At 57.4% G+C, this 83,878-nt stretch carries 59 protein-coding genes and 15 pseudogenes; 50 read left to right on the top strand and 24 right to left on the bottom strand.

The genetic code is table 11. The annotated features are described in order from the left end of the window. Positions 1 to 485: 485 nt before the first annotated feature. Positions 486 to 1,690 (bottom strand): annotated as a pseudogene (locus EN949_RS01200) (IS110 family transposase). A gap of 209 nt (positions 1,691 to 1,899) precedes the next feature. Between EN949_RS01200 and EN949_RS36365 the strand changes: the two are divergent. Then, positions 1,900 to 2,139, top strand: coding sequence for an IS110 family transposase (locus EN949_RS36365; RefSeq protein ID WP_063169335.1), 240 nt, complete (start codon positions 1,900 to 1,902; stop codon positions 2,137 to 2,139). 48 nt (positions 2,140 to 2,187) lie between these two features. Here EN949_RS36365 and EN949_RS01190 read toward each other — a convergent pair. The 3 genes and pseudogenes from EN949_RS01190 to EN949_RS01180 all read right to left on the bottom strand — a co-directional run. Next, positions 2,188 to 2,468 (bottom strand): annotated as a pseudogene (locus EN949_RS01190) (integrase core domain-containing protein); the annotation flags it as partial. Positions 2,469 to 2,656: 188 nt separating this feature from the next. Continuing rightward, positions 2,657 to 3,664 carry an ATP-grasp domain-containing protein gene (locus EN949_RS01185; RefSeq protein ID WP_063169333.1) on the bottom strand — a complete coding sequence of 336 codons (1,008 nt, stop codon included), beginning with the start codon at positions 3,662 to 3,664 and terminating at the stop codon, positions 2,657 to 2,659. A 771-nt stretch (positions 3,665 to 4,435) separates the two neighbouring features. Continuing rightward, positions 4,436 to 4,765: an ATP-binding protein gene (locus EN949_RS01180; RefSeq protein ID WP_272482847.1), complete on the bottom strand. Its 330-nt coding sequence runs from the start codon at positions 4,763 to 4,765 to the stop codon at positions 4,436 to 4,438. 2 nt (positions 4,766 to 4,767) lie between these two features. Between EN949_RS01180 and EN949_RS37045 the strand changes: the two genes are divergently transcribed. Then, positions 4,768 to 5,073, top strand: a complete 306-nt coding sequence (locus tag EN949_RS37045; RefSeq protein WP_164548505.1) for a hypothetical protein — start codon at positions 4,768 to 4,770, stop codon at positions 5,071 to 5,073. Between the two features lie 808 nt (positions 5,074 to 5,881). Here EN949_RS37045 and EN949_RS01170 read toward each other — a convergent pair. From EN949_RS01170 to EN949_RS01160, 3 genes are all read right to left on the bottom strand, one after another. Next, the gene (locus EN949_RS01170; RefSeq protein ID WP_063169332.1) at positions 5,882 to 7,315 is read right to left on the bottom strand and encodes an amidase; all 1,434 of its coding nucleotides are present in this window, start codon (positions 7,313 to 7,315) and stop codon (positions 5,882 to 5,884) included. 79 nt (positions 7,316 to 7,394) lie between these two features. After that, positions 7,395 to 8,582 carry a M20 aminoacylase family protein gene (locus EN949_RS01165; RefSeq protein ID WP_063169331.1) on the bottom strand — a complete coding sequence of 396 codons (1,188 nt, stop codon included), beginning with the start codon at positions 8,580 to 8,582 and terminating at the stop codon, positions 7,395 to 7,397. 409 nt (positions 8,583 to 8,991) lie between these two features. After that, entirely contained in the window at positions 8,992 to 9,459 is a 468-nt protein-coding gene (locus EN949_RS01160) for an Lrp/AsnC family transcriptional regulator (protein ID WP_063169330.1), read from the bottom strand. A gap of 844 nt (positions 9,460 to 10,303) precedes the next feature. Here EN949_RS01160 and EN949_RS01155 point away from each other — a divergent pair. The 9 genes and pseudogenes from EN949_RS01155 (at position 10,304) to EN949_RS37030 (ending at position 20,595) form a co-directional block, all read left to right on the top strand. Continuing rightward, positions 10,304 to 11,482 (top strand): aminotransferase class V-fold PLP-dependent enzyme, encoded by a 1,179-nt coding sequence (locus tag EN949_RS01155; RefSeq protein WP_063169329.1) that lies wholly within the window; start codon positions 10,304 to 10,306, stop codon positions 11,480 to 11,482. Positions 11,483 to 11,518: 36 nt separating this feature from the next. Continuing rightward, complete coding sequence (locus tag EN949_RS01150) at positions 11,519 to 12,667, top strand: M20 family metallopeptidase (RefSeq protein WP_063169328.1); 1,149 nt, start codon at positions 11,519 to 11,521, stop codon at positions 12,665 to 12,667. Positions 12,668 to 13,068: 401 nt separating this feature from the next. Next, positions 13,069 to 14,247, top strand: coding sequence for a Xaa-Pro peptidase family protein (locus EN949_RS01145; protein WP_063169327.1), 1,179 nt, complete (start codon positions 13,069 to 13,071; stop codon positions 14,245 to 14,247). A 973-nt stretch (positions 14,248 to 15,220) separates the two neighbouring features. Continuing rightward, entirely contained in the window at positions 15,221 to 16,699 is a 1,479-nt protein-coding gene (locus EN949_RS01140; protein ID WP_063169326.1) for an NAD-dependent succinate-semialdehyde dehydrogenase, read from the top strand. A 13-nt stretch (positions 16,700 to 16,712) separates the two neighbouring features. Beyond that, the gene (locus EN949_RS01135) at positions 16,713 to 18,116 is read left to right on the top strand and encodes an aspartate aminotransferase family protein (protein WP_063169325.1); all 1,404 of its coding nucleotides are present in this window, start codon (positions 16,713 to 16,715) and stop codon (positions 18,114 to 18,116) included. Between the two features lie 145 nt (positions 18,117 to 18,261). Further along, complete coding sequence (locus EN949_RS01130; protein WP_224570030.1) at positions 18,262 to 19,155, top strand: polysaccharide deacetylase; 894 nt, start codon at positions 18,262 to 18,264, stop codon at positions 19,153 to 19,155. A 739-nt stretch (positions 19,156 to 19,894) separates the two neighbouring features. Next, the gene (locus EN949_RS37040; protein WP_063169323.1) at positions 19,895 to 20,092 is read left to right on the top strand and encodes an SDR family oxidoreductase; all 198 of its coding nucleotides are present in this window, start codon (positions 19,895 to 19,897) and stop codon (positions 20,090 to 20,092) included. A gap of 27 nt (positions 20,093 to 20,119) precedes the next feature. Then, a pseudogene (locus tag EN949_RS37035) lies at positions 20,120 to 20,401 on the top strand (SDR family NAD(P)-dependent oxidoreductase); the annotation flags it as partial. After that, the gene (locus EN949_RS37030) at positions 20,389 to 20,595 is read left to right on the top strand and encodes an SDR family oxidoreductase (protein ID WP_199489648.1); all 207 of its coding nucleotides are present in this window, start codon (positions 20,389 to 20,391) and stop codon (positions 20,593 to 20,595) included. The pseudogene EN949_RS37035 and the gene EN949_RS37030, both read left to right, overlap by 13 nt. 400 nt (positions 20,596 to 20,995) lie before the next feature. Here the strand turns inward: EN949_RS37030 and EN949_RS36350 are convergent. Next, a pseudogene (locus EN949_RS36350) lies at positions 20,996 to 21,162 on the bottom strand (IS21 family transposase); the annotation flags it as partial. A gap of 581 nt (positions 21,163 to 21,743) precedes the next feature. On the opposite strand from EN949_RS36350, the gene EN949_RS01110 reads away from it, so the two are divergent. Then, complete coding sequence (locus EN949_RS01110; protein WP_063169321.1) at positions 21,744 to 23,399, top strand: MFS transporter; 1,656 nt, start codon at positions 21,744 to 21,746, stop codon at positions 23,397 to 23,399. Positions 23,400 to 23,668: 269 nt separating this feature from the next. Beyond that, a pseudogene (locus EN949_RS01105) lies at positions 23,669 to 24,055 on the top strand (transposase); the annotation flags it as partial. A 505-nt stretch (positions 24,056 to 24,560) separates the two neighbouring features. On the opposite strand, the gene EN949_RS01100 reads toward EN949_RS01105, so the two are convergent. Together EN949_RS01100 and EN949_RS01095 are read right to left on the bottom strand one after the other, a co-directional pair. Next, positions 24,561 to 25,778, bottom strand: coding sequence for a serine hydrolase (locus EN949_RS01100; protein WP_063169320.1), 1,218 nt, complete (start codon positions 25,776 to 25,778; stop codon positions 24,561 to 24,563). A gap of 354 nt (positions 25,779 to 26,132) precedes the next feature. Further along, a pseudogene (locus tag EN949_RS01095) lies at positions 26,133 to 26,510 on the bottom strand (alanine dehydrogenase); the annotation flags it as partial. Between the two features lie 458 nt (positions 26,511 to 26,968). Between EN949_RS01095 and EN949_RS01090 the strand changes: the two are divergent. The 4 genes from EN949_RS01090 to EN949_RS01075 all read left to right on the top strand — a co-directional run bounded on the left by EN949_RS01090 (position 26,969) and on the right by EN949_RS01075 (position 32,376). Beyond that, on the top strand, positions 26,969 to 27,811 hold the full coding sequence (locus EN949_RS01090) for a transporter substrate-binding domain-containing protein (RefSeq protein ID WP_063169318.1): 843 nt from the start codon (positions 26,969 to 26,971) through the stop codon (positions 27,809 to 27,811). Between the two features lie 60 nt (positions 27,812 to 27,871). Further along, entirely contained in the window at positions 27,872 to 28,846 is a 975-nt protein-coding gene (locus tag EN949_RS01085; RefSeq protein WP_063170377.1) for an amino acid ABC transporter permease, read from the top strand. A gap of 94 nt (positions 28,847 to 28,940) precedes the next feature. Further along, a complete protein-coding gene (locus tag EN949_RS01080) occupies positions 28,941 to 29,684 on the top strand; it encodes an amino acid ABC transporter ATP-binding protein (RefSeq protein WP_135921822.1) in 744 nt (247 codons plus the stop codon). Positions 29,685 to 30,036: 352 nt separating this feature from the next. Then, positions 30,037 to 32,376 (top strand): penicillin acylase family protein, encoded by a 2,340-nt coding sequence (locus EN949_RS01075; protein ID WP_063170375.1) that lies wholly within the window; start codon positions 30,037 to 30,039, stop codon positions 32,374 to 32,376. 830 nt (positions 32,377 to 33,206) lie between these two features. Here the strand turns inward: EN949_RS01075 and EN949_RS01070 are convergent. Beyond that, a pseudogene (locus EN949_RS01070) lies at positions 33,207 to 34,663 on the bottom strand (MFS transporter). Positions 34,664 to 34,818: 155 nt separating this feature from the next. Beyond that, a complete protein-coding gene (locus EN949_RS35750; protein ID WP_164548527.1) occupies positions 34,819 to 34,974 on the bottom strand; it encodes a hypothetical protein in 156 nt (51 codons plus the stop codon). A 258-nt stretch (positions 34,975 to 35,232) separates the two neighbouring features. Here EN949_RS35750 and EN949_RS01060 point away from each other — a divergent pair, with 258 nt between their 5' ends. Then, the gene (locus EN949_RS01060) at positions 35,233 to 36,408 is read left to right on the top strand and encodes a Xaa-Pro peptidase family protein (protein ID WP_063169317.1); all 1,176 of its coding nucleotides are present in this window, start codon (positions 35,233 to 35,235) and stop codon (positions 36,406 to 36,408) included. Between the two features lie 2 nt (positions 36,409 to 36,410). Here EN949_RS01060 and EN949_RS01055 read toward each other — a convergent pair. Beyond that, positions 36,411 to 37,042: pseudogene (locus EN949_RS01055) on the bottom strand (IS5 family transposase). 85 nt (positions 37,043 to 37,127) lie between these two features. After that, positions 37,128 to 37,298, bottom strand: coding sequence for a hypothetical protein (locus EN949_RS35745; RefSeq protein ID WP_164548526.1), 171 nt, complete (start codon positions 37,296 to 37,298; stop codon positions 37,128 to 37,130). A gap of 443 nt (positions 37,299 to 37,741) precedes the next feature. Here EN949_RS35745 and EN949_RS01050 point away from each other — a divergent pair, with 443 nt between their 5' ends. From EN949_RS01050 to EN949_RS01005, 10 genes and pseudogenes are all read left to right on the top strand, one after another. Then, positions 37,742 to 38,905 carry a M20 aminoacylase family protein gene (locus EN949_RS01050; protein ID WP_063169316.1) on the top strand — a complete coding sequence of 388 codons (1,164 nt, stop codon included), beginning with the start codon at positions 37,742 to 37,744 and terminating at the stop codon, positions 38,903 to 38,905. 62 nt (positions 38,906 to 38,967) lie between these two features. Further along, positions 38,968 to 40,074 (top strand): ABC transporter substrate-binding protein, encoded by a 1,107-nt coding sequence (locus EN949_RS01045; RefSeq protein WP_063169315.1) that lies wholly within the window; start codon positions 38,968 to 38,970, stop codon positions 40,072 to 40,074. A gap of 190 nt (positions 40,075 to 40,264) precedes the next feature. After that, the gene (locus EN949_RS01040; protein WP_224570037.1) at positions 40,265 to 41,353 is read left to right on the top strand and encodes an ABC transporter ATP-binding protein; all 1,089 of its coding nucleotides are present in this window, start codon (positions 40,265 to 40,267) and stop codon (positions 41,351 to 41,353) included. A 20-nt stretch (positions 41,354 to 41,373) separates the two neighbouring features. After that, on the top strand, positions 41,374 to 43,152 hold the full coding sequence (locus EN949_RS01035; protein WP_063169314.1) for an ABC transporter permease subunit: 1,779 nt from the start codon (positions 41,374 to 41,376) through the stop codon (positions 43,150 to 43,152). 24 nt (positions 43,153 to 43,176) lie between these two features. Then, entirely contained in the window at positions 43,177 to 43,419 is a 243-nt protein-coding gene (locus tag EN949_RS01030) for a hypothetical protein (RefSeq protein WP_127273917.1), read from the top strand. Positions 43,420 to 43,738: 319 nt separating this feature from the next. Further along, positions 43,739 to 44,734 carry a succinylglutamate desuccinylase/aspartoacylase family protein gene (locus EN949_RS01025; RefSeq protein ID WP_063169313.1) on the top strand — a complete coding sequence of 332 codons (996 nt, stop codon included), beginning with the start codon at positions 43,739 to 43,741 and terminating at the stop codon, positions 44,732 to 44,734. A 453-nt stretch (positions 44,735 to 45,187) separates the two neighbouring features. Next, on the top strand, positions 45,188 to 46,441 hold the full coding sequence (locus EN949_RS01020) for a methylaspartate ammonia-lyase (protein WP_063170371.1): 1,254 nt from the start codon (positions 45,188 to 45,190) through the stop codon (positions 46,439 to 46,441). A gap of 11 nt (positions 46,442 to 46,452) precedes the next feature. Beyond that, on the top strand, positions 46,453 to 47,604 hold the full coding sequence (locus EN949_RS01015) for a CaiB/BaiF CoA-transferase family protein (protein ID WP_063169312.1): 1,152 nt from the start codon (positions 46,453 to 46,455) through the stop codon (positions 47,602 to 47,604). 133 nt (positions 47,605 to 47,737) lie between these two features. Next, a complete protein-coding gene (locus tag EN949_RS01010) occupies positions 47,738 to 48,640 on the top strand; it encodes a CoA ester lyase (RefSeq protein ID WP_210326668.1) in 903 nt (300 codons plus the stop codon). Between the two features lie 24 nt (positions 48,641 to 48,664). Continuing rightward, positions 48,665 to 48,789 (top strand): annotated as a pseudogene (locus tag EN949_RS01005) (integrase core domain-containing protein); the annotation flags it as partial. Positions 48,790 to 48,844: 55 nt separating this feature from the next. Here the strand turns inward: EN949_RS01005 and EN949_RS36345 are convergent. Further along, on the bottom strand, positions 48,845 to 49,219 hold the full coding sequence (locus EN949_RS36345; RefSeq protein WP_063169311.1) for a zinc ribbon domain-containing protein: 375 nt from the start codon (positions 49,217 to 49,219) through the stop codon (positions 48,845 to 48,847). 528 nt (positions 49,220 to 49,747) lie between these two features. Between EN949_RS36345 and EN949_RS36340 the strand changes: the two are divergent. Beyond that, positions 49,748 to 49,884, top strand: a pseudogene (locus EN949_RS36340) (IS3 family transposase); the annotation flags it as partial. Positions 49,885 to 49,932: 48 nt separating this feature from the next. Here the strand turns inward: EN949_RS36340 and EN949_RS00995 are convergent. Beyond that, positions 49,933 to 50,280, bottom strand: a complete 348-nt coding sequence (locus EN949_RS00995; RefSeq protein ID WP_063169310.1) for a transposase — start codon at positions 50,278 to 50,280, stop codon at positions 49,933 to 49,935. A gap of 1,485 nt (positions 50,281 to 51,765) precedes the next feature. Here EN949_RS00995 and EN949_RS00990 point away from each other — a divergent pair. The 10 genes and pseudogenes from EN949_RS00990 to EN949_RS00945 all read left to right on the top strand — a co-directional run bounded on the left by EN949_RS00990 (position 51,766) and on the right by EN949_RS00945 (position 64,318). Beyond that, complete coding sequence (locus EN949_RS00990; RefSeq protein ID WP_063169309.1) at positions 51,766 to 52,167, top strand: hypothetical protein; 402 nt, start codon at positions 51,766 to 51,768, stop codon at positions 52,165 to 52,167. Positions 52,168 to 52,334: 167 nt separating this feature from the next. Further along, a complete protein-coding gene (locus EN949_RS00985) occupies positions 52,335 to 53,261 on the top strand; it encodes a LysR family transcriptional regulator (RefSeq protein ID WP_063169308.1) in 927 nt (308 codons plus the stop codon). A 193-nt stretch (positions 53,262 to 53,454) separates the two neighbouring features. Next, positions 53,455 to 54,888, top strand: coding sequence for an NAD-dependent succinate-semialdehyde dehydrogenase (locus EN949_RS00980; RefSeq protein WP_063170369.1), 1,434 nt, complete (start codon positions 53,455 to 53,457; stop codon positions 54,886 to 54,888). A gap of 27 nt (positions 54,889 to 54,915) precedes the next feature. Further along, positions 54,916 to 56,439, top strand: a complete 1,524-nt coding sequence (locus EN949_RS00975; protein WP_063169307.1) for a fumarate hydratase — start codon at positions 54,916 to 54,918, stop codon at positions 56,437 to 56,439. Positions 56,440 to 56,932: 493 nt separating this feature from the next. Then, positions 56,933 to 57,430 (top strand): Lrp/AsnC family transcriptional regulator, encoded by a 498-nt coding sequence (locus EN949_RS00970; RefSeq protein WP_063169306.1) that lies wholly within the window; start codon positions 56,933 to 56,935, stop codon positions 57,428 to 57,430. 1,402 nt (positions 57,431 to 58,832) lie between these two features. Beyond that, entirely contained in the window at positions 58,833 to 59,693 is an 861-nt protein-coding gene (locus EN949_RS00960; RefSeq protein WP_063169305.1) for a DUF4231 domain-containing protein, read from the top strand. A gap of 9 nt (positions 59,694 to 59,702) precedes the next feature. After that, positions 59,703 to 60,209: a TIR domain-containing protein gene (locus EN949_RS00955; protein ID WP_063169304.1), complete on the top strand. Its 507-nt coding sequence runs from the start codon at positions 59,703 to 59,705 to the stop codon at positions 60,207 to 60,209. A 483-nt stretch (positions 60,210 to 60,692) separates the two neighbouring features. After that, positions 60,693 to 61,113, top strand: a pseudogene (locus EN949_RS36335) (transposase); the annotation flags it as partial. Positions 61,114 to 61,303: 190 nt separating this feature from the next. After that, positions 61,304 to 62,710, top strand: a complete 1,407-nt coding sequence (locus tag EN949_RS00950) for an aminotransferase (protein WP_063169303.1) — start codon at positions 61,304 to 61,306, stop codon at positions 62,708 to 62,710. An 870-nt stretch (positions 62,711 to 63,580) separates the two neighbouring features. Further along, positions 63,581 to 64,318 carry a LuxR family transcriptional regulator gene (locus EN949_RS00945; RefSeq protein WP_082826574.1) on the top strand — a complete coding sequence of 246 codons (738 nt, stop codon included), beginning with the start codon at positions 63,581 to 63,583 and terminating at the stop codon, positions 64,316 to 64,318. A 175-nt stretch (positions 64,319 to 64,493) separates the two neighbouring features. Here the strand turns inward: EN949_RS00945 and EN949_RS00940 are convergent, their stop codons facing one another. Both EN949_RS00940 and EN949_RS00935 read right to left on the bottom strand, forming a co-directional pair. Further along, entirely contained in the window at positions 64,494 to 65,450 is a 957-nt protein-coding gene (locus EN949_RS00940; protein WP_063169302.1) for an IS481 family transposase, read from the bottom strand. A 438-nt stretch (positions 65,451 to 65,888) separates the two neighbouring features. After that, complete coding sequence (locus EN949_RS00935; RefSeq protein WP_063169301.1) at positions 65,889 to 66,170, bottom strand: DUF2285 domain-containing protein; 282 nt, start codon at positions 66,168 to 66,170, stop codon at positions 65,889 to 65,891. 115 nt (positions 66,171 to 66,285) lie between these two features. Here EN949_RS00935 and EN949_RS00930 point away from each other — a divergent pair, with 115 nt between their 5' ends. Then, positions 66,286 to 66,519 (top strand): helix-turn-helix transcriptional regulator, encoded by a 234-nt coding sequence (locus EN949_RS00930; protein ID WP_082826573.1) that lies wholly within the window; start codon positions 66,286 to 66,288, stop codon positions 66,517 to 66,519. A 438-nt stretch (positions 66,520 to 66,957) separates the two neighbouring features. On the opposite strand, the gene EN949_RS00925 is transcribed toward EN949_RS00930, so the two are convergent. Beyond that, a complete protein-coding gene (locus tag EN949_RS00925; RefSeq protein WP_063169299.1) occupies positions 66,958 to 67,224 on the bottom strand; it encodes a DUF2285 domain-containing protein in 267 nt (88 codons plus the stop codon). A 109-nt stretch (positions 67,225 to 67,333) separates the two neighbouring features. Here EN949_RS00925 and EN949_RS00920 point away from each other — a divergent pair, with 109 nt between their 5' ends. The 8 genes and pseudogenes from EN949_RS00920 (at position 67,334) to EN949_RS00885 (ending at position 74,164) form a co-directional block, all read left to right on the top strand. Beyond that, positions 67,334 to 67,552: a helix-turn-helix transcriptional regulator gene (locus EN949_RS00920; protein WP_029354714.1), complete on the top strand. Its 219-nt coding sequence runs from the start codon at positions 67,334 to 67,336 to the stop codon at positions 67,550 to 67,552. A gap of 657 nt (positions 67,553 to 68,209) precedes the next feature. Further along, positions 68,210 to 69,154: a DMT family transporter gene (locus EN949_RS00915; RefSeq protein ID WP_082826572.1), complete on the top strand. Its 945-nt coding sequence runs from the start codon at positions 68,210 to 68,212 to the stop codon at positions 69,152 to 69,154. Then, the gene (locus EN949_RS00910) at positions 69,151 to 71,133 is read left to right on the top strand and encodes an argininosuccinate synthase-related protein (protein WP_063169298.1); all 1,983 of its coding nucleotides are present in this window, start codon (positions 69,151 to 69,153) and stop codon (positions 71,131 to 71,133) included. Before EN949_RS00915 ends, EN949_RS00910 begins: the two co-directional genes overlap by 4 nt. 221 nt (positions 71,134 to 71,354) lie before the next feature. Next, complete coding sequence (locus EN949_RS37025) at positions 71,355 to 71,582, top strand: aminotransferase class III-fold pyridoxal phosphate-dependent enzyme (RefSeq protein WP_263485461.1); 228 nt, start codon at positions 71,355 to 71,357, stop codon at positions 71,580 to 71,582. Beyond that, positions 71,543 to 71,791: an aminotransferase class III-fold pyridoxal phosphate-dependent enzyme gene (locus EN949_RS37020; RefSeq protein ID WP_063169297.1), complete on the top strand. Its 249-nt coding sequence runs from the start codon at positions 71,543 to 71,545 to the stop codon at positions 71,789 to 71,791. Before EN949_RS37025 ends, EN949_RS37020 begins: the two co-directional genes overlap by 40 nt. A 308-nt stretch (positions 71,792 to 72,099) precedes the next feature. After that, positions 72,100 to 72,334 (top strand): annotated as a pseudogene (locus tag EN949_RS00900) (aldehyde dehydrogenase family protein); the annotation flags it as partial. A 68-nt stretch (positions 72,335 to 72,402) separates the two neighbouring features. Next, a pseudogene (locus EN949_RS00895) lies at positions 72,403 to 73,058 on the top strand (IS630 family transposase); the annotation flags it as partial. Between the two features lie 905 nt (positions 73,059 to 73,963). Further along, entirely contained in the window at positions 73,964 to 74,164 is a 201-nt protein-coding gene (locus EN949_RS00885; protein WP_244514237.1) for a hypothetical protein, read from the top strand. 307 nt (positions 74,165 to 74,471) lie between these two features. Here the strand turns inward: EN949_RS00885 and EN949_RS00880 are convergent, their stop codons facing one another. Together EN949_RS00880 and EN949_RS00875 are read right to left on the bottom strand one after the other, a co-directional pair. Continuing rightward, entirely contained in the window at positions 74,472 to 75,170 is a 699-nt protein-coding gene (locus EN949_RS00880) for an OmpW family protein (RefSeq protein WP_063169295.1), read from the bottom strand. A 38-nt stretch (positions 75,171 to 75,208) separates the two neighbouring features. Next, positions 75,209 to 77,371, bottom strand: a complete 2,163-nt coding sequence (locus EN949_RS00875) for a prolyl oligopeptidase family serine peptidase (RefSeq protein ID WP_082826571.1) — start codon at positions 77,369 to 77,371, stop codon at positions 75,209 to 75,211. Between the two features lie 217 nt (positions 77,372 to 77,588). On the opposite strand from EN949_RS00875, the gene EN949_RS00870 reads away from it, so the two are divergent. Both EN949_RS00870 and EN949_RS00865 read left to right on the top strand, forming a co-directional pair. Continuing rightward, complete coding sequence (locus tag EN949_RS00870) at positions 77,589 to 77,849, top strand: hypothetical protein (protein ID WP_095769041.1); 261 nt, start codon at positions 77,589 to 77,591, stop codon at positions 77,847 to 77,849. A 93-nt stretch (positions 77,850 to 77,942) separates the two neighbouring features. Next, positions 77,943 to 78,143 (top strand): annotated as a pseudogene (locus EN949_RS00865) (SMC-Scp complex subunit ScpB); the annotation flags it as partial. Positions 78,144 to 78,304: 161 nt separating this feature from the next. On the opposite strand, the gene EN949_RS35740 reads toward EN949_RS00865, so the two are convergent. From EN949_RS35740 to EN949_RS00850, 3 genes and pseudogenes are all read right to left on the bottom strand, one after another. Next, the gene (locus EN949_RS35740; protein WP_063169293.1) at positions 78,305 to 78,541 is read right to left on the bottom strand and encodes a hypothetical protein; all 237 of its coding nucleotides are present in this window, start codon (positions 78,539 to 78,541) and stop codon (positions 78,305 to 78,307) included. Positions 78,542 to 78,657: 116 nt separating this feature from the next. Continuing rightward, positions 78,658 to 79,341, bottom strand: a pseudogene (locus EN949_RS36330) (integrase); the annotation flags it as partial. 243 nt (positions 79,342 to 79,584) lie between these two features. Beyond that, positions 79,585 to 83,118, bottom strand: a complete 3,534-nt coding sequence (locus tag EN949_RS00850) for an autotransporter domain-containing protein (RefSeq protein WP_082826570.1) — start codon at positions 83,116 to 83,118, stop codon at positions 79,585 to 79,587. Between the last annotated feature and the right edge of the window lie 760 nt (positions 83,119 to 83,878).

The raw sequence follows: 83,878 nt of genomic DNA, 5'->3' as shown, positions 1-83,878 counted from the left end.
CTCTCCGATGATCCGCGCCTTGTCACCCACCGACCAGTGACGCCGACCGCCGGCACCGTTGATCACCTCGAAACGCCGAAGCTGCCGCTCCGGGTCAAGCGTAAGGTCAAGTCCAGACACAAGCCGATCTCCGATCCCAATACAGGATCGGCAACCTCACAGATCGCGACCACTCCCGAAAGGTGGTCCGGAAACACCGCTCTGATGTCCGCTGTCAAGGTTTGGAACGCATGAGGTCGCCCGATCCGAGGAACGGCTGCTCATTCTGATGATCGCGCATGGGTGGGGAGGCGGAACTGAAGGACGTCGGTGATCAAGCTCTGATGCGCGGGTTGGCTACCGCATTCCCGATTGTGCGTCCGGGGCTGTTCCTATCTTACTGCGGGCGTCGGTCGATTTGCCGGCCACAAAGCGTCTGACGGGCATTCCCCTGCCGTGGTCCCGCCTCCGCCCATGCGCGATATGTGCGCCATCGCGGCGAGCGATCAGGTGACGCGCGCCTCCCTTGCGACTGCCCACATAAAGCCGACCAGTTCACGGGCGATCGCGGTGCAGACGACCGTTGTCCGTTTGCCCCGAGCGCTCAGCATGCGGTAGCGGGCTGTCAGGCGGGACTGCGCCTTCCAGGCGATCTCACGCACCTTCGGTGACGCCTGCTCCAACCGGTATAGCTTCGCCTTCCCGACCTTGGGCGGATGTCGATAGGTCCAGGCGCTCTCGACCAACATGTGGCGAACCCGACCGTTGCCTGCCTTTGTGATGCCGCCGCGCCGGACTGTCTCCCCGGTTGAGCGCTCGCCGGGGACCCGACCGAGATATCCCATGAGCTGGCGTGGGCTTTCGAACCGGCTGGCGTCGCCGACTTCGGTGACGAACGTCACGGCGACAATTAGGTCTACCCCACGCAATGTCTGAAGCGCCCACACGATCGGTGCCAGCGACCAGGCCGGGACGAACTCTTCGATCACACGCTCCAGCCGCTCGACCCGCTCTTTCGAGACGCGCACCGCCTCGACCATCTCCTGGAGTGCGATCTGATGCGCGGGATGATCGAACCTTGTTCCTGAAGCCAGCGTAGATAGCGCATCGTCCAGCTCTTCTTTCGCGGATAGCTACGGCCGTGCTTGAGCATGAATGCGCTCACCTGCTGGCGATGGACCCGCAGCGTCTCGACCGCGCCCGCCCGCGCGCGAACAAGATCCCGTATGGACTCGTGCCCTTCATCGGGAACCCACACCGCGGTCAGCTCGCCGGCGCGCAATAGTCGGGCAAGGGAAATGGCGTCTCGACGGTTCGTCTTCACCCGATCGCCGGGCTTCCTTGGTATCAATGATGGTGCAACCACGGTGCACTCGTGCCCGAGCGACCGGATCAGGCGATAAAGGCCGTACCCGGTCGGCCCAGCCTCATAGCAGAAATGCACGTAATCAAAGCGGCTGGCGATCCGGCCTATGACCCGCCGCATGCTGGTCGCCGACGCGTCGACCTCACCGAAGAACCGAACCTCTCCTTCCCGGCCTGCCTCCGCAATCGCAATAGCGTTCTTAAGCTTCGCAACATCGATTCCGACAAATGCTTCTCTATAATCCGCCACGGCTCGTCCTCCTGTGGTGAGGATCGGCTCGGCCCGTCCGAGCAACCCTCGGACGCGCAGTGTAGGGCGAGCCACCTCATCGGCAGAGGCGGACATACGGTCTTACTGTCAAGACGCTGACGACCCAGAATCGCCGGGCGCTGCTGACGGCCCTCAAGTCGCTTCAGGAAAAGGCCATCGCCATCGAGAACGACATCCGTGGCCTGTTTCGTAACTTCGGTCTCAAAGTTGGCATTGTCGACGGCCGGCAAATTCGCGGATCGCATCCGGGACCCTTCCGGTGACATTCCGGAACTCGAGACATCATGGAGACGTTGCTCACCGCCCGTCGGAAACTTTGCGAGCAGTTCACGGTGCTACACGAAAGACTGTTGTCGATCGTGAGGGGTGACACGGTTTGCAGGCGGTTGATGACCGTGCTGGGCGTCGGCCCTATCGTTGCACTGGGTTTCAACGCCACGGTCGATATTCCTGCCCCCTTCAGGAATTCGAAGGACGTGGGGCCGTATCTCGGTTTGACGCCGCGGTTACATCAATCAGGCTAGGATAATCGCGTCGGCAGGTCAGCCTAGGAAGCTTGAATGGGATTGACTTCAACACGCCGAATAGACAAGTCCAGGCATTTGGTGGAGCGGATTGAGAGTGAAGCGCTCGGGCTGGGAAGCCCATGCCTTGCAGATGAACTCGTAGGGTGAGACCTTTGAGGGCCTTCAGCCTGCGGCCGAAATTTGTAGGCCGCAACAAAGTCGGCAAGATGCCGACGCAGTTGGTCATGATCGTCGTAGTGGAAACGCTTGCCCGTCGCGTCCTTGATGGTGCGGTTCATTCGCTCGACCTAGCCGGTGGTCCAAGTATGCTTTGGCTTCGTGGTTCGAAGCACAGCGCGACGATGCGGCCCCCGAACGTGCTTGCGGGCTTCCTGGCGCCGCGACGAGCGCTTGCAGGCGCTGACGGTCGCTGGCCAAAACGGTGAAGGGGGATGCTATTGCGCATGCATCTAACTCGCACGCCAAACCGCAAAACGGAATCCCGAAATCGGACTCTTTTGATCCGATCAATCCACTATGAGACGCCGATTCCGAAATAGCGGGTGTGGGCGACATTGAGGATGCGATTGATCAAGCTTACGAAGCTGTGTCCGCCGGCCGTTGCAGCTGTGCCATAACTGGAGTGTATACCAAGGGCCGGCACCGAGTTCATCTCTAGGACAAACGGTTGGCCTGAGCGATCGATCCGGAAATCGACGCGGGCATAGTCCCGGCAGTGGCAGGCACGGAAGGTCGCAACCGAAATATCCCGTAACATCGTCTCAAGCCCGCTCTCGATTTTCGCCGGGCAAATCTTGGGCACCGCTGCGGCCGCCACGTACTTCGCATCCCAATTCATAACACGCGTTTCGCGGTCACCGAAGTCCTGCTCCACTAGAGGCAAAACTTCGGGCTCCCCGTTTCCGAGCAACGCAACGCAGATTTCCCGCCCCTCGATGTATTCCTCCACTAGCGCATCCTGAGCATGCTGCGTGACGATCACTTCGACGGCCTGCCGCAACTTAGAGTGTTCATGTATGATCTGCAATCCGAAGCTGCAGTCCTCCTCCCGCGGCTTCACTACCACTGGGAATCTCAGGTCGCCGGTGTTCTCGGTGCCGCGACGCATCACGCGAAAGTTCGGAGTCGGCACGCCCTGATCGCGGATGAGCATTTTGGTAATGACTTTGTCTCCCGTCAGCCCAATCCCGAAGGGGCTACATCCAGTGTATGGAACACCGGCCATCTCAAGCATGGCAGGAACATGAGTGTAACGCTTTTCGCCCTGAATTCCCTCCGCCAAGTTGAAGACCATTCCCGAGGGGCGACCTTGCGGATCAGGTGGCATGAACCGCTCGAGACTGGCGAGCAGTCCTTTATCGCCTTCACACACTACCGTCTCGTGGCCGCCCTCTTGAAGTGCCGCCACCACATCTTCCAACGTGCCGCTATGCGGCCAAGGCTGCGGCGGCTGCGGACAAGGCTGACCGAACCGGTTAATCACACCGTTGAAATCACTGTTCGTTACGATGGCTACTCGCATGAGCTATCTCCTTTGACGTTTGTCTGCTGTCACGAAACCAATGAAAACTGGATGGAGGCCAACCGCTATATCAACATTGACGACCTGCACGAGTACAAGAGGCTCGAAGCACCATGGCTGACCCTTTTCACAACCCCCTCCACAAACATAGGTCCACCACCCGGTTCCCTCTCCGGTTCCCGACCCTTTCCGCTGGCGGTGCTCTTTTTGCCCAAGTAGCTCGAAAGACGGCGAGTTGGGTTGCGGTACCATCAATAAAGCCTTATGCAGGGTTTATGCCAAAACAGATGATAACCGGCGGATGAGAGCGCTCCGACGCGAAATGATCGCTTCAAAAACCGTGCCAACCTCGCAAAATGCACGTCGGCCAGTGCTTTGAGTTTGATATCAAACTTACGGTCATATCAGGTACTAAACTGGCCCGCACAACCACTATGTCGCAGGCGCGACAAAATCCGACAGAGATCGTATCCCAGGGGACGAGCGGCGACCCATCCGCAGTCTTTTGACGCTCGCCGGTCCCTTACATCGAGCCCTGGCGTCCAGAATTGAAGTTGGGCGAAGGCGATCCGCATAATCGTATGCCCGGCCTGGCCGGCTTCAACGTGCGAGCGCTGCAGCAGTTTCAACAATGATGGCGAGTCGGCATAAATCTTCTTGAGAGGCTGGCGCTTAATCCCGGAACAAACGCGGCAATCAGCACTTCGCCTTGCTCATTTCGATGACGGCCATAGTGTTATTGCGCGCTTCAAAAGCTGGACAGCGATTCCGCTAATTCCCGGACAGCGTTTTCACAAAAGTCCGACAGTTCGTCGAGGTTGGTCCTCGGCAGCCTGGTTGCTGTAGGGCTGATTGATTTCGGTGTTCTCGGAGTCGGTCAAGAGGGCCGAGGCTTTTTTCTTCGGATGCTCTCGCCCTGAAGGGCGATGCGGTGTGCATTGTGCACGAGCGGTCGTGTATAGCGTCGGCGACCGTGCTGTCGTTAATAAGGTCGTGCCAGCTTGCCACGGGGACCTGGGCGGTGATCAGGGTGGATTTTCTCTGATAGCGCTCCTCGACGATTTTCGAAGAGGTGGAAGCGCTGCTGATCGGAGAGAGCATGGTTGCCGAAGTCGTCGTGGATGAGCCAAGTGGACACGGGTGAGCTTGTCGATGAGGCGGGGAAAGGAACCATCGATGCGTCGCTCTCGAACAGGATAACAGTGCGGCTTCGGAAAAGTCCGGACAGGCTTTCCGGTAATCTCAATGATGAGATCCGCGCCCGCCGTTCCAAAAAAAGGTTCGGCACGAAGCCCGCATTTTTTGCACTGGGCTTACGGCGTGCTGATCCACTGTTTCGTCATTACTATTCCCGAGCCTTGCAACCGAGCCGGAAGCGTCAGGCGAATGCAGGATTCCTGCGCTCGTAGAGCGTCCCAGCTTGGTCAGCACAACCTGACGATACGCGCCATCTTGGCGGCAAAGGCATTTGACGCAGCTGAATTGTCACGATCAGACGGCAGTTGGATCCTCATTGGATGGCCAGTGTTGCAAAAATCACAGGCTGGAGATCGGACTTGCGCCCTGGTGAATTTCCGCCACCGCATCGGGGTCGGTCTTCAACCCGGCAACTTCGACTTCCCAATTATAATAGAGACCGCGGCCGGGGCTTTGGCGGAGAGGGTCAGTCCTGGCGATGCCTCTCTCGAGCCGGCCTACATTGCAGCTGCCAGGCGGTTGGTTGAGCGCGGAGCCGTCGCGATAACCAGGGACTGCGGCTTCAGTATCTGGTGCCAGGCTGCACTGGCCACGTCTGTCAAACTTCCCGTGGCCATGTCGAGCCTGCTACTGGCGCCCACGCTCCTCCGGCAGCTTCCGGCCGGCGCAAAGCTCGCCGTCTGGCCGCAGACTCAAGACACTGCGGCGAAGAGCTGCTGGGCATGGATTCATCCGCAGGGGCAAGAGTAGCCATCGGCGGCATCGAAGGTAATACGCGGCCGGCTAGTGTTACCGAAATGGAGTCCCCGGGTTGCAGTCTGTGTCGCGACTTCGCGCCGCACATCCCAAGATTGACGCACTCCTATTTGAATGTACATTGTCCCCGATGGTGACGTCAGCAATCCGTCGTAGGACAGGACTGCCCATCTATGACGCCGCGCCCCTTTATCGAATGACATTCGCGTCCGTGGCTTGACCGCTTGGAGGCCGTCAGGTGCTTGAGCGCGGCAGTCTCAAGTTTTAAGGGGTGGCAGCGTGGAATCTGCTCCTCGCGAAAGAAGGAAGCCCCAGGCGACTTTCGATCGTATATGCCGCGGCTAGGACGGAGGTGTCGGAATAGCGCGCGCCGACCAGTTGTAGCCCGACGGGCAGCCCTTGATCATCCAGGCCCGATGGAATCGATGCTGCTGGTTGCTGGGTCAAGTTGAAAGGGTAGGTGAAGGGCGTCCAGTCCACCCACCCCTTGTAACTATCATCCGGCACATTTCGCCCGACGGGGAACGGCGCGATAGGCATCGTCGGTGTGACCAAGAGATCGTAATTTTCGTGGAACTTCGCCATCAGAGCGGAGAGCTCGAACCGCATCGCCTCAGCTTCCTGAAATTCGGTAAGGGTGATCTTCAGCCCGCGTTCGGCACCTTCCAGAAAGCCAGGATCTAGTAATTGTCTTTGCTGTTTGTTCATTCGTGACACAATACGGGCGGCGCCAGCGAACCAGAATGTAGAAAACACCTCCACCGGATCCGCAAATCCCGGATTGACTTCGGCCACCTCGGCCCCAAGAGCTCGAAGCTGGTCGATCGCATTATCGGTAACGTTTTGGATATCTCGCGCCACCTTGACATAGCCGAGGTTCCGACTGTAGCCGATCCGCAGGCCCCTGATGGTGGTCTTTGCTGGATCGGGGTCGAGACCTAGGTACGCCGGACCCGCATAGCCATCGCGAGCGTCCTTTCGTGCAATCACATTCATCATCAGGATCGCATCCGCAACGGTGCGGGTCACCGGCCCCAAATGAGACAGCGTTGTCATGGCGCTAGCTGGCCATTGCGGAACGATGCCGAAGGTTGGCTTGAAGCCGAAGGTCCCCGTGAAGCTCGCCGGTATCCGGATTGATCCCCCGCCGTCGCTACCCTGATGAAGAAAGCCAAGGTTGAGCGCAGCCGCAACTGCCGCCCCTCCCGACGACCCGCCTGGTGTCAGGTCAGGATTCCAGGGATTGCGGGTGATCCCGTAGACCGGGCTGTCTGTTACCCCTTTCCAGCCAAATTCTGGAGTGGTTGTCTTGCCCAGGATAACGCCACCGGTCTCACGGATACGGGCTGGAACAGGGGCGTCTTCAGTCCAGGGTCCCTCGGTGCTGCCGGACAATGAGCCACGTCTTGTCGGCCAGCCTCGTGTCAAGGTGAGGTCTTTGATGGTGGCCGGAATGCCATCTAGTACTCCGGCTGGTTCCCCCTTCATCCATCGACCCTCCGAGGCCCGGGCAGCAGACCTGGCCCCTTCGTGGTCGACGAGGCAAAATGCGTTCAGCGCCGGGTTGTTGGCGTCGATGCGGCTGAGACAGTCATCGACGACTTCAACAGGCGAGAGCTGCCGCCTTCGGTAGAGTTCCAGGCATTCGCACGCCGACAGACCCTCAAGAGATGTTGGCACGGATGAACGAGTTTTCATTTTACGAGGTCCGCTACATTCAAGCCTGGCATAAGACGGCAGTTATTCATTCGTTCTGCGGCCCTTGTCAGACCGATCATCAAGACGTCGGACGGGATCCCAACGTGTTCTCTACGAGCTTGATCCAGTACGATGTTCCATAAGGAATCGCCTCGTCGTTGAAATTGTAGGCAGGGTGATGCAGGCCGGCGCTGTCACCGTTCCCGCACCAGACGAAAGCACCCGGCCGCGCCTGCGCCAGGAAGGAGAAATCTTCCCCCCCCATTACCGGTGGCGTCTCGAGCACATTGTTTTCACCGGCCACGCCCTTGGCCGCGCTTCTCGCAAGGTCGGTCTGCTGGACCTCATTGAAGAGAATTGCGTCGAAGCTCTGAAATTTAATATCTATCTTCGCGCCGGTTATCTGGGCGATGCCGGCGACCACTTCGCCCACCCGCTCCTTCACGAACTTGCGCACCTCCGGCTTTAGCGTCCGCATGGTGCCCACCAACTCCGCTGTTTGCGGAACGACGGGGACTAGTCTCTGCCCGGACTGGAACTGGTGGAACGAAATTCCTGCCGAGTCGACAGGGTCAATGTTCTGAGCCAGGATATGCTGCAGGGCCGTCACAAGCTGAGCGCCGACCAGAATCGGATCGATGCATTCATGAGGCCTTCCAGGGTGCCCCCCTCGCCCTTCAATGCTAATTTCTATGCTATCAGTTGCCGCCATCACTGGACCTTGCCGGATTCCGAAGACACCTACCGGCAAGCCCGGACGATTGTGCATTCCGTAGATGTGCTCGATGCCGAACCGCTCCATCAAACCGTCATCTAGCATGGCAACGGCGCCGGTACCGATCTCCTCGGCAGGTTGGAAGATCATGACCGCCGTTCCAGCGAAATTCCGAGTATCGGCAAGATAGCGCGCGGCACCCAACAGCATCGCGGTGTGGCCGTCATGCCCACACGCATGCATCAAGCCCTTGTTCTTGGACGCATAGGGCAGATCGGTCGCTTCGTTGATCGGCAGCGCATCCATGTCAGCGCGCAATCCGATAACCTTTGGGTTACCGTCGCTCACGACGCCGTTGCCCTTGATGACGCCAACGACGCCGGTTTTGCCGATGCCGGTCGCGACGGCGTCGCAGCCGAATTCGCGCAGGCGCTCGGCGACAAATGCCGAAGTACGGGGGATGTCGAAGCCCAGTTCGGGATGTGCATGGATGTCCCGGCGCCAAGCCACTATCTCGGGGAGAAACTCTGCGACGCTATTGAGAATTGCCACGGGGACTTTCCTTTCTTGCCGGTTGCAGGCGAATTTCACGCTTTGTCCTTGCGAGAGCCGGGAGACCCGTTTCCGCGCTGCCGGGAGCACAGCATCCTCTGTGCGACGTAGGCACCCCAGCTATTCCGCCGACTGAAGCCGCTCCAATTAGCCGGGGACCGACAATCCTGAATTCCGCTCCGCCCAGAATGTAGCAAGTGCCAAAGAGCTTGGTTGCGCGAAGGGCGCCTTGGTCCCGCAGAATATCATCGTTTTTTGGTCATTGGCGCATAACACCTGCAGGCTGAGAGGAGGTGCCCTGGTATATATGCGGGACCATTCAAAATAGGACAGCCGACATTCAGAAGTGCGGGACAACTGCGACCCGCGGAAGGCGCGTGGTGGTTGCCTGGGCGGGCTCTTTTGAAGGCTACTCTTCAGCAATTGGCAGAGCAAACGACGCCTTGATCCGATCCATTACAACGATTGTCTTGAACCCCTTTACTTCAAGATGTTCGTAAAAAAAACGACGGGTAAACGCCTCGTACTCGGCCATGTCCTGAGCAGAGACCGTAATAATAAAATCCGCTTCACCCGTAACGTAGTAAGCGTTCATGATCTCAGGCGTCCGCCGAATTGCCTGCTTGAAACGATCGATGATATCGGCGCGATCGCGCTCGAGAGTGATGGATACCAGCAGGAGCAGGGGCCGACCGACGGCTTCCGGTGAAACTATGGCAACGTCCGCTTCGATGACGCCAGCGTCTCGAAGTCGCTTTAATCTCCGCTGACAAGCGGTAGCCGATAGTCCGGCAAGTTCGCCCAATTCCTCTGTCGTAAGGCGATTGTTGCGCTGCACGACGTTGAGAATCTTCCGGTCAATTCGATCCAGATCCATTCACAATCTCTGCTCATGATGATATCGGCCAATGCCAAGGCCGCCAGTCCGTACGTCCAAAATGTAGCAAGTGCCAAACGCCCTCTCGGCGCTAAAGTCGGTCCAAGTCGCAGAAAATCGGCGTTTCTTTCGCCATCTGCGCACAATACCGGCATAGTATAACTATCTGAGGGGTGCCGCTGAATCGATGGGCGTTGCTGGTGAGCAGTTGCGGGCCAGCGCAAGAACGGCAGATTCGATCGGGTGGGGGCGATCCCCGGTCGAAAAGATCCTACCGATCTCGTTGCTCAGGCGCAGAAAACATGAGTTGCAGCACGCTCGCATCAGTTCGAGGCAAGCGTGTTAGGGAGCGACATCACCAAGGGTGTCGGCGTTGCAGCATAAATCGGAGACCATGAGAGTCAGGCTATGAACCGGCCCCGGCTTTCGGATGCCTTACGGCCCTCGCGCGTCGGCCGCGAGTGAACTATGATCCGCATGGGTGTGGGGCTGGAGGAGAAGGTCGTCGGCTCAGTCAGGCTAACGTCGCTCCAAGCACTGGTAAGAAGCCCTATCCGCGGTCTGAGAATTACCCAAATTGATCTCTCGTGAGGCAGTTGTTGCAGCTGCATTCCGTCGAGACGCTTCAGTGATCCGCGAGAATGGCTCGCGATCTCTGCGTGAATCGCGGTTTGGCGCAGGAATGCGGCGTGGGAGACCGAATGTTAGACCAAAGTCGGCACGAGCACCGTGTAAAATGGGCAGGTCAGCGCAGACCAGTCTGGCGGCATTCTTACCCTTGCCGGAACGATCGCCTGAACAAGGTAGCTCAACCGCCGTCCGCACTCCCAGGAGAGAAAGCCATATGCTTCCCTTGGACATCCTCCGAAAGGAGTTTCCAGCCACAGCAAACGCCATCTACATGGATGTCGCGAACCAGGGCCTCATATCAAGCACAACATTGGCTTCAATCGAGCCTCATTTGAACAATCGGCTGCATGGCCTAAACGACGAAGAAAGAATGCTCGAACACGTCGAGCGTACTCGCGCTAGGTTCGCACAATTTATCAATTCAGATCACGATGAAATTGCAATTACCAAGAATGCATCGGAAGGCATCAACATCATCGCTAATGCGATCGATTGGAGAGATGGAGACAACGTCGTTCTATGCCCAAAATTGGAACACGCAAATAATATCTTGCCATGGATTCAGATCAGAGACCGCTACAATGTCGAGTTGCGAGTCGTAGAGCCGGATAACGGCTCAATTCCCCCTGATGCATTCGTAAAGGCGATTGATTCTCATACCCGCGTTGTTGCCTTGGCGACGGTGACGATGGTTCCGGGGTTTCGGACCGTCATGGAGCAGATATCCGAAGCCTGTAGGCACTACGGTGCATTTCTTTTGGCGGACGCGACGCAATCTGTTGGGATACTCCACACCGACGTCAATCGACTTGGCGTAGACGGTGTAGCAGTGTCCACTGTGAAGGGTTTGATGGGTCTTTATGGATCGGGTTTTTTATATTGCCGTAAAGAATGGGCCGATCGGCTGAGCCCGGCCTATCTTGCGCGCTTCAGCGTAGATTTCGGAAACGCGCCAGAATCAGCTCCGGTACCTAGTTTTGTAAAGTTGCGCTCTGGCGCGCCCCGCTTTGATATCGGGCATTACAACTTCCCTGGCATGTTGGCTGCATATGCATCAATGGGCCAGCTACTTGATATCGGAACCGAGGCGATCGACCAGAGCGTTACCTCACTCGCAAAACGTATGGCCACTGGTCTCTTAGATATCGGGCTTCCGGTCTGCGGCGGGCCACCAGGCGCTCACACTGGAAGTATCGTAGCCGTTGGCGATTCCAGCGATCTTGTTGAAGGGCGCCCAGTCGACGCCCGCATTCGGTCGCTTCACGAGCATTTCACGAAGAACGGGGTAATCGTCTCAATACGCAGAGGCATGCTCCGGTTTTCCCTGCATCTTTACAACACCGCCGATGAAGTCGATCGCGTAATCAATCTGGCCAAGAGCTGGTCGAAGTAAGAGCGACACGGCTAGTTCATGCACACAGGAGAGTACATGTCGACCCAGAGCGCCGAGACTATCGGACTTCTCCAAGATCTTATAAAGATCGAGAGCATCAATCCATCGCTGTCGCCAAAAGGTAGTGGAGAGCAAGGTGTAGCCAAGTTCCTCGAGGGTTTTTGCAAGGAGCGGAAGCTGGCTTACGGGATACAGGAGGTGGCCGATGGTCGCTCGAATTTCCTGACCTGGGTACCTGGGAAAGAACCCGATAGGCGTATTCTATTCATTGCTCATATGGATACCGTTCCTATCGATAGGTGGGAATCAGATCCATTCTCGGGTGAGCAACGGGACGGGCGAATATATGGGCGAGGTAGCTGCGACACAAAAGGCTCACTTGCAGCTATGTTGATTGCGCTTAGCTCACTTGGTGAACGGCAGCCCCGGGCCACGGTTGTTGTGGCAGCCAGCATTGACGAAGAGTACCGCAAACTTGGCGCCCGCGCTATAGCCGATTCCGGTGTCGCTTATGAGGGTGCGGTAGTCGGTGAACCCACCGAATTAGAGCTCGTTGTAGCTCACATGGGTTCTGTCCGCTGGCAAATCGAGGTTCAGGGTGTACCGGCTCATACGTCGAAGCCTCATCTCGGAGTGAACGCGATCACGGGCATGGCCAAGGTGGTATTGGCACTTGATGAGCACCATCGATCCCTTGTGTCTCGGGCGCAGCACCCATTGGTAGGGTCATCACAGCTGACCGTGAGCCTCATCGAAGGAGGTTTGGAACTTACCACTGTACCGCCGGTATGCCGTATCTGGGTCGATCGGCGTCTCATACCCGGGGAGCGGCCGCAGGACGCGTTGGCGGAGGTAGAAAGCATACTGGAAGGCCTTCGCCAGGGCGAAGACAAGATCAATGTTCGGTCATTGCTTCCCGCATTGGAAGACCCGCCTCCAATCAGTTCCGGGTCGAGCAAAATTGCAGCAGTCGCAGGAGCGGCTTGTGCCCACGTCGCGGGGACCGGAGAGCAGAAGGGAGCCACCGGCGGCTCGGATGCAAATCAGCTGTCATTGGCTGGGATCCCGTGTGTGATTATCGGACCCGGGCGTACTGCCCAAGCCCATACGAACAACGAGTTCGTTGAAATCGATCAACTGACCAAGGCTGCTGATTTGTACCAGAGAATCATGCTCACATATTAGGAGTGGCCGGCCTGATGGGGGTGCTCAAACCCCGTCCATTGGGCCGCGGACGCCCCGGATGCTGCATGAGCGTGGCGGCCGCAACGTCCCGATCTTCGCTGGTCTCGTCGGCGCTTCCCACGTAGATCTTGCCGCCCGTGCTTGAAATTCTGTTGCGACAGGCAGAGTGCGTCTTCACCATAGGGAGGGCATGATCTTCCACCGGAGACGCAGAGCCACCGAAAATTTGGCGCTCATATGCGGATAACGTACGGCAAGTGCCTAGGAAATGCAGATTTTCCGCGACAAGAAGAAATCCTCGGGGAAAACAGCCTCTTGTGACGTGATACGAAGAGAAAGTATGCGGACAGGACGAATGCCTGATCCGTTCGAGGAATGCCTGTTTTGAAGGACTCGACGAGATGAAATATGAGAAGCCATTTCCGCCCGAGGAGTTTCGGCGTCGTGTTCATGACGTGAAGCAGCGGATGGAGCGAGCGGGGCTGGACTTGCTGATCTGCCAGGATCCCGCGAATATGTATTGGCTTACCGGCTTTGACGGCTATTCGTTCTACGTGCCTCAGGTGGTCTTAGTGCATCTCCAGTCGGACATGCCCCTCTGGTTCGGACGTTTCGTCGATGTAAATTCCGCTTATATAACGACGGATCTGCCTAGAGAAAATATAAGCTCATTTTCCGATCATAGACTTCAACATCCAGAATTACATCCATTTGACGATCTTTGCGAGCTTATCAATTCGCGCGGCTGGGGATCTGATCGAATCGGTGTCGAGCTTAACGCCCACTTCTATACTGCCCGAGCACATCAACATCTCGTCAAAGGCCTTCCGAATGCAAAATTCTCTGATAGCCGCGAATTAGTCAATTGGGCACGGCTTATAAAATCTGACCTTGAACTAGTCTACATGAGAGAAGCGGGCCACCTTGCAACGCATACGATGCAGACGGCAATCGCTAACCTAAGGCCTGGAGTGCCGCAACATGAGGTCGTCGCGGAGGTGTACCGGGCCCAGACACGAGGGGTGGACGGTAAATATGGCGACTCTAGCGGTCCTCCTCTTATCCAGACTAGCGAACAAACGAACGCTCCGCACCTCAGTTGGACCGAGGAGCCCTTGCCGACCTCTGGCCTGGTTCTCATGGAGTTCGGCGCCACCCGACGCCGCTACTGTGCGCCGCTGTGCCGCACCGTCCACATCGGAAAGCCACCCGCAGAGGTCTCGCGTCTTGCTGAGGTTATAGTGGAAGGCGGGGATGCTGTGCTCGAGATGGCAAAGCCTGGTACCGTCGTTGAGGAGCTTAATGCGGTGTGGCAAGATATCCTCAAGCGGAACGGGTATATCAAGATAGGCCGCTCCGGCTATTCAATCGGACTCAACTTCCCGCCGGAATGGGGCGAACGCACGGTTAGTATTCGCGCGGGCGACAAGACCATCCTACAACCAGGAATGTGCTTCCATTTTCAGTCGGGGGTTAGGCTCGAAGGGTTCGGCGCCGCCATCTCTGAATCATTTATTGTAACCGAAAGGGGCGGTGAGCGATTGGCAGATGTTGATCGCCGCTTGATCGTCGTGGACTAGGTGATTTGGATGTGACCCAAATCGTTTTGCGATCTCACTGGGTCCGTTCGAAGCCGGTTGAAATTTGTTTCTGCGGCGAGCGGATGAACGGATCTAGCTTAAGGACGGCGCTGTCTGAGAGGTGCGGCATGCCCAACCTCTGGGACAGGAGAATCTCGCCTAGCACATGAGTTCTCTGCATCAGCGGAGATTAAGATCCGTAGGCCGAAATGAGCCACCTGTGACGCGAGCGCGGCGTGAACGTTGCCCCATTCTACAAATGCGCGGATGACGCAAGAGGACTTAGCTTTTGAGGAGCATTGAGGACGAGTTTACGCGCGCCTGAAGCGGGCTCTTGCCAACCCTGCGCGCCGGTGGGAACGCGAGTATGGTCCGCCCCGTCCGTGCAACACGTCGCGACATCAGCACACGTTGTTCCCGATAGATGGCTCGGCAGCGAAGCTCGCCTTTTGCCCGGGGCTCGCTTCATCCTTTTCTGCTGTTTCGTGCGACTTCACCACTTCACCAAGTGAATGTCTGGGTTATCGCGGGGACCTCAATTTCGGGACCCCAAGACCTCCTTCCGAATGAAGTCGTCCGCGATGCCATCGTGTCTGAAGCGGTCGCGGTCACCCTGCACAGTGCCGGACGAAAGTAGCCTTGCGGCGAGTTCCGTCTAAGATTCGAGGCGGTTGCGCCTGCGTCAGTGCGCCTGATCGGTGTCGGTCGAGAACTTAATGCCACGAGGCCAGATCGGGAACTCGGGATCGGGAGATCGGCGCTGGAACCAACTACTTTCCGCGCCGCCGGCGACCAGCGCGACCTTCGCTCGCGGTCGCTAAGCCTCCTGGCAAGTGAAGTTGTGAGCCGTGTCCAATTCTACGCGAATTGGCTGCTGTTTGCAGGAATGCAGCTAAAGGGGCATCAACTGCGCTGCCGATCGGCGCTGTGGCAGCAATAACCTAAAGGCATCAGCATACCATTGGAGTCTTAGATGAGGGGTACGTCAATCACGGCATTACGCAGGCTCAAACGGCCAGACCTTTTGCGTGGTGATGCGTATCTGAACGGCGCCTGGCTCTCCAAATCAGATACTCTTGCCGTGTTTGATCCTGCCAGCGGTGACGAGATCGCTCAAGTTGCGGCTTGCGCAGACGCCGACGTTGACGACGCGGTCCATTGCGCAAGAGCAGCGTTCCTCAAGTGGCGCGACATGCTTCCGTTACAGCGTGGTGCATATCTGCGGAAATGGGCGGCAGGCATGCGGGAGAGCGCCGAAGACCTGGCTGTCATCATAACGGCCGAGCAAGGAAAACCGATTGCTGAAGCCCGCGGCGAAGTTTCATACGCTGCCGGCTTTTTAGATTGGTTTGCAGGGGAAGGGGAGCGGGCTTACGGCGAAACGATTCCCAGCCATCTCCCCGCAAGCAGGCTGGCCGTGCATTTGCAGCCGATCGGGGTGACTGTCGCCATTACGCCATGGAACTTCCCAGCGGCAATGATCACCAGAAAGGCTGGAGCTGCACTGGCCGCTGGCTGCACAATGATTGTAAAGCCGGCACCCGAAACGCCACTGTCGGCCCTCGCGCTTGCCCGCCTTGCCGGGGATGCTGGCATTCCGCCCGGCGTGTTTCAGGTGATCACGGGCGAAGCTCCGCCACTTGCCAAACGGCTGTTGTTGCATACCCACGTGCGTGCGTTCTCTTTTACGGGCTCCACCGAGGTCGGCAGAATCCTTCTCGAGCAATCCGCGAAGACAGTGAAGAAAGTCTCGCTCGAACTTGGCGGCAATGCTCCTTTCATCCTTTTCGGCGATGCGCCGATCAACGCTGCGGTCGCCGGTTGCATGGCAGCCAAGTTCGCGACATCCGGTCAGGACTGTCTCGCGGCAAACCGGATTTATGTGCAGCGAGAGATTTACGAGCATTTTACGGAAAAATTTGCCGAGGCCACCAGTAAACTAAAGGTCGGGCACGGATTGGAGCCAGGTGTCGACATCGGTCCGATGACAAAGACGTCTGGTGCTGACAAATGCAGGCACCAGGTTTCTGAGGCTCTAGCAGCCGGGGCTCGAATGGTAGCAGGCGCACAGCACAATTCGCTTGGCGGGAACTTCGTCACGCCGGCCGTGCTTGCTAATGTGACCGATGACATGGTGATTGCGAAGGACGAAACGTTTGGACCTGTCGCTGCAATCCTGCCCTTCGACGACGAACGGGAGGTGGTCGCGCGAGCCAACAATTCCGAGATGGGACTTGCGGCCTACGTCTATACCCAAGATCTCAACCGAGCCATGCGGCTCTCCGACCGGCTCGAATATGGCATGGTTGCCGTGAATACTCCAAAATTTACGGGGCCGGGCATTCCGTTCGGCGGCTGGAAACAATCCGGCCTTGGTCGCGAGGGCTCAAGGCACGGTCTTATCGAATATCTCGAACCCAAATACCTCTGCATCGGCAACATCGCGGCCTGAAAGGAAGCATTCAATGACCATCAACATCAAAGAGATCACCGAAAAGGACCGCAACTCGGTCTTGCATCCTTTCACTCAGCTTAAAGATTTCGCCACTGGCAAGCTCGGCGACCCAACGATCGTGGTGACAGGGAAGGGGATCCGCATCCAGGACGCGCATGGCAACCAATTTATCGATGGCTTTGCCGGCCTATACTGCGTCAATGTCGGGTATGGCCGCACGGAAGTCGCCGATGCGATCTCGCGTCAGGCCTATCGCTTGGCGTATTACCACTCCTATGCGGCGCACACGACCGACGAGCTTGCGATCCTCTCCGATCGCCTTGTGAAGATGGCGCCGGGCAAGATGAGCAAGGTGTTCTATGGCATGTCCGGCTCGGATGCGAACGAGACCCAGGCCAAGCTTGTTTGGTACTACAACAACCTGCGTGGCAAGCCGACCAAAAAGAAGATCATCTCCCGTGAACGCGGCTATCACGGCTGCAGCGTCGTGTCGGGCTCGATGACGGGCATGAGCTTTTATCACGACCACATGGACCTGCCACTTCCGCAGATTGTTCACACGGGTGTTCCACATCATTACTGGGGCGCAACCCCGGGCGAAACCGAGCGCGAATTCTCCGCTCGCCGCGCCGCCGAGCTTGATCAGTTGATCGAGCGGCTCGGCCCGGACAACGTCGGCGCCTTCATTGGCGAGCCCGTCCTCGGCACAGGTGGTATCACGCCTCCGCCGGAAGGCTATTGGGAAGCGGTACAGACGGTCCTCAAAAAACATGATGTGCTGCTGATTGCCGATGAAGTGATCACAGGGTTCGGCCGCACCGGTTCCATGTTCGGCTCACAGCACTATGGCATCGAGCCAGACCTCATCACGATCGCTAAAGGTTTGACGTCGGCCTACTTCCCGCTTTCAGCGGCAATCGTCGGTGAGAAGGTGTATAAAGTCCTGGAGGATGGAGCCGACAAGGTCGGGGCATTCTCGCACGGCTACACCTACTCTGGTCATCCGATCGGCGCCGCCGCGGCCAACGCGGTCCTCGATATTGTCGAGAAAGAAGACCTCCCCGGCAATGCGCGTGACGTCGGCGCGTTTTTCCAGGCGCAGTTGCAGGAGAGGTTCGCGCAGTTGCCGATCGTCGGCGAAGTGCGGGGCGTCGGTCTTATGGGCGCAATCGAGTTCGTTGCCGATCGCGACAATCGGAAGCGTTTCGATCCGGCGCTCAAGGTAGGTGCGCGAATCTCGAAGGCCGCCCGTGACCGTGGTCTTATCGCTCGGGCCATGCCGCACGGGGACATTTTGGGCTTTGCTCCGCCGCTGGTTACAACCAAAGCTGAGGCGGAGGAGATTGTTGCAATCGCAGAAAGCGCCGTGCGCTCGGTTATGGATGAGCTTGTTCGCGAGAGTGAGAAAATCTGAATGAGTTGGGCCATCTTGTCGTAATCAAGGCGCAAACTCAAGCGACGGCCTGATCGGCTTGCGGGGCTGCCAGCTGAGCTGGTGCCGCGTTCCGCTCATTGAGTTTTCGGCGGAATTCAATGCAGACACTGCTCAGGAGGAACTGGTGGCCAATTCGACCGCACTCAATCCCTGGGAATGGCCTGAAAGCCATTGGCGGCGGCGCATCAACAAAGTCAGAGCGGGCAAGGCACTAAGACCAATGTGGCCCGGCGGTAAACGCTGTGCCTTCGCCATCTCGTTCGACGTCGATCATGAGTCGAACGAATTGCGCAGGGGAGGGCGATCGCTAAGCAGATTATCCTGGGGTCAGTACGGGAGCCGACGAGGGATGCCTCGGGCTTTGGAACTCTTGAGAAAGTACGACGTTCCGGCGAGTTTTTTCGTTCCCGCTGTGATCGCTCAGTTGTATCCAGACGAGCAACGCGCAGTTGTCGATGAAGGCCATGAAATTGGCATGCACGGCTGGATACACGAGCTAAACTCGGAACTGAGCGCAGAGAGCGAGCGCTCTTTAATGATGAGGAGTGCCGACACTCTTGAAAAAATCACTTCCAAACGCCCGACGGGAATTCGAACGCCTTCCTGGGATTTTTCCGACGCAACTCTACGGATCATACGTGAAACCGGATTGACATACGACTCATCCCTTATGGCCGATGATAGTTGCTATGAGCTGCTGGAAGACGAGGAACCCACGGGAGTGATTGAAATACCGGTCGAATGGATTCGAGACGATGCCACTTATCTTTGGATGAGTCCCGATGGGTCTTCACGGCCAGATTTATCAGTCGACGACGTGCTTTCTGTATTTATTCGGGAGTTCGAAGGGGCCTATCAAGATGCCGATTTATTTCAGCTGACTCTGCATCCACACGTCATTGGATATCGCTCACGGATCTGGATCGTAGAAGAATTAATTCGACGCGCCAAAGCAAAGGGTGACGTTTGGTTCGCCACACATCATCAGGTCGCCGAGCGTGCGTCCTCATGTCTCTGAAAACTCTCAGACAGGAACGCCGGTAGAGTGCGGTGTTCTTGGGGCGGCGCAAGCCGTCCTGCGCCTCGACCGTTGCGGCGGTCACCAATGGATTTGGAATGACGCGGATCATCCGCTGTCCGGTATTCGCTTTCAGAGCGGGTACAGTGGGAGTTCTTATCTTGGAGGAGGACTACAATCTTGATTGACACGACCTTTGCCGGAAAAACGGTGCTGATTACCGGCGGGTGGCGCGCTTGGCCCGGCCAGTGCCAAACTGCTGGCGGCGGGTGGAGCGGATTTGGTGTTGGCTGACCTGTCGCAAGAGGCTCTGGACCAAACTCTGGCCGCCTGTCCTGGTGCCCGTTGAGTTGTCTGCGACGTGACCGATCCGGCGATGCTGGAAGGGCTGGTCGACCTCGCCCGCGAGAGCTTTGGCCGGCCGGTTGAGGGCTTGGTCGCGGCCGCTGGCATTACGGTGCGATGAAGCGGCTGATAGACGTGAAGGGTACGAAGCCATGTTCAGCTTCAACGTCGGGGCCATTTGGCGAATCTGCAAGCTGCATCCCGCAGATGCGCGAGCTTGGCCGCGGATCGGTGGTGCTCTTCAGCTCGACTGCTGGTCTGCAGGCCTCGAAGGACGTGCCGATCTATTCGGTGACCAAGGCGGCGGTTGTGATGATGACTCGCACGCTGGCGCTGAACCACGCGGCAGAAATATCCGCGCAAACTGTGTCTGCCCCGGAACCATCGCCAGCCGTTGGCCGAGGCCGGCGTCGCCTTCGCCCGGGGAGAAGCGGCACAGGTCGAGCGCCGGACGAAGATCATCGCTGCGCATCCGATGGGCCGAATGGGGTTGCCGTCCGAGGTGGCGACAGCTGTCGGCTATCTGCTGGACGATGCGGCGGGCTTCACCATCGGCGCCGCGCTTACGGTCGACGGAGGCAGCCTTGCCTAAGCTCCGGTCAGAAACACTGTCGTCGTCACCGGCGCGGCGCGCGGGATCGGTGCCGCAACAGCGGCGTGGCTTGGCTCGGAAGAGGCGTGGGTGTTGCTAGTGGATGTTCTGGATAAAGTGCACGACACAGCTGCGGGCCTTGGCCAGACGGCGCTCGTCTGCGATCTGGCCATGCCCGACGCCGCAGGGCGGGTTCTGGCCGCCTTGGATGCCGCAAGGATCGAGACGCTCGACGTCCTCGTGAACAATGCCGGCATTGGCGGTTCGAAGTCGCTCGCCGATACTGACGATGCCTTTTGTTCCCGCTGATCGATATCAACTTGCGTGCAGTCATCAGCCTGACCCGCGAGTTGCGGCCGCGGATGCGCCAGCCGGGCGGGCGGATCATTAATGTCAGCTCGATCCTCGGGCTTACGGGCTATCCCGGAACGGTAGGCTATTCGGTGGCCAAGGCCGGGATCGCGTATCTCACGCTCCAGCAGGCCGGCGAGCAGGGCCTGTAGGGTATAACCGTGAATGCGGTGGCGCCCGGCGTGGTCCCCACCGACATGACTCGAGCGCTGCACGTACGCAGCTACCAACGCCTGATGGTCGCGCCAATCCGCTCGAGCGCGTCTCCTCGCCGGAGGAGCAGGCGGCGGTGATCGCCTTCCTGCTTCGGACGACGCGTTCTACGTCTCGGGCGCAGTGATCCCCGTCGACGGCGGCTCCCGCCTGTCACAGTAGAGAAGAATAGCGCAATTTAAGCCTATACACAGGATGGCCCTGCAATTCCCGGATGCAGACCGACTCTGCCGGTAACCGGTTCCGGTGGTCGATCCTGTTAGCGGCGCCATTACCCGGCGCACATTTGATCGCGGTGGTGGGCAAGTTGAATTTACCCTTCGCGCGCTTCCCAGCGATCAATATGGCAGTGTCGTACTGCTCGGTCATTGTCGCAACGGTCGCGTTCAGCGTCGGCGCGAACCACAGCGCCTTGGCCACACCAGGTTGTAGCAGACGGATCGCCTCAGTGACCCGCCGAAGAAGCTGAGGCCGTCAATCCAGTCGGGCAGCTTTTGAGTCAGAGTTGGCAAAGGCTGCTCGAACTGAACGACTGTTGAGGAAAGCCTTTGCAGGCGCGGCGGGCGCGAGCACCGCGGGGAGCCGCAAAAAGGCACGCGGAGAGCTCTGCTGAGGCTGCAGTCAACTCAGCGTCCTTGGGAGCATATTGAAGTAGTATTTGCCCATCTCTCCCTGTTATGGCGATTTGAGAAGCAAAAAGCCCGTTCAGCGTTTAGCTTGGAGAATGTGCCCACTGCACTGCTCGCCCGCGAATCACCGATATTATGCAGATTTAGGAGCTCGACGCCGATCTCCTGCATTTGTTGGCGAGGATTGCTGGAAGAGTACCCATTCAATGCACTAAAATCCTGGAGTGGTCTGATCCTCATATTGTAAGTGTAGGCTGGCCTGATGCGGCTGGTTCCAAGTCTTCACAAAGGTTCCAACTACGCCTCCTCCCAAGGCGCATCGGCCCGGCAGCGAGTTCAATCTCCTGCCGGGCGTTGTAACTATTTGCGCACATTGGCCGATTCGGACCTTCAACGGGTTGGGCGGCTGCTGGCTGTCGGAGCAATGTAAAACTGGCTCATAGGCAAGAGTTAGATTGATGAGCAGTCTTGCGGACCAAGTCGCCGATCCAAATTCGCCAGGAGCATTTGCGCCCCTCAGAAATCCGAGCTTTCGTTCAATCTGGTTCGCCACGCAGGTCAGCTCGCTCGGCTGGTTGATGCAGACTGTTGCCATCAGCTGGCTGATGGCTACGATTTCGACTTCCGATCTGATGGTCGCGCTGGTTCAGGCTTCTTCAAACCTGCCAGCGTTCATCTTATCCGTCTTCGCCGGGGCCTTGGCTGATAATTTCAGCCGGCGCCGGGTCATGTTCGCCGGCCGGTGCCTTATGGTATTGGCATCTGCGATGCTGACGGCTTTTGTGGTGCTGGGCTTTGTCGATCCGTGGATGATCCTCGGCTTCAGCTTCTTGATCGCATGCGGCGGCGCTCTCCACGATCCAGCCTGGCAGGCCTCGGTTGGCGATATGGTGAACCGACGCGACGTTCCCGCCGCCGTCACGCTCCTCTCCGTTGGCTTCAACACTGTTCGGACCGTAGGCCCGGCGCTCGGTGGCATAGTAGTTGCCTCTTTTGGGCTGATGACGGCTTTCGCCGTAACCAGTCTTACCTATCTGGTCCCTTTGGTAACCATATGGCGCTGCAAGTGGATGGTTCGCTCATCACCTCTCCCACGTGAGTCGATGAGGACGGCGATCTATGACGGGCTACGCTTCACGGCGATGTCGTCGGAGATTAAGACGGCGATCACTCGCGGAACCCTCTTTGGTCTGGCGAGCATCGCCATTCTCGCGCTGCTGCCGCTGGTTGTCCGCGACCAGCTGGGAGGCGGACCGCTCGCCTATGGCACGCTCATGGCCGGATTCGGGACAGGCGCCGTCTTCGCCGGCATCTCGAACAGCGTGTTCAGACGGAGCTTGTCACAAGAGCGGCTGATGACGCTCGCATGCGTCGCCTGCGCGGCATGCTCCCTTTCGCTTGCGCTGACTTCTTCGATTGCAGTGGCGGCAATTGCACTCGCCATGGGTGGCGCGGGCTGGGTCACCGCCTGGTCCGGGGTCGGCGTGACCGTGCAACTGGCAAGCCCGCGCTGGGTCGTGGGGCGCACCATCTCGATTTACTATGCATTGATCGATGGCGGCATCGCAGCGGGCAGTTGGGTGTGGGGCACGGTGGCCCAGAACCATTCACTGACCTTGGCACTGGAGGGCTCCGCTGGAGCCCTTCTGCTGGTCGCCGCCACAGGCCTCCTGTTTCCCCTTCGCGAGCGCCGCGAATCCGATCCAGATGCTTTGGAGGACTTCGACGCACCGGCAGTCGCCCTCAATCTCAAGCCAAGAAGCGGTCCCATCGTGGTCAAAGTCGAGTACCTAGTGCCCGAGGAAAATCGCGAAGCATTCCTGGAACTCATGCGGGCGCGCCGGCATGTGCACAGTCGCGTCGGCGCTCGTCATTGGACTCTCCAGCGCAACCTTCAGGAGCCTATGCAATGGATAGAGACATTCCGCACGCCGACCTGGACCGACTACCTTCGCCTGAACCATCGTCTCACGGAAGCAGACAAGGAATTGGGTAAACAAGTGCTGAAATTGCATGCAGGACAGCTTCCGCCTAAAATCATGCTTTTTATCGAGCGACCAACAAGCTCGGCCCTAAAGTCCGATGAATCAGCACGTTATTTTCTCCGACACTGACTCTTCGAGGTTAACCCCTTGTATCTGCACGCAGAGGACTTTGTGCGATGGAAGCGACTGAGCCTCGAACCGGATGGCCATCCGGTTCGAAGCAAGGCGAAGTCGCCCGACACCCCTCCGGCCACAACCGTGGGTGAGCCTGGGATCTTCGCCTTCGTCACGTACGACCGAATAGTCGCTTGGCTCCAATCGCACGCACAAGGCAGGTTACCGTGAACAAGACTATCTGTGGAGTGGATGTTTCGAAAGACTGGCTCGATACCCATGTCGTGCCGAGCGGAGCGGCGGGCCGCTTTCGCAACGATGCGGCAGGCATAGCCGAGCTTGCTGCCTGGTGTTAGGTCAATGGTGTCGAGCTCGTCGTCATGGAGGCCAGTGGCGGCTACGAACGGCTTCCCTTCCTGCTGTCGTGGGAGTTGGGAGTAGCCTGCGGCATGGCCAATGCGAGGAGCGTACGCTGATTCGCCGAGGCGATGGGCTTCCTGGAGAAGACCGACAGGATCGACGCCGCCGTCATCGCCCGCTATAGCGAGGTCAAACGGCTGCAGCCGACGCTGCCGCCGAGCGCGGCCCAGCAGCGGCTCAAGGCGCTGGTCGCCCGGCTTTCCCAGGTAACCGCCGATCTCACCGTCCAGAAGCAGCGCAAGAGCGCTGCCACTGATGCCGATACCATTGCCTGCGTATTCCGATGAAGCCGGCCACCGATTCCGATTTGAAGCCGGCCAGTCATTCCGATTTCATTCCGGCCAGCATTCCGATTTGAAGGCGGCCATTTTTCGGTCTGATCCTGGGTCTCGTTGATGTTTGGGTTGGGTTTTGTTTCAGGTCAAGCTGACGGATAAGCCCGAAAGCGGCACCATGCAAGAATACAATAGGTCCACCGGTTCCATTCTCGCAATACAAAGTCGCGACGGCCCCAATCAATATGCAATGTTCGGTGATCATTGTTTCCTCAGCAAAAGCGAGCCAGATCGGTCTGCATTATGCATATGGGAAGCGAGGCTTCTGGTATTTACTTCATAAGCGTAGCAGCGTCTACAGGCCTTTTGCGCCAATTGCCCCCTAGCCGAACGCAGGAATTCGGCGTAGGCGCCCCAGTTCTTCAACCGCGAATTTGCAGGAAATTCCTAAACAAGCGCGGTGACCGTCTAGTGCATCAAGTTACGCGCGGAGCATCCTCCCCAATGCCTGCATCTGCGGCCTTCTAATCCGATCAATGTGGTCGCAAGCGGGGTGCGACCCGAAGCGCGCAATCACCATCTCCGCCTTTGGCGCTATGTACAGGTTCTGGCCGTAAAGGCCCCGACCTTCAATAGCATCAAGCTCGTCGTGTGATACCCACCATTGGCTTCGGTATGTATAGCCGAATGGGAGGTCCGGCTTGGCGGGGTGGTCGAGATCTTGAAGGTCGTAGACAACACTCGCGGGAACCAGTTGCTTGCCATTACACGAGCCTTCACATCGCATCAGCTCGCCGAAACGCGCCAAGTCGCGCAACGTCACATTGAGTCCGCTATGCGCCCTCGGCATACCGTTTGTCGGGTCGATCTCGACATAGGCGTCTTCTTCGCAGCCCAGTGGCAACCATAAGCGCTCCTCCAACAGTTGTGCGAACGACCGGCCCGTTGCGCGCGACATAACCCAAGCCATAACATTGGTATCGACGCCTTTGTAGACAAATTTGCCGTGCGCCCCTTCCTTTCGTATGGTACGCAGGTATTCGCATCTATATGACTTGTCTACACTTGTGTAATCTTCAGTAAAAGCAACGTTAGTTTGCATGTCCATGACTTGGCGGAGCGTTGCATCTTCCCACCCTGTACCTCGTAATTCCGGCACAAACTGCGATATTGTCTTCCTGTCGTCGAGAATGCCCTCATGCACCAACGCCGCGGCTAGGGTGCCCGCATACGATTTGGTGATTGACTGACACGAATGTTGTACGTGCGGCGCGAGTGCGCCGAAGTATCGTTCGTATATGATCCGCCCCCGATGCAGGACCAAAATGCCGTCGGTGTAGGTGTCGAATAGCGCCTCCTCGAACCGGTTGGTGCGGTCGTCCATGTCGACGAACGTGAGCCCATCGATTTCGGTAGACCTGTTGCTGCACTCAAGCTGCGACGGTCCGCCCCGCCCTCGCCACACTTGGACTGTGGGCCGCAGCTCACGCATATGCGATAGCGACCAGCGAAGCTGAGGAAAGGTCCAAACAGTTTCATTCTCGAATGTTACACGCTTGTCTGGCGGCGGCGGCGCACCGCGCATCCAGCCAAATTCGCGAGGATCCGATGCACGGCCGTCCAGGTATTGCTGTCCGTCGAATTCGAGTACGCTCTCCGACGCGTTACCGACGGTTTGCCGTTGTTTGAATTCTGTCATACATGGGATCCAATTTCATGCCTAGGCGCCCCCGGCGCCAGCTGGCTATCGAGAGTTGCGACCCAACCTCGGGAGTTCGGACTGGACTAAATCACAACATGTTATGATCATAGCAGCGGCAGGCGCGCATTCTATGCGAAATGTCCTCGACAACGCAGCAAATCAGCGTTGTATTGCGGCCGGCGCATACTTGCGGCCCCGCTCTCGCGTGGCAAGTAGGACCTAACTTGCCGAACGCTTCCAGCTACAAGAGGCATGAGCCATCATGCGCAGTATGCCGAGTACATCTCGATTAAACCGGGTCCGAACGGGTTGACAATTGTAACGCGTCTCCGCTGTCCGAGCTACGATGAGTCAAAAATTCTCTGGTCTATCAACGATGTTGACCCAGAGGGATACGTGCGAACTCGCAAGGCAAGAAATCGCGAAATGGCATGGGCGACTCTGCATGTTGGCGACGCGATAGTGGATAACGCCGTCGCCTTCGTAGGTGGGCTCGGCTTGAGTCGTCGCATGCGACGTCTCGAAGCAACCGCCCTGGTCAATAGCGACGTCGACCAGCTCCGAGCCCTTCTTCATGCCGGACATCATTTCGCGGGTGACGAGCTTTGGCGCGGCAGCACCGGCGATCAGCACGGCCCCGACCACGATGTCGGCAGAGAAGCATTCTTCCTCGAGCGCCCCGACGGTTGAGTAGCGGGTGCGCACACGGCCGGCGAAGAGGTCGTCGAGATTAGGGAGGTCGAGATTAGGGAGGTCGAGATTAGGGAGAGAGAGGGGCTTGGACCGCAGTTCCCACGTGACCAGAGTCAGCCCTGCAAGGTGTAATTCAACGCGCCAGTCCAGTTTAGATCCTTCCAAACAAGACGTCTTGTGGCGATGCAATCTGCAGCCTTCGGAGTCCAGCGAGTTGGCGAGTTCGCCGACCTCTCTGAGGCCAGGGTATCCGTGCTTTGTGAAATCGCCAGAGCGATCCGGCGAAAGCCAAGGGTAGTTCGCAGGAAACCTGCATCATCGAACTCGATTTCGCTGAATGCCAACAATGCAGAGCGATAAGGTGTCGTTCGTTAAATGACGGACCGGGATGGGTCCAATCAGCAGGGAGCAATGGCGCACCGCTAAGACACTCCTCTCGGTGGCGACGAAGGTAGCTTTCAAGAAAATAAGAACGAGAAAAAAGGGAACTATAGATGAACAATCATGTAACGACGGTCGTAGTTGCAGTCTCCATGGCGGTTGCGTCGATGTCTTTGTCAGCCAAGGCTTGCGCCGGCGAAGTCCTTGATCGTGTGCTCGCGGCACAGACATTGACGGTAGCGGTCGGGTCCGACTGGGGAGCCTTGTCTCACTTGAACGACCAACATGAACTCGACGGTGATGATGTAGAGGTCGCGAAGGGCATTGCGGACTACTTGGGCGTGAAGATCAAATTCGTGACCCCGGGCTGGGATATCATTCAGGCAGGCCAGTGGGGGGGGCGTTGGGACATGGCCATGGGTCAAATGACGCCGACCAACGATCGCGCCAAAAAATTCGCCTTCCCGGCCATGTACTTCTACGAAGGCGAAGTCGCTGTCGTTCACAAGGATAGCAAAGCGACGAAGCCTTCCGACCTGGAGGGCAAGATCGTCGGCGTCCGAGCGGGAACTCTTGGCGATTTGTATGCCAATCACAAGCTCACACCGGCATGGATCGGCGCTAAGCCAATACAATATCAATTTACAGCGGGCCAAGTGAAGGCTTATCCAAGTGCTAACTCTCTTACGCTTGACGACCTGCGCCTCGGCGATGGTGTTCGTCTCGATGGCGTCATTACTGAAGGAACGACGGCGGCTGCGGCAATCAAATCTGGCTATCCATTGAAGGTTATTGGCGATCCCTTATTCTACGCCCCGGGCGCTGTCACAATCGAGCGTGGCGATAAGGAGTTTATCGACAAGGTCGCTGCCGCGGTCAAGAAGATGAAGGATGACGGCACTCTTGCTAAACTCTCGGTCAAGTGGTTCGGGGGGGATTTCAGCGTCGATAAATAACATGACACAATCGTGGGCGTCCCCTTCCCGGGGGCGCCTCTTCTTAGGAAGAAAATGCTTATGCTTTACCACGATACAGTTGAATCTGAGGTGCTCGTCCACAAGCCATGGTTTATCGGCTGCATATTTGCAATTGTGCTCGCGGTTTTTCTTATCTTCAACGTAGCGGGCACCACGATGGGCGAACTCCTACGGCCCGTGATTGGCGATCACGCACAAGTGAAGTTTTACAGTCGCATTGCGATCGCTTTTGTAATTGCCGCAATGTTCTGCCTCAACCTCGTGCTGATTGGTTTTGTCCCGCTCAAAATCCAAATCGGGATCGTATGGTTTGAGTTGGTGCTACTGTTCCTTTCGCTCTTCGCGGCATTTGACTTAAGCATGCCATTTATTTGGGCAAACCTGCCATTTCTAATTACGCAGGGGGTAGTTACTACAGTTTACGTATCAGCGATGTCACTGCTATTTGCGTCGGCTATCGCAATAATCGGCGCGATTGCGAAACTGTCAAGCAACGGCATGGCTTACGCGATAGTCAGCTTCTACACTTCATGCTTCCGGGGTCTGCCGCTTCTCATGCAGGTTTATCTGATCTACATGGGCTTGCCCCAGGTAGGTTACGTTATTAATGCCGTGCCTGCAGGCGTGTTGGCGCTTTCGCTATGCAGTGGTGCCTACATGACGGAGATCTTCCGTTCGGGCATAGCCAGCATCGATCGCGGCCAGTGGGAGGCATCCCGGTCATTAGGTTTCGGCTTTGCGCTCACAATGCGCAGAATCATTCTGCCGCAAGCGCTTCCGGTTATCATTCCCCCGATGGGAAACACGTTCATCTCAATGCTCAAAGACAGCTCTCTCGTTTCGGTTCTTGGCGTTTGGGAGCTGACGTATCTAGCTCACTCACTCGGCCAGCCAACCTTCCATACTATGGAGATGCTAGTAACAGCGGCAATGATTTATTGGATTTTATCCGCCTGCCTGGAACTGGTCCAATCCCGGATCGAGGACCATTTTGCCAGAAGTAAGAAGCGATGATCGTGAATTCATTGGTCAAGCTAAAAAAGACGTCTAAGTTGGTTCGGCCATTTTCAAGGCACTTACAGATGCGCCAATGAACAAGAGAGATGCAATATTGAGCGACGAAGTCATCGAAGCTAAGAATGTATCCAAATGGTATGGTGCCTTCAGAGCACTAACTGACATCAACCTAACCGTCCGCAAGGGCGAACGTATCGTCATCTGTGGGCCCTCAGGCTCGGGAAAGTCGACGCTGATCCGTTGCGTCAATCGGCTCGAAGCGCACCAGGATGGCGAGATTACCGTCACTGGGATTAGGTTACATAACAAAATGCGCAACGTAGCTGAAGTTCGCAAAAGCGTCGGCATGGTTTTTCAGCACTTTAATCTTTTCCCGCACATGACCGTGCTGATGAACTGTATGGCGGCGCCGATGTGGATAAAGGGCGTTCCAGAGGGTGAGGCTAGAAAGATCGCGCTTAAATTCCTAGAGCGCGTGCGCATTCCCGAACAGGCGAACAAATATCCGGCTCAGCTCTCCGGGGGACAGCAGCAGCGCGTCGCAATTGCCCGGTCCCTCTGTATGGAGCCTGCAGTCATGCTCTTCGATGAGCCGACCTCCTCGCTCGATCCAGAGATGGTCGCTGAAGTGCTCGAGACTGTGACCGGACTCGCACGCGACGGCATGACCATGGTATGCGTCACCCACGAGATGGGCTTTGCGCGCGCCGTGGCCGATCGAGTAATCTTCATGGATCGAGGTGAGATCGTCGAAGAGGGTACACCGCACGACTTCTTCAGAAACCCGCAGCACGAAAGAACGAAATTGTTTCTCAGCCAGATCTTGTCGCATTGAGGGAGCCATCCTTCAACGAGGCCGTTCGACCGAGTTACTGTGTATCGAATGCGTTGCCTCAGGCCAGCGAGACAACATGTGCGGATATTGTATTCGTACGTATTGGCTGACATACATCAGAGCGTTCTCGGCAAGCGCCTCGTTCCCGGAAGCGCGAGAGTAGGATCCCGCTGAGCTTGTGCGCAGCCCACCGTGCCAGTTCGCGTCCAGGCGCGCTGAGGATTGGCTCGCCACACATGATCAGGTTGCAAGAGTGCGGCCTCAACCCTCTGCCCGCAACCGACCACAATCTGCAGACGTCGTCCTCTGGCAGATTCCCGACCATCTTTGGGTGAACCAAACGGATCAACACATGTTAAAGAACATAACCTTCGACCGCCACAGCTCCGACAAGCTTAAGAGTGAGGTCACGATCGACATTGATAAATGGGGGGTTCCTCATATCAAGGCTCAGAACTTGCACGACCTATTTTTCGCGCAGGGTTGGAATGCAGCTCGAGACCGCCTCTGGCAAATTGATATTGCGCGCAAACGAGGTCTCGGTCTCCTGTCACGAGACTTTGGCCCCGGATATTTGGAGCAGGATCGGGCGGCGCGTCTCTTTTTATTTCGCGGAGCCATGAGTGCAGAATGGCAGGCGTACGGCCCGGATTCCGAAGAGATATGCTCAGCGTTTGCCGAGGGGATCAATTCCTACGTAGACAGTTGCCATGACGGTTTGATTGCCTTGCCACCCGAGTTTGGCCTCCTCGGTCACACTCCCGACTATTGGAAACCCGAAGACGTCGTTCGCGTGCGAACGCACTCACTAACCCGAAATGCGATTTCGGAGCTTCTGCGCTGCAGGGTGATGGCATTGGCAGGTGTGGAACGAGGTACCCGCCTCGACAGGTTGAGACAAGAATTGTCACCTCCGATAGCGCCACGACCAGCGGAGGGCCTTGACCTCGCCTTTATGACAGATCGAGTACTGCAGGATTTTCGCTTGGCAATCTGTCCCGTCTCATTCTCGAGGGAAAGACTTGCAGCAAGTCTTCAGGAAGCTGACCGTTGGACCCGCGTAACACCGAGTGATGAGATCATGCAGACGGTGTTCCAAGAGGGCTCAAACAACTGGGCCATATCCGCAACAAAAACCACAACGGAGCGACCAATCCTTGCTCTAGACCCGCATCGCAAGCACGTCCTTCCGTCCATCAGGTATCTTGTACACCTGAGTATGCCCGGGCTCGATGTAATTGGCGCTGGAGAGCCTATGATCCCAGGAATCTCCATGGGTCACAACGGGACAGCCGCCTTTGGTCTGACTATTTTCGGCGCTGACCAAGAAGATATTTATGTTTACGAAACCAAGAGTGAGGGAAATAAATACTTATATAAAGGGGCCTGGGAGCAGGTGAAGACTATACACGAGAAAATTCCAGTTCGCGCCCACACCGACCAGGAGGTAAAGCTTCAGTTCACACGCCATGGACCCATTTTAAACCAAAATGCTGAAAAAGACCGCGCCTTCGCACTGAGAACCGTATGGATGGATCCCGGCATGGCACCTTACATGGCCAGCTTGGCCGTAATGCGCTCTAAGACATTTTCAGAATACACCTCCAGTCTAGCAAACTGGGGTTGTCCTTCAGTTAATCACATCTATGCGGACACGTCGAATGTAATTGCGTGGAAACCGTCAGGTGCGGCTCCGGTCCGAAGAAATTGGGACGGCCTGCTTCCGGTTCCAGGAGACGGTCGGTTCGAATGGGAAGGGTATTTGTCACCGGACGATGGGCCGTTCGAGATGAACCCCGCCAAAGGTTTTGTCGCCACTGCCAACGCAATGAATGTTCCGGAGGAATGGAGTAGATCGCATCCTGCTTTTGGCTACGAGTGGTCTGACAGCAGCAGACATGATACCCTTCATACAACTCTCTCACGATCAGAGAAGATCTCGTTGCGGGACTGCATGTCGCTGCAATGTTCGGTGTATTCGCCGATAGCAGTTCGTATTCTTGCGAAACTAGACACTCTTCTCGGTTCGGTTGCAAACATGCCTGCGTTGCACTTATTTTCTAACTGGGACCGGCATTTGGATGCGAGTTCGCCAGCCGCCGCGTTCTTTGAGATTTGGCTTAGCAAACACCTTGGCCCGACAGTAGCTCGCTTAGAAAGCGCTGACGATGAAGTGTTGGCACTGCTCGTGCCTTTACAGCCTTCGGCCATAGCCTCTTGGCTCGAACAGGCAGAGCCTAGTGAAAAGTTGAAGCATTCCATAATGGAATCCCTAACTTCTGCCTGGAGTGAATGCATATGTCGATTTGGCGACGATTCTGCCTCATGGGCATGGGGCAGTATACATAAGCTTGATTTGCGCCACCCTCTGCAGGCACTGACGTCTGAACAATGGTCGTTGGGCGCCATAGCCCTCGGCGGAAGTAGCTCAACGCTCAATTTTTCGAGTTACCGAAGCGGCCAATTCTCTGTTTCAGAAGGACCGTCAGTGCGGATAATCATGGACGTTGGGTCATGGGATGACAGTCTCTTTATTAACAATCCAGGTCAGTCGGGTGTTCCGATCTCAAGTCATTATCGTGACCTCAATCACGATTGGCAACGGGGCGAATACAAGCCCTTGTTATATTCAGAGGAGTCCATACGGAGGGAGCTCGAACATAGGGTCGTCCTGTCTCCCGCTGACTGTTGAGGATGCGACAGTATAGGCCGCTTACCATTGTAGCAGGAACATATCGGTCGAACTCACCTGGCGGCAAGGTGAGGATCGACACTTTAGCGCCCGCCGGCCGACTTTGATATTGACAGCGGAACGCCCGGCCGGAATCTGGATGCGCTTGTGGGGCAATGATCCCGCTGGTGTGCGGCGACCACCCCTGATCGTCACGAGCAGGGCCGTCGCGGCCTCCAATAATGTTGCAGGAGACTTAGAAGCGGGATGTCCCGCATTGGCAATTGCTCTGCCTTGGGGCCATAGGGAAGAGGGGTAAGGTGCTGGCCCGACCACCGGAGAGCGCGTCTGTTACTACAAGGCTCGATCGCGGCCGCATCACGGCCCTCGGCGGCTGCCGATAACGCGCGCTTCGGGCGCTACCAGTACGCATTGGCGATAATCGCATCTGCTGTAGGAGAGCACTTGATTCGAGACTGACAGTGCGACGGTCAACAGGGTTCGCTATCATTGTCGAGCCGAGTTCAAGAATGGACACATACCTCAGGGAGGACCTTTCAGGGGGCAGACCATTGTCTGTCTCCTCATCCGAGAAACAAGCTAACCTCGCAGAGAGTGGCATCAGGGCAACACGTCATTGTCCTTCGATGCGACTGAATATCGACGACTTCAACGCGGCTTGCCGCCTTCGCGTATAGCCGCAGGACCTTGAATGCCGGGAACCAGCCGAGAAATGTTGGCGGTGGGTGAGCGCCTTTCATTTTTCAAGTCCGCTACATTCTGTCTGTCATATACCCGAAGGCGGCGATGCTTGTTGCCCGCCCGATGTGGTTAGCAGTTGACGTGCCTTCTTATGTATCTTCATTCAGCCTGCGGTGGCACGCTGGCCGTTTCGTTGAATGGCGGGGGAAAAAAGGCGTTGATGACTCAGGCTTGCGTGGAGCACTCGTGGGGCGCTCGATTGACAATGTTATTCGTGGAGAATGCTTTCCTTTGTGGAGGAGGATGATTCTCTCGTCCAGTTCCTTGTCGGCCTCGGTAAGGCGATGATTCAGGCGAAGGTAGTCGGTCCAGGTCGGCGTACGGAATGTCTCCGTCCATAGCACAGGCTCCTGAAGGTTGCGCTGGAGAGTCCAGTGCCGAGCACCAACGCGACTCTGTACATGCCGGCACCCGCGCATGGCGAGGAATTCTTCTAGATTTTCCACGAGTATGAGGTACTCGACTTTGACCACGATGGGGCCGCTTCTCGGCTTGAGACTGAGGGCGACTGCCGGCGCGTCGAATTCCTCCAAAGGGTCGGGCTCGGCCTCGCGACCCTCGCGAAGGGGAAACAGGACGCCGCTCGCAATGGAAGAGGCAGTGCCAGAAAAAGGGAGCACGCCGCACAGGCGACGCATGCCAGCGTCATTAGTTGCTCTTCTGACAAGCTCCGTCTTAATAGGCTGTTGGCGACGCCAGCCATGACGGCGCCTGTGCCGAAGCCGGCGATGATGGTGCCATAGGCGAGCGGTCCTTCGCCCAGCTGATCGCGGACAACCAATGGCAGCAGTGCGAGTATGGCGATGCCCGACAGGCCAAAGAAGGTTCCGCGGGCGATCGCCGTCTTGATTTCCGATGACATCGCTGTGAAGCGCAGCCTGTCATAGATGGCCGTCCTCATTGACTCACGTGGGAGAAGTGAGGAGCGAACCTTCCATTTGCATCGCCATATGGTGACCAAAGGGATCATATAGGTGAGTGTAAACATAGCGAAAGCCGTCATAAGTCCGAACGACGCAATCATGATGCCGCGAGCGCCGGTCCCACGGTCCGTGCAGTGTTGAAGCCAATGGAGAGGAGGGTGACGGCAGCGGGAACTTCGCGTCGGTCCACAATATCGCCAACAGAAGCCTGCCAGGCGGTATCGTTGAGCGCGGCACCACTTGCGATCAAGAAGCTGAAGCCGAAGATCATCCACGGGGCGATAAAGCCCAGCACCACTGAAGCCGTAGCATCGCGGATGCTATTACCATTAGGCATCGGCCGGCGAACATGACTCTTCGACGGCTGAAGTTGTCGGCGAGAACCCCTAGCGAAAATGGACAAAATGAAAGCGGGCAGGTTAGACGAAGCCTGCTCGAGCGCAACCATCAGATCGGAGGTCGGAACCGTTGCCATTAGCCAGCTGATAGCAACGGTCTGCATCAGCCAGCCAAGGGAAGAGACTTGAGAGGCTAAACCAGATTGAGCGAAATGTCGTATTCCTGAGCGGCGCAAACGTCTTCGGCGAAACTACATCCGCATCTGCGCCCGCCGCTTTGCTCATTGCTCCGACCGATTCGGTTCCGCCAAGCTTAACCACTTCGCGCGACACGATCCTCTTACACGTCGGATGCGCCAAATGCAGTCTTTGTATTAGTGTCATCTGGTAGCGAGATGCGGAGGTGGCGGCGGAGAGCCGTCGCTGGTGTCGCAGCGGCCTTACATCAGTGCAAACATGCTGTTGCGTGGCGCCGGCACAGTTCCCCCGGCGTCGGCGGCTTCGCCGGCAAGAATGCGAAGGCGCGCCGACTCGCTGCCAAGCTCAAGGTCGTCAGCATGGTTCTTCTGGCCGAGGCTGACGAGCTTGCCGAGCAACTCGGCGCCTTTGTCGGCGATCCTCTGGCGAGAACAAAGCTGTCGGAGACCAGCGTTGCCTGCATTGAGCGGCCGATGAAGGCACTATGCGCATCTCGCTGCGAGATGCAGCCGATATAAAAACAGCATTTGACGCTAGCCGCCAGGAAAGGGGATTGTCACCCCGCATGAGCCGGCGAAGCTTTTGTTCAATTTCGAACATGGACGCGATCGCGCGTTTTGCGCAACCAAACCACGACACACTGATTGAGGTGAGATATGGCGACGACACGCTCCGCAATTCCTCTGACTGGTGTACCGTTTCCGATATCAGAGTATGAGCGCCGGCAAAACAATGTGCTGGATGCGGTTGCTACGGCAGGCTTGGACGCAATCGTAGTAACGGCGCACGGCCACTTGAAGTATCTCAGCGGCTACGATGGGAGCGGTGGATATTTCGCGCCTTTCCCTCTTATTCTGATGCCGGGTCGGGTCCCGATATTTGTTGTCCGAGAATATGACGAGCAGGCAGTACGTTCATATAGCTGCATCGAGGAAATTGAAACCTATACACATCAGCCTGATTTTGGCAGGGTCTGCGCCGATGTATTGCGTCGACTCGGACTGGACAATAAGCGAGTCGGTTTCGAGCTTGGCTGCTGGAATCTCGCGCCCGCCGACGTGCGCGCAGTCCAAGACCAGCTCCCGGATCTGAAGATTACTGACGTCACCCGACTGGTCTCGTCAGTGTCAGCAGTGAAAGGAGAACTTGAGTTGGCGTGTATGCGCGATGCTGTTCGACTCACTGACGTGGCAATTCGAACCTTTCAGCAATCGCTTCGTCCCGGCATTACGGAGATCGAAATGGCAGCGGCCCTAGCTGCGGCGGTAACAAACGACCCCAGCAACGCCGCTGGGGATATCGGGCTTGCGCCGGGTACCATTTTGTTTGGAGAGCGAGTGAAGTTGCCCCATGCGCCAGCGACCCATCATCCTCTCAGCAACAACGAACCTGCCTTTCTGGAGATAGGGGCTTCGAAACACGGGTATACAGTGGGAATGGTTCGATGCGCAGTCCTTGGCAAACATCCCGAAACCGAATCTTTGCACGGCTTGGCTGAAGAGGTCATTGCGGCCCTTGTCTCCTCGATTCGACCAGGTGCTACGCCGGCGGACGTTCACGCTGCTGGGGGCGAGGTGTTGAAGCGATCTGGACGCAAGGGCGTCTTCCGCCAACGAACAGGATACCAAACTGGCATCAATTGGACTGAGCGCGGCGACCTAAGCCTGGAGCCCGATGTAAATGAACCACTCCGAGCTGGCATGACCCTGCACATGCCAAACATTTTGTGCAGCGAAAGTGGCTACCTATTTGGTGCCGGCGCACACGTGCTCGTGACAGAGCGCGGCGCGGAACTCCTGAGCGAAATCCCGCCAACACTTTATCGGGCGTGATGCTAGGCGGCGTGGACAAATTTGAGCCAGTATCTGGCGGTGGCTAGGTAGACCATTCCGAGGAAGCTATTGGCCAATTGATCGTAGCGGGTGGCAATGGCCCGGTTGATTTTGAGGTGGCCGAACATGCGCTCGATTCGGTTCCGCTGCTTGTAGAGCGCCCGGTCATACTCGATCTTCACGCGGCGGTTTGATCGGCCGGGTATGACGGGTTTAATCTTCCGCTCGGCGAGATCGGCGCGAATGGTATCGGCATCGTAGCCCTTGTCCGCAAGGAAGGCGTCCGGTGCACGAGTCCCCCTTTTCCGCCCGCTGCCGAGACATGGGCGCGAACTGTGGTGCTGTCGATGCTGTAGTGGCCGCTGTCCGCCATGACCTCGGCGAGCATTACCGCCACGGTCTCCCAGACCCCGGCCTCGCTCCAGCGTCGGAACCGACGATAGATGGTGTTCCAACTGCCGTATTTGGGCGGGACATCCCGCCATGGAGCGCCGCAGCGGAGCCGCCAGAGAATGCCGTTGATGATCGAACGATTCTGCTTGGGAGGTCTACCTCGGCCGCGTTTGTCAGGGTCGATGGGCAGCAAGCCCTTGAGAACACGCCATTCAGCTTCGGTGAGATCGCCCCTGCTCAAACCTGCCTCCAAAAAGCAGCCTTGAATCAATCCTCTTGGGCTACGTCAATCGCATCGACGTCCGAAATTCCGTAAGGCGGATATACTATTCCGCCAAGGTGATGGACAGTTCGAGAGGGCTGTCGCTATCCGCGAAAAATCGGCTGCCATCCTCAAACTCGATCACCACCTCTCCATCGCGGTGGCGCATGACACGGCGAACAACCTTGCCAATCAGCATCGACGTAGCTCGTTCGCTCTCTTCTTCCAGTGTCATTCCCAATGCTAACAACCCGATCGCAGGAAAGCGACCCTGCTAACATCGAATTTGTCCACGCCGCCTAGGGTCTGCGGTTTGCGGATTGAGTGGCAAAGCGCATGCAGTCCTGGAAAGTAGGTCGTGGGAGGGGGAGGAGTGTCGCGATGGTGACAGCTCTTCCTACTCAGACCTTTGCCATTGGCCGTTGCCAGCAGAGCCAGAGTTTATGATTGCCAGCACTTCGCAGCTGGTCCTCTAAGGCCGAAGCTTATCCATTTGAGGGCAAACGGCTTGTTATCGGGTCGCAGTCGCCGGCGCCAACACCGAGGCCTGAACGCGGGGCTATCTCGGTTCTAGATGGTTACGATATCCAAACTGCATTTGACGAAAACACCGGTGGCATCGATCATTAATTACGCACCGGCGCCTGATCCAAATTACTCAAATGCGGGAACGTGCCTATGGTTGGCGTTGACAGGTTCAAGGAGATCGAGATCGAAGCGATGACTTGGCGCCGGTACCTGCACGAGAATCCGGAGCTTGACTATCGGGTGAATGACACAGCGGCATTTGTGGCGGAAAAGCTGGCTTCCTTCGGGATTAACCACATCGAGTGCAGGATAGCTGAAACCGGCGTGGTTGCGTTGATCCAAGGTCAACTCGGAGATGGGCCCACTATCGGGTTGCGGGCCGACATGGACGCTCTGCCTATACTCGAAGCTTCAGGCAAACCTTGGACGTCGAAAAGGTCCGGACAGATGCACGCGTGTGGTCACGACGGGCATACTGCAATGCTCCTTGGCGCCGCGAAATACCTCGCCGCGACCCGGAACTTCAAAGGGTCCGTTGCCCTGATCTTCCAACCTGCCGAGGAAGATGGCCGCGGCGGCCAAAGAATGGTCCAGGAGGGGATCATGGACCGTTTCGGGATATCTCAGGTCTTTGGCATGCACAATTGGCCAGGCATGGAGGTTGGTGCGTTCGGCATTTGCGAAGGTTCGATTTTTGCCGCGCTCGACGAGTTCGATATTGTGGTCAAAGGCAGAGGGGGTCACGCGGCCGCTCCCCATCTGACAATTGACCCCGTCGTTGTTGCAGCTCAGATCATTTTAGGCTTGCAGACACTAGTCTCACGCAACACGGACCCCACCGAGTCCCTGGTGATCTCCGTCACAAAGCTGAACGCCGGACAAGCTTACAACATCATTCCCGAACGCGCGGAGATTGCCGGAACAGTCAGGACACTGTCACCGATTTTGCGCGACTTCGCTGAAAAACAGATTGAGGCGTGCGCGGAAAATATTGCACGCGCTTCCGGGGCGAAGGTCGAGTTTCAGCATCGCCGCCTGGAGCCCCTCACTGTCAATCATCCCGATCAAACGCGTCGGGCAACAGAGGTGGCGCGTGCTCTGGTCGGCCATTCATCGGTGAACCCCAAAGTCAAACCTAGTTTGGGGTCAGAGGACTTCGCGTACATGCTAGAGGCGCGGCCGGGGGCATGTATACTGCTTGGAAATGGATCGACTGCTGCTCTCCATAATCCAACCTACGACTTTAACGATGAAGCACTGCCATACGGCATTGGATACTGGGTCAACTTGGCCGAGGCTGCTCTAGCACCATGACATTGTCCAAGCAAAACAACCTTGGCTAATCAAGGCTGAGATCACAAGAAGAGGGTAACGACATGAAATACGAAATAAATCGCCGACGATTGCTGCAGGCGACATCGACCGCCATGGCGGCTGGCGCTCTGTCTTCAATTGCGGGCCGCGTTGCGGCCCAAACACCCAACCAGATCAACGTAGTGCTAGGCGGCGGCGATTGGGGAAAGGCTAACATTGAGGCTTACGCTAAGCCATTTGAAGCTGAGACCGGTATCAAGGTCAACCCAATCACCGACGACATGGGTATGGGACAGGTCGAGTTGATGGTAAAATCGGGCAATGTCACGGTAGATGTCGGGGCGCTTACGCAAGGGTCCGGCTTGGTCGCAGCTAAGAAAGGAATTCTTGAAGAAATTGATTACTCCTTGTTCAGGAAAGAAGAGCTAGACGGAATTTATGAATTTGCCAAGCAACCGTTTGGCGTGGCAAATTTGATTTACTCATATAATATGGTATATAGCACAGACGTATTCCCAGCTGATAAACCCCGGCCGACAAACTGGGCTGAATTCTGGGATGCTGATAAGTTTCCCGGCGTTCGCACCTTGGTGTCCGGCCAGTTTGGTTCAGAAGGACCCTGGGAAGAGGCCCTGTTAGCGGACGGTGTATCTCCCGATAAGCTCTACCCGATGGATATCGACCGGGTGTTTGCCAGTTTGGACAAAATAAAGCCGCACATCCGTAAGTGGTGGAGCAGCGGATCAGAGATTCAACAGATGTTGCATGATAAGGTCGTTGACATCGCTCAATCGTATGACGGAAGAGCTCTACTGTTGATCGATCAGGGCGCCGCGACGGAGATCAATCGAAACCAGGCGAAGCTGCAGTGGGATTATTGGGTCATTCCAAAGGGTTCACCCAACGCGAAGGCTGCGCAGAAGTTTATCGAATTCGCCACTCGCGCGGAACGTCAGGCAGCATTTTGCCAATTGTTTCCTGAGGGACCAAGCAACGGCAATGCGTTCAAACTTCTTCCCGAGAAAGTTGCGCGCAAGCTCCCTACCCACCCAGATTACATCAAGAGCAGCGTTTCCATCAACGGCAAATGGTACAATGAGGTAGGCCCCAGCGGTGTTTCCAACACTGAGATGCTTATCCAGCGGTGGAATGAGTGGATCCTGCAGTAGGGTTGGTTGAAGTGCGAAAGTCCGGTCGGGGTAACTCCATACCGGGCTAAAGTCGAAACTGATGCTGAAAATGTGACGGGGAGCGGGGTAGCCCACTAGCCTCTCCGCTCACGGCATCGGGTACGACGGCAGAAGGTACGGCAAATGCCTGCTAATGCACGCCAGCGATGGTGGAGGAGCCACAGTGAACATGCACGCAATGAATACCGCCCCCCGTTCGGAAGTTGACGCTGCAGATGTGAACCAATCGGTGCCACAAATTCAGTTCAGCAGTGTTACCAAGATGTACGGGAGTGTTCCGGCGGTCAGGGATCTGTCGCTGACCGTGCGTCGCGGCGAGTTCTTGACGATTCTCGGCCCGAGCGGCTCGGGTAAGACCACTACCCTGATGCTCTTGGCCGGCTTTGAGGCCCCGAGTTCGGGTGATATTATGATCGCCGGCCATTCAGTGGCTTCGGTCCCGTCCTACCGGCGCGATCAAGGAATTGTGTTCCAGAGCTATGCGCTGTTCCCGCATCTCACAGTGGCTCGAAACCTGGAATTCCCTCTCGAAATGCGGGGCATGGCTCCCGATCAGAGGAAGGTTCGGGTAGCCCGTATGCTTGAGCGCGTGCATCTAGGGGAATTCGGCGGTCGCATGCCATCCCAATTGAGTGGCGGTCAGCAGCAGCGCGTGGCGCTAGCCCGCGCGCTGATTGCCGATCCACCCTTCCTATTACTTGATGAACCGCTTGGCGCACTCGACCGTAACCTGCGTGAGCAGATGCAGATCGAGATGAAGAGCTTGCACAAGGAGTTCGGTATCACGACGGTGTGCGTTACGCATGACCAGGAGGAGGCGCTTACTCTGTCAGACCGGATTGTTGTAATGCGCGCAGGACGTGTCGAGCAAATCGATACACCAGAGGCCCTCTATGATCGGCCATCATCGTGCTTTGTCGCTAAATTTCTGGGTGAGGCGAACATTCTCGAGGATGCCTTGTTGCTGGCCAGAGGGGGCAACGCGCCGCAAATCGGCACCGTTGCGATGATAAGGCCAGAGCGCATCAGTGTACTTCCGAAGACTGCGGAGTGGGCTCAAACGGACCAGCGGCAATATGTTGCCGGTGCGGTCGACGATATGATTTTTGCCGGCCCTCTGCGAAAATACCATGTTCGCGTTGGCAACAATGTTCTCATCGTCCGGGAACATGTCGCGGCAGACCAACCTGTTTTCCAGCCAGGCGAGGAGGTTTGCCTCACGTGGCTGCGGTCAGACATTCGCTTCGTTTCGCCATAAGCGATTGATAAGGGATATCCATGAAGCTTTTGCGCAGAATGGCCAAGGTGCCACTTGGGTTAACCGCGCCCGCGTTCGCGCTTTTGCTTGTGGTTTTCGGTGCCCCTATAACCTTGCTTTTCCTAAGCAGTGTCAATGCCCCCGATTTCTCGTTCCAATACTACGGAGCGTTTTTCGCCCAGCCAGCTAATGTGCGGGTGCTCTTTCAAACGATAGAAATAAGTCTGGTCGCAACTGCCATCTGCTTAATCGTAGGCTATCCAACCGCGTATCTGATCGTCACGGCATCCAAGACTCTGCGCATGACGCTCATCGCTCTCGTGATCATCCCCTATTTGACCAGTGGGCTGGCGCGTACCTACGCATGGATTGTTATTCTTGGGGATCGCGGGGTCATCAACAACATCTTGCTGGACGTCGGATTGATCGATCGACCTCTGCAACTCATCTATAACCGAACCGCGGTCTATATTGGCATGGTCCACATCATGCTGCCGATGATGATACTTCCCTTGGTTAGTGCGATGATGGGGATCGATCGGTCCTTGATGGCTGCTGCACGCAGTATGGGAGCGGGACCTTTCACCGCTTTCAGGCGTGTATTTCTCCCCCTTAGCATTCCAGGCGCACGGAGTGGCTCGCTCCTAGTTTTTGTGTTCTGCCTAGGATTCTATATCACGCCGGCGGCACTTGGGGGATTGCGCGATGCCATGCTTTCAACCTTCATTGCGGCCGAGGTGAATAGCTCGTTCGATATTCCGCGCATTGCCGCTGCGTCCTTCATCCTTCTCGGGTTTGCCATTGTGGTGCTTTCCATGGTCGGGCTTGACCTCTCCGGCAAACAAGAGCAAAGCCAAACTCGAGCTCCGAAGGGCTCGATGTCCCGACTACCCATTGTTCTTGTTATCAAACGAAACTTCAGCGAAATTCTGCGTCCCTATCGTGTCAAACGGTGGACGGGACGGCGCTACGTGCCTGGGGCGGAAAGGCGATGGCCTAAAGTCGTCGCGATCGTTTTTATCGTTTTGGTGATGGCCTTTCTTTTATTCCCAGGGATAATCGTTGTCATCATGTCGTTCAGTTCCGGGGCATTTTTGCAATTTCCGCCTTCGGGCCTGTCGCTTCAATGGTATCGCTCGTTTTTCGGCGATGCATCTTGGAGCGGAGCAGCTTGGACCAGCGTCGAGATTGGTGTCGAGGTAGCTGTTATTTCTACTCTATTGGGAACACTTGCTGCTTTCGGATTGAGCCGAATAAGCGCAAGACTTCGCGGCGTGCTGACAATGATCATAATCACGCCTATCACCTTTCCAGTTATCGTGGTCGGTATCGCGACTTATCTGGGTCTCATCCAGATTGGTCTAATCGGCACAAAGGGTGGTATCGCCCTCGCTCACAGTATCGGCGCTGTTGGAATTGTGGTGGTGATCGTTTCTGCGACGTTGGCCAACTTCGATCGGACGTTAGAGCAGGCGGCCAAGAGTATGCGTGCCGGACCACTGCAAACGTTTTTTCGCGTAACACTGCCGTTAATCAGGCCGGGAGTGATCGGCGGCGCCATGTTCGCATTCCTCCAGTCATTCGATGAAGCGGTCATAACGTCTTTGGTCGGCGGTCTGTCGGTGCGGACGTTGCCCTTGAAGATGCTGGAGAATATCCGCCACCAAATCGACCCGACGATTGCTGCAGTCGCTTCTCTTTTGATGCTTCTGCCTTTAATCTGGATGCTTGTCCTCTATGCCGTCTGGTGGCGTTCTCGACCGAGCATGCAGCGAACATTACAGGAAGCCGCTGCCTAACTGGCGTGGCAGATCCACTTCCTGATGATGCGTCCGACCTATTCCTACGGACTGGCGACAAGCATCTGTTCGGGGCTTCAACGGGCGGATAAAATGGCCACCTGGTCCAAAACGGAAACCAGTAAAGCTCTTGCAATTATCATCTGGCACATGCGGATCAAGGATTCGGACTATGTCTGGGATCGGCCGGCCTTGCTCGCCAGCAAGCTCAGACCTGCCGATCCTCTTGCTGCGCGCCAGGATGGAATTCGAGGTCAACGGCGCTGACCGGATCGCACAGATCCTTCGCCCGTCTGAACAACGAACAGCTAGCCAACGTCAACCGGCTGATCGCGCGATTTCTGAAATCGGCTACCCACCGCGACTTTGACCTTCCTCCTCCCTTAGTGCACCGGGATCAAGGTGACGAACCAAGGGACAGGTCAGCAGAGCGAGCCCTGGTCATCTGAAAACGCGATGGTGCCGTCTCGGACATTATATTGGCGAAGTGGTGACCGCGTGTGCATAGTTCCAGGCGAAAAAAATAGCCGTGTACAAGACCATATGCCCGGTCAAAGTCGCCAGATCACCCGCAATAGGTTAAGCAATGAACGAAGCACCACATCTTACGTTTGATCTCGATGCGCATGGCGTGAGCAGAGGACACCTCGTTGTGCCGGGAGGCGCCGACCATGAAGAGTTCTCGCTTCCGGTTTTTAGTCTTAATAAGGGCGATGGACCGCGCCTTCTTATCACCGGTGGGAATCATGGCAATGAAATGGAGGGGCCATTAGTCGCGCGGCGGCTTATCGAGTGGCTGCCACAAGCGCAAACCAGTGGTAGGATCATCGTGCTGCCAGTGCTTAATCCATTGGCAGTTCAAGCATGGAGCCGCAATACTCCGCTTGATGGTTTGAATCTGAACCGCGTGTTTCCGGGCCGTGCCGACGGGTCTGTTACGGAACGAATCGCGGATGCGGTTTCACGCGTATTGTTGCCAAATGCCGACATCGTTTTCGATCTGCACAGCTTCGGCCCAACGTGGGATTTTCCCCCGGCGGTCATCACGCATCCAATTGCTGATGCGGATCTCATGGCTAAGACGCTCGCAATGGCAGCGGCATTTAAGCTGCCCGTAACATTGCTCTGGCAACATGACGACACGGCTGGGATGTTCGACAGTTGGGCACATAGCCTAGGGAAGGTATTCGTTTGCGCGGAATTCGGCGGTGGTACGGTTAGCGCAGAAGCTCTAGCGATTTATGAAGCTGGAGTTCGCAACGCGCTCGTTATGCTTGGACTCGTCGAAGGAAAAGTCGAGGACGTGTCTTTCCGTAACAAAAGGTCCAGTCAGACCCTTGAGACGCTGATATCAGACGAGTTGAAATCGCCCGCGCAGGGTATCTTCGAACCTCGCTGCTCTGTGTTGGATGAAGTGAGGTCGGGAGATCTTATAGGTATCCTACACTCTATGGATTCTGTTTCCGCTCCGTCCATTGACATCCGAGCGCCTGGGCCATCAATCGTCCTAGCCATAGGATCGGGCGCGCATGTCGACCGCAATGAAGGGGTAGCCATCCTTGCGCGGCCGCTGCATAACTAGAGGTACAGATTAGCCGCGCCTTGGCCAGCTGTAGTAACTCCGGTATGAAGGCACTGGCCTCGACTGGAGCTTATAGGCCAGCTCCTCGGATCGATCAGCGGCTGATCCTGTCTTCCAAAATCATGCCAAAAAGATTGCTTGATCCTTGATCGCTTGGTTTATACTAACCATGGTTGAAAGTGGCGGTCCGAGATGGGAGCTGGCCGGACGGATTGATCGCCTAGCTTCTGTTATGGAAGCAGGGGCGACGATCCGGCGCACCGCGACCAAGAGGGGAGGCGGACGGTGCCGTCCCCGCTGACGCCCGTAAAACAACTTTATCGTATCTTAAAACGAGATGGGCACGTTCGGGGCTTTATATTGGCAAAACCGATTCCGAACGGGGCATAACTTAGGACAGAGCGCGCAAATCCGGCCGCAGCTCATAGCTTGGCCAAACTCGAGTATAATTCAGTGCAGATCAAAGACGTCATTCTCACGCCCGGCAACGGCGCCTTCTTTTATGACGATCAAGCTGCCATTAGGGCAGGGGTTGGCCAGGACGGTTTTGTTTACGTCGGCGAGCCATTGACGCCCGGCTTCCGTGATATCCGTGTTCCGGCAGCTTGCTTAAGCGTCGGGCTTGTCCTGGAAGACGATATGGTCGCCTGGGGCGATATGATGGGAGTGCAATACTCAGGGGCTGGCGGGCGTGACCCCCTGTTTGACGTCGGAGCCATCATGGATCTCACGTCACGTGTTGTTGTCCCGCGGCTCTTAAACATTGATGCGTCCAGCTTTTTGACAGCCTGCTCCAGTGTCTTCGATCTCCATACTGGGAAACGACTCCCACTATGCATCGAATATGGGGTCAGCCAAGCCCTTTTAAGCGCTGCTGCCCATGCTGCGCGTCGTACCATGGCGGAGGTGGTTTGTTCGGAATTTTGCCTATCCATGCCGCATCGTCGTGTCCCAATTTATTGCCAGAGCGGTGATGCGCGCGAAATCAATGTCGATAAAATGATCCTGAAGGGGGTGGATGTGATCCCGCATGGCCTCATCAACTCGCGTAGCAAATTCGGCGTTGGGGGAGAAACCTTTCTGGATTTCGTCAAATGGGTGGCGCACCGCGTCAAGCAAATCGGCCAACCAGACTATTCTCCGGTGCTGCATTTCGATGTGTACGGCTGGATCGGTATGGAGATCGGGCTCGACGTCCAGCGCATCGCCGACTTCATCAGTAAGGTTGCTGACGCGGTTCCGGAGTTCACGGTGAATATCGAATCGCCAGCCGACTTCGGGTCTACGCCGGCGCAGGTCGAAAATTACGGGCAGATCGTCGGCATTCTGAATGCGCGCGCGTCACGTGCGCGCATCGTTGTCGATGAACGCTGCAACACCTTAGAGGATGTGCGTCTGTTTGCGGAGGCTAAGGCGACCCATCTCGTGCAGATCAAGACGCCGGACGTGGGCTCGATCGCCGACAGCGCCCGTGCGGTGCTTCTGTGCAAAGAGAACAACGTGGACGCCTATGTGGGAGGCAGCTGCAGCGAGACGGATCTCTCCGCGCGAGCGACGGTTCACATTTCGGTGGCAACACAGGCGGACATGATGCTCGCGAAGCCTGGCATGGGCATCGACGAAGGTCTTTCCATTGTAGGCAACGAACAAAATCGGTTGCTCGCCATGCTTGATCGGCGTCGGGCACAAAACCTGAAAGCCGCGTAGGAAGCGCCCTGATGCTAAACAGTCTCAAGGACATCACGGTTGTGGCGGTCGAACAGGCCGTTGCAGCTCCCTACGCATCGTCTCGCCTTGCTGACGCAGGCGCCCGGGTGATCAAGGTCGAAAGGCCCGAAGGGGACTTTGCCCGAAACTACGACAAGCTGGTGCGGGGGCAGAGCGCGTACTTCGTCTGGCTCAACCGGGGTAAGGAGTCGGTCTGTCTAGACCTGAGGTTGGAGGCGGATCGCGCCGTCCTCGACACGCTCATTGCCAGTGCTGATGTCTTCATCCAGAATCTAAAGCCGGGCAGCATAGAAAAACTGGGGTTCGCGTCCGCTGATCTGCGTCGACGATATCCGCGGCTGATCACCTGCGACATTTCTGGTTTCGGGGAGTCAGGGCCGTATTCCCATTTGAAGGCCTACGATCTGATCGTCCAGGCCGAAACAGGTCTATGCGCTATCACCGGCAACCAACAGGGGCCTGCGCGTGTAGGGGTCTCGGTTTGCGATATCTCGGCGGGCATGACAGCGCACAGCGCCATTCTTCAGGCACTGTACCACCGCGAGGTCACCGGCGAAGGGACCAGCATCCAGGTGTCACTGTTTGATGCCGTCGCCGACTGGATGAACGTGCCGGTTTTGCAAAATGATTACAGCGGCTACCAGACGGTACGCGCAGGCGTGAAACACCCGTCGCTCGCGCCGTATGGTGCCTATCGCTGTGCCGACGGCAAAGAGGTCATCTTTTCGGTTCAGAATGACCGCGAATGGGTGAATTTCTGCGAGAAATTCCTGAAGCAGTCCGGGCTCACACGCGCACCTGGTTTTGCTGACAATATGGAGCGCCTCGCTCATCGTGCGCAACTTGATGAGATCATTGAACAGCGGTTTTTTGAACTATCCTGCCACGATGCGATGCAGGAGCTCGAGGCGGCCGGCCTGGCATATGGCCGACTGAACGAAGTGGTGGATGTTTCAAAGCATCCACACATTCGCAGGGTGCAGGTTGGAACACCCGATGGAGCCGTCGAGACGATAGCGCCGGCGGCGATTTTCAACTCGGAGCTCCCCTCGCTTCGCCCAGTCCCGGCTCTTGGCTCTCATACCGAGGCTGTCCGCGAGGAGGTGCGGGCGCTTTTGCGCGAAAGAGCCGCGTCAGCGTGAGCGCGCGTTTCAGTAAGGTGAGACTGCTCGCGGTTTACAAAATGCCTGTGTACCTCGGATCATTTCAGCGCACCGGCCGCCTAGAAAGCTCACTGGCAGCGCCCGCGCTAAAATCGGCCGCAAAGGCGTCTCCATGATCAAGGACACCTTTGCGGCCGTTGAAGGCGCGATGTCTGTACCGCGCTGGAGATCCCTGCTCTTCGTTCCTGTTCACGTTCCGCGCTTTGTAGAGACGGCCCATGAGCGGGGCGCAGATGGCGTCATTCTCGACCTGGAGGATTCCGTGCCCCAGGATCGGAAAGGAGAGTCACGGCAGCAGCTTCCTGAATGCGTGGCAGAGGTGGGCCGGAAAGGCGCATCTGTTTTGGTCCGCGTGAATCATGGTCTGCGCGCCTTGGCGGCCGATCTCGATGCAGCCGTGATGGCGGGTGTTGACGCACTGGTTCTTCCGAAGACGGATTCGGCAGAGTGGGTTATAGAGATCGCGAATGCGGTTTCGGAACTAGAACGTGAAAGAAATCTTCCGCAGGGAGGCATCCGGTTCCTTGCCCAGATTGAGACCCCGGGCGCCTTGCAAAGGCTTGCGGCCATTGCGTCGGCGCATCCAAGGATGGTCGCAATGGCGCTTGGCCCTGAAGACTTCAGCGCCGCTGTTGGCGGCGCCCCAGGATTCGACCTTCTTTTGACGCCGAACCTTTCTGTTCTGTTTGCCGCCCGCGCGGCCGGCTTGCTCCCGCTGGGCTTCATAGGAAGCATCGGCGAGTTCTCGGACACGCATAAACTTCGTGAGGCCGCGGTGCGGGCGCGGCGGCTTGGCTTTGCCGGAGCTTTGGCGATCCATCCGACACAGGTGGCCATATTCAATGAGGCTTTCTCGCCAAGCGCCCAGGAGCTCGAGTGGGCCCATAAAGTTGTCGCGGCGGCAAATGATGCCGCCACGCGTGGACTGTCCGCATTCTCGTTGAATGGCAAAATGATAGATCCGCCAGTGGTGCGGCGCGCCCACGAGATCCTGATTCTTGTGGGCAACAACTGACTGGCCTGTTATCAGCGGCTGAACAGGAGCGAATGGCACTACACCGCGCCGGGCAAGCCGATGCAAAATGGCTACGCGATTCCCTCAACGGCCGAATGCGAGACGAGCTGTTGAACGATGGCCTGTTCTTCGGCCTCGACCACGCCCGCAGTGCCACTGCCGAATGGAGGCAGGACCTAAATCCTGTTCATAACACTCATCTGTCTATGTCATTTGAGTGAATAGGTTTTGCTGATCTGGATGCGATCCCATGGGGTATTTTGGGTTTTGCCGCGCGCGATGAACGATGCGCTGAGCCGCCGGTTCGTCAAGCGTTGATCGGCTGAAGACCCATGGACCGTCCGGCAGAGGATGAACGCCTTCGATCGACGCGAGTCCACCGAAGGCGATGCAACGCGGCTCGCCATTGTCAAGCAGACCACGCCAGCAGGAATAGCGCGGAATGTTGTGCTTGGTTCCCGTGTAGCGGACCGTCAGCTCGCGGCCGCAGCGCCGGCAGCGGACAAGGTCGGCGAGCAGAGCGTCGCCATGCTTGGGCGCCCCGTGATGCCGGCTCGTGGGCACGTGGTCGCTCACCATCTTGCGGATCGCTTCCGCCTTTCCCAGCCGACGTAGCCTTCGTGTGCACCCGGAATCAGCGCCAGCATCTCGCGCCTTACGGCGGCTGCGCGAGCGAATGGCGGCATCTGCGCGGTCTGCGCGTCGTGCGGGTTGGAGAAGATCGAACTGATATGTCGTAGGCTGGCGCGGTATGGACCTCTCCCCGGTTCGCTTCGTGAGGACCCGATGCTGCGCCCGAATCCTCCAATTGCGATGGGGTGTGGGAATTGGCCGTCGGGTCCTGCAGCAGTGTCACCAAGACGCCAAGCGTTCTGGGATCGATATGTGGGGCAGGGCAATGCGCCACGCGGTGCAGACCGCGATCAAACATCCAGGCCGGAACTTCCAGCCACCGATCGGAGGCGTGGCGGGAGAGACTGCAGCGGAAAACCTCCCGGTCGGCGTTCTCGATCACCTCATGAACGTGAACACAACGCCCGGCCCAAGGATGCCACGGATAAAGAAACTTGCGTTCCTCGGTCCTGTGGGTGTTCTTTCCTGGTGTTGTTCAACACCGTGAGGCCGCATTCCTCGCTCGCTATTTGACCCCGGCGGTCTTCGCCGGAACCCTCGCCGCAACCGGCTCCGACGCTGCACTCAATGAAGGCTTCGCGCCTCCGCCCGTTGCTCAAACCGCGCCATAACAGAAACGGCCGAGGCTAATCGCCACTGGTTGAAAGTTCAGTGGCAGGTCAGAGGGTCTGGCTCGACGGCCTTAGCTTCAGGCTATCCGGCCAATCCCGGCGATCACCCAGCGACACGATGACTGACCAGTGCTCAGCGCCACCGCCGGAGCTGCAAAAAGAGTTGCGTATGATTGAGCGTTCGACCACGTTGCTGTCGATCTTGATATGGCCTCGTCCAGGATGCGCGAGAGGCGCTTCCCAGCGCGAGAGCGTGTAGGGGATCGCCGCTGTGAGCTTGGTCTTCTGACTGATTTGGCCGAGCTTCTCTAGCCGCCCTGGGTCCAGTGCCGTGATGGTTGAGCACTTTTTGCCTGCGTGCAGCAAGGCCTCGTTGGCCTCGGCTACGGATGTCATCCTCGATCTTTTAGAGTTCGCGGATCCTTCTTAGCGCCTCGATCGGGCGCGGCATGGCAGAAGGCGAGCGTGAAGCCGCTTTTCGTCGGCCAGCAAGCGATGGCCCGCTATAGCCGTCGACCTGCAAGTTCCGGTAGAGAGCCTGCGAGATGAGCGATCGCACGCTGGGCCTTTTCGGTCCGGCGCATAGACATAAGACGCCCGGCGGTCCGCTCCCTCCCTAATCAGTCATCGCGGGCATAAATCCAGAGTAGGCCTGTCTTCGTCTTGCCGACCCCGGAACGAGCACCGGCGCGGTCGTCGCACGTCGGCGAAGAGTTTTGGCGAGGACTTCGGTTTTGCTAAAGCAACCGTTCATGGACCAGACGTAGGTGCCAGTCCGGCGCGGCCGACTACCGGCGCTGCCAGCAGCCTGGGCAAGCGAACCAAATTGTAGCCCGCCAAGTTATGCCGCGCCCGCGGTGGCACATCCTCGCAGCTTGACCTTGGCCATGCCGTCTGAGGTCTTGACTGACCGAACCCTCCTCTGACCCCTTAGGGCAGTGCTGACTGAGATCATAGCCCGGATGGCGCTTCGTGCGGTCATCGATCGCTATACGCGAGGCTTGTTGCTTTCTGCTCAAATGGGCGTTGAAGGCAACGCGCGGCGTGATCTTGCTCTTTGCAGGTCCTTGACTGGCGCGTCCTAGGCTTCGCCAGCGCCAGTCGATGCGCCGTCGCGGCGTCTGCGGTCCAACATAGCGAGAGCGGCATCACGCTCGCCTGTGCCAGGCCTGGGTATGAAACTTTCCAGTCAAGCCGGATTGGCCAGCACCTGGGTGCATAACCAACCTGTTGTCGCGGCTTCATTAGCATGAGGTGCCCGGAAACGAAGATACGTATGGACCCCGCCCCGCTTTCCAATTGAGCCTAGGGGCTGCTGATTCCTTCTTCGCCAAGGGTCGTGAACGGCGTGATCGACCAATGGATTAGGTTGATGGGACGATGAGTGTCGCCTCGGTCGAGCAATGGTGGATGAAACTGCGATGACATGTCCGATAGGATCTCTGTAATCGCCCTGCCTGACGCCCTGCCTTCAGGTTTTCGACATAAAATTTCACCTCGGTCACACCTGATCTTAATGTCGCCAGCGATCTAATCCAGTGTGCCAGGAATGAGGTACCGTACGGCCGCACTGCGAGAATGCCTTCTTCGCAAATCCCAGTCCTCGCCGTGACTGCTAGGTGCAATACTGCAAGCCAGCTGAACCAATTGAGGATCTGTCCCCTCATCGAGGCGCGGATTGACTTGGATGACGACGGGTCCAGGCTTCGTCCACGGAGTTCAATGTTCGTTGGCCCAGCTGAGGCCGTGAGCTTGCAAGCAATTCTGTGACACGTTGACGATACGATCATGCTCGTCATTAGTCAGCAGGGTTGGTTGGACAATTCACCTCTCGGAAGAGGAAATGGGGTGGCCGGCCGAAGTCCGCCAGCGGCAATAGCAATGACCTCCTTTCCCATCTTGTTAGCGCCGCTGGTTGCAATGGCGCTTGGTACTGAAGACTTCAGTGCAGCTGTTGGCGGTGCCCCAGAACTCGACCTGCTTTTGACGCCGAACCTTTCCGTTCTGTTCCCCATGCGGCAGTCTCGGCTCGATAGGAAGCATCGGCGATTCTTAGACAATGATAACTTCGTGGGGCCGCAGGCGATCCATTTAAACATCGATGGGGCTTTTCACCAAGCGCACAAGAACTCGAGGGACCCGTCGTGTCCTCGCGGCGAAAAAGATGCGACGGCGCAAGGCAAAGGCGCGTTCACATTGGACGGGAAGATGGTCGATCTACCGGTTATTCGAAGGGTCCGAGAAATCATCTCCATGGATCAGGGCGCCGAGTTGGCCGGTTGAAGCCTCGGCGGGTTGGGTCCATTCTGGACACATAGGTTACGGTTTTGGTCAAACCACACTGAGATGACACGACAGTTAGGCGTCATGTCGCTCTGCAATTATTGCTGTCGCGCCATCACATTTCGAGATAGATTACATCATTGCAGTCCGCCCTCGGAAGAGTACCCGTGGAAATCAGGCAGTTAAGATACTTTGTTGGCGTGGTCGAAGCAGGCAGTTTCACGAAGGCCGCTGGCTTTCTGAATGTCGCCCAGAGTGCGCTGAGTCTGCATGTGCGCCAATTGGAGGAAGGCTTCGGCACTCAGCTGCTGATACGCGACAGGACCGGCGTGAGCGTGACGGCGTCAGGAGCCAAACTCCTGGAGCGGGCGCGGGCGATTCTCAAAGAAATTCGAATTACCGAGGTGGAATTGACCAACACAGCCGCTTCCCCCGCCGGGGAGGTGACTATTGGCATTCCGTCTGGAGCTGCTCGCGTCCTGAGCGGTCCGCTGCTTGAGACGGTAAGACACGAACTGCCCAAGGTGTCCCTCAAGATGGTCGAGGGTATGACGGGACCGCTAGAGGAATGGATGGCGGCTGGACGCTTCAATCTGGCGGTTCTGTACCGCACTGCGGACAGTGTGGGGCGAATGACTGTGCTAGCGCGCGAAGACCTTTGTCTGGTGGTTCCGTCCGGCGAGCCACCGTTTGAAGATGCGATATCTCTGGCCGACCTGCATGCATTCCCCCTGGCGGTTCCCATGCGCAACAACAATGTCAGGCGTTCGGTGGCTGATGTCGTCGCACAACACGGTTGCGCGATGGACGTCAAGTTTGAAGTGGACTCGCTCTCAACGATCATCAACATGGTCGTAGAGGGAAAAGCGCATTCTATTCTCGCCCCGTCTGCCGTTCAGAAAGAAGCCTCTCAAGGGCTGGTCCGGACGGTCAAGATAGTCGATCCGGTAATTACCCGCTCCGTGGTGCTTGCTGTAAATCCCAAAGATGAGCGTTCTGCGGCCGTTTCTGCGGTCCGCAAGCTCATTCCGAAGGTCGCCAGAGAATTGATTGAGAGCCGGGGCTGGGTAGCATCGGCTCCTGACGCGACCTGAGAACCATCGATCTGTAAACAACGGCATGACTTCCTTCCTGTCGGAACAGATCGATCTGGATTCCAGATGGATTTAGGCACTAATCGATATTTGACCCGCTGCGACCATCGCGATGAAACTGGCTCAAGCGAGCTCAGCGGCTTCGAAAATTGAAACGGCGCTCGCATGGCCAGAATCACAAGTGGAGCCCGCGATGTCCCACGCCAGGAGCTACGAGCTCTTCATTAATGGCAAATGGCGAGCCGGTGGTAGCCGAGCCACTTTGCCGGTGATCAACCCGGCGACGGAGAAGGTATTTGCCTCAGTGGCCTCGGCTACGGTTCCAGACTTGGATGAAGCTCTTGCTTCGGCAGAACGCAGCCGCAAGGCGTGGTCCTCACGCCCCGCCAAAGAGCGTGGCGAGATCCTCGTCTCTGCCGCCAGCAATCTGGCTGAGAAAGCTGGCGCCGCAGCCAGGGACCTGTCGTCCGAACAGGGAAAGACGATTGCCGAAGCAACAGGAGAGTACGCGCGCGCAGTCGAAACGCTGGAATGGAATGGCCGGCATGCCGATGAGTTGTCGACCCCGATTCCGTTGGGTCCGAACAGGATGATCGTCCCGGAGGCCCTCGGTGTCGTCGCTGCCTTTACGCCGTGGAACTATCCAGCCGTTCTCATCGCCCGCAAGCTCGCCCCCGCGCTGGCGGCAGGCTGCCCGGTGATCCTCAAAGGGGCCGAAGAGACGCCAAGCGTGGCTGTCCATGTCGTGGAATCTTTGCGTCAAGCAGGGATACCGGAAGGCGTGGTCAACCTGGTGTTCGGTGTTCCTGTGCATATATCACGGCATCTGCTCAGTTCGCCAATTGTCAAAGTCTTGACGTTCACGGGGTCGACCGCTGTTGGGAAACAGCTGGCCACACTGGCCGCGAATAATCTGCAGCGCTGCATCCTTGAGCTCGGTGGACATTCCCCGGTTATTGTGTGCGAAGATGCCGACCTGGCAACGGCGATACCGGCTATTTCGGAATACAAATTCGAGTGCGCGGGCCAGAGTTGTAATGCGCCCAGCAGGATTCTTGTCGCCCGATCCCGCTATGAGGAATTCCTGTTCCGGATGACGGAGGCGGTCCGAAAAATCAGGATCGGTCCACCGGATGACCCTGCAACGCAGATGGGTCCCATGGCAAACGCGCGGCGAATCGAGGCCATGCAACGCCTGACCAAAGATGCGGTAGAGGGCGGCGCCCAAATCGAGACCGGTGGCATCCCCCTTGACCGACCGGGGTTTTACTGGCCGCCAACCATCCTGACTGGCGTACCGAAGGAAGCGAGAGTGCTTCATGAAGAGCCGTTCGGACCAATTCTCACCGTGGCTCCTTTCGATACGATCGAAGAGGCGATCGATGAAGCCAACGCCACGGAGTACGGTCTGGCCGCCTACTTGTTTACTGGCGCGGCCGATACGCAACAGAGGCTTGTGGGCGGTCTTTCTGCGGGCGCTGTTAGTGTGAATTACCTGAAAGGGGTTTCCGCTGATGCCCCTTATGGAGGAGTCAAACAAAGCGGCTATGGATATGAAGGCGGCGAGCAGGGGGTGCGAAGCTTCCAGATTCTGAAAATGGTCAATGGCCTCGGTTCATTTGGATAAAATCCGGTGGGAAACAGAACACGGACCATGGCCGGTAGCGACATCACAAGGAGCGTCGCCGACGCCCTTCAGTACATCTCGTACTATCATCCTCCAGATTATATCCGGTCTCTTTCTCACGCATACACGCGAGAACAGAGCCCGTCGGCGAAGAATGCCATAGGTCAGATTCTGCTGAACTCCCGCATGGCGGCCTTTGGGCGGCGCCCGATTTGTCAGGACACCGGACTTGTGGTTGTCTTCGCAAAGGTCGGCATGGATGCCCGCATTAAGTCAACAGCCAGTTTCGCGGATCTTGTGAATGAGGGCGTACGTCAAGCCTATCTCGATCCGGACAATCCCCTTCGGGCATCGATCGTTGCGGATCCCCTCGCTAGACGGGTCAACACCCGCGACAACACACCGGCAGTTGTCCATGTCGACCTGGTGCAAGGTAACCAGATTGAGATCACCATCGCCGCGAAAGGCGGCGGGTCGGAGAACAAGGCACGTTTTACCACCCTCAATCCCACCGCCTCCGTTTCCGACTGGGTGGTCAATACCGTTTCGACCCTTGGCAGCGGGTGGTGTCCACCTGGACTGATCTCTGTCGGCATCGGTGGTAGCGCTGAAAAGGCGATGCTGCTGGCCAAGGAGGCCATGAACGAGCCCATAGATATGGCGGAACTGATCGCAAGGGGGGCGTCAAGCGCAGAAGAGGGGCTGCGGATTGAGCTTTATGAGCGGATCAACGCGCTTGGTATCGGCGCCCAAGGCCTTGGTGGTCTGACGACAGTCGTTGACGTCAAGGTTGCGACCTATCCTACTCATGCAGCGTCCAAGCCTGTGGCGCTCATCCCGCAATGCGCCGCCAACCGGCACCTGAAGTTTACTTTGGACGGCTCTGGACCCATCAGCCTCCAGCCGCCCGATTTGCGCGAATGGCCCGACATCGGAGCCGACGAATTGAACCCAGCCGGCGTCCGGCGGGTCAATTTAGATACGCTTACGAAGGAAGAGACGGCATCGTGGCGCTGCGGTGAAACGCTCCTGCTTTCTGGAAAGATGCTGACGGGCCGTGACGCTGCCCACAAACGAATGGTCGAACTGATTGATGCCGGCAAGCCGCTCCCAGTCGATCTGAGGGGCCGCGTGATCTACTACGTCGGTCCCGTCCGGGCAGTGAGGAATGAAGTCGTTGGACCCGCCGGTCCAACAACCTCCAGCCGCTTGGACGATTTTACGGACAAGGTGCTCGCCGAAACCGGCCTTTTCGCGATGGTGGGCAAAGCGGAGAGGGGACCGGCGGCCATCGCGTCGATTGTAAGACACAGAACGCCATACCTTGCTGCAGTGGGTGGCGCTGCGTACCTGATTTCAAAGTCGATTAAGGCGGCGCGGATTGTCGCCTTTGAAGACCTGGGCATGGAAGCCATCTATGAATTCGATGTGCAGGACATGCCCGTCGTCATGGCTGTCGATGTTGAGGGAAACTCCATTCACAATTCCGGGCCTCTTGAGTGGCGTAAGCGTATGGCAGCCGACAGCATCGCACGCAACATCGGTGTTTGAGTCTTTCCGGTTGGGCGATTTCGGCCAGACCCGAGCGCCAAATTATCGGGCAAGCCATAAGACGAGCGGCATTTGCGGTGCCCTGCGCCTCGGCGAGCCGGCCAAGCAAGGCCTTCAATTCACCCTAATAGTTGAATGTGCGAGTGAATACTGCATTGAGTATGCCGTCCATGCGATCGAGGGTCGAATGCAGTCGCGCGTCTATCAAGTACGGCAGCGAGATTCAAGAAAATCGGTTATCTATTTATCATGGTCTCCGCCGCCGCCGACTATTCTCTCCAGCTGCACCATTGCCCCGTTGGGCGTTGGGGCGATAGCCAAATTACTTCTGCAGCTTTTCTCAGCGGATCGCTCACCCTCAGCTGATTTTCGTACCCCATTCTGGCACATCTCGGGCCTGGAACGGATGCCTTCCACTGCTACATTCGCTCGTTTCAATTGATGATAGAATTGATCGGCACACAACGCGATGTCATCGCTGAGAGCATAGGTTATGAAGTCGAAACCCGATCCCGTGCAACTCGACAGTTGGGACCTGCGGATCCTCTCCGAAATTCAGGCAGACGGTCGGATTTCAAAAAGTGAGCTTGCAAAACGAGTTCATCTTTCGGCGTCCGCCTGTTCGGAGCGGCTCCGAGCACTCAAGGCCGCGGGGATTATTGAGGGATTTTATGCGCGGCTGAGTCCTGCCCTCATCGGCGGCATGATCTTTGTGATGGTGGAGGTCGTGCTGGATCGTCATCGTCTTGAGGACCAACGACACTTCGAAACTGCTATCCAAGACATTCCGGAAATCCTGGACTGCTGGGCAATTGGGGGGCGCGTGGATTATCTGATGCGGGTCGCATCTCGTTCTATGGCCGCCTATCAGGATTTCATGGAGGGACTGCTGCAGGCAGGCTTGGGGATTGATCAATACTATAGCCTTGTCGTCACGAAACCAGTGAAGTCCAATTCACCGATACCTTTGTCCGCCCTGAGGCAACGGTAACCCAAAAGCTAAGTTTCAACGGCGTTTGGCACGGATCCCGTAGATTCGTCGGCAAAAGGCACCCATTCCGACGAAACTCAAGGGACATTTGCGGTATACTAATTGCTGGAAAAAGGTGGCCGAGCGCTATCCGCCAGTTGATCGCGAGCAAGGACGATGCGCTTGAGCAATCTGGAACCGATCTATTCCAGGAGAGGATCGAAGCAGCCATCGGACGCACTTGCCCAGCACGGTTACGGCGAGAAGCCAAACCGGATCGTGCCTGGTTGAGGAGGCGTCCATATCTAAGATGCGAAGTGCCGAAAAATGCCTCTACCGCTACTTCAAGGGGGGAACTTTCGCCCTGGATTGGCGATCAGTGGCGATTGAGCTTAGTCGCGGTCAGCGCATCCGTGTAGGGGGCGAAATCTACAGCGAGGGTTTGGCAAGCCGACGGGTAGCGGGAGTGCAAGCTGGCCCGCTCGGCCTTGGCGACCAACCCGGCCCTCGACGCCTGCGGACATTCGGAGATCGCGTTTTTACGTCCTAAGTTCGTTGCTGTTCGAGATTAGGAGATCGTCTGTCCTGTTTGACATTGCTGGTCTCCGCAGCCTTCTAAGCGAGGAGCATGGCTGTGCCGGGATCGCGTAGGTGGGTGACAAGGCCGGTCACTCCTGCCACCCGACGTGGTCTTTGAGAAGGTGGAGGTTGCGCTACCGGCTGGAGAGCATGGTGCCAGTTTTCACAAGACAAGGGTCGCTTAATCGAATGGGCGTCAAGTTCATAGATTGCGAACAGATCATGGGGGGATTTGAATAGTGCTACTGACCGAGGCAGAGCTGAAAAGAGTTGCGAATGCCAGTCGAGGACATAGAGCCGCATCGATCGTTCTAAAGGAAGAGACGGCCGCAGCTACAGCCAGATCGTCATTCGACGTTTTTCTGTCACATTCTTTCAAGGACGCAGAGATCGTTCTCGGTGTGAAGCGAATTTTCGAGGAGCTTGGGTTCACTGCTTACGTAGATTGGGTCGAAGATTCACAACTGGACCGCACAAAAGTCTCCTCGGCCACCGCCGAGTTGCTGCGGACCCGTATGAGGCAGTCAAAGACGCTAATCTATGTGCATTCAAACAATTCTCCAGGATCCAGATGGATGCCTTGGGAGCTTGGCTTTTTCGATGGGTTTCGGACCGCGGTAGCGGTTCTGCCCGTGGCAAAAAATTCTTCGGAAACATTCTCCGGGCAAGAATTTTTGGGCCTATACCCTTACATTGATGGGACAGGACCTGCATTCCTGTTTATGAACAGAGGGACCGCGCCTCGCTCAAGAATAGGCTCTGTAAGCTCGACTGCTAACCTCACGTTTGCCAAATCCTGGCTTAAAGAATTTACCGCCACAAAATAGACTGGTGTGCTTCAAAAATGAAATATCCTGGACTCTATAATAGCGCCGACGTGGCATCCAACGAGCAGCAGGCGACGTTTCTGCGCCTGATCCGGGCAGAGTACGTTCTTCTTTTTTTAGCGTCGGTGCTCTCTTTGGACTTGTCGCCATCAAAAGCCTATTTCGGTGTCTATGCTGCGGTATTTCTTTGCTCAATGGGAGTCCTCATTTTCCGGTCGGTCACAAAGCCCGAGCAGGTCTGGTATCAGGCTCGAGCTCTGGCAGAGTCGGTGAAGACATTGACTTGGCGCTTCGCGATGCGAGCACAGCCGTTCGATGACGCGCGCGCCGCTGACGCCAGAGCTGATTTTCGAAAGCTCATGGAAGGTATCCTTGATAGCAATCGTCACCTTGGTAGCGCGTTGAGCGGCACCGATTCAGCATCCCCCCAAACAACCGACCAGATGATGTCGATAAGGGACTCCCCGCTAAAAGAAAGAAAAGACCTATATCTGCAGAGACGAATCTGCGACCAACGGAAGTGGTACGAGAAGAAGGCGCGCTCGAACAAGAGGTCCGCGAAAGTCTGGATGGGCCTTGGTATTTTTGCATACGCTCTGGGATTCTCGTTCATCGTAGTACGCATCGCTGACCCCGCGATGCCAGGCTGGCCGACCGAGCCGCTAATTGTCATCGCCGCCTCCCTTATTGGGTGGACCCAGATCAAGAAATTTAACGAATTGGCATCGGCTTACACGTTGACAGCTCACGAGATCGGCTTGACTGCCGACCTTATTACGGACGCCAACTCGGATGAGGCATTCTCCGCCGCGGTGAACGAAGCCGAACTGGCTTTCTCACGGGAGCACACCCAGTGGGTTGCTCGTCAAAACAACTAAGAGACAACAATGGCATACAGCGATCCGACCTATGTAATATTTGACGGCGATGAAGACGCTTGGGCATACCGCTTTATGAAAGGGTGGAACGCCAGCGAGAATGTGAGTTTTGAATTCGCGAACGCTCACGATCTGGACAATATGACGAGCCGAGCACAGGACGAAGATTATGTTAAACGCAATCTTCGCAACAGAATGAATGGATCGAGCCAGGTACTTGTCCTGATCGGTGAGAAGACGAAAAACCTTTTTCGCTTCGTGCGCTGGGAAATGGAATTGGCTCTTGATCTAGGTCTGCCGATAATCGCAGCAAACCTTAACGGCTCGCGGCAACAAGATGTGAGCTGTCCGCCTATCATCAGGGACAAATGTGTTGTGCACGTGCCGTTCAAGATGAAGGCCATCAAGCACGCGCTAGCCAATTGGCCGAGCGAATTTCATCGGCTTTCAAACGCTCAGCGTGGCGATGGCGCCAGGAGCTATGGCGAAAGCACCTATCGCGATCTCGGCTTATAATCGCCACCTAAAAGCACTTAGCCGCCCAAACATCCTCGCCATCCGCTGGCGGCGACTAGCCTTAGCAACGTCCGCCAGCGTGTTCCGAGCTTGCCGAGCGATGATAAGAAGAGCACGACGTCCGATTTGCTGAGTTTGGCTGAAAGCTGCAGGTCATGTGCAACCTATTAGAGGAGCCCCGCTCGAAGCGTCGGATCGTCAGACAAGATCATGTCGCGCGAGGGCGCTGGTTTCGCGAGGAAAAGGAGCGGCTGTTCGATGTTTGAGGCTTGATCCAGCGTTTCGAGACTGCACGAGCGGCCAGCATTGATGGAGGCAGCTTTTCAGGCCGCGCAATTCTGTCGGCTCGCCCCCTCCTGCGAGCCGCAGCTCGGCTCGCCCTGCGCAGCAACCACGAATTTGCGATCGCAAGAAAGGCAACACGCTGACGATAGAACTTGGCGGCGCTGGTCGGCTGCGAATCAAGATGTCAATGGCAAGGAGCTCTCGCCGCGCGTCTTTGCCGGGCCGAACCTTCTGGCTATGCTCCTTCGAGAAGTCTGCCGAGCACCAGCCGCCGCACCGCCAAAGCTATCAATATGCGCGAGGGCACGACCTCAGCCTCTCAGCGCTGGCCAACCAGGTTGGAGCCTGTGCCGCGGCACGGAACCCGCTGCCTGCTGATCGAGGCGAATGTGCTTTGCCCCTGATCACCTCATTACCACCCTTGGGAAGGGCAAGACCGATCCGGACCGTCAGAATGTAAGGGATGACCGGCAGTTCGGCGGAACATGGCCGCCGGCGCTCTATCGTGCCTCGCGCGGCCGGCGGGAACAGCGTCCCGAGCGCTATTCATCCGTCAATATCGCCCGCTAATCGGGCACTATGCTGGGCGCATGCGCGTCGTAAGCTGTTCGTGTTTGCAGGACGCGCCCCCGACCCTCGGCTAAGGCGAAGGTGACGCCTTAGTTTTCACGGCAATTCGGGCCGATCCCGCGAATTTCACGGCGAATAACCTGCATTCCCGAGAAACTCAAGGGACGTTTCCGGTATGCTATTTGCTAAACAGGTGGCTGGCCGAGTGCCCTCCGCCAATTTATCGCGAGGAGAGGGACATGCGCTTGAGCAATCTGGGAACCGAGCAACTCCGGGAGAAGGATAGAAGCTTCGTCTTCCATCCTTCTACGCATCTGGCCAAGCACAGCCGAGGCGAAACGCCAAATAGGATTATGGCCGGTGCGGAAGGCGTCTATATCTGGGACACCGAAGGCCGAAGGAGCCTCGACGGTTTCGGAGGACTCTACTGCGTCAACATGGGATATGGATGCACGGAGATCGCCGAGGCCATTGCCAGGCAAGCACACGAATTGCCGTTCGCGCACGTCTATGCCAGCCAAGGTACGGAGCCGGTCGCCCTGTTGGCAGAGGCCGTGGTCGAGTATTTCGGTCAGAACATGCGAAGGGTCTATTTCGGCCTCTCCGGTTCCGATGCCAACGAAACCAACATCAAGCTGGTCTGGTACTATAATAACATTCTTGGCCGGCCCGAAAAGAAAAAGATCATCTCGCGAAATCGCGGCTATCACGGGTCTGGATTGGTCACGGGTAGCCTAACTGGCCTTCCCTTCTTTCACAATTTCTTCGACCTGCCTCTGGATTTGGTGCGCCATACAACCACGCCGCACTATTACCGCCAGGCGCGTGTCGAGGAGAGCGAGGAAGCGTTCTCCCGGCGCTGTGCCGATGAGCTTGAAGCCTTGATCCTGGCCGAAGGACCGGAAACGGTTGCAGCTTTTATCGGAGAGCCGGTACTTGGGACAGGAGGTATTGTGCCGCCCCCCAAAGGGTACTGGACGTCCATTCAAGCGGTGCTCGACAAATACGATATCCTTCTAATCGCGGATGAAGTGGTCTGTGGCTTCGCGCGAACCGGCGAGAAGTTCGGTTCCCACCTGTATAACATGCGTCCGGATTTCGTGACCATCGCAAAGGGTTTGAGTTCCGCCTACCTCCCCATCTCCGGGTCAATCATTGGCGACCGTGTCTGGTCGGTTTTGGAACAAGGAACTGAGAAGCACGGCGCACTCGGCCACGGCTGGACATATTCGGGGCACACGCTTTGTGCCGCAGCCGCGCTCGCCAATATTCGACTGCTTAAAGAAAAAAATATTCTGGAGCATGTCCGCGATGTTGGACCGTATTGGCAAGACCGGATGAAGGCCGAGCTGGCGGGACATCCCATCGTTGGTGAAGTTCGCGGAGTGGGTATCCTGTCGGCCGTAGAGATGATGCGGGACCCAAAACAAAGGATACCATTCGAACCCGACCTTCAGGTCGGGGTGCGCACTGCAGCTGCTCTGTTTGAGAATGGTGTCATCGGACGGGCCATGCCGCATGGCGACATCCTCGGTTATGCCCCCCCCCTGATCATTACCCGAAAAGAGATCGACATCATTGTCGACGCGACGGTAAAGTCGGTCGATACCACCTATCGCGCGCTGAAGGCCGAGGGTGCCGTATGATTTTGCGATCGCGAAGGAGCGAGTCCGGAGGCAGGCATGTCCCTGCGCGCTACTGCGCCGAGCAGACCCAAAACTGTTGAATTCCAGATATCTGATCTTGAGCATGCTCCGGGCTATTTCAGTCACGATTTGTAACCGAATCAGTTCTGCCGCCGCTGTCCTGTTGCCCAACGACCAGGACCTCTGTGCGGCGCGCCCTGCGGGTGTACCTCCCCGCCGGCAGGGCGCCCTTTTTGACCCACGTAATCAGTATCATTATGGCCCGTGCGGGATCGAGGGTCTGGTAAAGGTCATCTGCACGTTCCGATGCAGATTGAGCTTAGACGTGCCCTTTACATCATTGCAGCGGGCCATAATCATTGCGGTGAATTTTATCACGTCAGGTATATAGAAGGACGATACTCACACGCCACCCCGTTCACAAGGAAAGGCATTTTAATATTGTTGAGACGATTTGCCTATCAAAGAAAAGAAAGCATCGCAACACTTCTTTGCGGATCACGGCGCCCCGGGTGGGGGATGAGCGGCTATCCGAATTGTTATGCTAATGCCGACCCAAATTCCTGCAAAAGCTGGGGTCAATGATGGCTTTTGGTCAGCGCAGGATGATTTCTCCTGATTTGGTCGGTGCAGGGGCGGTCATGATTTAATGCATGGAGATTCTCTGATTGAGCTGTTGAGATCATGAGGCGTCTGCCAGACGCCCATCGGGTGAGCCCAGCATGATTGGGATGACCGACGAAGATCGAAAGTGTGGCAGCATTCTGGAGCCCGGTCAGCCCAGCGACGCCCGCGAATTCAATCACGTTTGTCGGGACATACACGACGCAGCCGGAAGGCGTGCAGAAAGAGGAAGAATCGAGCGCGACGATGACGAGGCACATGCCACTTGTTTTCGAGACATTCCTTGAAAGACTGTCACAGAGTATCGATGAGGCAGATTTCCGGGATGCCATGGCTGAGGCGGCCGGACGACTTGACCTAATCTTCTTTGCCTACCTCTCCTTGCCAGCACGGCCTTCCGGCAAACCGAGGTTAATTTCAAACTATCCACCCCGCTGGACCAGACAGTATCTGGAAAATCAGTATGAGAAACTCGATCCTGTGGTCTTGCGTGCTCGAAATGGCGGCTGCCCGTTTCACTGGGGATCGAATTTGGGAGGCGATAAAATGTCGCCGGCTCAACAGCAGCTATTCGATGAGGCGGCTCAATTCAGCATCTGCTGCGGTTTGACGATCCCAATTGTCGATCTCCGCGGCCGCATCGCTGCGGTTACTTTTGCCGCCGATGAGCCTCGTCCAGTATTTCTTCGGGTCGCTGAGCGGTACGAACAAGCTCTTCAACTGATGGCGGCCTGCTTTCATCGTTGCGTTCGCCGCAAATTGCCGAGCGATCGAACAGTGGATGGGGTTTCGCTGACATCCCGCGAATATGAGTGCCTGAGGTGGGCAGCGCGGGGTAATTCAGCCTGGGTGACCGGCCGCATCTTGGGTATCAAGCCACGCACGATCGCTTTTCATTTGGACAATGCCAAGAAGAAGCTAGGCGTGCGAACCCAAAATCAGGCTATAGCCCTTTTGGGGTCCGAAGGGTCCTCAATTGTCTGAGAAGCTTTTTGATCCCCTTGTGCTCGGGCCATTCGATCGCGCGCTTTGTATCGAGCGTTGACTGGATGCCGAGATCTTCTGTTCCGCCGGCTCGGGCGATGCAGCCGTATTCTTCCAGTCCGCGCCGGTGATCATAGTCTATGGGTGCTCGAGCGGGTGTGTCGTCGCTGACGAGCTAGTTGTGGAGCCTCAACAGGTTGTCCTCGGTTAGAGCGAGGCGACTGATAGGTGTTTTGGACTTTAGGCTCCCGTGGGGACGGTGCCAATTGTATCTGTGCAGCCAGACCGGCAACTCTGCGGCGCGGTGATCTGAAGTCGGATAAGCGATGGCATAAGCCCATTCGCGCAGTGCTGTCTGGATGAAGCGCTCGGCCTTGCCATTGGTCTTGGGTGTATAGGGTCTTGTCCTGACGTGCTTGAGGCCGAGATCGCGGCAGGCCTTGGCGAAGGCCTTTGATCTGTAGCAGGAGCCGTTGTCGGTCATGACGCGGGCTATCGTGACGCCGAGGCTGGCGTAGTAGGCCACCGCCGCCTTGAGGAAGGCGATGGCGCTTTCTTTTTTCTCGTCGGGCAGGATCTGCGAGAAGGCGATGCGGGAGGCGTCGTCGATGCAGACATGGACGAACTCCCAACTGCTGCCGCGCGAGCTGGCATTGCCGGTGCGCTTGCCGGTAATGCGATGACCGATGCGCTCGAAACGACCGAGCTTCTTGATATCGATATGGATCATCTCGCCAGGATGCTCGCGCTCGTAGCGTCGGATCGGCTCGGCCGGTTCGATATCCCGCAACCGCGACAGTCCGGCACGCTTGAGAACCCGGCTAACGGTGGCGGGCGAGACGCCGACCTCATGGGCGATGTGCTTGCCGGTCCAACGTTGCCGCCGCAGCGCCATGATGCGCTCGGCGATCAACGCAGCGGTGGCCTGCGGCATATTGGCGGGCCGCGAGGAACGGTCGATCATGCCGGCCCGCCCTTCGGACTTGTAGCGCTCGACCCAGCGCGCCACGATCTTGGCCGACACGCCGTAGACACGCGCCGCATGGGCTTTGGAGAAAGCGCCTTCTATCACCGACAGCGCCATCTCCTCTCGACGCAGCGGTGTGAGACGGGCATTCTTATGGATGTTCATTCGGACCCTCCGGTGAGTGCTGAAGCTTGGTAACTCCAGTCTCCCCGGTCCGGTCCGAATGGACAACCTCCCGAAAGCTCACAGCTAGTCGTGCGGTTATATAGTTTCCGAGGATGGCCCGCTTGCATACCTGCCTGCCGGTAATCTCTAACCCTTGACTTAGGGCGATGGCTATCGGTTATGCGGCTTGAAAGCGAAGAGGTGGACCCTTCGTCGAGCGCCGGTACGATATGGAGTGCTGCTCCGGGCTAATACCCATCCAGACAGAGCGGAACCTTCTATCACGTCAGACGCTCGGACAGTTGCCAAACCCCGATTTCCTGGGAACTGAATTGTGCTCGCCACCGGGTCCATTTTGCCGGCGCGTCTGTGGTGCAGGCCCCGATCAGCCTGACCAATGGCACAGGAACGCTTCTATGACCGAGCACTGCGAATTTGTCAGCTGGCGAACAATTCCTTGTAGCCGCTCGTCACCATCCAGTTCGCACGGTCGAGATGACTACGAAGCGCCTTCCTGGCGCGCTCCGGTTCAAGTGCCGGATCAATGCCGAGGATCAGTTGGGCCATTTCCTCTTCGGGCGCCTCATCGGCTGAGGCGTCCAGGAGCCTCATATAGATGGTAAAGTGCGCCCTGTCGTAGGCGGTAAGACGGTCAGACCAAGGGACTTCGTCGAGCAGTGTTGAGCTTTGAGTCCTATCTGTTCCCGTTGATTGATTCATGTCTGCCGCGAACCTCGCATGTTGATCGCTGGATCCAAGGCAGAATATCCCAAAATGGGATAATCCGAAACGGGGATTAGTCGCTGAGCCGGTCTCTACCTGCCGGTTCACCTAAATGCCCAAATCTCTTCGATCTCCCCGCCACCAGCGGTTTCTGGCCCAGTTGATCTCACTGCGCAATGTCAAAGGGCTGACGCAGGCGCAGGTGGCTGAGAAGCTTGGTCGTCCGCAATCTTTCGTGGCGAAATATGAGGGTGGCGAACGGCGTCTCGATGTCATTGAGTTTCTCGACGTAACTGCGGCCCTCGATGCTGATCCGTGTGAGATTCTGTTGAGCCTGCGCACGTAGTGGGCGCCCGCGCCCATCACCGCGCGTGCCGTGTGCCGGTGGGTCGAGCCCCGATTTTCTTGGCTCTGGCGTCTCGACCATTCCGCTGCGCCTCCTAGCGCGTCGTTAGACTCTCGCAATTCGCTCTGTTTTGTGCCTTTCTCAGCAGGTGGCGCCGCATCCTTCTAGGCCCGCCGCGGCGTCCCGCAACCCTTAGCCAGCTGTGAGCTTTCAGTAGGTTGTCCATCCGGCCCTTCGGATGCGGTGCGGCTCAGACGGCGGACCCGTTCCTGTCATGATTCGCCGCCGCACCCATTCCTGGGAAGCAGCCATTGGCGAGCGGAGGACAAAATGATGAGACAGCGAAGCGCTGGGCCATCCGCGCTGTGGTGATACGTCGATGCATGGCGGTTGCGCGACTTCGTTGCTTGAAGCGAAGCGACCGCACCGCCCATTTCGTCAACTGGCGAACAAATCCTTGTAGCCGCTCGTCACCACCCAGTTTGCACGGTCGAGATGACTGCGAAGAACGTTGCGTGCGCGCTCAGGTTCGCGTGCCGGATCAATGCCGAGGATCACTTTGGCCATTTCCTCTTCAGTGGCGTTGTCGGCCGAGGCGTCCAGGAGCCTCATATAGGTTGTAAAGTGGTCCTTGTCGTAGGCTGTAATGCGGTCCGACCAGGGGACCTCGTCGGCGAACGGCGTGTTCGATCTGGGCTGCAACATCGCTAATTCTATCTCCGGCCAATGGACCCGCGAAGCCCTGTGCCTGCTAAATGTGGATTACATATTATAGTTGATAAACTCAAGCCGCCTGATCCGCTGGCTTGCGTGCATGGATATGCGCAAGTTGGTCGGACGGAATGTGCAGAGGATCAGGCAAAGGAAGCGCCTGACGCAGGAGCAGCTTGCGGAGATTTCCGGGTTCAGTCAGCAGTACATCAGCGGCTTGGAGAAAGGCCGAAGAAATCCGACAATTATCACGATCTATGAACTGGCATTGGCCCTCGGCGTCAGCCACATGGATCTGGTTCGGCCCGACAAACAGGCATGATACACCCGCCCTCCAAGTAGCTGGCCGCCTGATGGCGCGCGCCGGGTGCTCGTGAACCCAGGCTTTTCTTAGGGTCCCCCGGCAGCCCCTGCCATTTGGCTCGCCCTGGCCCGGCGCACCCTATTGGACAGTCGGCCGCTGCGGTTTTTGTCAGCCTTTCCTGGGGCGGTCGGCATTGCCTTTTAGGCCCGCCGCGGCCTCCCGCAACCTTCGCTCTCGCTTCAGGTCCTTCTCTTGGTTACGATCCTTCGGATGCGGTTCGCCTCTTTCAGCGGGCCTAATCGCTTTCTGCCGCCCACCCCACGGGGACAGCCACGCGAGACTAGTATGGAGCGTTGCGGTTAGCGCACGAACAGCAAAGGAACTGAAAAAACAGGCAACTGTCGAAGCATGGCTGAACCAGCCATCGTGTCGGCATCTTGGAGCCGCGTGTTCGCCTTGAGGCCCTGCCGGTAGGATCCCTGCAGTTGAAGTCATTGTCGGCATTCTGACAACAATGGACATGAACCGCCGAACTATCAAGGCGACCAGGTTGTTGTCTAGCAATGGTTTTCCGAATCGGCACGGCACTTGCGTTACCAAAAACAAGTACGCCGCGGCACGGATCGCCCAAGAGGCTGAACGACCTGATCTGTTTGACCCTCGCAGCAGGGGTGGATGGCTAACACAAAGGAAACTTTGAAGGTGGACGTTTTCGAAAGTTCTCCAATACCTGTCAGGAAAACACGGACGCCATCTTTCTCGGTGGATCTAGCCTTGCTGGGAGTCGCATTCGTTTGGGGGGCGAGCTATCCGGTCGGGAAAGGCGCACTGTTCTACGCGCCGGTTTCGATACTTGTTCTTTATCGCTTCCTGATTACTACGATCATTACGGCAGTGGCTGCAAGACATGAGATCGCATTGGTCTCCTGGGGCGATTTCATCCGCGGCTTCGCATTGGGAACAATACTTTTTTGCATCTTTATTGCTGAAACTTACGGCGTTGCATCGACAAGCGCAATGAACACGGCCTTGATCATATCGCTTTGTGTGATTTTCACGCCGAGCATCGACTATGGGCTATCACGGCGACTTCCACCTACGGGCATTTTGGCAAGTGCTGCCATAGCGTGCATCGGTGTCGGCATTCTCACTGGCGGGATCAGCAGGTTCAGCCCGGGTGACGCGCTTGTCTTGGGGGCCGCGATTCTGCGAGCGGTTATGGTCGTTTCCACCAAACGCCTTCTGGCCGGCCGGCAGATTTCATCTGCAGCCCTGACGGCCATCCAAGGATCGACGGTGGCAACACTTACTTTCGTTTTGGCCGTCGCTCAGTTCGGAATTTCAGGCCTTGTTGTGAGGGCCACCCTTCAGTTTTGGGGCGCTGTTGCCTTCCTTGCACTCTTCTGCACCCTCGCTGCATTCTACATTCAAAATGCCGCAGTGAGAAAATCCACACCGACACGGGTTGGCTTCTTGATGGGAACAGAACCTTTTTTTGGTTTCGTTCTAGCGCACCTTCTTCTGAATGAGCCTTTGACAGTACCGAGCTTGATAGGCGCAGGCCTCGTCCTCGCTGCGACGTTTGCTGGCATCTGGTTTGAGAGCAGGACATCCAAATGAACCCCATCTTGGCTTCCACCAAACCCGCCATCGGCGGCATTTCGAGTTTTGAAGATCTGGAGGCTTTTCCGGACCGAACCGCACCAGTTGCAACCATGTTCAGCGGCGGTCTCGACAGCACCTATCTTCTCTACAAGCTGCAAAGCCTTGGCTTTGCGAACATTGAAGCTGTCGCAGCGGATGTCGGAACGCGCATCGATCAGCCTTTGTTGGAACGGACGGCAGCCATGTTCGGCGCGCGCTTTGTCTGCCTCGAAGGGCGGGATGCCTTTGTCGAACAAGGCGTGAAATCAGCCATTCGAGCCCACGCCAAGTACCTTGGCATCTATCCGTTGAGCAGTTCGTTGAGCCGTCCCATAATCGCATCTTTGGTTGTTAATCATGCTAGGTCAATCAACTCACGGCTGGTTCTTCATACAGCAAACCTTTCTCAAAACAGTCTTCCGCGCCTTAACAATAGCATTAAGCGCTCAGGATTTTCCGGCAACTTCGGCAGTCCGTATGAATGCTCTGTGATATCCCGACAACAGAAGACCTCCGACCTGTCCAAGTGTGGAGCGACTTTTGTGGCGGACCGCACGTGGAGCGCGGACGAAAACCTCTGGTGTCGGGAATTCGAGTCGGGGCCTTTGGAAGATCCCGAGAACTTTTCCATCCCCGAGGAGGCATTTGCTTGGACGCGCCACATTCCCGCAGAGCAGCCGGTAGAGATCAAACTCGGGTTTGCAGACGGAAGTCTCGTGTCAATTGATGACCGTGATGTTGCATTGGTCGACGCAATCCCGTTCCTGAATAACACGGTCGGCAAATTCGGGCACGGCCGCTTTGTCGGGCTTGAACACATCACAACCGGCCAAAAGGTTCTCGAAGTCCGCGAGGCCCCTGCCGCGGCCATTATCTTCGACGCGCTGCGTCACCTCGAAACCGCTTCTCTTGACGTGGCATCAATCGTTTTGAAGCAAGGGCTTGAGCAAGCCTGGTCCCAAGAGGCGGTTTCAGGTGCATGGGGCAGTACTATTCACCAGATGTGCGAACGGGCCATTGCATCCGCCCTCGAGGGCGTTAGCGGGAGCGTCAGCTACATAGTCGATCACACACGCTTTTTACCTCGGTCGATCCGAGCCAGGACGCCGAGATACATTAGGGACCGCGACCTTTGGGAATACCAAGCCGCAACCCACATAGCGTTGTCCAAAGCGTTCCGTCCTCGCCAAGTCACCAAAAGGGAGACACCCGTGGAAAACAACGCACCCCAGGCGCCGGCCAACCTCAGTCAACAATGCACTGACGGTCTGGTGACAAATGGATGGTGGTTTTCAAAAGGCGAGCGCGCCGAAGCCTGCTTTGGCATCGAAATTGATGCAGCCTGGAAGAACTTTGCTGACCATTGGAATCGACTTCTTCTCGATGAATACATGCGTGACGGCGGAACATATCGTTACCGGCGCTATAGCGCTTTTGAATATGACGCGACTGACGGAATCTTTAGGCTCCTACCCCACGCCCCCTACGAACAATCAAAAAGTGTCAATCATCTGAATGGCGGCTTCAAGCGCCACTTCGAGCCCCTTGAAAACTCCTTTATAGACCATCCCGTCTTAGAAAAGATTCTGACAGGTTTCTGCAGAATTCTATGTGAAGCCGCCCGACATGATCGTTGGAATATCAAGATCCATCCCTACCGGATTGTCGCGCGCGATGGTGTAAATGGCAAACCGGCACCCGAGGGCCTTCACCAGGACGGGGTGGACTTCATTGCTTGCTATATGATTGGGCGGGTCAACGTCACCGGCGGCATGAGCATGATCACCGACGCCTCAAAGGAGTTCCTCGGCGAGGTCGAAATGAACTCCCCGAATGATTTTGTGATCTGCAACGACCGCGAAACCTTTCACGATGTATCGTCGATTGTGGCCGAAAACCTGAAAATGCCGTACGCTTATCGCGACGTCCTTGTGATCGCCTTCGAGAAATTATAACGCCCAGCGCGCCGAGAGCATTTTCAACAAGGTTCAATACTGCTTGGTATCCTCTCGGGTGTTCCTGGTGCGGGAACAATGCAGGATTAATTTCTTGCATCTAAACACCTAGATAGCAGTTTCGCCTCTCTGGTATGATGGTTTTTGGCCTCGCGGATCTCGCGTAATACGAATGACCGTGGACACCCCCGATCTTCGCAAGAAAGTGAGAAATTATCCTCATGCTGTCCGACGAGGTGGTCTGCGGCTTCGGAGGCACCGGGAACTGGTTTGGTAGCCAGACATTTGGGATGGAACCGGACATGCTCTCGATCGCCGGGGGGCTTTCATCCGGTCACCTGCCCATTGGCGGCGTCATTATCTCGACAAGATTTATCAATGCGCCGCTGACGAGGCCCACAAGGTCGGCGTGTTCGGTCACGGTTTCACCTACTCCGGTCATCCGGTGATAGCGGCCGTCGCCGCCGAGGCGATCAGGATCTACAGCGAGATCGATTTCGTGACCCAGGCGCGTCGTCTCGGCGATCACTTGCATGGAGCCCTCGCGGACGCGCTCGGCGACCATCCGCTTGTCGGTGAAGCCCGCGGCCGCGGCTTCATCGCGGGGGTTCAGATCGTCGAGGATCGTGCGCCCGTCGCGTCTTCGCGCCCGAGCTGAGGATCGGCGATGTCGAGCGGCGGTGCCGCGAGCACGGCGTCATGATCCGCAATATGGGAGAAGTGCTTGGAATCTGTCCGCCCTATATAATCACCGAAAGCGAGATCGACCCCTTGGTTGACGGCATTCGTTCTGCACTCGACGGCGCCGCTGCTGCGAATTCCCGGGTCGGTCGGGTGGCATGAGTTCCAGCATTAAGACCGACTGCTTCACTTCAGTGGATATTATCGAGCAAACGCTCACCCGAGGGGTGCACTTCATCCGTGTCCGGTACAAAACGTCACCCATGTCTCAGGTCGGGCACGCCGCTCGCCAACGACACCGAGTTCGGCCTCGCGGCCTACTTCTACACCGGCGATCTCGGTCGCGCCTTCCGCGTGATGGAAGGACTGAAGTACCGGCGTCAATGAAGGCCTGATCACCACGCCGGAGGTGCCGTTCCGCGGCGTCAAGGAATCGGGCCTCGGCAAGGAAGGCGGCCTCCAGGGCATCGTGGATTATCTCGACACCAAACATGTCTGCATCGGCGGTCTCGGCGTCTAGTGGTTCCCGCCTGACATAGGAGTCCAATCAGAGATTCCCTTTCTGGCCTGCGCGTGCGAGTCTGGCGCATGCGCACAGGAAGATCGTTCACCGTTTCGTCGGCCGATCGCGTCCGTCTGACGGCGCTGATCAGGGATCGCAACGCCCCGCAAAAGCATGTCTGGCGCGCCGAGATAGTGCTTTTGCCCGCCGACGGCGTCGGCACCGGCGAGGTCATGCGCCGCATCGGCAAGTCGAAGACCGACGTCTGGCGCTGGCAGGAGCGCTTTGCCGCGGAAGGCTGTGACGGGCTGCTGCGCGACAAGACGCGACAGTGGCGCATTCCGCCGCTCGGTCCCGATGTCGGCGAGCGCGTCGTGGCACTGACGCTTGCCGATCCGCCGGGCGAGAGGACCCACTGGACCGCCGACATGATGGCGCAAGCCGCCGCAATCAGCGCCAGCGCCGTCAGGCGCATCTGGAAGGCGCATGGTCTCGCACCCCACCGCTGGCGCCAGGTTCAAGCTCTCCAATGATCCGAAGTTCGTCGACAAGTTGCGCGCCGTCGTCGGCCTCTATCTCGATGCGCCGGCCCATGCCATCGTTCTGTCGGTCGATGAAAAGAGCCAGATCCGGCGCTCGACCGCACCCACCCGGCCTGCCGATGAAGAAGGGGCGGCTCGGTACGATGAGGCACGACTACAAGCGCAACGGCACCACCACCCTGTTCGCCGCCCTCAACGTCCACTATTGTCCCGTTGACGAGAATATCATCTTAGTTGCTTGTAAAAATTTGTTCTCCACTTCCGTCTCCATCGTATCTCAGTCAACGCGATGGAGCAGGAAATGACTACAAACATTGTGAAACTGGAAGAAGGCAGGGCAATCGGCTCTAATCGTGACGTGCCGCTGTCAGATCATGAGGCGGAAGCCCTAGGGCATCTTGCGGTGGCGCTGAGTGGCATTTCGACGACCATTCGGTCCGCCGCCTACAAACACGCGCTAAACTCTAGTCACGCGATGAAGCCCCTAAAGGAGACGGAGGACGCGCTTACCGACTACGACGCCTTGGCGAGGGCGGCGGGCCGAAAGCAGCCGAAAGCGGCGGAGGAGGACGACAGGAAGGGGGACGCCCTAGCGAGAGAGGCCGCCGCACAGGTCAGCAGGGTCGATCAGACCCGATCTTCCCGCTGGAGCAGACCGCGAAGGGTACCGGTGGCATCAACGGACTACGTTCGGCAGGTGGTCATGGCAGATAGTCAGCTTGGAGCAGTGTCGGCACTGGTAAACGCGCGGCGAGTGGCTCCAGAACGCTTCCATGCTTCTGTTCCCAGTGTAGATAATAATCCGGATGCTCCGCTTCTGACCTCTTTTTCGGACTATCTGAGCAGGGTGTGCGGACTGGAGTCAAAGTCCCGCGAAGGCGTTCTCCTGGGCAGCCGCCGCTTTCTGGATTGGTTCCATCACCACCATTCCCGGCCAAGCCCTCGGCGCGTTGACGGCTGAGCATGTCCTTGCCGCTGTCGAACATCGGCTGTCACTATCGGCGACCTCCGGTACCCGCACCGGCAGCAACTTCTCACATCGTATTGGGCTGGCCACCACGACCAGAATCTCGCGCGCGTCGTCCCCAGGACGCCCCACTGGCGTTTGGCTCATCTAACCCTCGAACTCGGCTACGGCCCGTCGACGGTCTTCTTCACATGGGTCGGATTCGACGAAATGGACGAGGTCACAGGCGACGGCCATGCTGAACTGCTCGACGACGGCTCCATCGACATCACCTTCTATCACAACGGCGACGAGGCAATCCTCAAGGCCAAACGGGACACTTCTTCAACGGCCTGCTAGGAGATCCGTGTTCGCCTTGCGCTGACAAAGAAGCTCACACATGACGTCCGGGAGACGATGCTGGCAAATGGTCTGGCTGAAGCATTCCACCCACAATACCAAAGCCCGTCCCGATCCAAAGCGCTTCTAAGCACTCCACCTCAGGCGCAAGGCCGGTTGGCCAGTGCATCTTCTTGGTCCGCCGGAAGAGAACCCCGCCCGACAATAGCTTCATGAGGTCTTGCGCTGCAGTGTCGACCGTAAAAAAGGGCGCGCGAGGCGCCCTTCATTTAAACCGGCAGTCGGGAAGCAGACTTCACTCTGATATTCAAAAGCGGTAGGTGACACCTGCGCCTATCAGCCAGGGATCGAGCTCCGCCTTCCCCGTCAGCTTCGCGCCGGTCACCGTGACGTCGAAGTCCGGCTTCAGGAAAAGCTTCTTCACGTCGAAGTTGAGGCCCCAGTGCTGGTCCACCATGTAGTCGAATCCGACCTGCAGCGCCGTGCCGAACGTGTTCTTCACCTTGAGAGCATCAGCGCTGCCAGTGTCCTGGTTGTAGAAGATCGTGTAGTTCACGCCGGCGCCGACATAAGGCTTGAACGCGCCGAGATCGGTAAAATGGTACTGCAACGTGAGTGTCGGCGGCAGCAGCCAAACTTTGCCGATGTTGCCCAACCCTCCGATCGTCCCTTGGCCCGCGATGTTGGCATAAGTGGTACCGAGTATGAGTTCGGCGGCGATGTTGTCGGTGAAGAAATACGAGATATCGAGTTCCGGCGTCACCGTGTCCGAATACGAAAGACCGGAGCCGGGAAGCGTATCAACGTAGCCCAGATCTTTCGTAACGACGCCCAACGCCCGCAGGCGGACCTGCCAAGGGATTGGCGCTTCGGTGACCGAGGCTCCCGTCTCCGCCAGGACGGTCTCTGCTTGCGCAGGCTCCGCGGCGACGGCCTGCTGTCCCACCATGATCAGGGCCACCGCCGCTGCTGTTGCCCGCGCTACGCCCATTCGCGTTCTCGCCATGAGATTCACTCCTTGATGTTCAGAAAGGATGCACTGCACTATTTCGTCTCCTGCTCGAATGAATTGTTGATGGACCTCAAATGCCCCTCTTGCGTTGCAACGCGTTCCGCCGTCTCCGGAGGGTGATCGTTGAAGCCGATTGCGCTGCGGAGAAAATTGGTGCCTAGACTGATGAATGCGGCTTGCTCCCGATTGTCCTCGCCGCAGCCGTGCCCGCCTGCGCTGGCCTCGTAGAAGTAAGCGGGATAGCCAAGAGCCTGCAGTTTTGCGGCCATCTTGCGCGCATGGCCCGGATGGACGCGGTCGTCGCGTTTCGTGGTGGCGATCAGGATAGGCGGATAGGGCTGTCCCGGCGCTGCGGCGTGATAGGCGGAGATTTCCTTCAGGAAAGCCCAATCGTGAACCTTGTCCGGATCGCCATATTCGTCGATCCAGCTCGCGCCCGCCAAGAGCTTGGTGTAGCGACGCATGTCGATAAGCGGTGCTGTGCAGAACAGAGCCCCGAAATGCTCAGGATAGCGGGTCAGCATGTTTGCGATCAGCAGGCCGCCATTTGAGCCACCCTCGGCGGCAATCCGCCTCGGCAGGGTGATGCCCCTTCGCACGAGGTCGGAGGCAACGGCGGCGAAATCGTCGTGGGCGAGACGCTTGCCCTCCCTGCGCCCGGCTTCGTGCCAGCGGGTGCCGAACTCGCCGCCGCCGCGGATGTTCGCCTCGACACACGTGCCACCGCGCTCGAGCCACAGCTTGCCCAGCGGGGAGTTGTAGTAGGGCAGGAATGATACGCCGAACCCGCCATAAGCGGAAAGGTGAATCGGAGCATCTCCGTTCCCGTTCGCCGGACCAACCTGCGTATAGGGGATCAGCTCATGATCGATAGAGACTGCCTCGTGGCGCGTGACCACCAGTCCGGATGCATCGAAATTCTCCGGGCTGCGCTTCAGGATTGCTGAAGCGCTGAGAGACGGCGCGGCATTCAGATCGAACAGCAAGAGCTGCGGCGGCGTGATCGGATCCTGAGCACAGATCAGGACCTCTCCATTGGTCTCGTGAACTGCCGCATCGAATGACCAGACGTCGACAGTACCTTCGGCGGGCAGGGTGTTCAGGACTCGGCGCGTCCATTCCTGGTGGCCGGGAGTGAACATCTCGAAACGCGGTGCGAGATTGACGAGGTAAGAGATAATGAGCTTCCCGTCATTCCAGAAGAATGACTGCATGGAGCGCCTTTCCCCTGGTTGAAACAGGGTCTCAAAACGGCGTCCGCCGGCGAGGAAAGTGGAAAGCGAGATGACGATCAGCGCGTCGGCGGGATGGGTGGTGCCTCCCACCGTCCAGGGCTTGCGCGGCCTTACCGCCAGCCAGTCGCCGAAGACCCGCCACGACGCGTCGCGAGGAAGATCGATCTGCCTCCTCGGCCCGCTCCTATCGCCGATCCAGCTGATCTTCTCGAAGAAGGCCGGCTGCTCGATGAACCAAAGGCGCTCGCTGCGGCCGGTGCGGTCCGAATGACCAGACACTTGGAAGCTTTCGAACCCGGCCTCGAAGATTGCCGGCGTGGTGAGGGGATCCGCGTCACGCTTCCACAGTCGAACTGTGCGCGCATAGCCGGAGCGGGTGGCCATGCCATTACCAAGCGCACTGGAAAGCAGAAGCGTGTCAGGGTCCAGCCAATTAACGTAGCCTTTGGCCTCGGGGAGGTTGAAGCCGTCGGCGACAAAGCTCAGAGAAATCAGGTCGAATTCGCGATGCACGACCGCGTCGCTGCCGCCGCGCGACAGGCGCAGAACGGCTCTTTCCCGTCTCTCCGGCTCGATGGACGCGCCGTCCCAGATCCAGTCCTCTCCGTCGCTAGCCGCGAGAGCATCCAGATCGAGCAGTAGCTCCCATTGGGGATCCGCCTTCATGTAGGCGGCAAGGGTGGTCCGGCGCCACAGTCCGCGTGGATTACCGTCATCTCGCCAGTAATTGTAGAGGTACTGACTACGGCGCGCGATCAGGGGAAGATTGTCGCGATTGTCGAAAATGGCTGTCAGAGCCGCGCGGTCGCGCTCGAACTGCGTTCCACCGAAGTGCTTCAGAGTCCTTGCCGATTGGCCGGCGGCCCAGGCAAGTGCCCGCTCGCCCTCTACATCTTCAAGCCAGACATAGGGATCGTCGTCGGGAGCATCAAGCGTTGGACGGACATCAAATGCGTTCATGTCCGGACAGCCTTCAGAAAGAAGGGATAGAGGCTTCCGTCGGCTCGGGAACGCTCAGTGTCGGTAGCGGCGCCCACATGTTCGAAAAGCGTGATCATTGATGAGTTCTTCCAGTCGGTGCGGCATCGCAGTGCTTTTGCGCATAGGGCCGCAACCTTCGTGCCAACTGGGAAAATCGTTTCGGAACAATGCGATCGCTCTGGAAGCGTTGTGTCACATGTCCGACATCGTCGAGAATCCGACAACGAGTGCTCCTCCTAATCACCGGATCAACCTCCGGCGCCAGTCGTGGACACTGTGCAGAACTCGAGAAGTGAAGCTCATTGGAGTGAACCTGGTTGACGCCCAACATCTTCGCTCTGGAGCGCTTCACGCACACGGATTCATGGCAGACACCATGATGCGATCGATGCTGTTAGAGACCAAGCTGGCTGCGCCTGTGAGTTTCAGCCGCCAGCTGGAAGCAGCGGAGTTCTGAGGAGAAGGGTGGGGGGCCCAAGCCCTGCCGCAATCTTGGCCTGCACCGTCCCCTTGATTGTTGTGGGTCAACGTCTGCCTGCCCGCTGAATTTGGCACGCCTTACACCTACGTCACGACCAAGACCTTCCTGTTGCACTTCGGCCTCGACACACTGCGGGATTTGCCCGATTTCGAGGCGATTGAGGTTGCCGCGCTGCTCAGCAAGGAGAAGCTGCTGGCGGGCGATACTCCCATCGGGCTGGTGAGTGGTGGAGGAGGTGAGGAGCGACACTCCAAGGCCAGGACGGGCTAGCGCAGCAGATACATGGAAGTAATCGCTTGATATGAGCGGTTGAGAGTCGAATCAGGGAACTATGCGATCACTATCGATAAGAGGTGGCAATATCGATCGTGATTGTATCGGGCCACTCTACGGCGAAGGAGGCGGCAACTTGTGTCTCCGACCCGAAACGATTACCTTGCGGCCATTATGAGCAAGCATTTGGCATCCGTCTTGACGACGTGAACGCGCCCTGCAGCGTACAGCTGGACGACGCGGCGCTGGCCGATTGCTTTGCGGATCTCGATTTGGCCAAGCAGCATCCCGCTCATGTCAGCGCCTTTCTCGGCGAGGTCCCTCTCGCCCAGCAAGTCGAGTTCGCAACCGCGCACCACATTCGCGGTCGACGAGATGAAGGCTTTTGCCGCCAAGTTCTCTGCCTGGTCCGGCGAAAGCTATCCGCTCGCCGCATAATGGCTGGACATGATAGCCGACGCCCGTCCCGAATGGCGGCGGCTTTTTCGTATTATATCGACCTGATCGACAAGATGCGGCGGAACAGGGGTCCACGTGCGATGCGGCCAAAGCGGATCCAGCTCTCGAGCGCGACTACGGGGTAGGTGTGGTCGCTGGAGCCGCGGCCGACCTCGACCTCGCGCCAGCCGGTCTTGCCGCGCAGGGTGACCAGCAGCCCTTGCCGTCAAAAATCTCGATCCAGCTGGCGCCATCGCTGTTGTCGTCGCGCATGACGTCGAGACCGACGATCTCGGAGCGCCGCAGGCCGCCGCCACAGCCCAGGAGCAAAATAGCGCGGTCGCGCAGGCCCTGAGGTCGTGGCCGAGCGTGGCGATCATCGCCAGCAGATCGTCGCCAGGACCGCCTCTTTCTGCCGCGGTGGCTTTGCGTGCTTGCGGCGAATGCCGGCAAGAACCTTATAGATATGCCGCTCCGCGCGGTCCAACGGCCGGCCGCGCTGGGTAAAGTTCCAGGCGAGGCCGGAAAGCCGCCGCTCGATGGTCGCAAACTAAAGGGCAGGGGCGCCACGCTTCGGATCGCCGGCGGCGGTGCCCGAGGCACAGGCGCTGATATTGAGCCTGATCACCTTCGAGCCCGGAGGCAGGGGATCGAAGCCAGCGCGCCGGCACCAGGAGGAAAAATGCCGCCAATCCTTGGGGTAGGCGTCGCGCGTGTTCTCCGAGGTGGCGTTGTAGCCCCTCGCGGTCTCGACCAGTTCCTGGACATGCGCCGGGACTCTTTGAGCCGGGTCTCCATCTCCTTGTAGAGCTTGTCAAGCTCGCCATCGACTGGCTTCAGGTCGTCGATTGAACATTGCGTCATCATAGGCTTTGTGCCTTGTTGTAGCAGGCATCGTCCGTTCGCGCGGCGGACACAGACATCACCGTCGCTGAGCCGAGAACGACGGTAAAAGAAAATGCACTCACTGACTTCATAACCAATCTCTTTTGCGGGTGATTTAGAAACGGACGCCGAGCTTGGCGCTGAACCCGTGTGTCTGGGCATCCGAGGCGATCTGTCCCTGATAGGCGATGCCGAACGTCGCGTTCTCGGTGATGTTTACGTCAAGCCCAGCTTCGAGCAGAGCTGCGTTCTTTGCGATCGGCACGCCCTTGATGGCGAAGGAGGAACCGCCAGCAAAGGCAAGAGCGGTATCCGGCCTGACGTCGCCGAAGGCGTGGCGCCAGCCAAGACCGCCGCGCGCGGTAGCAGTCACGGTGCCGAGGGTCAGTACCGTCGACGCACGCAGACCTAGCGTGGTAAACGCCGTGTCGCTCGAGCGATCCCCGCTCGACAAGGCGGCTGCGCCGCCATTCTCGGTGAAGCCATCGGCGTCAAAATTCACATAAGCGAGATTAGCGTAGGGCTCGAAGGAAGCCGAAGCCGTATTGATACGGTAGCCGAGCTCGCCAAAGGCCTGGAACGTGCCGGCGTCGTAATCGGCCGAAAGGCTGTCGGCGAAGCCTGGAAAGACCACGGACCTGCCGGTCTCGATGCTGTGCCAGGTATAGGCAAGGCCGGAACGAAAACCGAGATTGCCGTTCTGCGTGCCGGCAAAAAGACCGAGATGGTAATTCTCGCTCGAGCCCGACGACGCGCGATCGTCCGCCTCCAAGGAGGTATGGCTGTAGCCGCTGATGAGGCCGAGCCGCCAGCTTTCGCCGACAGCCGCGTCACCGCCAGCCAGAAAGCCGCCTGTCGAGTGATCGAGACCGGCGGCATTGCCGTCGCTGTCGAGATGACCCCAGGCGCCGAAGCCACGGCCCCATACGGCGAAATTCTCACTCGTTGCCGGGGCCAGTTCCAGACCACCCAGCCCATAAGTCATCACCGGAACGCTGGAGGCACCGACGCCGTCGAACGCCGCACGGATCCGTTCGCTCGCGGCATCGCGTACAGAATGACTGTCCTCGATGAGGCCGCTATGAATGGAAGCATGAACCTCGCCTGATAGCATATCGAAAGCGTTGCGGGCTTCCGGCGCCGTCAGGAACAGGATGTTGTCCTGGATCGGATTACCGCTTCCAAGCGCCTGAGCCGCTGCGGCGACCGAGCGTTGATTGAAGGTGCTGGCTACATCGGCAAACGCCGTCGATGTGCGGCTGATATCGAGATAGACATTGTTGGCATCGTAGACGAGCTGGAAATCGACGAAGGGCGTCGCGTCTGTCGCCAGAGCCCCCGTCAGCCCGCCATAGGTGCCGCTTACGCCGCCTGCTGCGGAGAGCAGAGTATATCGGGCATCGACCGATAGCGTTCCCTGCCGCAGCAGCTCGATCTGCGCGCCGCTGTCGATCGCCGCTGCTCCGCCAACATCGATGAGATCGGACGACCTTGCGAGGTCGACCTGATAGATCGATCCGGACTGCTGCGCGAAATCGCCCGTGACAGTCAGTGTGGTGACGATCCTGCTCGGATCGGTCGCACTGCCAGGAGCGACCGTGCCGCCCTCGGAAATGGTGACCGCACCGTAGGTGCCGCCGCCTGCGACGACACCGCCGCTGTTTGCGATAGCCGTGCCCCCGATCTGCCCGTCATTCCCGAGAAAGCCGGACGTGGTCGCATCATGGGAAAGCACACCTGTATCGGCAAGCAGCAATCCCGCGCCGGAACCGACCGTCGTCATGCCGGAAAAATTGTTCTTTCCGCTCAGCGTTTGCACGCCACCGGCAACGAATAGTTTGCCGCCCATATTATTGTTATCAACGTCGAGGTCGTTGATGCTGCCGGCGAACGTGTCGTTCGAATCCGTTAGCACCAGGGTACGCTTGCCCAGTTCGACCGTTCCGCTGCCACTCAGGCTACGAATACGGGCATCGTTGTAGGCGTCGGAGATTCCCCAATAGTCGCTGCCATTTCCATGTTCGGAGATATCGAACGTGCCGTCTGCAACGACTTTCGCTGACCGTTGGATGTTGCCGAGCCCCGCAAGCGAGAGATAGGCATCCTGAGCAATATTCGTCTCGCCGGTGTAGGTGTTGACATTCGTCATCCGGACCACCGTCTTTGTATCAAGCGTCAGCGATCCGGAGCCGGAGACGACACCCGCTATGCCGAACCCGCCCTCATTCCCCATGCTCGTCGTGATCCTGCTCAGACCGGTCCCTTCGGGTGCGGATGAATCGGTAGAGAAGTTGCTGGCAGTGACGAAATGTGACGTATAAGCGGTATACTTCTTCTCCAGATCGAAAATGACCGATCTGTTTTTGAAGAAGTCAAGACCGGCAACAAAACTGGTCTGGTCATTGGGTTGTTCCGTCGTGCCGCTGGTGTAGGTGAAGTCGATATTGTCCAGCCTTACCGGATCGCCATCCGTTCCTGCGATTGTAACGCTCGGGATGTTGCCCGATGCGCTTACGATCTCGCGTTGCTCATTTCTCCGAACATTTTTAAGTTTGACGCCCGCATCCTGAAATTGCTTCAGCATCGCATCACTGATCTCCAGACTGCCACCGCCCGGTGTGCCGGTGTCGAGCAATACCGCGGTCTTGTTGGGGTCGGTGATTGGTGGGGCTCCATCCTTAACCGTGTACTGCAGATTGTAGCTGCCTTCGTATTCGGTCGAGGCATTGGCGCCAGAGCCAGGAAAATTCTGATAAGAATCCTGATCTTTTTCCTCGGGTTCTCCCCATGGCATGGCATTAGTATATTGGGCCCGGAGGCTTGGATTGAGGTTGACAATCGTGCAGGGGGAACAGCCAGGCGTTTGGTCGCTCTCGGAATCCGGATTCACATTGGCGGAGACCACGTAGCCAGACCTGGTGACACTGCCCATCATGCCCCAGACACTTGTCTTGCCAAGAAAATCGCCGGCCCCGAATGTACCTGCGAAATCGCCGCCTTCGTCTGCCATCTTGCCAGCGGTCATTTTCGCCCGCTGCTCCTTATCGGCGTGATAAGGTTCTTGGAGATCCTGACCATACATATCTTTAAGTCCATCCGTCACGGATCCCGGCGTGCACTTAAGATTGTTGTCCTTGCAATACGCATGGGTATAGACAAAATCGAGAATGCGAGCAGCCCGGTATTTCTTATCGCTTACAGACGGCCCGTCGATTGTTATCTTTTGATCTGGATCGACATATGTAAATTTATCAATTTCCACGTTCTGAAGCTTATTACCATACGTTCCGTCCCCGTACGTATATACGTAAGGCGTGTCGGCAATCGGGCGGACCCCGGTCACCTCTGACCCGATCTGCGTGTTGAGCTGGTCCGAGCCCGTGTCGAATACGTATCGCTGCGCGTTGCCATTGTTGATCTTGGCCCAGATGCCCAGGCGGTCATGGCCTTCCCCGACATACTCCAGCGGGATCGAAATCGGGTCGTCGGCCAACGCTTCTCCAGTTGGAAATGCTACCAGACCCACCCCGAGAGACACAGCCGGCAGGAATACCGTCGTCATCGCGGTGGTTGCCGCCAGAAAGTTCTTTGTCCTGAAACAAGCCTGCATACCTGGTCCTCGAAAAAGTCTCGCAAACTGATTGTTCATTGGAACGGCCTCCTGAATTGTTTAACGAGACCCTTTATGGCGGCCCTGGCTGACAACAGCCTGAAAGCTGCAAGCGGCCTGCGAGAATGGGGCGATCCTGAATGACGACAGGTGCTGTCAACAATGGATGAGTGCTCGGCCTGAAAGCTGAGCACGCTTTATGCTCAGGCTGCTGACAAGGCCAAAGCAGCGTAAGTGCGGAGTGAAATCCAAGGTCCACATGGGTCGTCGCGCTTCCCGTGCGCCTGGGAAGGCGCCGGCCCGGCCAAGCTTTCCCAGATCGTCCGGATGGCGCACAAGATACCGGTTCAGGTCGATCGAGATGGAGGCCGAGGCGTATGCCAAGGCGGTCGACTGCCTGACGAAAGATCAGAATGCGTCGCTGGCGCTCTACGATTTCCGCCGGCAGCGAGCTCAGCTCCTGCCGGGCATCCGTGTTTACTGGCGACGAGACACAAGATGTGCCCAAATTGCCACCAGACCGTCACCTGCGATGAGTTTCGGCAACTGATTTTGTCCTTTCAATCGTCGCCACTTCCTGGCCGCGGCCAACATGGGCCACTCGAAGGCAGCAGACTGGCGGCTATATGGACGGGCTGTGAGCCCGCACCGGAGACATTGGCGAAATCTACGATCTCTATAGCAACGTCAAGGAGAAGCGCGAGGTGTTGCAGATGTGGTCAAATCACATCGAATGGCTGATCAAGCAGGCTGCGGATGACGCTCTGGCGGCGTAGCTGCTGGCATGGGCGGAAGATGC

Source organism: Mesorhizobium sp. M7A.F.Ca.US.007.01.2.1 (assembly GCF_003998165.1).
Taxonomy (GTDB): domain Bacteria; phylum Pseudomonadota; class Alphaproteobacteria; order Rhizobiales; family Rhizobiaceae; genus Mesorhizobium; species Mesorhizobium ciceri.
The sequence above is the reverse complement of the archived record's forward strand: the minus strand, read 5'-3'. Positions and strand labels throughout refer to the sequence as shown.

Coding starts and splice junctions, on each gene's coding strand:
- EN949_RS36365 (WP_063169335.1), top strand. CDS start 1,900: ATGGAGACGTTGCTCACCGCCCGTCGGAAACTTTGCGAGCAGTTCACG.
- EN949_RS01185 (WP_063169333.1), bottom strand. CDS start 3,664: ATGCGAGTAGCCATCGTAACGAACAGTGATTTCAACGGTGTGATTAAC.
- EN949_RS01180 (WP_272482847.1), bottom strand. CDS start 4,765: ATGCTCTCTCCGATCAGCAGCGCTTCCACCTCTTCGAAAATCGTCGAG.
- EN949_RS01170 (WP_063169332.1), bottom strand. CDS start 7,315: ATGAAAACTCGTTCATCCGTGCCAACATCTCTTGAGGGTCTGTCGGCG.
- EN949_RS01160 (WP_063169330.1), bottom strand. CDS start 9,459: ATGGATCTGGATCGAATTGACCGGAAGATTCTCAACGTCGTGCAGCGC.
- EN949_RS01155 (WP_063169329.1), top strand. CDS start 10,304: ATGCTTCCCTTGGACATCCTCCGAAAGGAGTTTCCAGCCACAGCAAAC.
- EN949_RS01150 (WP_063169328.1), top strand. CDS start 11,519: ATGTCGACCCAGAGCGCCGAGACTATCGGACTTCTCCAAGATCTTATA.
- EN949_RS01145 (WP_063169327.1), top strand. CDS start 13,069: ATGAAATATGAGAAGCCATTTCCGCCCGAGGAGTTTCGGCGTCGTGTT.
- EN949_RS01140 (WP_063169326.1), top strand. CDS start 15,221: ATGAGGGGTACGTCAATCACGGCATTACGCAGGCTCAAACGGCCAGAC.
- EN949_RS01135 (WP_063169325.1), top strand. CDS start 16,713: ATGACCATCAACATCAAAGAGATCACCGAAAAGGACCGCAACTCGGTC.
- EN949_RS01110 (WP_063169321.1), top strand. CDS start 21,744: ATGAGCAGTCTTGCGGACCAAGTCGCCGATCCAAATTCGCCAGGAGCA.
- EN949_RS01100 (WP_063169320.1), bottom strand. CDS start 25,778: ATGACAGAATTCAAACAACGGCAAACCGTCGGTAACGCGTCGGAGAGC.
- EN949_RS01090 (WP_063169318.1), top strand. CDS start 26,969: ATGAACAATCATGTAACGACGGTCGTAGTTGCAGTCTCCATGGCGGTT.
- EN949_RS01085 (WP_063170377.1), top strand. CDS start 27,872: ATGCTTTACCACGATACAGTTGAATCTGAGGTGCTCGTCCACAAGCCA.
- EN949_RS01075 (WP_063170375.1), top strand. CDS start 30,037: ATGTTAAAGAACATAACCTTCGACCGCCACAGCTCCGACAAGCTTAAG.
- EN949_RS01060 (WP_063169317.1), top strand. CDS start 35,233: ATGGCGACGACACGCTCCGCAATTCCTCTGACTGGTGTACCGTTTCCG.
- EN949_RS35745 (WP_164548526.1), bottom strand. CDS start 37,298: ATGACACTGGAAGAAGAGAGCGAACGAGCTACGTCGATGCTGATTGGC.
- EN949_RS01050 (WP_063169316.1), top strand. CDS start 37,742: ATGGTTGGCGTTGACAGGTTCAAGGAGATCGAGATCGAAGCGATGACT.
- EN949_RS01045 (WP_063169315.1), top strand. CDS start 38,968: ATGAAATACGAAATAAATCGCCGACGATTGCTGCAGGCGACATCGACC.
- EN949_RS01040 (WP_224570037.1), top strand. CDS start 40,265: ATGCACGCAATGAATACCGCCCCCCGTTCGGAAGTTGACGCTGCAGAT.
- EN949_RS01035 (WP_063169314.1), top strand. CDS start 41,374: ATGAAGCTTTTGCGCAGAATGGCCAAGGTGCCACTTGGGTTAACCGCG.
- EN949_RS01030 (WP_127273917.1), top strand. CDS start 43,177: ATGATGCGTCCGACCTATTCCTACGGACTGGCGACAAGCATCTGTTCG.
- EN949_RS01025 (WP_063169313.1), top strand. CDS start 43,739: ATGAACGAAGCACCACATCTTACGTTTGATCTCGATGCGCATGGCGTG.
- EN949_RS01015 (WP_063169312.1), top strand. CDS start 46,453: ATGCTAAACAGTCTCAAGGACATCACGGTTGTGGCGGTCGAACAGGCC.
- EN949_RS01010 (WP_210326668.1), top strand. CDS start 47,738: ATGATCAAGGACACCTTTGCGGCCGTTGAAGGCGCGATGTCTGTACCG.
- EN949_RS36345 (WP_063169311.1), bottom strand. CDS start 49,219: ATGGTGAGCGACCACGTGCCCACGAGCCGGCATCACGGGGCGCCCAAG.
- EN949_RS00995 (WP_063169310.1), bottom strand. CDS start 50,280: ATGACATCCGTAGCCGAGGCCAACGAGGCCTTGCTGCACGCAGGCAAA.
- EN949_RS00990 (WP_063169309.1), top strand. CDS start 51,766: ATGACCTCCTTTCCCATCTTGTTAGCGCCGCTGGTTGCAATGGCGCTT.
- EN949_RS00980 (WP_063170369.1), top strand. CDS start 53,455: ATGTCCCACGCCAGGAGCTACGAGCTCTTCATTAATGGCAAATGGCGA.
- EN949_RS00975 (WP_063169307.1), top strand. CDS start 54,916: ATGGCCGGTAGCGACATCACAAGGAGCGTCGCCGACGCCCTTCAGTAC.
- EN949_RS00970 (WP_063169306.1), top strand. CDS start 56,933: ATGAAGTCGAAACCCGATCCCGTGCAACTCGACAGTTGGGACCTGCGG.
- EN949_RS00960 (WP_063169305.1), top strand. CDS start 58,833: ATGAAATATCCTGGACTCTATAATAGCGCCGACGTGGCATCCAACGAG.
- EN949_RS00955 (WP_063169304.1), top strand. CDS start 59,703: ATGGCATACAGCGATCCGACCTATGTAATATTTGACGGCGATGAAGAC.
- EN949_RS00950 (WP_063169303.1), top strand. CDS start 61,304: ATGCGCTTGAGCAATCTGGGAACCGAGCAACTCCGGGAGAAGGATAGA.
- EN949_RS00945 (WP_082826574.1), top strand. CDS start 63,581: ATGACGAGGCACATGCCACTTGTTTTCGAGACATTCCTTGAAAGACTG.
- EN949_RS00940 (WP_063169302.1), bottom strand. CDS start 65,450: ATGAACATCCATAAGAATGCCCGTCTCACACCGCTGCGTCGAGAGGAG.
- EN949_RS00935 (WP_063169301.1), bottom strand. CDS start 66,170: ATGAATCAATCAACGGGAACAGATAGGACTCAAAGCTCAACACTGCTC.
- EN949_RS00930 (WP_082826573.1), top strand. CDS start 66,286: ATGCCCAAATCTCTTCGATCTCCCCGCCACCAGCGGTTTCTGGCCCAG.
- EN949_RS00925 (WP_063169299.1), bottom strand. CDS start 67,224: ATGTTGCAGCCCAGATCGAACACGCCGTTCGCCGACGAGGTCCCCTGG.
- EN949_RS00920 (WP_029354714.1), top strand. CDS start 67,334: ATGGATATGCGCAAGTTGGTCGGACGGAATGTGCAGAGGATCAGGCAA.
- EN949_RS00915 (WP_082826572.1), top strand. CDS start 68,210: ATGGCTAACACAAAGGAAACTTTGAAGGTGGACGTTTTCGAAAGTTCT.
- EN949_RS00910 (WP_063169298.1), top strand. CDS start 69,151: ATGAACCCCATCTTGGCTTCCACCAAACCCGCCATCGGCGGCATTTCG.
- EN949_RS37025 (WP_263485461.1), top strand. CDS start 71,355: ATGCTGTCCGACGAGGTGGTCTGCGGCTTCGGAGGCACCGGGAACTGG.
- EN949_RS00880 (WP_063169295.1), bottom strand. CDS start 75,170: ATGGCGAGAACGCGAATGGGCGTAGCGCGGGCAACAGCAGCGGCGGTG.
- EN949_RS00875 (WP_082826571.1), bottom strand. CDS start 77,371: ATGAACGCATTTGATGTCCGTCCAACGCTTGATGCTCCCGACGACGAT.
- EN949_RS00870 (WP_095769041.1), top strand. CDS start 77,589: ATGTCCGACATCGTCGAGAATCCGACAACGAGTGCTCCTCCTAATCAC.
- EN949_RS00850 (WP_082826570.1), bottom strand. CDS start 83,118: ATGAACAATCAGTTTGCGAGACTTTTTCGAGGACCAGGTATGCAGGCT.